Here is a 115,343-nt window from a genome sequence, read left to right as displayed (position 1 = left end):
ATTGGTTTCCGAACCTACCGTGTTAAGCAGAAGGGCCGTGCCTATCATGCCCAGCATCACGCCGCCGACGATCCGGTACGAGGCGATCTTCATTATCAGAAGGAGAATGCCCCCCGCCAGTACCGCCAGCGTTGAGGTTTCGCCCATAGAGCCCTGAATTGACCCGAAAAAAGCAGACATCCAGCCGATCTGTTCCTGAAGTGCCTCGACGCCCCCGGACGCTGCCCAGCTGAGTGCTGTCGCGCCACTGAACCCATCGACCGCAGTCCAAACGGTATCACCCGAAATCTGGGCCGGATAGGCAAAGTACAGGAAGGCACGGCCGGTAAGGGCCGGGTTAAGGAAGTTCTTGCCGGTACCGCCAAAGACTTCCTTACCGATCACAATACCAAAGGTGATGCCTAGGGCTACTTGCCAGAGCGGGATGGTAGGCGGACAGATCAAAGCGAACAGGATTGAGGTGACGAAGAACCCCTCGTTCACCTCATGGCGACGCACGGTAGCGAACAGCACTTCCCAGAAACCGCCTACGATGAACGTCACAGCATAGATCGGGACGAAGTAGGCGAAGCCGTACACCATGTTATCCCAGATGCTACCGGGGTCATTGCCCGCAAGAGCGGCAATGAAGGCCGAGCGCAAGGCGCCGTCGCCCATCACCGCATCAGGACTGGCGGCCAAGAAGCTGTTGGCCTGGTAGCCGATGTTCCACATACCGAAGAACATGGCCGGGAACGTACAGGCCCACACCGTGATCATGATGCGCTTAAGGTCGATACCGTCGCGTACATGGGAGGTCGTCGACGTCACTTTGCCAGGCGTGTAGAAGATCGTATCCACGGCTTCATAGAGCGCATACCAGCGCTCATATTTGCCGCCCTTTTCGAAGTGGTGTTCCACTCCGTCGAGAAACTGTCGAATAGCCATCAGATTAGCCCTCGATCTCGATACGGGTCAGATTCTCTCGGAGAATCGGCCCGTACTCGTATTTACCCGGACACACAAAGGTGCACAGCGCCAAGTCTTCTTCGTCCAACTCCAGCGCACCCAGCTTCTGAGCCACTTCGGTGTCACCTACAATCAGGGACCGGAGTAACTGAGTCGGGAGAATGTCCAGGGGCATCACGCTTTCGTATGCGCCCACTGGCACCATTGCCCTCTCACTACCATTGGTGGTCGTGGTGAGATTAAACAGCTTCCCGGGAACAAACTTCGAAAGGTAGATGTTCAGTATAGAGAACCGGTTAGGTCCGGGCGACAGCCACCCCAGGAACTCACGCTTGTGGCCTTCCTCAAGCAGGGAAACCTGGTTGGCAAAGCGACCCAGGTAGGCGCAGGGACCGGCGGCACGACGGCCTCCAAAAACGGAACCGGAAACCATGCGAACCTCACAGTCCGTGGCCATCTCGCCTTCCAGCAACTCTTCCAGGCTGGCACCCAGGCGGGTACGGATCAGGCGAGGCTTCAGGGCCTTGGGGCCGCCGACCGCAATCACTCTCTCTACGGGCAGTTCACCTGTCTGGAACAGTTTCGCCATGGCTATGACGTCCTGGTAGCCGATGCTCCAGACCACCTTGTCGCCAACGACAGGATCGAGATAGTGGATATGGGTACCAACATTGCCCGCAGGATGAACGCCGTCAAACTGCTGGACCTCGACTGCCTCTGTTTTTGGCACAGGCACATTGGAACCCGGCTTTCCGGTGACAAAAACCTTGCCCGCGGTAAGCTTGGTCAGAAGCCGCAGGCCCAGCTCAAAAGCGGCCTTGTCTTCATTGATAATAACGGTTGGGTCTGCAGCCAGGGGATTGGTATCCATGACCGAGACAAAGATCGAATGCGGAGCCGAGTCGATGGGCGGCACCTTACTGTAGGGACGCGTACGGAACGCTGTCCAGAGGCCGGATTCGATCAGATTGTCGATAACCTGCTGGCGTTCAAGACCCGCAAAATCAGCATCACTGTAGCGCGCAAAGGTTTCCGCCTCGTCGCCGTCAATCTCAACCACGACTGACTGGAACACTCGACGCTCACCCCGATTAACTTCTTTCACCACCCCCGCGGCAGGTGATGTATAACGAACGCCCTCGGTCTTCTTGTCCGTAAACAGCAGCGAACCACGCTTGACGCGGTCTCCCTCTTTCACAGCCATAGTCGGCTTCATGCCGTTGTAGTCAAAACCAATCAACGCCACGTGGCGGACGGCTTTGCCATCAGTAATGGTCTGTTCGGGTGCGCCACTGATGGGAAGATTCAGGCCTTTTTTGATCTTGATCATTAGCCTCGTCCAACATCAGAAACTTTCGACGGATTTGTAACGCCCGGCCCCTGGAGCCGTCGCCTGCCTGTGTGGTTTATTTCGGGCGGAGGGTTGAAAACCTTTCCGAACCGTGACGGTTCTCACTGTCAGTGCCATCAGGAGTAGCGAAGATAGGGTTGCCTGACATACCTAAAATCGCGCCAATTATAGAGGCTGGGGCCCTGCATTTCCACCAGAACCACCGCGACTTTGTTCCGAAACGTAATAGGTCCCGCCGGGAATCCGTATCGCGGACAGCAAAAGACCCCCGATGCTCGAAGACATCGGGGGCCTGGGTGCGGCGGACTCAGGCGCCGGCGAAGTATCCAGCTCTATTATTCGGTGGAATGCTCCATCCGACCGCGCCTGGGAAACACGGCATAGGTCACCCCTGCCATCTGATTCGCGACCCGAATGACCTGGGCGCTGTAGCCGGCCTCATTGTCGTACCAGACATACAGAATCAGCCGGTTGCCACTGGTAATGGTAGCCTGGGCATCAACGATACCCGCATGCCGAGACCCCACGAAGTCCGTCGAAACCACCTCTGGCGAATTGACAAAATCAATCTGCTTCTGGAGCTCGGAATGGAGCGCCATCTCCCGAAGGTAATCGTTCACTGATTCCACAGTGACTTCTTTTTTCAGATTAAGATTCAGGATCGCCATGGACACATTTGGAGTCGGCACCCGGATGGCATTGCCGGTCAGCTTGCCCTTCAGTTCAGGCAACGCCTTGGATACGGCTTTGGCAGCACCTGTCTCGGTAATAACCATGTTTAGCGGCGCGCTACGACCACGACGGCCACCCTTGTGGTAGTTATCGATCAGGTTCTGGTCGTTGGTATAGGAGTGCACGGTCTCGACGTGTCCGTCCTCGATACCGTACTCGTCATAGATCGCCTTCAGGACCGGTGTAATCGCATTGGTGGTACAGGAGGCTGCCGAGAGAATACGGTCCTCAGCGGTGATGGTATCGCTGTTGATGCCATAAACGATGTTCTTGATGTCACCCTTACCCGGCGCGGTCAGTAGCACCCGGCTGACACCCTTGGACTTGAGATGACGCCCGAGGCCGTCTTCGTCCCGCCAGATACCGGTGTTATCGATAACGATGGCATTGTTTATGCCGTAGTCGTTGTAGTTGAGCGTGTCGGGGCCATCCGAGTAAATAACTTTTATGTAGTTACCGTTAGCGATAATGGCTGAATTCTCTTCATCTATACTGATGGTGCCGTTGAAAGGCCCATGCACAGAGTCACGACGCAGCAGGCTGGCTCGCTTTTCCAGGTCGTTGCTGGCGCCACCCTTACGAACCACAATAGCTCGCAGTCGCAGGTTGTTGCCGCCCCCGGCCTTCTCTATCAGGATGCGGGCGAGCAGACGGCCTATCCGGCCAAAGCCGTAAAGGACGATGTCCTTGGAGTCCTTTTCGGCATTGGCGGCAGACTCCGCGGTATACTGGCCAACCACCTCACCAATTTCACGCTTGAGGAAGGTCGCCATGGGCTCGTCACCCCCTTCTGCGCGGTATTTGACCGCAAGTTTGCCGATGTCGATGTGGGCACACCCCAACTCCAGCTGATCCATTGCCGCCAGCATGGGATATGTGTCATGAACAGACAGTTCGCTGTCTTCGACCTGACGCACAAACCGGTGGGCCCGCAGGATACCGATGACTGACTGGTTGATGATCGCGCGGCCATAAATAGATGTAACCACGTTGTTTTTGCGGTAAAGACGACCGATAAGGGGAATCATCGCCTCTGCGGTCGACTCCCGTTCCGTCCAGTCGGACAGGTGCTCATTCATCTGTTCGTGACTCACGCGTAAACCTCTGCAGTTAGCACTCGGAAAATTGGGCGCACATTATCCAATTTAATACCGTTGATCGCAAATTACGGCGCCGCAACTGTTGTCAATGACTACGCCCAGGCGAACCCGTCATGACAGTACCCGCCGGGACCGCTAGAATAAGCGCCCTCAATTCAAATTATCCCCCAGCAGACGGCCGCCAGATTCCCGGCCCGAACTGCGGCAGGAGTTCAGCGACACTCATGAGCCAAGGCAAGTTTCAGCAACCACCCCATCAGGCCTCGAGAGCGGGACTTGAACCCTCAGCGCTGGTGGCCCCCGAGTTTCCGGTCAAGGCTGGCGACCACCGGATATGGAGCAGCCTCCATGGCAGCAGCGAGGCGCTGGCAATCTGCGAAACGGCGCGGGCTCATCACGGCCTGACCCTGGTCATCTCCCGCAGTACCGAAGAAGCCATTCGCCTAGAACAGGCCATGCGTTTTTACCTGGACCTTTCCCCTGACGAGGACCAGCCCGCGATTACCAGTGACGGCCTGGAAATTCTGTCACTGCCGGACTGGGAGACCCTGCCGTACGATCTGTTCTCCCCTCATCAGGACATCAGCTCCCGGCGCATTCGTACTCTGCACCGGCTGCCAAGGACCAGCCATGGCGTACTGGTAGTGCCGGCCCGCACCCTGATGCACCGCCTGCCGCCAGTGCCATACCTGCAAGGCAATACGCTGCTGCTTGAGGTCGGCCAGTCCCTTGATATTGATTCCTGGCGCCTGAATCTCGAGGCCGCCGGATACCGGCATGCCGAGAACGTGTATGAACATGGGGAGTACGCCGTCCGCGGCGCCATCCTGGATATCTTCCCCATGGGGGCGACAAGGCCTTATCGCATAGACCTGTTCGATAATGAAATTGAGACCCTGCGGACCTTTGACCCGGAAACCCAGCGCTCTATTGATCGTATTGAGCGTATCGAACTGCTCCCGGCCAATGAGTTCCCCTGGGATAAGGAAGCCCGGTCCGCCTTCCGGGGCCGCTGGTTTGAGCATTTCCCCCAGGCCGATAAGGATGCCTCGATTTACCAGGACGTCAGTAAGGCGATTACGCCTCCCGGTATCGAGTACTACCTGCCACTTTTCTTCGACTCGACGGCTACTCTGTTTGATTATCTGCCCGAGAACACCCGGGTATTTACCGCACCGGAACTTGAACAGGCGGTGGAGCATTTCCAGGCCGATGCCCGGCACCGTTACGAGGAACGGCGGCACGACCGTTTCCGCCCCATACTGGAACCCGCCAAACTGTTCATGATGAAAGAGGAGTTGTTCGGTCAACTCAAACGGTTCCCCCGAGTGACGCCCCGTGCCGAGCCCCTGATGGAGCCGGACAACAAAGAACTTCACTGCGCCACCGCCGCCCTGCCCATCGTGGCCATGGACGGCCGGGCCAGCGACCCGGCCCGGCTTCTGCGAGAGTTCGTAGAGACATTTCCGGGACGTATTCTGATCTGTGCGGAATCCTCCGGCCGGCGCGAGGCGCTAATAGACACGCTGGCCGAGAATCACCTGAAGCTGGCCAGCGTAGAGAGCTGGGGAGCCTGGCTTCATGAATCTGATGCACGACTGGCCATTTCCATCGCGCCAATGGAAGCCGGCCTGCTGTTACCGGGCCCCGGGATCGCTCTCATTACCGAGACCGCCCTGTTCGGTGAGCGGGTACTCCAGCGACGGCGTCGGGAGAAGCCCACCGAGCTGAACGACGGCGGCTATCGGGATCTTTCCGAATTACGGCTGGGCGCACCCGTGGTCCACATCGACCATGGCGTCGGCCGGTATCAGGGTCTGGAAACCATCACCCTGGAAGGCGAGGCCACTGAGTTCCTGAAACTGGAGTATGCGGGCAGTTCCAAGCTCTACGTGCCGGTATCCAGTCTCCATCTGATCTCGCGCTACTCAGGCAGTGATCTGGAGCACGCGCCACTGCACAAGCTTGGCACCGAACGCTGGAGCCAGGCCAAGCACAAGGCCCTGGAGAAGATCCGCGATACCGCGGCCGAGCTGCTGGATGTCTACGCTCGCCGTGAAGCCCGTGAAGGCTTTACTTTCGACCAGCCGGGAGACGCTTACCGGGCATTTGCCGCAGGCTTTCCCTTTGAGGAGACGCCGGACCAGCAGGCCGCCATTGAAGCGGTTATGGCGGATATGACCGGCCCCAGACCCATGGACAGGCTTGTCTGTGGTGACGTCGGTTTCGGCAAAACCGAAGTCGCCATGCGGGCGGCGTTTATAGCCACCCATTCTGGCAAACAGGTAGCGGTACTGGTGCCCACTACATTGCTCGCGCAGCAACACTACGAGTCGTTCCGCGACCGTTTCTCGGATACAGCGGTCAGCATCGAGCTGCTGAGCCGGTTCCGCAGTGCCGCCCAGACGTCGTCGGCCATGAAGAACATTGCCGAGGGCAAGGCCGACATTGTCATCGGTACCCACAAGCTGATTCAGGGCGACATGCGATTCAAAAATCTCGGACTGGTCATTATCGATGAGGAGCATCGGTTCGGGGTTCAGCAGAAGGAAAAGTTCAAGGCGCTAAGGGCGGAGGTTGACCTGCTGACGCTGACCGCCACACCTATTCCCCGCACGCTCAACATGGCCATGGGCCACCTCCGTGATCTGTCGATCATTGCCACTCCCCCTGCCCGGCGTCTTTCGGTCAAGACCTTCGTACGCCAGCGGGACGATGCCATGGTCAAGGAAGCCATATTGAGGGAAATACTCCGGGGAGGGCAGGTTTACTGCCTCCACAATGAGGTCAGCTCGATCCAGCGAATGGCTGAGGATATCCGGCGCCTGATTCCGGAAGCCCGTGTCGGGGTGGCCCACGGCCAGATGCGCGAGCGGGAACTGGAACAGATTATGTCTGATTTTTATCACAAGCGGTTTAACGTGCTTGTGTGCACCACCATCATCGAGACCGGCATCGACATCCCCAGCGCCAACACCATCATCATCGAGCGCGCCGACAAATTCGGTCTTGCCCAACTCCACCAGCTGCGGGGCCGCGTGGGACGTTCTCACCATCAGGCCTATGCATACCTGCTCACGCCGCCGCCCAAGACCCTGACCGGAGACGCCCGCAAACGCCTTGAGGCCATAGCCGAAGCCCAGGACCTGGGTGCAGGCTTTATGCTGGCCACCCATGATCTTGAGATACGGGGTGCCGGTGAACTGCTGGGTGAGGAGCAAAGCGGCCAGATCGAAAACATTGGCTTCACGCTGTACATGCAGCTGCTTGACGAAGCGGTGACCGCAATACGGGAGGGCAGGACGCCAAACGCAGACCTTCCCCTGAGTCATGGCACAGAGATGAATCTTCGTATACCGGCGCTGATTCCCGACGACTACCTGCCGGACGTACACAATCGCCTGATGCTCTACAAGCGTATTGCCAGCGCGACGTCAGCAGAGGCGCTGAAGGAACTTCAGGTCGAAATGATCGACCGCTTCGGCCTGTTGCCTGAGCCCGCAAAGAACCTGATGCGTCAGTCTGAACTGCGAATCAGGGCGGAAGCCCTTGGCATCACCAAAGTCGACGCAGGCAAGGAATGGGCGAGGCTCGAGTTTGGCACTTCCACCCCTGTCGACCCGCTGATATTGGTGAAGAAAGTACAGCAGGCCCCAGACCAGTTCCGTCTTGAAGGCGCCAACAGTTTCAGGTTCCGGCTGAAGGATGTCTCAACCAATGGTAAACTCGACGCCATCGCGGCCATGCTGAACCAACTGACGCCGGCTTGACCACTGATTTTCCCGGGCCCATGGCTGTTTAGCCCGGTCACCCTGATTCAATTGCGGAGACCTGACCTTGCGACTGACTGGCTACTTACTTCCCCTGCTGGCGGCCAATTTTGCGCTACTCGCAGCCCTGGCTCCGGAGCCCGTGCTGGCTCAGCAAGGCAATCTCTACCGAGCGGAGATCATAGTCCTCGAACGAAGGATTGATCCTGACCAGGTCGAGGAAAAGATGGCTAGCCGTCGCCCTGACCCTGTGCCTGAGCTCGACCAGAAACTATGGGTGATGGACCAGGACGGTGCTGTCGAATCAACCCTGGACCTGGTGCCCAGGGAGCGACTACACCTCAACAGTGCAGCCCAGCGTCTGGAGCAAAGCGGCCGGTACCGGGTCCTGGTTGCAGCCGCATGGCGCGAGAGTTTTCCGCCGGACTACAAGGGCCAGCGCCTGCAGGTTGCTGCGGGCGATTGGCTACCGGAGGCCGGGCAGCGGGAAGTGGAGGGCTATATCAGCATCGACCGGCAGAGGTTCCTGCATGTCACTGCCGCCTTGAACCATTGGCAGGCACATCCTGAAGCCGGCTCACAGAAGCCGGATCCGGACGCAGGACTGAACACAGGCGATGCCCCCGCCCGATCAATGGGTAGCCAGGATGCTCAGGGGCAAGGCGACTCCAGGGATATCGAAACATTAGACCTGGCGGCTGAACCCCAGTCCACGCCGGCGCTGGAACTGATCACCTGGATTCGTGAGACCCGCCGCATGCGCAGCGAGGAAATCCATTTCCTGGACTCCCCCACTATTGGCGTACTGGTATTCTTCAAACGGCTTGAGGGCGTGGATGCCCCAGGCGGCTCGCAGTCTGCTCCAGAATAGAAAGAATGCCCGCCATGCCTTCTTCGATGGCGGCTTCAATTTCCGCCATCGTAATGATGTGATCTGACTTACCCGCTGCCCAGTTCACCACCAGGCCCAGACATACGTAGTCCATCGATAGCTCGGCGGCCAGGGCCGCTTCGGGCATTCCAGTCATCCCGACAATGTCACATCCGTCCCGCTCCAGTCGCAGGACCTCTGCAGCTGTCTCCAGCCGGGGGCCCTGGGTCGCTCCGTACACACCCGACGCCGAATGACTGAGCCCAAGCTCCGAGGCCGCCTCAATCAGAACCTGCCTGGCACGGTCGCTGTAGGGATAGGTGAAATCAATATGAGTAACGCCCTCCAGTTCCCCCTCGAAAAAGGTATGACCACGGCCCCAGGTGTAATCGATCAACTGATCAGGGATAACAATATGCGCCGGCCCCATGCCAGGATGAATGCCACCGACGGCGTTGACGCCCACCAGGGTGCTGGCCCCTGCGTTGTGCAGTGCCCAGAGATTGGCCCGGTAATTGACCTGGTGGGGAGGAATCCGGTGGGGGTGGCCATGCCGGGCCAGAAACACGATTTTCTGCTCTTCAAGGCGGCCAAACACAAGCGGCGCCGATGGGGTTCCCCAGGGGGTTTCAACCACCTGTTCACCGGAGATTTCGAGGCCAGCCAGAGTCGTCAGGCCCGTGCCTCCGATAATACCTACTAATCCGCGTTTTGCAGCCATGGCTATTGCTCGCCCCCTGTTTGACTCTGATTCTGATCAGGATCCTGATCCGCTTCGCCACTGTAAACCGGCTTGCGCTGGCGGCTGCTTCGACTGCCGCCTTTCTGGTCGGTGCTGGCCCGGGCCAGGAATTGCGCCTCCTCGCCTTCCGGACCTGCCCCCTCCTCGTCCTGTTCATCGCCACTGACCCGGACACCGTCAGGCAGATGCAATGTTCGTGTGGGAAAGGCGACTTCGGCCTGGTAGCCACCAATAATGTCGTTGATTTTCAGCAATACGTCCTGTTTGACGTGATGGAATCTGACCCATTCGGTCGTGCGGGTGAAGGTGTAGACCATAATGTCCAGGGACGATTCGCTGAAACCAAGGAAATTGACGATCAGGGTCTGGCTGGTATCGATGTCTTCATGCTGGTCCAACATGGCACGGATATCTTCCACAATGGCCCTCATCTGCGCCATGTCAGCGTAGCGGATACCTATGGTCTCGAATATTCTCCGGTTGGTCATGCGGGACGGGTTTTCCACCGCGACCTGGGTGAATACCGCGTTGGGCACGTACAGCGGGCGCTTGTCAAAGGTGCGGATGGTCGTCAGCCGCCAGCCTATCTGCTCCACCGTGCCCTCGATATTGCGATCGGGGGAGCGGATCCAGTCACCCACCTTGAAGGGCCGGTCCAGGTGGACGATAAAGCCGCCGAAAAAATTGGCCAGCAGGTCCTTGGCGGCAAAACCAACCGCTATGCCACCCACACCACCAAAAGCAAGCACGCCCGAAATACTGAACCCCATGGTCTGCAGGACAATCAGAACCGCGGTAATGATGACAACGGCCCGTAACAGCTTGCTGATGGCGTTTACCGTGGTGTAGTCGAGGGGCTGCTCCATCTTGACCGGTGATGCGAGCAGGTACTCGCCCTGCTTGATGACACCAAGCAGCGTCCAGACCATCAGCCAGACAAAGCCCATCTGCAGAACAAGATCGTTCGCTGAGAGAATTTCCGCCTCGGAATAGCGGTAGGCTATTTCGGCCGCCCAGAAAACGCCCTGGAGCCAGACAAAGCCAATGGCGGGTTTGCGGAGCGCATGCAAAAACGCATCGTCCCAGAGATTGCTACTGCGCATGAAGCGCGTTTCGAGTTTTGCAATAACCCGACTCACAATGAACGCGGTCAGGGCGGTACCGAGGACGAGGCCGAAGATAACCAGGCCAACGCGCCAGAACTGCGAAAGAAGATCCCAGTTATCGATCCACGACTTCAGATAGGTTGGTGTATCGTCAAGCATGACTGCCCTGGGCATCCGCCTTGCTCTGATAAATGAATACGTTCACCCCCGGCTTTACCTGGGCAAACAAATGCGTGATGTCGTTGTTTCGCATGCGAATGCAACCATGGGAACAGGGTTTCCCCATAGGTTCGCTGTCTGGTGTGCCGTGAATATAGATAAAGCGGCGGAAGCTATCCACACCGGGGCCGCGGTTCTGACCCCACTGGCGCCCACACAGCCAGATAATCCGGGTCAGTATCCAATCGCGGGAAGGCTGTTGTTCAGCCAGTGCCGGTGTATAGATTTCGCCGGTCGGTCGCCTTGCCACAAAAACCGTTCCTTCAGGCAGGCCGTGCCCGACCATGGCCCTGACGTAGTGTTCGCCTCGCGGGGTGCAACCGGAATCCTGGCGTTCACCCGGACCGTTTAACGCGGTAGAAACAGGGTATCTGACAACGGAGCCGCCGGACCCCGGATTCAGCACCAGAACCTGGCGGTCAAGATCAATCTCTATTACGGGGTTCAGCCCACTGGCCTTCATAACCGGTGTTCTCACTCGGAGGAGGGACGATGCGCCCAAGAGCGTAACCGACCTGCAGGGCTTCAGGCAACCGAGGGCTTGCTTGTTGCCGGCTTCATGATGGGATCGGACGCCTGCATGCCTGCGGCAAGGAACGGAACCAGACGCCGGGCTATATCCTCCATGGAGGTTTCAACTCCGAGCTTGTTTTGCAGTATGTCACGGAGCGCATCACTGCTGGACATGGTGAAAGCCGTGGCGCCAAGCATGAACTGAATCCGCCAGTAACGGTCTACTGCGGACAACTGGGGCGTGGCTTCTTTCAAGAGGCGCATGAAGCGAGCAAACGGCTGACTGTATTCCTGTTCAAGAAACTTGCGCAGATGGCCCTGGGACTGGGTATAGGCGAGCCCGAGCAGACGCATGAAAATCGAGATGCCGCGGTCATTGCGCTGGGGCATACGCACAGCACTTTCTGTCAGTGCCCGCAGCGTCTGGTCCAGGGTGGGCGGCTCGCCGGCACACCGCTCCTCCAGGTCATCAAATGCTTTTTCAAGGGTGGCCGAGAAGGGTGTCAGGAAGCGGGCAAAGACCGCATGGATCAGCGCGTTCTTGGAGCCAAAGTGATAATTGACAGCAGCAAGGTTAACGTTTGCCTCACTGGTAATCATCCGCAGCGAAGTTTCTGAAAACCCGCGCTCCGCAAACAGCTCTTCCGCTGCGTCCAGTATGCGGTCGACCGTATCCGACTGTGCCATAGTTGCTGCCTGTTATTTTTGCCAAACGTTTGTTTTAAACATACGTTTGAGGCTCGCATCTGTCAAGAAGCTACTGGTCGTCGGTCTCCCAGACTAACCTATCCAGGCCGGCCATGCCGCTTTTTGGAGCGCCATGTCAACATCACACGCTAAGGGTTGTCGGTGCGTTCCACAGCCGAGTCCCAGCCTTCGTCGATTGCAGACTGGTGGCCTTTGAAGTAGGCGCTCTCCACCTGGGCATAGGCTTTTTCCGCTTCCAGCATATAGATGAGGTAAAGGCGGAAGTGCTCCCTTCGGGTCAGCGCTGCTGGCAGGGCCCGTCGCTCCGAAAGATTGATCAACCCTGAAAAACGCGTGGTTTTCAGTGCCGGGTTAAAGTCTGCCATGGCTGCGCACTGCCATAGCAGGCCGGTGTCGCTTTCAAGGTACTCTACGTGTTTTCTTGCCTCACGCAGCAGGCGCTGACGGCGCATCAGCAAATCAACATGGGAAGGCGTATGGCTGTACAGGCGACGGATACCGGGCAAGCCGGCCAGCACTATAAGCGCGAACGCGCCAAAGCCGCCTCCGGCCAGCCAGGCCGGAACAAACCCGGTGAGACCGCTGAGGAAGACCACTGCCGCGACCAAAGCGCTGAAAACCCACAGATCACGATGTTTACGGGCCTCGGCCAGACTGAAATTATCTGGCCAATCACTCATCGCCAGACGGTTAAAGTCCAGGAGCAGAACGCGCTCGCACTGCCTCAGCAGCTGGCGCAACCTCCTCTGCCTGGTTTTTGCTTCGACTTCATCAGCCTCCGGGCCCCACTCTTGTTCGTCCTGCTCCCCTTGTTTCCCCAGCACCTCGACAGCGGACGGCTGCTCAACATCAGTGGTGGAAACCGACTCACCTTGAGTCACATGAGCTTCCGCCACGGGCTGCTCATGGCCAGAAAGAGGATCAGCCCGCCGGCCCTGCCGCAATACGGGGCCTTCCGCCAATGGGTTGGCCTCTGGATTCTGTGCTGTATCGGTTTTTGCCATCATCATCGCTAGCCTGCAACGGACCCTTAGCCAACAAGGACCCCATACCCCGTTATCGCCCGGCGCGGGCATTTCTTGAGCAGGAAACCACAAAAACTGGCGATACCATCACCCAAGGCCAGGTAAGCAGGCATCCCAAGCCCCGGGGTCAGTCAGATTGGTTTAAGCAGGTTGGCACCGGGACACCGGGCCGCTATCCTTAGCGTCCGGCACAGTGGCGCCGCGGGTACCGTCTTACACCTAGCGGTCAGTGCCAGGCTATCTCATAAGTGCCACGCTATCTCATAAGAAGGAGACCCCATGTTTACAGGCATTATTCAGGGCATTGCGACCGTCGACAGCGTCACGTCCGGCACCGGGCTCTCCACCCTGTTCATCCGTTTTCCTGAGCATCATCTGGACAATGTCGTTATCGGTGCCTCGGTGGCCATCAATGGCACCTGCCTGACGGTAACTGGACAGGAAGGCAACTGCCTCGGCTTTGATGCCATGCAGGAGACCCTGAGGGCGACGACATTGGCTACCCTGGTTGCCGGCGACCCGGTGAATTTCGAGCGGGCGGCGCGCATTGGTGATGAGATTGGTGGCCACCTGCTGTCCGGCCATATCCACACCACTGCCCGTGTGGTGGCCATAGAGCAGCCTGTAAACAACTGCACACTCTGGTTTGAAGTGCCGGACCCGTGGGCCCATTATCTCTTCGGCAAGGGCTACATTGCGGTCAATGGCGCCAGTCTGACCATTGGCGAGGTACGTGGATGCCGGTTCAACGTGCACCTGATTCCCGAGACGCTCAGGGCCACGACCTTTTCCGACCTGCAGATTGGAGATGAGGCAAACATTGAGATAGATCACCAGACCCTGACGATTGTGGATACTCTGGCGAGGCTTGGCTATGACCGGCCCGCCTCCTGATTGCCGGCTTTAAACACCACGAATTTCGCATTGGCATCGATCTGTTCCACGACCTTGAACCAGCGTTTCAGACTTCGATGATAGCCAAGGTGTCGATTGCCTACCACAAGCACCTTCCCACCCGGGGCCAATGCCAAACTGGCCTGCTCAAACAGGCGTATGGCGATGTGGTCTCCGACAACCCCGCCTTCGTGAAAAGGCGGGTTCAGTAGAATCAAATCATACCGGGTACTGCCCTCAGGTACGCCATCACAGTGGTGTCCCCGGGCATTGCAGGAAGGGTAATTCCGTCTCAGGTTATGCTCAGCACTTGCCACGGCCTGGCTGGATACGTCTGAAAAGGACAGGTCAAGATCCGCCCGCGCCGCCAGCGCAGTCAGGCCCAGGACACCGTTACCGCAACCGAGGTCGAGCAATCGGGCACCTGGTTCAAGCAGCGCCACTTGCCCAGGTATGTGGTCGAGGAGCAGGCGCGCTCCAATATCGAGCCGGTCTCTTGCAAACACAGCCGGCAGCGCCTCAACTGTGAGGCCTGCCTGGTCTACAACGTAACCCTGCCAGAGCCCGGGCCAGCCGGACAGCTTCGGGTCACCCTGGGCACAGAGCACAGCCCGTGCCTTCCTTGATGCAGGATAAACACAGGTGGTTTTGACCAGTTGCCCGAAGGTGGCGGCGCTTCTGCCTGGTATGTGCTTGATCATGCCGCCTGCCAATAGTTGGCCGCCCTCTGCCAGGGCACCGTTCGCCCATCGCAACAGGTACGCCAGGTAGTCAAGCTGACGGGGGATTCTCATGACGATCAGGTCGAACATGCCCGGCGGCGACGAAAGCCAGTTATGGGGAGTCATGGCAGGCAAATTGTTCAGGACTGCATTGTTCGGCAAGGCCGTGGCCAGGGTTGCGCTGTCACCCAGTGAAACTGGACACAGCTCGGATAAACCGAGGGTAATGGCGCCGAAGCTGTCATCAATCACAAGAACCCGTGCATCTGCGGGAACCACTTCCAGTGCCCGCTCAACAAGCAACTGGTCAGCGGCGTCCCAAGCCTTAAGCTCATGGTATGCGCCTCCCGGGCGAAGCAGGGTCAGGGAACTGTGCGGCAGAGATAAAACATCCATGAACGGCTCAATACTCACTGAAATCCGGGAAAGACTTCATTTTAGGCTGATTACTCTAGAAATTATCTCTAAATTAACGCCATCGGCATGCAAATGTACCGCATCCGGCAGCCATCGACGAGTAGACGGTTGGATAAAGGTATGCTCCAGCAATGCAGCAGCCTTCTTTGCCCCTCACCCCAGGGGCTTTTTTATGCCTGATCGGTTATCCAGGCTCATCACCTTGAGCAGACACGAGAACGACGCGGTTTCTACCGCCGGACTTGGCCTGATACAGAGCCCGGTCTGCAGAAGCCAGCAACACCTCAAGCTCGGGTATTTGGTTGGCCGAGACCGTAACGACGCCAATACTCACTGTCAGCGGTATGGTGTAGCGCCCGGTCCGTAGCGGCTCCGATTCAACCAGGGCACGCAAACGCTCGGCAACGGCGGAAGCCTGGGCCGGCCCGGTATCTTCCAGTAAAACGACAAATTCTTCGCCGCCAATTCGCGCCAGATGATCAATGTCCCGTAGGGCCCGTTGCGCCAGTGCCACCAGATGGCGAAGGGCATCGTCGCCAATTCCGTGCCCGTAGCTGTCATTGATCTGCTTGAAGTGATCGGCATCAAACAGCAGAACCGATACCGGACGGCCATTCCGTGCCGAACGCCTGAGTGCCATGAGCCCACTTGCAAAGAAGCGGCGGCGATTGGCGATGCCGGTCAGGGCGTCCGTGTTGGCCGAATGTTCGAGCTGCTTGATCAGCGCTTCACGCTCCTGCCGCAGGAGATCCTTCTGGCGGATTTCATCCAGAAGGGCATCGTTGATCGACCGGATTTCGCTGGTTCGTGCCTCAACCCGTTGCTCGAGGTCCGCATTGAGGCTGGTCAGCTCCTTCTCCTTCGCAACCAGATTACCAAGCAGGCGCCGAAGTGCCCCGGTAAGCGTGTAAACTTCTGAAAAATCCGTCCGCAACCTAATGTCGCTGCGCTCCCGTGCCTCAAGCTCTGTAACTTCCTGGGCCACTTTCAGCAGGGGTCTGGCCACCCAACGTGCTGTCAGCCAAGCCAGCACACAAAAAACCACCGCGATTATCAGGCCTGCGAGTAAAATGGTGTTGCGGAGGTCTTGCGCCTCGGCAAAGGCTTTCTCTACCGGTGTGTGGACCATGACAACCCAGTTGAGGCCGGAGTAGCGCGGATCATCCCGCAGGCGGCTGAAACCTACCAGGTAGGCTTCGTCATCAGGCAGGGTTTCAATAAGAAAGCCGGATTGCGCCGCTTCCGCTTCCGCCATTGTCTGGGGCATGCCTGTGGTCTGGATAGCGCCGCCGCCCGTGTTGGCGATCTGCTCGCCCGCTTCGTTGACGACCAGCAGATCGGCCTGCAGGCGTGACTGATGAGGCTCCATGAACGAGTCGGCCAGATCGGCAATCCAGCGCACATCAAGATGAGCGCCCATAACCCCAAGGAGCTCACCGTCAGAAGCCGTCATAGGCACAGCCACATCTATGAAGCGCAAGGGCTCGCCGCCGCCTGGATTAAGCAACTGCTCCAGTAAAGTGGCCTTGTGTACGTCCCCCAGAAAGGGTCCCGCCAGGGCCTGCTGAAACCAGGGCCTGGCTGCGACCGACTCTCCCAGCAGGAGATCACCGGTACTGGCAACCACGCGACCGTCCGGTAAGGCGAACCCGATCCAGGCGTATTCCCTGAAATTGGCCTTAAGCTCATCCAGAACGGGGGTCATACGGTCAAAACGCCTATCTTCTACCAGTGTGGTGGCCATCTTGGCCGCAATGGCCATGTCCAGATAGCGCTCCTCCAGTTGCCGCTCCAGACTGTCCCTTAATTGGATCGACAATTCCTGAAAGTTCATTCCCAGCCTCTGACGGAGTTCACTGGTTGCAAGACTGGAGGCAAAGATAACCACGAGCGCGGTCAGTGCGATGGTGAGCCCGCCAAACAGCAGGCTGATTCTGGTTCTGAGGTTGCTCTTGATGATTCCCATGCCTATAACGCCGTGGAACATGGCAACCAGGCCATGCCCAATGTATTCAAGCATAAAGTATCTATGCTCAAATACTGACCACACTATATGAGATATGCAACTTTCGGAAGCGTATCGACAACGGACAGGCGCCCTTGGTTAAATTGCGCCCCGGCGCCGACCGGCTGGTAGGCTGGCCCGATAGACGGTGAATTTCCTGTCCCCTGCCAGCACCTGGCAAGGTCCGATGTGTTGCTCCATGAGGTCCCGGTAAGGCAGGAATGCATTCGCTACCAGTAACAGCTGACCTCCGGGGGCAAGGTGCCGGGATATACCCTGCAGGAAACGCGCTGTCATGGTGGTATCAGTCTGGACCCCGGTGTGAAAAGGGGGATTGGTGATGACCGTGGCATACTGTCCCAACCCGTCGGGCAGGCCATCTGCTGCGGTAATATGGCCTGACACACCGGCCCGTTCATAGGTCCGGCGAGCACAGTAGACGGCCTGGGCCTGGACGTCTATGCCGTCAGCTGATAGCGCTCCCCCGGTATGGGCATGCAACCAGGCGCCGATGGTGCCAGCGCCGCAGGCAAAATCCAGTACCGGGCCGGACAGATTCGCTCCTGCAAGAGCCTCAAGCAGAACCCTCGTGCCTGCGTCCAGGTGGCCGGCGCTGAAGATGCCAGGCAGATTCGCCACCTTTACCGAGGTTCCGGCCATGTCGACGGTATGCCAGTCTAGCCATTGGGCCGGGTCGAAGCCGGCGTCAGCCGGTGCCAGCCGTGCCTGCCAGACCTGGCAATGACGGGCGCTGTCCAGCTTCCGGGCACCCGCATCTTCTATCCTTAGCTGTTTTACGGCGCCAGCAATCCCCTCGCGCTTTTCACCAATGAGCAGCACCCGACCGCCATCTCCCAGAAGATGCCGTGCCAGAGCCAGCCTCAACGTCAGCTCAGGCCGGGCCTTGGGCAGAAACACAACGGCAGTGTCGCCGGTGCCATGGCCAAGGTTATCGTCGTCGTAGCCGAAGATTGCTGTCCAGCCGGGCTGGCTCTGAAGCCGCTGCCAGAGCCCGTAGTGATCCGTTACCGCAAGCCCGCCATCAGCCAGCAACCCGGGCAAACGCTCGTCAGACAGGCCGATCAGAGCTAACCGGCCAGAGAGTGCATCCAGGTTCCGCAGCAAAGCTTCGTGGCTGTTCGGTAGCGACGCTATCATGCCAGGCTCTTGATCCGCCCAGATCGAACAGGTCGGGCGATCAGCTCTTCCAGGGTCCGGCGTTGAATATCTTCCCGCTCCTGTTCTGACGTAATGCACAGGCCCATATCCCGCAACAGGCCATCAGCAACATCATAAACCCAGCCGTGAACAGACAGGACGTGACCATTGGCCCAGGCTTGCTGGACGATGGAGTTCTGACAGACATGCCCGACCTGCTCAACCACATTCAGTTCGCAGAGACGGTCCAGCCGATCATTGTCGGACTCCAGAGCGGCAAGTACGTCAGCGTGCTTGTCTCTGACATCCTGGACGTGCCTCAGCCAGTTGCTGATAAGCCCGAAACCATCATTGCTGAGCGCCGCCCGGACGCCGCCACAACCATAATGACCCACAACCATGATGTGTTTGACCTTCAGTACATCGACCGCGAACTGCAGAACCGAAAGGCAGTTGAAGTCCGTATGCACCACCACGTTGGCAACGTTGCGGTGCACGAACAGCTCACCCGGCATCAGATCCACAATCTGGTTTGCCGGGACCCGGCTGTCTGCGCAACCGATCCAGAGGTATTCAGGAGATTGCTGGCTCGCAAGACGCTTGAAGAAATCCGGGTCCTGCTCCTTGATTCCCTTTGCCCAGGCTTTGTTTCTGTCCAGCAGATTTTCTAGCACTCGCATCCTGTTTGTCCTTGCATAAGCATCCGCCACGAACAATCTGCCCGTTGCCCTGAGCCTGTCCGCGGGTGGTCCGGGGCCCTTGAAAGACCGCGAATTGAACGGGATTTCGCCCCGGAACGCAACCGTTATTCGGTTACCCGCTCGGGCACCTCCAGTGGTGTATGAAGCGTGCTTTGGGCAAGGTCCAGCAGCTCCCTCAGGGCCACTGAGAACATGGCATATTCAGGTTCACGTACCGAGCGCAACTCCGCCAGCATCGATTTCCAGCGCCCAACCATAGGCGCGTACTGCTCCATCCACTCATCAACACACTCATTGACATCACCGTTGTCGCCCGCCAGACGTAGGACACCGGAGGTGAGGGCCCGCTGTTGCCAGTCCAGGTCTTCCCGGAAGCTTTCACGGGCCAGGGCTTGCCAGTGGGAATTGGGCGCAAGCTTGGCAATGGCAGCGGCAAACCAGTTGAGTTCCAGCTTCTCGCCAAGGCTGTAGTACAGGTTGGCCACAGTTTTCAGGGACACACCGGTGGACTCCTGCGCTTCGATAATTCCGAGAGCCGCGTAGAGGTAGGACGTGCCCGCCAGGACACCCGCTAGATCATCAGGCACTTTCTGGTCAAGCAGGCCCTGATACTGCTTCTGCCACTCGGTCTCGGCCTGGGCCCCCAGGTAATCCGGGAGGTTAGAGGTGATCTTGTCGATACTGCCCGAGAAGCGCTCAAGATGGGCCTGGATGTTGAGCTCGCTGCGCCGGTTGCGCAGCAGCCATCTGACCGCCCGTCTTATCAGGCGCATCAGGTCGTTCATAAGACGCATCTGCAATTGTGCCGGGACCTGGTAGTCAAGGGCCTCAATCTTATTCCACCAGTGATCAAGCCGGAACACATCCCGGGCGATGATCCAGGCCAGGGCTATTGCCGAGGACGAGGCGCCGGTAGATTGGGACAGGCGCTCCACAAAGGTGATGCCCATGTGGTTCACCATATCGTTGGCCACCTGGGTTGCGATGATCTCCCGCCGCAACTGATGCTCATCCAGTTCCTGTGAGAATTTTTCAGTCAACAGCGCCGGGAAGACCTTGTGTATTTCCTGACCGAGACCGGGCTCTTCCGGAAGTTCGCTAGCAATCAGTGCCTGTTTCAGGTCCCCCTTGACATAGGAAATCAGCACCGATAGCTCAGGCCGGGTCAAGCCCTGCTTCCTAGCTTTGCGGTCCGCCAGCACTTCCTCGTCCGGCAGAAATTCAAGTTGCCGGTTGAGTTTGTCTTCGTTCTCGAAGGTATTCATCAGCCGGCGGTACTCTTCCAGCCGGTTGGCCGCTTCAACACTGGCAATACTGATCGCCTGGGTTTGACGATAGTTATTGAGCAGGACCAGATCCGCAACGTCGTCGGTCATCTTTTCCAGCATCACATTACGCTGCTTCTGGGTAAGATCCCCTGAATCCACCACTCCGTTCAGCAGTATCTTCATGTTGACCTCATGGTCAGAACAGTCGACACCGCCAGCGTTGTCGATGAAGTCAGTATTCAGACGTCCCCCCATCAGCGCGAATTCGATGCGCCCAAGCTGGGTCATGCCCAGGTTGCCGCCCTCACCTACCACCTTGCAGTGTAGGTCCTTGCCATCAATACGCAGGCCGTCATTGGCTTTGTCCCCCACATCGGCATGGGTTTCTGAAGCTGCCTTCACGTAGGTCCCGATCCCGCCTATCCAAAGCAGATCTGCCTGTGCCTTCAAGATGAGAGAAACCAGCATGTTTGGAGGCACCCGGTCGGACTTGGTGCCTAACATTTTCTTGACCTCCGGACTCAACGGTATGGATTTGGCACTACGACTGAAGACGCCGCCGCCTTTGGAAATCCGGTCGGTGTTGTAATCTGACCAGGCAGAGCGGGGCAAATCGTAAAGCCGCTGGCGCTCCTCGAAGCTTGTGGCCGGGTCTGGATCCGGATCGAGGAAAATGTGCAGGTGATTGAATGCCGCCACAAGCCGGGCCTTGTCCGAGCGAAGCAGGCCATTGCCGAACACATCCCCTGCCATGTCGCCTATACCGATGACCGAGAACTCATCTTTGCCCGGGTTGATGCCGAGTTCACGGAAATGGCGCTCAACCGACACCCATGCACCCTTGGCGGTAATGCCCATTTTCTTATGGTCATAGCCCTGGCTGCCGCCGGAAGCAAAGGCGTCGCCCATCCAGAAGCCGTACTCCGCGGCAAGACCATTGGCGATATCCGAGAAGGTGGCAGTGCCCTTGTCCGCGGCAACGACCAGGTAGTGGTCGTCATCGTCGTGTCGGACCACCCTTTCCGGTGGCACAATCCCGCCCTCCACCAGATTGTCGGTCACGTCCAGCAAGCCCCGGATAAAGGTCTTGTAAGCGGCAATGCCTTCACCCTGAAACGCTTCCCGGTCCGATGAGTCAGGCAACTTCTTGGCGACAAACCCGCCTTTTGCGCCCACCGGCACAATCACGGCGTTCTTGACCTGCTGGGCCTTGACCAGGCCCAGTATCTCGGTGCGATAGTCCTCAAACCGGTCAGACCAGCGCAAACCGCCACGGGCGACGCGCCCCCCTCTCAGGTGCACGCCTTCCACCCGCGGAGAGTAGACAAAGATCTCAAACATCGGCCTGGGTAGCGGCATGTCCGGGATTTGGGAGGGGTCAAACTTCAGACTGATATAGGGCTTGGCATCATTCGCGCTGTCGCACTGGTAGTAATTGGTTCTCAGAGTCGCCTGCATCAGTTCCAGGAACAGTCTAAGGACGCGGTCCTCACTGAGGTTTTCAACTTCATCAAGGCCGGCATTGAACTCGATTTCCAGTTTCTGCTGGGCGGCAGCACTCTTGCCCTCGCTCTGGTAGCGCTCAGGGTTGAACCGGACCTCGAAGAACTCAAGGAGCAGTCCTGCCATGGAAACGTGGTTCACCAAGGTATTGGAAATGAAGGTCTGACTATTGGAAACTCGTATCTGCCGCATGTATCGGGCGTAAGTCCGTAACACGGCAATCTGTCGCCAGCTGAAATAGGACGCCAGCACCAGGCGGTTAAAGCTGTCGTTTTCCGCCTCGCCATACCAGACTCGCCTGAACAGCTCCTCGAAAATTGGCTTGATCCGGTGGATGTCCACCATCGCCCCACTGTCGGCCTGAAGGGAGAAATCATGGATCCATACCACCTTGCCGCTGCGGTTTCTTACCTCAAAGGGATGTTCGCCGATTACCCGGAAACCGAGATTGTCAAAAATCGGCATGACATCGGACAAGGGTAACTGCTCGTCAGGGTGGAAGAGCTTGAAATGAAGGGTCGTCTCGTCTTCTTCCAGAGCCCTGTAGAAGCTCATGGCAAGACCCTTCTCATCCATAACGTCGATGATGTGCTCAAGGTCGATGGCAGCACGCCGCGGTGAGAAAAGTTCCTGATAACTGGCCGGGAAGGCAGCGTGGTATTGGCGCAGAAGCTCGTTGCCGCGCTCTTCGCCACAACTTTCATGGAGGGCTTCAGCCAGGCCGTCATGCCACGACTGGGCAAGCTCCACCACCTGCTCCTGAAGCTCCCGCACCGGCAGTTGCCGGTTCTCGGCCTGGGGCAGGCGGATCGTAAACTGGACCCGGGCCAGGACTGACTCGGAAAACTGGGTTACAAACTCGATGTCCTCCGCTGCCAATCTTTCGACCAGAGCCTGTTCCACCTTGAGCCGCAATTCGGTGTTGTAAATGTCCCTGGGAAAGAACGCCAGACAGGTCACGAACTGGCCATAGACGTCCTCGCGCATGAACAGCTTGATCATGCGTCTTTCCTGGATATAGAGAATATCCAGGGCGGTGCGGAGCAGTTCGTCCGGTTCAATCTGGAAGAGTTCGTCCCGCGGATACATGGTCAGTATCTGGTCCAGCTCCTTGCCCGCGTAATCGTCCCTAACAAAGCCCGAGCGTTCCAGCACCGAATCCACCTTCCGGCGCAGCAACGGGATCTCTTCGGGGCGCTCGTGGTAAACCTTCGCGGTGTAAAGGCCGAGGAACCGGCGCTCGCCTATCACCTCGCCCTTGTCGTTGAACTTCTTAACAGCAATATAGTCAGGATAAGCCGGGCGATGGACTCTTGAGCGCTGGGCTGATTTGGCGAAGATGAAAATGTCGTCGGTCCGCGTCATTTCATGTTGCGTCCGCTTGGGCAGCTCCTCGATACGCACCTTGTCCGAGCGTTCGTTGTTCACCCGAAGGATGCCAAGCTCAGACTCGGCAATGCGCCGGACCATGATCCCCTGATTGCTTCTAACGAAGTCGTATTCGTCATACCCGAGAAAGGTGAAGTGGTCCTGCGCCAACCAACTCACGAAAGCCCGGGCCTCTTCCAACTGATCACCGCTTATTTGGGCATTGGTTGTTTCGAGTTCTTCAACAATCTGCTCCGCTTTGTTTTTCATGAGCGGAAAATCGTTCACGGCGATGCGGACTTCGTGGAGCACGTTCTGAAGCATGCTCTCGAGGCTTTTGACATCCTCCTGGGCACTGTGTCTGTCAATTTCCAGAACAATTAAGGCCTCATCAATGGTTTTGGAAGACTTTCGCTTATTGCGGTGAATTTTCTTGAGTTTGCCCTGATCGTCGCGTTCCGCCTTCAGCACTGCGTAGTAAATGCTGTGTATGTCTATTTCACGCTGGTTAATGGCAATGCGAATGGAGTCGATCAGAAAGGGGATATTGGGATGGAGGATATAGATCACCGAATGTGTCGACTGCCAGCCGTCGGCCTCCAGATCCGGGTTGAACACCAGAACCGGTGTTTCATCAGGGCCGCGTTTCTGAATGAACTGCCAAGCTGCCAACACCGAGCCGTAGGCGTCAGAAAATCGTCGGTTCAACAGTTCATCCAACGGCAGGTGAGTAAAATACTGGACAGCAAAGTCGCTGATTCTCTTGGCTTCGGTCTTTTCTATCTTCTGGCTGAAAGCTTCTGCCAGCTGTTTGAAGAATTGATCCTTGCTGGCCACGGTCAGCGTGTTCATAGTTGTCCTCGATGATTACCCAAAATGTGAAATGTCTTTCTGATTGTCTATGAAACTGCCTGTACAACTAGCTATGAAAGTATCGTAATAAACTGAACCGGCCGATGGCTGTCGAACCCAGTCGTTCCGTAGTTCCATCCAGCGACGGGCTCTGCCTGCCAAAAAAACCGGCGCTATCACAACAGCATAGTCAAACCCTTGATTTTTGCTGGCGAGACACAAAAACTGTCGCCACAAAACAGATGATTCAGGAGTATTCCCCGCCAATGTCTCTTCAGCATACGTTTGGTGAGTTAAAAGCTCAGTTAGCAAAACGGATAATCGGCCAGGAAACTTTGGTTGAACGTCTTCTGATCACTCTGCTTGCCGACGGCCATCTGCTCGTGGAAGGCGCGCCAGGTCTTGCCAAGACAACCGCGATCAAGGCCCTGGCCGACCATCTGGAAGGAGACTTCCACCGAATCCAGTTCACACCCGACCTGCTGCCATCGGATGTTACCGGAAGCGAGATCTATCGCCCCGAAACCGGGGACTTTGAATTCCAGAAAGGACCCATTTTCCATAATCTGGTGCTGGCCGATGAGATCAACCGGGCGCCGGCCAAAGTTCAGTCGGCACTTCTGGAGGCTATGGGGGAGCGACAGGTCAGCGTGGGCTTGCGCACCTTTCCGCTGGATCGGCTGTTCATGGTGATGGCCACCCAGAATCCCATTGAGCAGGAAGGCACCTACCCTTTGCCGGAAGCCCAGCTCGACCGTTTCCTTATGCATGTGACCATCCATTATCCGTCTGCAAGTGCCGAAAGAGACATACTGCACCTGGCCCGGAGAGATTACCGTCAGGGAATACCCCAATCCGTGGTGAAAGTAAGTGCCGAACAGGTCTTTGAGGCCCGTCTGGCCATCAGTGAAATCTACATGGCAGAGGCGGTCGAAGACTACCTCCTCGCCCTGGTACTCGCCAGTCGTGACCCTGGCAGCCTGGATCCGGAACTGGCCCGCTGGACGGCATTCGGCGCCAGCCCCAGGGGTACCATTGCCCTGGACCGGTGCGCCCGCGCCAAGGCCTGGCTGGATGGCCGGGACTATGTGAGCCCCGATGACGTCCGTTCCATGGCCTTTGATGTGTTCCGGCACCGGCTATTGCTGACCTTTGAAGCCGAAGCCGAAGGCATGACTCCGGATGCCATCATCCAGCGCCTGATTGATTGTGTTCCGGTCGCCGCCTGACATGGCCGTGCCGGCTCAAGGGGTCCAGAGCGCCCTCATCCAGACTGACCTGCCGGCCCTGATCCGGCTCCAGGCGGAGGCTCGTGCCCTGCGTCTGCCAGGGGCCAGCCAGGTCCGCACCCGACAGGCAGGCCTGCAGGTTTCGTCCCAGCGTGGCCGGGGGATGGCGTTTGCTGAAGTCAGGCTCTACCAGCCGGGCGATGACATTCGCAGCATCGACTGGCGGGTGACGGCCCGCCGTCAAAAGCCCCATACAAAACTCTACGAGGAAGAACGGGAGCGTCCCGTCCTGTTGATCTGCGACCTGGGGTCCAGCATGTTTTTCGGCAGTCAGGGGGCCTATAAACAGGTCCGATGTGCCCAGGTAGCCTCGATCATTGCCTGGCTTGGTTTGTGGGCCGGAGACCAGATTGGCGGCATTGTTTTTTCAGAGGACGGGACAAATGTTCTCCGGCCTGCCCGACGCAAGAAGAATGTTCTGCAACTGCTTGATGCCCTGGCCAGGCACCAACAGGGTCCTGACACCCAACACCAGGGCACAGCCACTGAAAGCCATCCTGACGCAGGCTCTCTTGACGTTGCGCTCCAGGAAGCCCGACGGGTGGTTCACACCGGCTCCAGGGTCTTCATTATCAGCGACTTTCTGACCCTGAGTGATGAGACCCCGGGACTGTTGGGCGCGCTGTCACGGCATAACACCGTCACCGCACTGCGAATTGTCGACCCATTGGAGAAGAAACTTCCGGACCATGGCCGCTTTGCCGTTGCCGGCCCCGACGGTCCGGTCTGGTTCAACGGCTCGGACCCGCGTTTCCAGAGGGCTTTCCAGCAACGTGTCGTGGCCCATGAACAGGCCCTGGCCAGCTGTTTCCGTACCTCGGCCGTTGGTTCGCGCACGATCTCCACGGCAGACGACCCGGGACAGAGCCTTCGGCTCATACTTGGCCCCCGCGGTCGTATTGGATAGATGAGCCCTATGCAGACCGATCCCCTCAAAGACCTGCGCGACATCCATCTTCCCGAGCCAGGCGGGTTCTGGCCCCCGGCGCCGGGATGGTGGCTGCTGGCTGCTGTTGTCCTGGCTCTTGTCATCGGCCTGGCCATCTGGCTTTGGCGGCGCCGCCGTCGTAATGCATGGCTGCGACAGGCCAGGCGTGAGCTGGACGATATAAACGCAATGCCCGGGTCTGAGGGCCAGAAACTGAAGCAACTCAATCTGCTTCTGAAGCGGGCTGCCCGCGCACGCTACCCCGAGCGCAGGCCGGAGGCCCTGACAGGTGATAGCTGGGTGGCGTTTCTGATGGAGACCGGCCGGCACAACAGGAGTTCTGACGAGCCACTGCTCCTGGGCCTGGTGGAGAGCAGTTGGCGGCCCGGGGCAACGGTACCTTTCGGCGAGGCCGAACAGGCGGCGCGGTCCTGGCTGAGGGCGCAGTCATGCTGAGTTTCGCTTATCCCTGGCTGCTGCTTGCGGCAGCCCTGCCTTTGCTGGCGAGGTTACGGCGCCGGGCCAGCCAGCCAGTGGAAGCACCGGTGGTACCGGTGGCGCACTGGCTCCAGGATCTGCCAGGGGTCAGCCGGTCAGGACAGCAGACGCCCCTCTGGCGACGCCTGGTTGTACTTCTGGCCTGGCTACTGCTGGTCATCGCCCTCGCCCGGCCACAGCACGTAGGCGAAACCGTGGACCTCCCGGTCACCGGGCGCGACCTGCTGCTGGCCGTGGACATCTCGCCCAGCATGGAAGAGCAGGACATGATCATCCAGCAACGCCGGATCAACCGTCTTCAAGCGGTCAAATACGTGCTCAACGATTTTATCCAGCGCCGGGAAGGAGACCGGATCGGTCTTCTTCTTTTCGGTACCCAACCCTACATACAGGCCCCGCTATCTTTTGACCACGCCACCATTCGCACCTTGCTGAACGAGGCCGGTATCGGTATGGCTGGACGCGCCACCGCCATTGGCGATGCCATCGGTCTTGCGGTCAAGCGCCTCCGTGACCGGCCCCAGGACCAGCGCGTTCTGATACTGCTGACCGACGGTGCCAATACTGCTGGCGAACTAACACCGGACAAAGCCACCGAAATTGCGGCTGCGGCCGGGGTGCGTATCTATACCGTTGGCATTGGGGCCGAGAGTATGATCCAGCGAGGGTTGCTAGGGTCCAGGCAGATCAACCCGTCAAGGGACCTTGATGAGGACCTGCTCACACGTATTGCGGAGCAGACCGGGGGCCAGTTCTTTCGGGCCCGTAGCCTGCCGGAACTTGAAATGATCTATGAAAGCATCAACCAGCTTGAGCCTATTGAACTCGAGGGCAAGAAATACCGCCCGGTAACCGAGCTTTACGTCTGGTTCGCCGGTGCCGCGGTGATGATCTGGCTGCTGATGCAGGCAGGTCTTCTGCTGGCTGCACGTCGCCGGGAGAAGTCTTATGGATGATCTGCATTTTCTGCGGCCGCTCTGGCTGTTGCTGCTGCTGGCTATTCCACTCCTTCCGGCTGCTGCCAGGCAGGTGAAGCAACACCAGAGCGGCTGGGCCCGCATTATTCCAGCAGCACTGCTGAAACCGCTGATCCGCTCTGGAGGAACCACCAGCTCCCCCTCCCGCTTCAGCGCCGCGCCCCTGATGGCGGCATGGCTGATCCTCTGCCTGGCTCTGGCCGGTCCGGCCTGGCGGGAAGCACCCACACCCCTGCAGCAGCAGAATGACAGCCTGGTCATTGTGCTGAACCTGTCCCTTTCCATGCTGGCGACCGATGTGGAGCCGGACCGCCTGACCCTGGCAAAACGCAAGATACGGGACTTGCTGGGCGAACGGGAAGGCAGCCTGACCGGACTGGTGGTCTATGCCGGCGACGCCCATGTGGTCACGCCCCTGACCGACGACCGGCAAACCATAGAGGGGCTTTTGGGCGTACTCGACCCGATCATGATGCCTGCCACCGGCAACCGGGCCGATCTGGCCATTGCCCGAGCCAGGGAACTTCTTGAGCGCGGGGCCCGGGGCAAAGGCCGGATTCTTCTCATAACCGATGACATTCAGGCGAGCCACCGCTACGCCATCCGTGACGAACTCGAGGGCAGCCCCTACCCTCTCTACGCGCTGGTGGTCGGGACACGTTCTGGCGGTCCCATTCCTCTGCCCAAGCAGGGGTTCGTCCGCGACAATGGTGACATAGTTGTGGTTCAGGCTGATCCCGAGGCACTGGCCGAGCTTACCAGCAGGACCGGCGGCAGCAGCCATAGCCTGACCGTCGACAACACCGACATAAACAGCCTCGACTTGCTGGCCGGGAACGCTTCAGGCTGGGAGGAGACTGAGCAGGACCTCACGGTCAGCCGGTGGCAGGATGACGGCTACTGGCTGCTCTGGCTGGCCTTGCCGTTGTTGCTGCTTAGCTGGCGCAAAGGCGCACTGATGGCGACCGTTCTGGTGGTCGCCCCGACTGTGCCCTCGCCAGCCCTCGCACTGGAGTGGGCCGATCTGTGGCAGCGGCCAGACCAACGGGGGCAGGCCCTGATCGAACAGGACCCGGAGCGAGCTGCCAAAAAATTCGACGATCCGTCCTGGAGGGGCAGCGCGCTCTACCGGGCGGAAGACTATGACGCCGCGGCTGAGGCTTTCGAACAGGCCCCTGGTGCTGACGCCCACTATAATCGAGGCATAGCCTTAACCCGTGCGGGTAAGTTGGAAGAAGCCAAGGAAGCTTTTGAAGAAGCGTTGGCTGCAGACCCAAACCACGAAGACGCCCGCCATAATGCAGAAATTGTGGAGGAACTACTGGAGCAACAACAGCAGGAGCAACAGGACGGCGAAGGCGAGTCCGAGGATCAGGACCAGGACAGCCAGAATCAGGACGGTGAGCAGCAGGGTGATAAAGAGGGTGACCAGCGGGGTGATCAACAAAGCGATCAGGATTCCGATGCCTCTGAAAGTCCGGACTCGGGTCAGCAGGACCAGGGCGGGCAATCGTCTGACCAGCAGCAGGATTCGCAGGCCGATGATCAGCAGCCGGGGGCGCAGAACGAAGGCGATGGCGACGACCAGGAGCAGCCCCAGCCGGCGCAACCCCGGCAACTGGACGGGACCCCGGAACCCGGAACTGACCAGAACGCAGAAGCCGCCGAAGAGCAGGGCCCCCAACTGGACCAGGGCCAGGAGCAATGGCTAAGACGGATTCCGGACGATCCTGGCGGCCTGTTGCGGCGCAAGTTCCAGCAGCAGTACCGTGAACGTGCAACCCAACCTGATGAGAGCGATACCCCATGGTAAGTCGACGTCTTACCCTGATGGCCGTAGTGGCCCTGATCTACCTTGCCATCACACCTGCGCAGGCCACTGCCGACCTCAGGGTTGAGCCGGATCGAACGGCGCTGTATGAGAATGAAACCCTGACTGTGAAAGTTGTCGGCGAGATGGAACTGTCGATCAACTTCGACATGCTGTTCAACCTGGGCAGCCTGGAGCTTCCGGCCCCCGACATCGAGAAGCTGGAAGAGAATTTCGAGATCCTGGGCAAGAATCAGAAATACAGTATCAGCACGGTCAATGGCAAAACCCAGGCAGAAATCACCTGGACCTATGAGCTCGCCCCCGTAAAAACAGGCGACCTCACCATACCGCCGCTCAATTTCAACGGCGACAGGTCGGAACCGGTCACCATCGAAGTGCGCGGGGGCAATGCCCCGGACAGTGCAGCGCCGGCGCGCGATGCCTTCATCGAACTGGCTGCCGACAAGGACGAGGTCTACGTTCAGGAACAGATCGTACTGACCGTGCGACTGTTTTTTGCCGGCAACCTGATCCGGGGTGAACTGTCCGAACCGGCCCATCCCGATGCCCTGATCGAATCCTTGGGTAACCAGAAAGAATTCAACCGCTTCATTGACGGGCGCCGTTTTCGCGTCGTCGAGCGCCGTTATGCCATCTACCCCCAGGAGCAGGGCCAGCTAAGCCTGGAAGCCATCCGGTTTGACGGGCAGACAAGGGATAATAACGGCCAGCTCAGGTTCGTTCGCGACACCGCCCAACTGTTCGACATACCGGTAAAACCGGCGCCCGACCAGTTCAGCGGCGATACCTGGCTGCCAGCAAAAGAACTGACGCTGAGTGACAGTGGTGTCCCGGACCAGACCACCCTTGACGTTGGCCAGAGCCTCACCCGGACGCTGACAATCAAGGCCGAGGGGCTTCAGGCCGAGGCCCTGCCGCCGTTGTCCCTGACGACGCCTGCGGGTCTGCGGAGCTACCCTGAAAATCCGGATACATCAACGGAGGTTGATAACCAGACGGTTATCGGCACCCTCACCCAGACCATGGCTATCGTGGGGGTTGAGCCGGGCACCGTGACCCTGCCCGAGGTACGCTTGCCCTGGTGGGACACCACGGCGGACAAAGAACGGGTGGCGGTTATCCCGGCCCGCACAGTGACCGTCTCAGCCCAGGGCGGAACCTCGGACCAGCCGGCGCTGTCGCCCGAACAGGTTGAGCCGGTGGAAAGGCCGGAGCCGGCCGCTGCCCCTGACGCGCAGCCGGAGGCTTACCGTGGCTTCTGGCCCTGGCTGGCTGGTGCGCTGGCGGTGGGATGGGCCCTGACTGTTGTATTCATGCGCAAACGCGCCGGGAGGGCTTCAGAGCCTGCACAGGACAATGGGGCAAATGCGGGCGAACAGGCCTTGTTTGCCCGGCTGTGCTCGGCTGCAAGCCATGGTGAAATTGCCGCCCTCGACCTGTTTCCGAAATGGCTGAACGCCGCACAACCGGGCCAAAACTTCAGCACCGTCTCGGAGGCTGTAAGGTGGTCCGGCAGGCCTGAACTCAAAGCCCAGATCGACCGACTGCAGGCCTACCACTTCAGCCGATCAGCGCAAAAGGCTTCGCGATGGGACGGCTCAGGTCTGGTCAAAGAGCTTCAGGCACTTCGCGAACAGGGTAATGCCAAGACCGGCCAGAGCCGCCTGCCCCCGCTGTACCCCGAGTCCTACCGCTCCTGACACCAGTGACGGAGCGGTGCCACTGCTAGCGAAGACGCTTGTCGATGGTCAGGTCAACCGGGGAGTCATCGTCCCCTGTGACCGACACTGCCTCTTCTGTACTGCCCTGCCAATCACCGGACTGGGGCTCCGCGCTTCCGGAACGGGACAGACGCGCAGTCACAATCACTTCATTGGCATCGGAAATCTGGGCGTTGGGAGACATGGCACGGCTGTCGTCCAGACGCAGCTCCACAGGCAGCTGGGAGGCCGTCAGGCGGACTATGGCAAGGGGAGCGCCCTGGCCGTCGGGGTTACGTGCGAAAATGAACAAGGTCGTGTCATCCGCTACTTCATCCTCAAAGGCGGGATCCAGAGTCACCCGCACCGTAACCCCGCGATCGGACACCTCCGGCGTTGAATCCGACCGGGGCACTTCACGCCCGAGCCTTTCGGAGGCAGCAGCAATACCCTGTCTGATGGACGGCAACTGCGGATGATTGGGCGCTACCTCAGTGATTCGTTCCCAGTAGGAAATTGCCAGTTCGAAATTCTCTGACTCAAACGCATCAATTCCCAGCAGGCCCAGGGCGTTGACCTCATCCGCATCAAGACTGCGTGCCTTGTCGATCGCCCGGGTTACCGCTTCCGTCATCTGGCCGCGGCTCTGGTAAAAGGCTGCCTGGGCAGACAGGCCCCAGGCTGCTGCCTGCTCTTCAGTAACATCAGAAGCTTGCGCCAGCTGTTCAAACGCCCAGGCCGCGTCGCCGTGGCGCTCAAGACTCATGTAGGTCCGCCCCAGCATGGCCCAGCCCTGAGGGTTGTCAGGACTTTCCACCAGTCGTTCACGCAGCTTGTCGGCCAACAGGGCCATTTCCCGTGCCCGGTCCTGATCGGAACCGTCCGCTATGTCCTGGCTCGCCAGCCATTGCTCGACGTCATCAAGGGACCCCCATTGCTGATAGAGAAAAACCGCGGCAAGGGGTATGAGTAAAACGCTCGCGAGCACCACCACTCTGGCACTGGCGCGGCGCCTGTCGGGCGCAGTAGCAGTAGCACTGGCACCGTCTGTGTCGACTTCGTCGAGCAGGCTGCCCGCCAATTCGTCGCGGAGTTGCCGATAGTTGTCGTCGTCTATGACCCCGGCCTGATGTTCGGCATCAAGCTCGGCCATGCGGCCCCGATAGGCCATCAGGTTCTGCTGGCGCCGGTCGTCTTCTGCGCGTCTTTCGGGTTGCCGGAAGACAAGAGGAAAAATTACGAACGCCAGCGCCAGGCCAGTCAGGGCCACTGCCGCAATCCAGAAGGTGGTTGTCATAGGAAAGCCATTACGAGATCGGTGAAAGAAAACCCGTCATTGAGGGTCGGAATCCTTGAGAATCCGGTCAGCCCTCTGCCGTTGCTCCGGGCTGAGCGCGCTGTCCGTTTCGGTATTGCGTCTGGAACGGACCACAATGGAGATCACGATTCCCAGGCCCATTAACACCACAATGACCGGGGTGGCCCATAGCATCAGGGTGCGGCCATCAAACTCGGGCTTGTAGCGCACAAACTCCCCGAACCGGGACACCAGGGAGTCGACCACCTCGTCGTTACTGGAGCCCTCCTTCACCATGCGATAGACCTCTTCACGCATATCCTTTGCAATAGGTGCGTCGGAGTCAGCAATGTTCTGATTCTGACACTTCGGGCATCGCAGCTCCTTGGTGAGGGTGCGAAACCGGTCCTGTTCATCCTGTGATTCAAACGGGTACAGGTCCCCATCGGCGGCAATTCCCGCCAAGGGCAACAACAGGCATAGCAGAAGGATGAAACGGAACATCAACTCTCCTCCCGGTACTTGCGTACCAGCGGTCCCAGGACTTCTTCCCAGACTTTCTCGTCCACGACGCCGACATGGCGATAGCGTATGACGCCCTGACGATCAACAACGAAGGTTTCCGGCGCCCCATAGACACCTAGATCAAACCCGAGCTTGCCCTGGGGGTCATAGAGATTGGTGGAATAGGGATCGCCAAGGGTATCCAGCCACTCGATAGCCTGGGAGCGGTTGTCCTTATAGTTCAGTCCGACAATCGGCACACCTTTATCCCGGGCCAGCCACAACAGATCCGGATGCTCATCACGGCAGGCCGGGCACCAGGTTCCCCAGACGTTCAGCAGGCTTACTTGGCCTTTGAAAACCTCATTGGTCAGCTGGGTATCCGGAGTCCTGAGATCCGCAAGCTGGAACTCAGGCATCGGCTTGCCTATAAGCGCGGACTCCAGTGTGGTGGTGTCCTTACCGATGCCCGCCGCCAGAACGAGGCCCAGTATGATCGCGAGCACCACGGGTATGAAAAGCAGGACACGCCTCATGCAGACACCTCAGGCGCCGGTCCGGCCGACACCGGTTTGTCCGGCACAGGTGACGATACATTCGCAGCTGCTTTCCGATCCTTGATCCTGTACCGGCGGTCGGCAACCGCAAGCACGCCACCAATGGCCATAAACAACGACCCCAGCCAAATCCACCGAATGAACGGCTTGTACTGCAGACGTATGGCCCAGGCTTTATCGTCCACCTTCTCCCCTACTGCCACAAAAAGGTCCCGGAACAGGCCTGCATCAATACCTGCCTCGGTCATGACGCTGCGTTGAACGTTATACCTGCGTTTCTCCGGATAAACGGTGGAGACCCGGTTGCCGTCCCTGGTAATGTCAATTTGCGCGGTCTGGGCCGTGAAGTTCGCCCCCTGACGACTGCCCATGGCCACGAACTCGAACTGGAACTCACCGATACTCGCAGTGTCCCCGGGGGACATTCGCACATCACGCTCCACGCCATAGTTGGCCACAACCGAAACGCCAATCATGGCTATAGCCACACCGAGATGGCCCAGGACCATGCCGAAGTAACTTCGGCTCTGTTTACGCATGCCGTGCCAGCGCCCCTTGCGCGAGGCCGATTTCTGCCAGAGGTCCTGAAGTGTTGTTACCGCAACCCAGCCGGCGGTGAATGAGCCTATGAAGGCCCAGGGTTCGAAACCGCCAAACCACAGCACCACCGAAGTGGCCAGCACAAGACTCCAGGCCGCCGGCCAGAGCAGATGGCGACCAAGCCAGCCGGGATCGGTTTTCTTCCAACGCGAGAAAACCCCCACACCCATCAGCAGGCCGATGGCAATGGCGACCGGACTGAAGGTCAGATTATAGAATGGCTCGCCAATAGAGAGCCGACCCATGTCCAGATAATCAAGAATCAGCGGATAGAGCGTGCCGACCAGAACCAGCAACATGGCCGCCATCAGAAGCACATTGTTGAGCAGCAGGAAGACCTCGCGGGAAAACGATCCGTAGCGTACCCGTGAATGCACCACCGGCGCCCGGAAGGCATACAAGGCAAGGCTTGCGACGATGGTAAATGCAAGCAGGCCCAGCAGGAACCTGCCCCGCTCGGGGTCAGAGGCGAAGGCATGCACGGAAGTGAGCACGCCAGACCTTACCAGGAAGGCGCCTAAAAGACTCAGGGAGAACGTCAGGATTGCCAACAGAACTGTCCAGCTTTTGAAAACGCCTCGTTTTTCGGTAACTGCCAGGGAATGCACCAGGGCGGTACCGGCCAGCCAGGGCAGCAGTGAGGCATTTTCGACCGGGTCCCAGAACCACCAGCCACCCCAGCCAAGCTCGTAATAGGCCCACCAGCTGCCAAGGGCAATGCCCAGGGTGAGGAAGGCCCAGGCTATGGTGGTCCAGGGCCGCGACCAGCGGGCCCAGGCAGCGTCCAGACGGCCATTGATCAGAGCCGCAATGGCAAAGGCAAAGGCCACCGAAAAGCCCACGTAGCCCATGTACAGCATCGGCGGATGCACGATCAGACCGAAGTCCTGCAACAGCGGGTTCAGGTCAGCACCGTCTGTCGGCACATTGGGAATGAGGCGTTCGAACGGACTGGATGTCACCAGCAGAAACAGCAGGAAGCCGACGCTGACCATGCCCATCACTGCCAAAACCTGGGACACCATGGTGGCCGGCAGACGTCTGCTGAATACCGCCACGGCAATGGTCCAGCCGGCAAGAATCAGCATCCACAACAGCAGCGAACCTTCATGACCACCCCACACCGCACTGAACTTGTAGTACCAGGGCAGCATGCTGTTGCTGTTATTGGCTACATAGGCAACCGAGAAGTCGTCCACCATGAAGGCATGGGTCAGGATGCCGAAAGCAACCGCGACAAAGACAAACTGGCCGGCGGCCAGGGGTCGTGCAAAGGCCTGAAGACTGTCCCGTCCGGTCAGTGACCCAACCAGGGGAACTGTCGCCAGCAGACCGGCGAGCAGCAATGCCAGTATCAGCGAAAACTGTCCAAGTTCCGGAAACATCAGTTTCTCCTGTGGTGAGCCTGGTTATGTATGTGAACGGTTTACAGAGTACTTAATACGAAGAGGAAGACGCATCCGGGCTGGCTGCCTCCTGGCTTTTTTGCCGCATGGCTGCGCGCTCCAGCGACTCGCTGACCTCGGGAGGCATATACTGCTCATCATGTTTTGCCAGCACCTGGTCTGCGACGAATACCCCGCCGGGGGTCAATGTCCCGGTTGCCACCACGCCCTGCCCCTCAGCAAACAGGTCTGGCAGAATACCCACGTACTCCATGGTGACGGACGATTCGTAATCCGTTACCCGGAACGACACCTTGAGGCTCTGGGGATCACGCACGACCGATCCTTCTTCTACCATGCCACCAGCACGAATACGTCTATCCGATGGCGCCTCGCCACCGGTGATCTGGCTTGGGTCATAGAAAAGGCTGATATTCTGCCTTAACGCATAGGTGGTCAGCGCAATGGCCAGGCCCAGCCCGCACAGCAGGAACAGAACAATGATAAGACGCTTTCTTCGTATCGGGTGCATGTTAGGTTCAGGTCCGCGTTTGATTGATCGGTGTAAATTCGCCGGTTTTTACTATGCCGCCCCCGTGACTTTGTCCCCGGGTTGTCTGGCGAGCATCTAGGGCTGACTGACGCTGCTGACGGCGGATCAGCTGGGCGCGCTGCCGGACGGACCAGATGGCCAACAGGGCCATCAGGACAAAAAACACGGCATAGCAGGTCCAGACATAGACCCCATGACCTTGCATGTGCATCAGCGCTTGAAATGAGTCAAAAGCCATCTCAGGCTCCTCCACCAAGCTGCAGACGTTCTTTTACCCATCGGGTACGGCGCTCGCGATGAAGGATTTCGGTCTGCATGCGATAGCAGGCCAGCCAGCCAAACAGCAGGTACAGGCCCAACACAACCAGCAACAGGGGCATCCACATTTCCGCTGGCATGGTCGGCTTTTCAGTGAGTTTAAACGTGGCAGGCTGATGCAGAGTGTTCCACCAGTCAACGGAATACTTGATGATTGGAATATTCACAACACCGACCAGCACCAGCACGGCCACCGCCCGGGCCGAAGACTTTTCGTCCGAAAGCGCTGCACCGAGAGCAATCACGCCAAAGTACAGAAACAGCAGAATCAGCATTGAGGTTAACCGGGCATCCCATATCCACCAGGTGCCCCAGGTGGGCTTGCCCCAGACAGCACCGGTAAACAGGGCCAGAAATGTCAGAACGGCGCCCACCGGGGCGGCCGTTTTGATAAAAACGTCGGCCAGCTTCATTCGCCACACCAGGGTTACCACGGCAGCCACAGCCATCATTATATAGACCGACTGCGCAAGGAAGGCCGTGGGTACGTGAATGAAAATGATTCTGTAGCTGTTGCCCTGCAGGTAATCTTTTGGCGCAAAACCAACGCCCCAGACAATGCCGACAAGAGCAAGGCAAAGACCGCTCAGCAACAGCCAGGGCATAAGCCTGTCAGCGATGCCGAAAAACCATTTCGGCGACCCTAGCTTGTGAAAAAATTGCCACATCAGGCGTTGTATCCTCTTAGCTGGACGACAGGCTGATTTTCAAAGCAGCGGCTGATGCGAACGGGGCCAGGGTCAGGGCCAGGGCCAGAAAAGCCCCCATCAGGGCCAGATAGGCCCCCACCGGTGCTCCGTCCGTAGCCGCCATTACCGTACCGGTGCCAAAAATCAGCACGGGAATATACAAGGGAATAATCAAGAGAGACAACAGAACTCCCCCAGACCTAAGCCCCAGAGTCAGCGCTGCACCGATCGAACCAACAAGACTCAGTACCGGCGTTCCAATCAGCAGCGTTAGACACAGAATTCCGATAGAGTTCCCGTCCAGGTGCACCATTACTCCCAGAACCGGGGCCAGCAGCACCAATGGCAGACCGGTCACCAGCCAGTGTGCCAGAGTCTTCGCTAATACCAACAGAAACAGGGGCTGGGGCTGAAGCATCAGCTGCTCAAGGGTGCCGTCTTCAAAGTCGTGGCGGTACAGATGGTCCAGCGCCAGCAATGTCGCCAACAGGGCGGCTACCCACAGGATACCCGCCCCTGCCTGGCGGAGAAATGCCACTTCCGGGCTAACCCCCAAGGGGAAGAGGGATACCACCATGACAAAAAACAGAAGTGGGTTGAGCAGGTCCTGGCTTTGCCTGAAACTGACCCGGAGATCACGCTTGAGCACTGCCATCATGGCAGCACCCAAGCCGACGGACGGTCTGGCAATGGCCAGCGCAGGGCCGGTGACGGTATTCATATCACCTGCCCCAGCATTACTCGCTGCATACCCGGTACCTCCAGGGGGTGGTGGGTTGTCAGGACAATGGCGCCCCCGGAGGCTGCACGCTGGACCAACAATTGCTCAAGGTTACCGACTCCCCGATGATCAATAGCTGTAAAGGCTTCATCCAGAATCCACAGAGGTTCATCGGACACCAGCAGACGCGCCAGTGCCACTCGCCGCTGCTGGCCGGCAGACAGATTCTGGCAGGGAACATTGTGAAACCCCGCAAGGCCTGAGCTGTCCAGGGCAGCACGAAGAATTTCATTACTGTGAGGATGGCGGCCGGCAAAAATGGCCTGGAGATTCTCCAGGGGAGTCAACAGCGGTTTCACGCCCGGCCGGTGGCCAATGTAGAGCAGATTCCTGAGGAACTCCTCCCGGCGAGCCGATCTCGGCTCCCCACGCCAGAGCACCCGGCCGCTGTAACCGTCGTGGAGGCCTGCCAGCAAGCGCAGCAAAGTCGTCTTGCCCGAGCCATTGGGACCCTCGACACGGGTGATGGTCCCGGGCACTATGGAAAAATTGAGAGCACTGAAAAGCATGCGTTCGTCACGCTCGCAGTGCAGATCAACAGCCTGTAAAAGAGGCTCGGACATCAGTGCTCCAGCAGGGTGCAACTTGTGGGTATGGCACGGCCTTGAATATATTAAAGGGATTGCGTTTCGCATCCGGTGCGGGAATGGCCTAAGGTCCTTTAAAGCGTCCGTATTATAACGAAATATGCAGGCGATTACCCACCCTGCAAGTCAACTGGACATGCTCGAATGGTCACCAGGTTACCTGACAGTGGGCTCGCCCCCACCCCCGTCGACAGCACCAAAAGCCCCCACACCCCTGGAAGCTCGCCGGCACAGGTGGGTGAGTCAACCAGCCTACCCCTGACAGCGGCCAGGCAACTGGACATACTCCAGCTGCAGGACCGGCAAGCGGTGCTGGCCCGGGTCGCTCAGTTACTGACTTCAGGCAATGGTTTGCCGGAGCAGGCCATACTGGACATCAAGGGGCGCAGCCTGACCGTAATGACCATGATGGGCGAGACCTCCCTGGAAGCGGGTGACTGGGTCAAGCTCATGCGGGCAGGTAACGAACTGCAATTACTGGGCAAGCTGGCTCCGGCCCCGGAAGCACGCATCGCCCAGGCTCTGGCCCAACGACTGCCCTGGCAGCAACGGCTGGATGTGGGACTTTCAGAGCTGAATGCCGTCCTTACAAATTTTGCCAAGGCAACCGTGGCCGGACCGGCTGGCCGCGAGCCGCTACCAATGGCAGTTCGAGAAGCGATCCTTCAGCTCGTGAACCAGTTGCCGTCGAGCGAGAGCCTGGGTAATGCTGTTCCTGGCAAAGTAGAAGCCACGGCTGCCCGTATCAAGAGCTGGATCGTAGAAAGCGGTGTATTTGCCGAAGCGCGGATTGTTCGAACACCAGAGGCCCCCCTGGCAGACCTGAAGCTGGCCCTGGGCCGGATCGTTAGCTCGCTGCTCGCCCAACAGGGAGCCGATACTGCAGCATTCAACCGCTATACCCCGCTGGTCAGCCAGGAACTTGTTCAGGCCCCGCTTCAGTTTCCCAATGCTTTTGTACCACCGGCGGCCACCTCAAGTCGGGAACCCATGGATGCGGGCCAGATGCTCCGACTGCTGGCTGGCATGCTCAACCGCATTACCGTCAACCAGCTCCACAGCCAGGTGCTGACCAACCGGACGGCTGCCGAAGCCCCGGTACCGGCAACGCTCCTGCTGGAGCTGCCGTGGCTTAATCCCCAGGGCGAACCCAGGGTCGCACAACTGCGAATCGACCATGACCGCCAGGGTCCTGAGCAGAAGGACAGTGCCCGTAAACCGAAGGTGGCTGAATGGCGCTTCAGCCTGTCCCTGGACCTGGACGATGCCGGCCCAGTATTTTTCGAAGTGGCGCTTCGGGAAGCACAGATTTCTGCCCGGGTCTGGGCTGAACAGCAGGCTACCCTTCGACAGGTCCAGTCGCAAATGGGCACATTGCGCACGCGGCTTAGCGAACTGGGCCTTGACGTGGTCGACCTGGAATGCAGGCGCGGCAGCCCCCAGGCCGCAACAACCCGCCTGGAACAGCGACTGGTGGATACCCGGGCCTGAACCCGGCCAGACTGGTATAGCGGATTGGCAGCCAGAACCCATGAAATCAGGGAGGTAGATGTGGAAAACTCGAAACAGGCGGAGAGCGGACAACCGAAAGCGGAGCGTGGTGCAGCGGTGGCATTAAAATACGATGGCCAACGGGCCCCCACCATCGCGGCCAGTGGCATGGACGACATTGCAGAGGAGATTATCCGAATCGCCCGGGAACATGGAGTGCCACTGTATGAAAACCCCGAGCTCGCAGCGATCCTGGCCCGACTGGACCTGGATGAAGAAATCCCGGACACACTTTACCGGGTAATTGCAGAAATTCTTGCTTTTGCCTTCAACCTGCAAGGCAAAACCCCGGCCGACGCCGGGGCTCAGACTGAATAATAGCTCGGTTCGTGTCAGGCAGCCTGCCGCCGCTTGAGCGCTATGACAAGCTCCGCTTCCGGACGCGAAATACCACAGGTATCCATCAGATCGTCAATGTCAGCCCCCAGCTCCACAAGGCGCGAGGCCTCATCATAGGACACGCGCAAGGGGTCGTTCTGACGCATTTCGTCCATGGCCCGGCGTAACTCGTGCAACTGGCGCTCGCAAGCCACCACGCGATGGCCTACGCCCATGCTGCCGCTGCCGGTAGCGTGGAGCTCACGGCCAAGGTCATCACATCGATCCTTCAGCTGGGTGCGCAATTGACCAAGTCGTCGGTGCGCCAGGCCCCCCTGAACAAACAGCAGTACCATTGCTATGGCGGTCAATGCCCAGGGCAGCATAGAGGTCCAGTCAGTCATGCATCACTCTCCTGTAGAGCCAAGATTCTTGAGTGGCGACCGCCCCCGCTCTGCCCTTCGGGTTAAAGCGACGCGATTTCGGCCCACTCCTGATTGTTCAGCATCTTGTCGAACTCAACCAGAATGATGAGCTCGCCGTTTTTGTTACATACGCCCTGAATGAACTTGGCGCTTTCTTCGTTACCCACGTTGGGTGCCGTTTCTATTTCACTGGCCTTGAGGTAAACCACCTCGGCCACGGAATCCACCAAGATACCCATGACCTGGTTGGCCGACTCCATTACCACAATACGGCTGGCATCGGTAATCTCGGCGTCCGCCAGCCCGAAGCGCCGGCGGGTATCAATGACCGTAACCACGTTCCCCCTCAAATTGATGATGCCCAGGACATAGTCCGGAGCGCCGGGTACAGGGGCGATTTCCGTGTATCTGAGCACTTCCTGAATCTGCATGACGCCGATTCCGTAAGTCTCGTCGTCCAAACGGAACGTCACGTACTGGAGTACCTGATCATCCTGACCCTGGTTCTGTTGTCCGCTCTGGGCTGCCATAATGTATCGTCTCCTCAGCAGGTGCCCCGGCGGGACAACCTGATTGTCAAAAAACCATCATCAGTGCCCCTCACTCTTGGTTAGGGGCACAAACCGTGCCAGCGTCAGCCGGCATGTTCATTTAATTCAATCGAGCTCCAGGCGTTGCTCGCGCTCAGCCCGGGCGAGCAAGGAGGCCATAGTTCCAACATCGATGAGCGCGCACATGTGCTTGATCACCGTCCCCGCCAGCCAGGGCCGTTTGCTGCGCCCTGACCGCCAGCGGACTTCACCTGGGTTGAGGGTGAAGGACTGGGCCACCTCGTCACAGGCCAGGGCCCACTCACTCTGGTCCAGCCGAATCACGAACCTGTAGTTATCACGGGTGCCTTCGGGCACGCGGCCAGCCATGATCCATTGCGCTGTATCGACCACCCTCAGGTTCTGGCCACCTGCGGGCAGCATACCCATATACCAGGGCGGTCGCCCCGGAATGGGCTTCACTTTGTCGTCCATGCGGTGAATGGCGCCGAGCAATACCAGCGGAACAGCCAGCTGCAGCCCTGCCACCCGGAAAAGAAGGCATTCGAATGGCTGCTCTGACCAGGCCGGTCGCGTTGATGACGCTGTTGGCTCAGGCTCCGGCGTCGGCATTGGCACCGGGTCAATAATCCGGGCAGCCGCAGGACGAATCAGCGGTGCCCTGAGGGCTTCGGGTACCAGAACCTCTGGAGCCTGCACTTCAGCAATGGTCGGCGACTTTTCCGGTGCCGCTGGGGCTCGCTCGAGCTCGGGCACGGCCATTATTAATTCGGGTACAGCCACTTCCGGTTCGGGTGCGGCCGGCTCAGGCTCAGGCATGCTGGCGTTCTGGACCGCGGTCTGAAGCAGGTCGTCAAGATAGCTGGCAAGGGCATGGCCCGGATCCGCGTAGGCCGTCTTTCTGGATTCTTTCACGCCCTCAGCCCCTCCGGGCCGGGCCAGCCTGCGGCTGTCAAAATCCCGACACCGAGCATCATGCCGGACTCCGCTCAAGGGTCTGCTCAACCAGATCGCCTAACAGGCGCCGATAGGCTCTGACACCATGAGTTTCGGAATCGAATTCTGAAGGTACCTTGCCGGCCTGGCTGGCATCCCGGAATTTGGTGTCCACCGGCACGGCAAAGCGCCAGAGTTCATCGGGGTAGGATTTGCGCAGGGCGTTGAGGCTTTTCACTGAAGCCTGGGTGCGCCGGTCGAACAGCGTCGGAACGATCGTGTAGGTGAGGCGGTTTTTCTGGGAGCGCATAATCATTTCCAAGGTGTGGAGCATACGCTCAAGCCCCTTGATTGCCAGAAATTCCGTTTGCACGGGCACAATCAAATGCCGGGCTGCCGCCAGCGAGTTCACCATCAGCACGCCCAAGGAAGGCGTATTGTCCAGCAACACATAATCAAAGTCGTCCCACAGCTGGGTCAGCGCCCGGGAGATAATGAGACCCATGCCCTCTACACCGACCATTTTGCGCTCAAGGGTCGCCAGCGCGGTACTGGCTGGCAACAGGGACAGGCCCTTGCAACTGGTGGGTCTGACCAGCCGTGCCGGCAGGCCCTCAGGCACCTTGCCCTGGAACTGGAAAAGATCGAACGCCGTCTTATCGAGCGTATCGGGGTCGTATTCGAACCAGCTGGTCAGGGAGCCGTGGGGATCCAGGTCAACCACAAGCACACGCTTGCCGCTGGCTGCCAGCAATCCACCAAGGGCAACCACGGTGGTGGTCTTGCCCACACCGCCTTTCTGATTGGCTACCGCCCAGATTCGCACACTGTTTCTCCAAGTCAGACAACTGCCCTACCCTCGGGTATCGGCAGATCAATAGGTTTCTTGAGGGCGCATACCTCAGCGTTTCGCCTTCAGGCTGGCCGTCGTGGCAATAACTTGCCTTAATGCTCTCCCCAAGAGACGGATACAGGAACCGTGCCAGTTTCCCTGATGCTCTCTCGCTAACGCATAGCGCCACGAATGCTCGCGTCGCGGGAGATCAGCAGCACCACCCGACGGTTACGATTGCGTCCAGCCTCGGTGTCGTTCCGGGCGACAGGCTGAAACTCGCCATAACCAATGGCTGCCAGGCGCTCGGCCTCGACCCCTTCCATTACCAGCACCCGTACAACCGCAGCCGCACGTGCGGTGGACAGCTCCCAGTTCGAGGGAAACGCCCGGGTCTGGATAGGCCTGTTATCGGTGAATCCCTCTACCCTCACAGCGTTATCCCGCCCCTTCAGAACTCCGGCAATGGATTCAATCACCTCAAAGGCGTCGAAATGCGGTTCGGCATCACCGCTTCCAAACAGCAGGCTGTTGCGCAGGCTGAGTTCAATCCACTGCTCACTGGTCTCGAGTGTCACCACGCCCTGCCCGATCAACTCGTCGAACTCCAGCGCCAACTGATCAGCCATGCTCCGAAGGGCTTCCGTCCGGGATGCCTGGTCCGCTTGTGGGCTACGCGGTACCTCGGTCACCGGCGGTGGAATGACATCCTCACCCTGAGCCGGGAGCACCGGCGGCCGGGTATTGCCCAGTTCGATTGGATTCACCGAACGCTGGGGGGCATTGAAAACACCGGTCAGGGTGTCCGAAAGCACCTTATATTTGCCCTCATTGACCGACGAGACCGAATACATGACCACGAAAAATGCGAACAACAGGGTTATAAAGTCAGCATAGGAGACCAGCCAACGTTCTCTATTGGCCGGTTCTTCCGGCGAGCGACGCCGTCGCCTCATGATTCACCACGGATAACACGGGCCAGGGCCATCACTGGATGAACCCGCGCAGACGCAGTTCGATGGATCGGGGGTTCTCGCCTTCTGCAATGGCAATGATGCCGTCGATCATCATGTCTTCATACCGGGACCGCTCCCGCACAATGGAGCGCATTTTGTTGGCGATGGGAAAAAACAGCAGATTCGCCAGCGCCACGCCATAAATGGTGGCAACAAAGGCAGTCGCTATACCGCTGCCGAGGGAGCTGGGATCTTCAAGGTTAGTCATGACCTGAATCAGCCCCATGACCGCGCCGATAATACCGATTGTCGGCGAGTAACCGCCCATGGCTTCGAACACCCGTGAGGCGTCCAGATCCCGCTGCTCCCGGGACTCCAGGTCCACCTCAAGGATGCTGCGAATGGATTCAGATTCGGCACCGTCGACCAGTAGCTGCAGCCCCTTGCGGGCGAACCTTTCCGGCTCCCGCTCGGCCAGGCCCTCAAGCCCAAGCAGACCCTGCTTGCGCGCTTTGACACTCCAGTCGATCACCTTGCCCATGCCATCTTCAAGGCCCACATAAGGCGGCAGGAAGACCCAACGAACCTGGGTAAAAGCACGGCGCAAGGTGGGCCAGGATGTCTGGAGGATGGTTGCGGCAAAGGTGCCACCGATAACAATGAGGGCTGCCGGCCCATTGAACAACGAGGCAAGGGCACCCCCCTCCAGGAGGTTGCCGCCCAGAATCGCGGCAAATGCGAGGATAATCCCGAGCAGGCTCAGAATATCCATCAGACAACTGCCTCCACCAGGCGTGGGCCTATGTCTTCCAGCGCCAGGACTTCATCCGTTAATCCGGCCTTGGCAACGGCCATGGGCATGCCGTAAATGACCGAGGTCTTTTCATCTTGGGCCCAGATGGTGGAACCGGACTGTTTCATCATACGGCAGCCTTCTTTGCCATCCGCTCCCATGCCGGTGAGGATGACCCCAAGTGTCTTGCCTGGAAAGCTGCGAGCCAGAGAACCAAAGGTGACGTCAGCGCAGGGTTTGTAGTTCAGTCTCTCGTCGCCCGGTAAAATCCGCACCCGGCCCTGGCCACCTCGCTGCTCGATCATCATCTGCTTACCCCCGGGGGCGAGCAGGGCAAGCCCGGGCTTGAGAATGTCGCCCTCTTCCGCCTGGCGAACCTCAACCTGACACAGCTTGTTCAGCCGGTCAGCGAATGCTGGCGTAAAGCTGGCCGGCATGTGCTGCACCAGAACAATGGGGGATGGGAAAGAGGCAGGCAGACTGATCAGGACCCGCTGCAGAGCGATAGGCCCGCCAGTGGAGGTACCGATGGCAACCACGCTGTATGACTTCGGAGCCCCGCGCCGACTACCTGACCTCGGCGCTGCAGAATTCGTGGCGGGCCGTGCTCGAACCGGGCGCTCGGCCGATGGGGCCGGCTTTGGGGTTGTGGCCTCAGCCGCGGGTTCTACCGGCGCACTGCGAGCCGTTGGCCGGCTGCGGGCAACATTAAGGATGCGCTCACGCAGGATTTTTTGAAGCTGGCTGGAGTCCCGGGCAATCTCTTCAAAATTCTTGGGCAGAAAATCCACCGCCCCCGCTTCCATGGCGTCCAGAGTGACTCGGGCACCTTCGTAGGTCAGGGAGGAGAACATGAGTACCGGTGTCGGTCGCTGCTTCATGATTTCCCGAACGGCCGTGATGCCATCCATGACCGGCATCTCGTAGTCCATGGTAATTACATCCGGGCGCAGTTTCTCAGCCATTTCAACGCCTTCACGGCCATTGGTGGCGGCGCCAATGACCCGGATGTTGTCAGAGGCATTGAGAATCTCGGTCAGGCGCTTGCGAAAGAAGCCTGAATCATCCACGACCAGGACGGAAACCGTCATCTACATCTCCTCTGTGCATGCCAGGGCTGATCAGCCGTAGCGCTGCAATAAACTCGGTACATCGATGATGAGGGCAATGCGGCCATCGCCGGTTATAGTGGCGCCTGCGACACCTGGTGTACCCTGCAGGGCCCGCCCCAGAGGTTTGATGACCACTTCTTCCTGACCCACCAACTGGTCCACCACAAAACCCACACGCTTGGTACCCATGGCTACAATCACCACGTGGCCATTCTGCGGGGGCTCGGAGCCTGCGGAACCCTTCACCAGCCAGCTCTTGATATGGAACAGTGGGAAAACCTTGTCTCGCACTACGATGCACTCGCGGCCGTCAACAATATTTTTCTTGGTCAAGTCGAGGTGGAAAATTTCCACCACGTTCACTAGAGGCAATGCAAACGACTGCTCACCAAGCATGATCATCAGGGTGGGCATGATGGCCAGTGTCAGCGGCACCTTGATGACGATGCGCGAACCCACCCCCATTTCGGACTCAACATTGATCATGCCGTTTAGCTGGCCGATCTTGGTCTTCACCACGTCCATGCCAACACCGCGACCGGACACATCCGATATCTGGTCCTTGGTGGAAAAGCCGGCGGCGAAAATCAGGTTGTAACAGTCATTCTTGGTCAGGCGGTCAGCCGCGTCCTGATCGTAGATGCCTTTTTCAACGGCCTTCTGGCGCAGCTTTTCCGGATCCATACCGGCACCGTCATCGGAAATGACCAGAAGGATATGGTCGCCTTCCTGCTGGGCGGAAAGAGTCACTTTACCGACTCGGGGCTTGCCGGCCTTTTCCCGGACATCCGGTGCTTCGATACCATGGTCCACCGAGTTGCGGACCAGGTGAACGAGCGGGTCGGACAGGGCTTCCACCAGGTTCTTGTCCAGGTCCGTGTCTTCCCCGTGCATTTCAAGACTGATTTCTTTCTTGAGGCTCCGGGCCAGGTCGCGGACAACCCGCGGGAAGCGGCCAAACACTTTCTTGATCGGCTGCATCCGGGTCTGCATAACCGCCGACTGCAGGTCGGTCGTTACCACATCGAGGTTGGAGACCGCCTTCTGCATGTGCTCGTCTTCGCTTTGCGAACCCAGGCGCTGCAGACGGTTACGGACCAGCACCAGCTCGCCCACCATATTCATGATGTCGTCCAGACGCTTGGTGTCGACCCTTACCGTGGTTTCCGCCGCCGGCGCCGACGCTTCACGGGCCGGAACTGCCGGTGCCCCGGAGGCTGCTGGCTCGGTCTCGGCTGGTGCCGGCTCCGGTGTCCTGGCTGCTGCCTTGGCCGCCTTTTTAGGCGGAGCAGCTTTAGGCGGAGCAGCCACCACTTCGTCAGACTCGCCATCCTGGGCCGCAGTGGGGCTGCCGCCCTTGCCATGCAGCTGGTCCAGCAGGCTCTCAAATTCATCATCGCTGATCAGGTCATCACCGTCGGCTGCGGGTGTCGGGTCGGGCTCGTCACCTGCTATCGGCCCGGTAAACCTGCCCTTGCCGTGCAGATCGTCCAGCAGGGCTTCGAATTCGTCATCGGTAATTTCATCACCGCCAGCACCCGCACTGTTTGCAGTATCGTCACCGGGGGCGGTCGCGGCATCAGACGATGGGCCGGGCTCCTCATTGAGGGCGTCGAGTAGCTGCTCGAACTCGTCATCGGTAATGTCGCCATCGTCCGCTGCCGCATTGCCGTCCTGAGCTGTCACTGCCTCTGGTACCGGCGCGCTCGCCGTCGCCGGTGCCGCAAAGGTATCCAGGGAGGCAATGAGCTCTGCCGGCGCCGGGATAAGCTCCTCATGGTTGCGCACCTGCTCGAACATGGCGTTGACGTAGTCCAGGGTTTCCAGGACAACGTCCATCAGTTCCGGATCGACCCGACGCTTGTGGTTGCGCAGCGTGTCGAATACATTTTCGGCGGAGTGACAGCAGTTCACCAGGGCGTTGAGCTGGAGAAACCCCGCACCCCCTTTTACGGTGTGAAAGCCACGGAAAATAGCATTCAGAAGATTGCTGTCGTCAGGATTCTGTTCCAGATCCACCAACTGCTCGGAAAGCTTTTCAAGAATTTCGCCGGCTTCCACAAGGAAGTCCTGGAGAATCTCGTCATCAGCGTCGAATGCCATGCAATATCCTCAATTAAAAACCGAGACTGGACAACAGGTCGTCAACATCGTCCTGGCCAGACACAACGTCGGTTCGTTCCGCCGCATGAATCTGCGGCCCCACACCCTGCTCGGCCGAAACGGCTTCGGGCGCGTCGATCTCGTGAACGGTGCCGGTGATCTTGTCCACGTGGCTTGCCATGACCACCAGGCTGAGAAGGTGTTCTTCCACCTCTTTCACCAGGGTGGTGACTTTCTGAATGACCTGACCGGTCAGATCCTGGAAATCCTGCGCCAACAGGATTTCCGAAAGACTGTTATAGACAGACTCAGCGTCATCCGCCGAGGTGAGAAAAAAATTGTCGATGCGGCCATACAGTTCACGAAATTCGGCCGGCGCCATCTCGCGGCGGCGCAGGCGCTGCCAGTCGTCCCGCAGGAGCTTTGACTGCTCGCGCATGAGCCTGGCCCGGGGCATGGCATCTTCCACCAGGTCCATGGTGCGATTGGCCGCCTTGCTCGTCATCTGCACAACGTACTCAAGCCGGTCCGAGGCGTCCGACATCTTGGAGAGCGCTTCCTGCTGCTCCGGGTTCTGGGGGTCGATCTGAAAATTACGGATGGCTTCGTGAAGACTGCGGGTCAGGCGACCCACTTCCCGATAAAGACTCTGATCACGCACCTCATTGAGGTCGTTGATCAGACTCATGGCCTTGCCATAGTCGCCTGCGTTCACCTGAGCCATAAGTTCGGTGGCCTGGGCTTTAAGCTTCTCGGTCACTTCCGGATCGAGATTCTGATTGTTCGCTTGGTTGACCATGAGATCGGTTCCGGAGCCTCTGGCTGAGTGACTACTGGATGCGTTCAAAGATCTTCTCGATCTTTTCCTTCAGCACCGCGGCAGTGAACGGTTTGACCACATAGCCATTGACGCCGGCTTGAGCCGCGGCAACGATCTGGTCACGTTTGGCCTCGGCCGTAACCATCAGTACCGGTAAGGTCTTCAGATTGTCATCGGCACGAACGGCCTTGAGCAGATCAATGCCGGACATGCCAGGCATGTTCCAGTCGGTGACCAGGAAATCGTACTTGCCGCTTTTGAGCATGGGCAGGGCTGAATTACCGTCGTCAGCCTCATCGGTATTCGTGAAACCAAGGTCGCGCAGCAGGTTCTTAATGATCCTGCGCATTGTGGAGAAGTCATCCACAATCAGGATTTTCATGTTTTTGTCCAAAGGGACCTCCAGTTAATAAACGCCCGGATTTACCGTTAAATTCGTGGCCCCGACACTCAGGACCCGCGAGCACGCCACGCGCTAATCGCATGCCGGCAATCTGACCGTATAGATCGCTTATTGTCTTGTATGGGGCGCCGTTGTAAAGCTCCGGTTACCAAACACTACAGATCTACCCGACACTGCAATCACCAGTCAGTCAGGCGGCCCCGTAATCGCATGGCAGCCTGACTGTGGATCTGGCTGACCCGGCTCTCACTGACGCCAAGAACGGCGCCGATTTCCTTCAGGTTCAGTTCGTCCTGGTAGTACAGACTCAACACCAGCTTTTCCCGCTCCGGCAGCTCACCAATAGCCTCGGCAAGACTCTGCCGGAATGCGTCGGAGGTTATGCCCTCAAGAGGATTGTCCGAGGTCTCTAGTTCCTGTATCGGCAGCTCGCCGGATTCATTGAGCTCATCAAGGCTAAAAAGTCGTCCGCTGTTGGCGTCGCTGAGGCAGGCATGGTATTCATTGAGGGTCATTCCGAGTTCTTCGGCGACCTCGGCATCGTGGGCTTCACTCCCGCTGCGGTCTTCCACCGTCTTGATGGCCTTGGCTATGCGCCGGGCATTGCGATGCACGGAACGGGGCACCCAATCGCCTTTGCGCATCTCATCCACAATGGAACCGCGGATACGGATGCCGGCGTAGGTTTCAAACGAAGCGCCCTTGTTGGACTGGAACTTGGTTGCAGCCTCAAGCAGCCCGATCATCCCGGCCTGCATCAGGTCGTCCAATTGTACCGAGGCAGGGAGCCTGGCGAGCATGTGGAGGGCAATTTTCTTGACCAGTGGCGCATGACGCTCAACAAGGGCATGCGTCCCTTCGGCACCGGTCTGATGGTATATTCCTAGGCCTTTCGCCAATGTCATGTTTCCAGTTTCTAATGACCAGGATATCTGACCAGAGGGGTTAACTGATCTTCAGCGGACTGATGAGCATGCACTACCGTGACATCGGCCAGCCCGAGAAGGCTTTCAGACCTCTATCAGACGCTCGACAAAAAATTCCAGATGTCCCCTCGGCGACGAGGGCAGCGGCCAGCTATCCACTTTCTCGGCCAGAGCCTTGATGGCGAGAGAGGCCTTGGCTCGGGGGTAGGCATCAAGCACCGCTCTTTGCCGCTGAACCGCCTTCTTCACCGCTTCGTCGTAGGGCACGATCCCAACATACTGCAGGCCAACGTCGAGAAAGCGCTCGCTTACCCGGGTCAGTTTGCCAAACAGATGGCGACCTTCCTGCTCGTTGCGGACCTGATTGGCCAGTATACGGAAACGGCTGACCCCGTAATCCCGGTTCATCAGCTTGATCAGCGCATAGGCATCGGTGATCGACGTAGGCTCGTCGCAAACCACCAGCAGCAGTTCCTGGGAGGCCCGCAGGAAACTCACGACAGACTCGGAAATACCAGCGGCCGTGTCGACGATCAGAACATCGATCTGATCACCAAGATCACTGAAGGCATTAATCAGACCGGCATGTTCCATGGCGGTGAGCTGGGTCATGCGTTGGGTTCCGGATGAGGCCGGCACAATCTTAATGCCACCGGGGCCGTCCACAAGCACGTCACGCAACTCACACTCGCCCGCCAGCACATCAGCAAGATTTCGGTTGGAGGTGATACCCAGCAATACATCGATATTGGCGAGACCAAGGTCCGCATCCAGCACCACTACCCGACGCCCCATCTGAGACAGCGCAATGGCCAGGTTAACGGACACGTTGCTCTTGCCAACGCCACCTTTGCCGCCGGTAACTGCTATGACCTGTACTGGATGAACTTTACTCATACGGGTTCTTGTCTCTTTGATCGGTTATTGCCGGGCCGGTCGAGGCGGCAACACCCTCTTCAGGCACCTTCAGCCATTGCCTGCTCGCGCTGCAACACTTTCATTCGCTCGACAGCAAGCCGGACCAGCGGCACCGCCTGGGCGTGATGCAGATCGGTGGGAATCCTCTGACCGTCAGTGTAGTACGCCACGGGCAATCCGGTCTCCATAGCGAAGCCCAGAATTTCACCAAGGGTGAGCGCTTCGTCAAGCTTTGTCATCACGCAGCCCGAAAGCTTTGCCATCTTATAGCAATGCCACATGGATTTCATAATGCGGGGCTGGCTGGTTGCCGGCACCACCAGGTGCGACTGGATGCCATGCCTGCTACGCGCCAGTTCCGCCAGCTGTTCCTGATAGCCCTTGTCGGACGACGTCAGACCTGCGGTATCAATAAGGACCAGGTGCCGGTCCGATAGCTCATCCAGGATACTGTCCAGAGAATGGCTCTCATCGACCACCCGCACCGGCACATTCAGAATACGGCCGAACACAAACAACTGCTCATGGGCCGCCACCCGGAACCGGTCCGTGGTTACCAGTGCCAGCGAATCGGCACCGTGACGCAGTACGTAGCGCGCAGCCATCTTGCCAATGGTCGTGGTCTTGCCTGAGCCCGTGGGGCCTACCAGAGCAAACACACCGCCCTGTTCGAGCCACTCGGTTTTGCGGGTCTTGACCCCTGCCGCCAGTGTCTTCAGCGACTGCTTCCAGCCATCATCAAGCCTGCCTTTACCATGGTTGCGGCCCAGGACCGCGGCCAGGTTATGGGCCAGGCCAAACTCTTCCAGGCGCTCGGTCAGCCGTTGCTGGATAGCATCCGGAGCCTGGGGCACAGCGACCGGTGTGACCGGTGCTGCAGCCACTACCCCTGGCTGCCGGTTATTGAAGAGGTCGCGCAGGGAATTGATCTCCGCACGCATGTCTGCCAGTGCTTTATCTGACGCGAGCGAACGGTTTGCCGGAGCAACCTCAGAGGACAGGTCAGCAGCCGGAATAGAGGCAGCCTGGCTGCCCTTGTCGGCACGTTTTTGCCGCACGTCACGGATACGATCGCGGGAGCGGCCCAATTCATCTTCCAGGTGGCGATGCTGTTCCGCCTGCATCTCGGCGAGACGGGAGCCGTTAGTGGCTTCAGCTGCGCCCTCCCCCAAACGCTGGCGTGCCAGGTTTTCGTCGTAATCCAGGGCTGTCACAATTTCGACGCCACCGTCGACGCGGCGATTGGAAAGAATCACCGCATCCGGCCCCATCTGGACCCGGACCTGCTTCAGTGCTTCCGCCATGGAGGGCGCAAAAAAACGTTTAACTTTCATAACTGGACATCCTCCGCCGGTAGCCGCCGTGTGACGACTCACCTGGATAGCGCGTTCGGGTTACTGCCCTACCGACGCTACAATCGTTATTTGCTTATTATCCGGCATCTCCTGATACGACAGGACATGTAGGCGTTCGACTCCGTAGCTGGCAAACTTAGCCATTACGGCCCGCAAGGGCGCCGACACCAGCAGAATCGCTGGCTTGCCTAACATCTCCTGGCGTTGGGCGGTTTCCTGCAGCGACTTCTGCAGTTTTTCCACCATGCCCGGCTCGAGAACCAAGCCAATGTCGTCCTGACCGCCAGATTGTTGACTCTGTTGCATACTCTTCAGCAATAACTGTTCCAACTCCGGATCCAGGGTGATAACCGGAATTTCCGGCTCGTTGCCGCAAATGCTCTGGATAATCATCCGGCGCAGGGCCTGACGGGTCGCAGTGGTCAGCACCTTGGGGTCCTGGCTCTTGGGATGCACATTCACGATCGCTTCGGCAATCGAACGCATGTCACGAATCGGCACTTCTTCCCGCAGCAGGCTCTGCAGAACCCGGAGCAGGATACTGATTGAAATGGTAGCCGGCACCAGCTCCTCTGCCAGTTTGGGTGACACCTTCTCCAACTGATCCAGCCACTTCTGGACTTCTTCGTGGCCAAGCAGCTCATGGGCATGCTTCTGCAGGACCTGGTTCAGGTGTGTCGCAACCACCGTGCTGGCATCGACAACGGTGTAACCAAGAGTCTGGGCCTGGTCTTTCCGGTCGGGTTCTATCCAGCTGGCATCCAGACCAAAGGCCGGATCCTTGCCCTCGATACCTTCAATTTTTCCGAACACCTGGCCGGGATCGATGGCCAGTTCCCGGTCCGGATGAATTTCCGCCTCGGCGATGGTGACGCCCATCAGGGTAATACGGTAGACGTTGGGCATCAGGTCCAGGTTGTCCCTGATATGGACCGAAGGCATCAGGAACCCAAGATCCTGGGACAGCTTCTTGCGCACCCCTTTGATACGGGTCAGCAATTGTCCGCCCTGGGACTTGTCCACCAACGGAATCAGTCGGTAGCCCACTTCCAGGCCCACGATGTCTACCGTGGCGACATCATCCCAACCCAGCTCACGGGTCTCCCCTGGTGCAGGCAGAGCCTGCTGGCCGTCGCCCGGGGACTGGGATACCCCGGTCGGAGTTGACGAGCGTGCCGCACCGCCGCGGGCCGGGAAGACCGCATCGTCCTCTTCGGTCTGCTGCTGGCGCTTCCAGATCAGGTAGGCCGCGCCGGCAGAAAGGAAGCCCAGACCCAGGAAGGCGACGTGAGGCATGCCCGGGATCAGGCCAAGAATAATCAGAATGGTGGCCGCTATTCCCAGCGCCTTGGGGGCGGTAAACATCTGCTGGAGAATCTGGCCGCCCATGTCCTGGCTCGAGGTCACCCGGGTTACCATGATCGCGGCGGAAGTAGACAGCAACAGGGAAGGAATCTGGGCCACCAGACCGTCACCGATGGTCAGCAGGGCATAGGCCCGGGTGGCGTCCCCGAAGGTAAGGTCATGCTGCAGCATACCGATCGCAACACCACCAATGATATTGATGGCCAGGATCAGCAGACTGGCCACCGCATCGCCTTTCACAAACTTGCTGGCGCCATCCATGGAACCATAGAAGTCCGCTTCCTGGGCTATTTCAGAGCGTCTGAACTTGGCTTCATCCTGATTGATCAGGCCGGCGTTGAGATCGGCGTCAATAGCCATCTGTTTGCCGGGCATGGCATCCAGGGTGAAGCGCGCGCTGACCTCGGATACCCGACCGGCACCTTTGGTAACGACCAGGAAGTTGATGATCATGAGAATGGCGAACACCACCAGACCAACGGCGTAGTTGCCACCGATAAGAACGGCGCCAAAGGACTCGATTACCTTACCCGCGGCATCCCCGCCTTCGTGACCCTGGAGAAGTACGATCCGGGTCGATGCCACGTTCAGGGCCAGGCGCAGGAGCGTGGCGACCAGAAGCACGGTGGGAAAGGCAGCAAATTCCATCGGCCGCATGGCATAAACGCAGACCAGCAGGATGACAATGGATAACGTGATATTGAAGGTGAAAAGCACATCCAGCAGGAACGCCGGCATAGGCAGGATCATCATACCCAGAAGTGCCATCAGCAGGATGGGAATACCCAGACTTCCACGCGTCAGGGATTTGACATTTTGCAGGGCTAGCGCTCTGTCCATTGCTGGAAACTCTCCGGATATCACGGTTCTGGCTGGTCTGTCGGTCGTGTTTTTGACAGAAATGCCTCGGCTAGAGGATTAATGGCAAGATCCGTACCAGCACCGTGGAAATTTCCATGGCCGGCCCCTGACGCACACCGGGAGATACGGTATCCTGTCGCACATTCACGATCCGTCACGGGCCGGACAACTGCCCACTCCAGTCAGAAAAGAAGGTGAGCCATGCCCATCCATGAGGTTAGACACCCCCTGATCCGTCACAAACTCGGCCTGATGCGCCGCGCTGACATCAGCACCAAGAATTTTCGTGAGCTGGCTCAGGAGGTCACGGCTCTGCTGACCTATGAGGCCACGCAGGACTTTCTGTTGCAGACTGAGACTATTCAGGGCTGGGCGGGCCCTGTGAAGGTGGAACGGATAACCGGCAAGAAAGTCACCATCGTTCCAATACTGCGCGCAGGCCTGGGTATGCTTGATGGTGTGCTGAGCCTTATCCCCGGCGCCCGTGTCAGTGTTGTTGGCCAGGTTCGCAACGAAGAAACCCTGGAGGCAAGCACCTACCTTGAAAAGCTGGTGGGCGAGCTGGACCAGCGCATGGCGATCATAATCGACCCCATGCTGGCAACCGGCGGCTCCATGATTTCCACCATTGACCTGCTGAAAAAAGCGGGCAGTACCGAAATACGCGCGCTGGTGCTGGTCGCCGCCCCGGAAGGCATCGAAAAGGTCAGGCAGACCCACCCGGAGGTTTCCATTTACACCGCATCCATTGATGAACGTCTCAACGACAAAGGCTACATTCTCCCCGGCCTCGGCGACGCCGGTGACATGATTTTCGGCACCAAACAAAAGGATGTCTGATATGTCCCACGCCATGCACCCTCCAGGACAGGAGCCGCCACAGGAACCCGTGTGGCGCCAGGCCCTTGCCGGCTCGCAGATGCTGCTGGTGGCCTTCGGCGCACTGGTGCTGATGCCCCTGATCACAGGGCTCGATCCGAACGTAGCGCTCTTCACCGCCGGTGTCGGCACCCTGATCTTCCATATTGTCACCGGCGGCCAGATTCCCATCTTCCTGGCCTCTTCCTTTGCCTTTATCGCACCGATCATTGCTGCCAAAGCCCGGTTCGGGCTCGAGGAAACCCTGGGCGGACTGTTGGCCGCGGGACTGCTCTACATCGTCCTGAGCGGTGCGGTCAAACTCAGGGGTACCGGTTTTATCAACCGGCTGTTACCGCCGGTGGTCATTGGGCCGGTGATCATGGTGATCGGTCTCAGCCTGGCGCCGGTTGCGGTCAATATGGCGTCGGGACGGGCCGGTGACGGCAGCGCCCAGCTTGTGCCATACGATGTGGCGATCATTATTGCGATGATCTCCCTGGCGGTGACCATCGTGGCTGCCGTGTGGGCCCGCGGGCTGTTCCGGCTGGTACCGATCATGTTTGGAGTTGGGGCCGGCTACCTGCTTTCGTACTTCATGGGCATCGTCGACACAACCGTTGTGGCCGAGGCCGCCTGGCTTGCCTTGCCCAATTTTATAGCGCCGGCATTCAGCTGGTCGGCCATTCTGTTCATGCTACCGGTGGCCATTGCCCCGGCCATTGAACACATCGGCGATGTGCTGGCCATTGGCAGCGTCACCCGCAAGAACTACATCAAGAAGCCGGGTCTGCATCGCACCCTTCTTGGTGACGGCCTTGCAACCAGTACTGCCGCACTTTTCGGGGGTCCGCCCAATACCACCTATTCAGAAGTGACCGGTGCTGTCATGCTGACCCGCAACTTTAACCCGCGGGTCATGCTCTGGGCCGCAGGCATTGCCATCGTGCTGGCCTTCGTGGGTAAATTCGGTGCGGCTCTACAGTCCATTCCGGTGCCGGTCATGGGCGGTATACTGTGCCTGCTGTTCGGGTCAATTGCGGTGGTGGGCCTGAACACACTGATCCGCCATCAGGTGGATCTTTCCGAGCGCAGGAACCTGATCATCACCGGCATCACCCTGGTGTTCGGCATCGGCGGGATGGCCATCGGCCAGATCGAGGGTATCGCCCTCTGTGCCCTGGTGGCGATTGCGCTTAATCTGGTACTGCCAGGAAATAAAGCTGGCTGGGAAGAGGCACCGCTTGAAGAATCCTTCTGACAGTTTCGGCATCAGCTTTACGGCACTTTATACCGGCGCAGTCTGGCACCAGAATGGCCTGTCCGACGACAGTCTGGCCACCACCCAGGGGCGCCTGCTCTACCATCTCATGAGCCCGTTTGAGGCAGCGAGCCGGCTGGTAGCGGGCGGTAACCTGCGCACCTTTCTGCTGCAGCGCCACCTGATCATTGATCATCTTATCCACAAGGCTATTGCGGACCAGGGCATTACCCAGATAATCGAGATTGCCTGTGGCATGACCCCACGGGGACTGAGGCTCAGGCAACGCTATCCGCTGCTCCACGTGGTTGAAGCCGACCTGCCTGATATGGCGGCCCGCAAAGCTCTGCGGCTGCTTGCGACAGACCGGCTATCCCAATACCACCAGGTCACACCGATCGACATCCTGGCGACCCGGGGTGAATATACTCTTGAGACCGTTGTCGAGCGCGTACTGGACCCGGCAAAGCCATTCATTGTGGTCACAGAGGGCCTGACCAGTTATTTCTCCCTGGACGTTATCAGCGGCTTCTGGCGGAGGCTGGCCGGGGTCATGGCGAAGCATCCGGGTTCGGTTTATCTGTCAGAAAGCTACCTGAAACCCCGGCAACCTCTGATTCGTGGTGGTCTGGACGCGTGTGCCCAGGTGCTCGGGGCGATGACGCGAAGCCAGGTCAGCTTCCATTTCAGCGATAGCGACGAGACAAAAAGGCATATTGAAGCCCAGGGCTTTCCCGAGGTCCACGTCCACAACCCCGAAGATTTCTACGATCAACTGCCCATACCCCATAGCCGTGGCACGCCATTTGTCAGAATCGTAGAAGCCCGGAGCTAGCGCCGGCTAGATATCCCGCCGCAGATCGCTGGGGATGGGCAAACTCGGCATACCAGGCTTGGGCCCCTGGCCGCGCCGGTACTGCCTGAGCTGAAACAGGTAGGCAAGCACCTGGGCGATGGCCATATAAAGGCCATCCGGTATCTCGCCGCCGATTTCCGTATTGTGGTAAACCGCCCGGGTCAGCGGTGGTGTTCGCAATATATCTACCTTGTTCTCTCTTGCTATTTCCATGATCTTGAAGGCGATCTCGTCACCGCCCTTGGCCACCACGACGGGCGCTGCCATGGTTTTCTGGTCATACTTCAGGGCAACCGCATAGTGGGTCGGGTTGGTGATCACCACATCCGCACCGGGCACATCCGCCATCATTCGCCGCTGGGCCATCTCACGCTGCAGCTGACGTATACGGCCTTTTACCTCTGGCTTACCCTCGGTGTCCTTGTACTCATCCTTGACCTCCTGCTTGGTCATGCGAAGCTTCTTGTGGTGGTCATAGATCTGGAAGGGCACATCAATAATTGCAATCACGATGGTGGCGCAGGCGAGCAGAAAGAAACTCCAGCCCAGCGTCCAGAGCACGTGGGTCATGGCCGGAATGGCCGGCTCATCGGCAATTGCGAGTAGATCTGACGTCCGCAGATCCAGGATCAGTATGGCAATCAGCATAACCAGTGATACTTTCGCCACCGCCTTGACCAGCTCAATCAGGGAGCGTGCGGAAAACATGCGCTTGAGGCCCTTGATCGGGTCCATCCGGTTGAGTTTGGGCGCAATCGCCTTACCGCTGAACAGCAGGCCGCCAATACCGATGGAGCCCGCCACTGCAGCAATAAAAAGCAGAACCATGAACGGACCCAGCGCTACCGTTGCCTCCCATGCCGAGTCCATCAGGAACAAAGCCATCTGATGGGTGTCGAAAATGACCTCGCGCTCAATGCTGAAGTTCTGGCGCATGATGTTTTCCAGCGCCCGGGCCAGCATGCCCCCGAACATCAGCAGACCAGCCGCACCCGCCAGGGTTACGGCCATGGTTGCAAGTTCTTTGGAACGAGCGGTCTGGCCATCCTCCTTGGCCTTTTCCATGCGCCTGGGGGTGGCCTCTTCGGTTTTCTCCTGACTGTTGTCGTTGTCTTCAGCCATGGTTCACCTCAGGGCTGCCCTTGCAGTTCGCGCATGAACTGGAAGGTCTGTTCAGAATACAGCTGGAAATGCGGCAGGAAATTGGCCTGGAGTACCCAGATGGCAAACAGGCCGAAAAGCAGACCGATGGGGAAGCCCAGGGCGAAGATATTCATCTGGGGCGCCGCCCGGGTCATGACACCAAAGGAAATGTTAACAATCAGAACGGCGGTTACCGCCGGCAGCGCCAGCAGCATGGCAGATACGAACATCCAGCTGATCCGGTGCGCCAGCGCCCAGACGCCTTCCTGACTCAGGCCTTCAAGTCCGATCGGCAGGGTCCGGAAGCTTTCGACAAAGACATCAAAAGCGACAAGATGACCATTCATGGCCAGGTACAGCAGCATCACCGAGATGGAATAAAGCTGTGACAGGACCGGGACACTGATGCCATTGGAAGGATCCACCATGGATGCGAAACCCAGGCCCATCTGCATGGCGATCATCTGGCCGGTAATAACAAAAAGCTGGAACAGGGCTGTCAGTGCAAACCCCATCCCGACTCCGATCAGGATCTGCTGCAGGGTGATGACCACCGCATCGGCGCTCAGCGCCTCGACCTGGGGCACCTCATCCAGGGTCGGAACAACCAGGATGGTAATGAGCAGTGCCAGGCCCAGCCGGATGCGGGCGGGAACCAGCTGGGTACCGATAAAGGGAATCACCATCATAAAACTGGCAATTCGGAACAAGGGCCAGAGATGTTGCCCCACCCACTGGCCGATCATGTCCGCGCCGAAATCCGATGGCAGCATGGGTCAGCCGATCAGGTAGGGGATGTTGGCGATCAGACCATTGGCATGATCAAGAAGCTGACCAAGCATCCAGGGCCCGGCAAAGATAATCACCAGCAGCGTGATGATCAGCCTGGGCAAAAAGCTCAGGGTCTGCTCGTTAATCTGGGTGGCGGCCTGGAAGGTACTGACCACCAGGCCCACAACCAGCCCCGGGGTAATAATCGCCCCGGACAGCAGCACGATCATCCACAAGGCGTCGCGCATGATATCGATCACGGTTTCCGGTGTCATAGCTCGCACTCCCCCGTGTTGGTGCTTTCGCTAAATCCCATAGCTGGCCGCCAGGGTACCCATGATCAACGCCCAGCCGTCTACCAGAACAAACAGCATGATCTTGAAGGGCAGCGAGATAATAATGGGTGACAGCATCATCATACCCATGGCCATCAGCACGCTGGCAACCACCATGTCGATGATCAGGAAAGGAATAAAGAGAATAAACCCGATCTGGAACGCCGTTTTCAGCTCGCTGGTGACAAACGCCGGCAACAGTACCCAGAAAGACACATCTTCCGGCCGGTCATATTGCTCATCGGCCATTCTGACGAACAGCCCCAGATCGTCTTCCCGGGTCTGCGCCAGCATGAAATCCCGGAACGGTTGGGAGGCCAGTTCAACTGCCTCTAGCGACGTCACTTCTTCCTGGAGATAGGGTTGCAGTCCGACCCGATTGGCTTCTTCCAATACCGGTTTCATGATGAAAATAGTCAGGAACAGGGTCAGGCCCAGCAGTATCTGGTTCGATGGTGTTGACTGCAGGCCAAGTGCCTGTCGCAGGATAGCGAAGACCACGATGATCCGGGTAAACGAGGTCATCATCATCAGCATCGCCGGCAGGAACGTCAGCGCTGTCATCAGCGCCAGGATCTGGAGGGTTACCGAGTACTCCTCGACGTTCTCCCCCTCCCCGGGCGTTACTGTGAAGGCCGGTATGCCCGGTAAATCCGCCAGGGCGCCAGGCACCACCAACATCAGCATCGCGCCAGCGATGCCAGGCCAAAGGTTTTTCAGCAATGCGTTCATGAAGAAATTCCGTCAGACCTGTCACGCTTGGTTGAGGCGGTATCCGAAGAGCTGTCAGGGTTATGCTGGTGCGGCTCACCAGGGGAGCGACCGGATGTCCATGATTTCGCCATCAATCCCTGCAAACGGCGGGCAAAGTCGCTGTTTGCACCTTGACCCGGGGTTACCACTGGCTCATCAAAGACGTGGAGGGTGCGGATGGCGGATGCGGTTACGCCGATGAGAATCTGGGTGTCTCCGACCTCAATCAGGGCAATACGTTCGCGGGCTCCCAGCGCCATCACCGAAACCACCTTGATGGCCTGGTTATTCATGCCGGTAAGGCCGTTCATCCGGCGTACCACCCAGGCACACCCGAGAATGACCGCCAGCACGGCCAGCAGGCCCAGCCCAAGCGTGACCATGGAGACCAGCTGGGAGGAGGCGTTGCCTGAGCTGGCTGCTTTTTCAGTTGCCTCGGCGTAGAGGGGAAATGCGAACGTCGCCGCGAATACAGCCGTGGTCATGCTTTGCCTGATACGGCACAGTGGACGCTGGATCACGGCTATTTGGCCAGGCGCTTTATGCGCTCGCCGGGACTGATCACATCGGTCAGGCGAATACCGAATTTCTCGTTCACCATGACCACCTCACCATGGGCGATCAGCGTACCGTTGACCAGAACATCCAGAGGCTCTCCCGCGAGCCTGTCCAGCTCGATCACCGAGCCCTGGTTCAGCTGGAGCAGGTTCCGTATCGGAATCTGGGTATTACCCACTTCCATGGAGATGGTGACCGGAATGTCCAGTATGACATCCAGGTCCGGAGCTGACCCTGAACCGCCACCTGCCGGAACATTGTCAAACTCTTCCATGGCCGGGGTCTTGACCTTCGCCCCACTACCCTTGGCATCGCCCGACTCCTGCAGGGCCGCGGCCCATTCATCCTCCTGGTCGCCGACGTCATCGTCACCATCACCCGACTCTTCCATAGCTGCTTCCCACTCGGCCGCGAGTTTCTCGTCCTCGCTCATTTCCTTGGGGTCTTTCTTGTCGTCAGCCATTGCGTCCTACCTTCAGTTGCTTCTTCACAGCCGGCTTGTTGGCCCGGCTCTGAATTTTCAGTGCAAGTTTGCCGTCACGGGTTCCCATGGAGGCGTTGTAAACCGGTATGCCGTTCGCGGTTACCGTCAGAAACTCAGGTAATTCGACCGGGATAATGTCGCCTGCCTTGAAGCGGGCGACTTCCCGAAGTGAAACCCGGCGTCGGGCCACAGTGGTATTGATCGGGACAAAGACTTCCTTGATGTCTTCCTGCAGGGCGTTAACCCAGCGCTCATCCACATCGTCGATATCACTCTGGACGCCGGCATCGAGCACGTCGCGGATAGGCTCGATCATGGAGTAAGGCAGGGCCATGTGAAGCTCCCCGCCACCGCCGTCGAGTTCAATGTGAAAGGTACTGATAACCACCACTTCACTGGGACTTACGATGTTTGCCATGGCCGGGTTGACTTCAGAGCTCAGGTACTCGAAGTCCACCTTCAGTACCGCATGCCAGGCCTCCTTCATGTCGTGGAAGACCTGGTCCAGGACCATCTGTACGATCCGGGTTTCGGTCGGCGTGAATTCCCGGCCTTCGATCTTGGCATGGCGGCCTTCGCCACCGAAAAAGTTATCTACCAGCTTGAACACCAGCTTGGCGTCCAGAATGAACAGGCCTGTCCCCCGCAGCGGCCTCACTTTCACCAGATTGAGGCTGGTGGGTACGTAGAGCGTATGGATGTACTCACCGAATTTCATAATCTGAACACCGCCGGTGGAAACGTCGGCATTACGGCGCAGAAGATTGAAAAGGCTGATCCGGGTATAGCGGGCAAACCGTTCGTTGATCATTTCCAGGGTCGGCATGCGACCGCGAACGATACGGTCCTGACTGGCCAGGTCGTAGTCTCTTACGCCGCCCTCATCCGAGTCGTCGAAAGTATCGATGTCACCATCATCAACGCCGTGCAGAAGCGCGTCGATTTCATCCTGTGACAGTAGGTCCTGCATACGTTGTCCTGCCTTTGGAGTCGGCCCGAAATCGGGATCCCGGCCGGGGCACAGGGCTCACCTCTGCCGTCCGGGACACTGCGTGTCAATTACTGTAGAACAAAGTTCCGGAACAGAATCTGTTCAATGGGCTGCTCGGCTTCGGCTTCCAGTACTTGGTTGACCGCAGTGAGCAATTCCGAGATCAACCGATCCCTACCTTCGGGCGTCTGGAGCTCTTCAAATTTCTGGGCGCCGAGAACCGCCAGCAACTGACTCCGTACCAGGGGCAGGTGCTTCTCAAGGGCAGTCAAAGATTCAGTATCTCTAGCACTGAACGCAAGATGCACCTGGGCATATCGCTGACGACCGTCGGTCTGTAATGCAGCCACCAGCGGCTTGGCCATGACATAGTACTGGCTGGCCTGGAAGACCTCCGTTTCAGGCTGGTCTGCCGTTGAACCTCCTTCTTCCGCTCCCTGGAGGAACCACAGGGTACCGGCGACGGAAAGACCGATCGCCAAGGCGACCACCACCACCACCAGGATGATCAGCTTTAACTTGCTTTTCTTGGGGGCCGGAGCCGCTTGCGTATTTTCAGCCATAGGTCGCTTCTGCCAGAAATCCGTCAACCGGAGGGTAGACAAATAGGATAATGCAAAGGCCGGGCCAATTTGCTCCAGCCTGCCAGACACTGCGGCAGTTTAGCCTCAGCACAGGGCTTGAGCAAAGCGGAATCCGTAGCGGGAAAGCTGACCTGAACAGGCCAGCTTGTCTTCAATTGCGGGTGCGAGGGGAATTACCGGCTCAGGCGTACAGATCTACCTCACCGCGCCAGGCAAGATCCAGCGCGCCTGAGTTTTCAGCCAGGTCACCCTCGTCGATCAGTTGCGAAAGTCCTTGCCCATTGGCAGACTGGTCGCCATCGCGCTCGCCTCCGGACGCCTGGTCCGAGGAATCGGTCACATCAAAGCTCTGGAGATCCAGGCCCTGGCCCTGCAGCATGTCCCTCAGTCGATGGCTGTGCAGTTCGAGCTGGTCTCTGACCGCCGGGTTAGCGGCGTGAACGGTGACGTTGGCCTGATCATTCTGGACCTGAACCCTGACTTCCATGGGGCCCATGTCAGGGGGCGTCAGGTGAATTTCCGCGACCGACATCTTCTGACTGGTTAGCCAGGTCAGCTTGCCGACCAGTTTGTCCCCCCATTGGGCATGGCCTACGGGCAGCTCTATGCTGGTGGCATAGCCGCGCAGGGGAACCGGCGCCTCGGGTAGCCGAACAGCATTCGGAGCCAATTGCTGGCTCGCCAGCTCAAGCGCTCCCTGAAACCTTCCGGTAGCCGTGGCAGTGGTGAGATCGACAATTTTGCCACTATCGGCAGAAACCTGCCCCATGACGTTCTCAATCAGCCTGGCCCCGGCTTTGGCCACCTTCTCCGACTCAAGACCTGGCAGCTGCTGCTTCAGCCCGGGCTTATCGACCAGCATGGCCGAAAGCCCCTCCGGCAGAAGGCCGCCTGAGCTGCCCTGCGCAGTCGCACCAGAGCCGGTAAGCGCAAGCTTGAAGGGCTCTTCCTCGCCGCCGACCAGCGCCTGAAGGTTGGCAAAGGTAAATACGGCTTCGGGCTCCAGGAACACGTCGGATGCGACGCCGGCAAGCCCGGTCGTGGGCGTGTCTGTCTCGCCATCGGACGTTTCCGCTCTGGCTTTTTCGTTGTCGGACTCACTGGTTTTGCGGGGTCCGGCAATGGCCTGGTCTGCCGGAATCTCAGGACGGGCGTCGTCATGGGCTGCAGACTGCGGTGGTTTTGCCGAGACTTGACGGGATTCTGCCGCTACGTCGCGACGCTCAAGACGCCGTCTTTCCTGCACGGAAACGTCATCGTAGGCGCTCGCCGCGGTTTTATCCCGAGGCTGGGCTGTCGCTTTGGATGATGCGGGGCCCGGTTTTTCGGGTAGGGGTACTATCGGTAGTGCCGATCCTGACATGGCAACCTCTTGCCGTTTAAGGCTCAGATTAATCAATACAAGGCTATTAATCTGATTACAGCAAAACCAGTGCCAAACCTGCTCAGGCTCGCAATGTTCGCTCCAGCATATTGCTGATGGTGTTGAACTCACGTTCCATGACTTCGAGGATGTTGTCGGCCTGACCAAGGCGCCCTTCCCGTCCGGCCACTTCCGCCTCCATACAGATCGCGCCCAGGCGCGGCGCGCCAATGTTGACCGAGCTTCCCTTGAAACTATGTGCAGACCTGGTGAATGAATCGGCATCGGCGGATCTCAGGGCAGATCTTAACGCCTCGATCCGGTCCCGCGAATCGCTCAGATAGGTACTGATCAGAATATCGAACTCATCTTCCATGACATCCTGAAGTTCAGCCAGAGCCTTTTCATCAAGGTGTGGCTTCTCGTTCATAACCAACCCCACTTTGTACATGCTACTGATGGTACTGCTTTCCCGCGCTCAACCCTGAGCCCGGGGCTCACTAAAATCCCAGCGATAAACCACTTCCACTTCGTTTCCCTGCCCTACGAATTCCAGTGACTCACACAGGCGCCTTAACAATGCCAGCCCCCGGCCCGCATAACGCACCCCATCAGGGCTGTCAGGCCCTGCACCGGATCTTTCTCCTACCGGATGCCAGATCTGGTGGTCGAAGCCATCACCGGTATCCGCGCAACTTAGCCTGAGCTCGCCCCCGGTCGGGGTAGCCGTGTGGCGGAGGCTGAAGCGGATACAGTGACCGTCAACCTCTGCCAGCCGTCGCTCCCTTTCAGCGTAGTACTGACCGAAACCTTCCGGCGAATTCTTCCAGGCCGACGAAAGTTTCAGAATACCGTGCTCCAGTGCATTCGTGTACAACTCAGACAGGAGGGTGTAAACCTCTCCGCTACGACGCCTGAGACCCGGTACCTCCATACAGATGTGCAGTAACAACGGAAGCGGATTGAAATGACCCAGAGTCTTATCACTGACCTCATAGCTGCACTGCCAACTGACCGGGCCGTGCAAGGCAGACTGAGGTAGCCCATTGGTCAGATCAGTCAGCTGTTCCGACGCCACCATCACCAACGAAAGGAGGGTGAGGTCATCTTGTACACGCTGTGTCCCGGTAAAGGTTCCAACGCCCGCCATGAGTGCATCGAATGCTTCCAGCCCATTGTCGACATTATCCAGAACCTGGCGCAGGCGACCTTCACCGAACATTTCCCCGTACTCATTCTCGGCTTCCAGGACACCGTCAGTTGCAATCAGGAGAGTATCCCCTGGCTCGGTGCGCAGATGAACCACCTCCGCTGCAAAGCGTTCAGGGCTCACTACACCGAGGGGCAGGTGGGCCGAGGGCAAGGCTATCCGGCGGCCATCCCGTCGAATCAGGTAGCCATCCGGCAAGCCCCCGTTCCAGACCCGCACATGATTGAGATGGAAATCGGCGTCGATAAAGACCGCGCAACAGAACATGCCGACCGAAAGAATCCGCTTGAGCTTCTGGTTAATCTCTCTGAGCACATCCTCACAACTGAAGCCCTTGCTGGTCATGCCATAGAAGATTTCAGCAACGGGCATTGCCCCGATGGCTGCCGGCAAACCATGGCCAGTGAAATCACCAATCAGGATGTGCATTCCGCCTGATGGTCTGGGGCAGGCGAACAGAATATCGCCGTTGAAGATGGACTGGGGCGAGGCGTGGTAGCGGATATTGCTGGCGTCCAGGCAACCGGTATGGGCCACGTTGTCAAAAACCCGCTTGGCAACTTCCTGTTCGTTGAGCAACTGCCGATTGCGGGCGTGGATGAGATCCCTCTGCTGAGTCAGCGTCCTGTGCATCAATCGCATCCGGTTGAAGGCGTTGATCTTGGCTTCAATAATGACCCGGTTATAGGGTTTGGAAAGAAAGTCATCGCCGCCGGACTCAAGACATCGGGCCAGTGCGTCGGCATCTGACAGGGAAGTCAGAAATATGATCGGCACCAGGGTCTCGCCGGCCAGAGCCTTGATCTGTCTGGCAGCTTCCATACCGTCCATACGGGGCATCATTACATCCAACAGAACGATCTGGGGTCTGTGGGCCCGAAACTGTTCTACCGCTTCGAAGCCGTCAGTCGCCACAATGACGTCATGGCCCTGTCTCGTGACCAGGGTCTTGAGGATCATCCGGTCGCTGTCACTGTCATCTGCAATGAGGACGCACAGCGCCCCATGCTCGACGAGCGCTTCTTCCAAGGCATGTCCTCCAGGCTCAACGCAACTGTTTTCCTTGCCCTAGCGGATGGAAAACAGCTGCTCAAAATTGGATATGGTCAGGATGCGACGAACATCACTGTTACAGTTTTCAATGCGGATATTAGCGGCGTCGCCACCGGCATAGTCCCGTAGCAGCAACAGCATGCCGAGGGCGGAGCTGTCGAGGTAGGTGGTGTCCGACATGTCGATCACATAATCGCTGACCTTCTGGTCCCCGTGCTCGTAGGCGTCACGAAACGATTGGTGGGTGCTGAAATCGAATCGACCGTCGATCTTGATAGTCAGGGTGCGACCGTCATCGCTTCGTCGCGTCTGGATTGCCATACGGCGTCCTCCATGGATCTTTGAGCAGACTACTGCAAGGCGGGTTAACTTTCTCCCGTAGAGGATAGCTGAGCAGGGGCAATTTGCATCCGCTTTTTCATCGCCGGGGTATACTTTTGGCCTCGGCCGGGCAGCCCATCAGCTTCTGCGACGGGCAAATGCCCTGCCCGAGGCCTCGTCCTGCTGTTTCTGTTCCCGGATGTCCTGGTTGCGCCGCTCCTCGGCACGGCAGGCGTCGATGTGGCGAGCCATGCCCCGTCGCCTTTCGTAGGCCTCCTGCCAGGCCAGTCGGGCGGTATCGAAGTGCTCCTGGGCTTTGGTTGTCTGCTTTTCCTGCTGGGCAATGACCTGATCGAGCTGTGCGATGAATGCCTGCCATCCCTGCAGCTTGTTTACCGACACCACGCCCTGCTGACTGTTGCGCATCTGTACCCGGTAATCGGCATGGTATTCCCGCAGTTCCTGCAGCCGCTGCTGCTGTTGTGCCCACTTTTCACGCGCCTGGGTCATGACCTCAAGAGCCGCCTGCTCCCGGCGTTTCTCAAGGGCAAGAACCACTTCAAGACGCGCTGAGCGCAGCATTACTCAGACGCTCCCCGGCGGGCCTGCCGGCGCTCAGGTACCGCAGTGAAAAGCTGCTCGATGCTTTCTGAAAATGGCGAACTCTTGCCCAGGTCCTGACGCAGGAACGCCCGCATATTGTTGATGTGTTCTATGGCAAAGTCCGTCTCCGGGTCCGAGCCTTTGACGTAGGCGCCGACACTGATCAGGTCCCGGGCCTGCTGGTAGCGAGCATAAACCTGTTTGAATCGCTGGGCCTGGGCGAAATGCGCCGGGTCGGTAACCTGGGGCATCACCCGGCTTACGGATGCTTCCACGTCGATGGCAGGGTAATGGCCCTCTTCGGCCAGGCGGCGGGATAACACGATATGACCATCGAGGATGGCACGGGCAGCGTCGGCAATGGGGTCCTGCTGATCGTCCCCCTCGGTCAGAACCGTATAGAAGGCTGTTATCGAACCGCCGCCGGGTTTGGCATTGCCAGTCCGCTCAACCAGTTGCGGTAACTTGGCGAATACCGACGGGGGATAACCCTTGGTGGCCGGTGGCTCACCCACCGCCAGAGCAATTTCCCGCTGGGCCTGGGCATAGCGGGTCAGGGAATCCATGAGTAGCAGCACCCGCTTGCCCTGATCCCGAAAGTGTTCGGCAATGCGGGTGGTTAGCATGGCTGCCCGCAATCTCATGAGTGGCGAATCGTCCGCCGGTGAGGCAACCACCACGGATCGCGCCAGGCCTTCATCGCCGAGGATATCCTCGATGAATTCCTTGACCTCACGGCCCCGCTCACCAATAAGCCCGACTACGGTAATATCCGCATCGGTGAACCGGGTCATCATGCCCAGCAACATGCTCTTGCCGACGCCGCTGCCGGCGAACAGCCCGAGACGCTGGCCCTGGCCAACCGTAAGCAGCGAGTTAATGGCCCTGATACCCACATCCATGGACTGGCGAACAGGGGCCCTGTGGAGAGGGTTGATGATGGTGCCAGCCAGGGGAACCTGGGTGGCGGTGCGCAGGGGGCCGAGGTTGTCCAGCGGCTCCCCGGTACCATTAACGACCCGGCCAAGAAGTTCCGGGCCTACGGGTACGCGGCTGGCTGCAGCGAGGGGTACCACTCGTGCGCCGGGCCGCAGACCCTCAATTGCAGTCAACGGCATGAGGTAGACCCGCTCGTCCTCAAAGCCGACCACCTCCGCCTCAACCGTGCCAACGCCCTGCCCCTGGATCAGACAGCGGTCGCCGACCACCATGGGGCAACCAACGCACTCAAGAGTCAGGCCCACCATGCGGGTCAGGCGTCCTGACAGTTCAGGCTCCAATTGAGGTGGAAGGTAATCCTGGAATCGGTTCAGGCGGTCAGCCAGAGGACTTGTCATCGGGCGCATCCTCCTGGCCATTCGTTTCGTGGCTGTTCATGGCGTCACCGTAACTGCCATGGTCCGCCGCATCCACGTCGCTATCCTGCTGACCAGCCATGGACGCACTGTCGTGCTCGCTGGCGGAGGCCTTCTGCGGTGAATCGGATTCATTCTCGGTACCGGTGGCCTGGGCCGATAAATCTTCAGGGCTTGCGGTTTGCTCCGGCAAGGACGTCTCCAGCACATCGCCGTGGTAGTCGGTCAAATCATCCATCAGGGCGCCGAGCTCTGCCCGATCCCCCGGTGAATCGCTGGACAGTTGCTGGTCAAGGATGCCCTGAACAGCCTTCTGAAAGCGTTTTTCAACGGTAAAGTCCACCAGACTATGGCGGGTCTCCACCTTGCAGCCCCCTTTGAGAATGGCTTCGTCTTCCACAACAGCGGTCTCGACCTCAAACCGGGCGGCTACCTCCCTCACCCACTCTGCATCTGCCGGGTGAACCCGCACCTTTACATTCTCCTGGGTGGACGGCAGGCTGGCCATCGCCTGCCTGACCACGGCACGGATATGGGAAGAATCCATTTGCAGCTCCCGGTAGACCACGGCACGGGACAGCACGGTTGTCAGGTTGAACAGGGCCGTTTCAATCTCATCCTCATGGCGGGCAATGGGATCCAGCAGCGCTGCCATAACGCTTTGAAGACGCTCAAGGCCGGCGTCTACATCGGCCTGCGTGGCCTCCATCGCTTCCGTGCGGCCCACGTCCAGGCCTTCGGTCCTGCCGGCTTCGAAACCTTCCCGGTGGCCGGCTTCACGGCCTTCTTCGGTGCCCGCCTTCAAGCCGACCGCATGCCCTTCCATGCGGCCATCTTCATAGGCGGCCTGACGAATCTCCTCAATGTCTGCGGCAGTCAACGGCTTGACGTCCCGCTCCTCTTCCCGGGCCACTTCGTTGCCCTGCTGGTCCAGCAGGGGCAACTCCCAGCGCTCGTAGGCGGTCAGGTTCTCAGAGGGGATACGATCGAGCGTGCGGCGGTCTTTCATTACATCATTTCTTCGCCGGCGCCGCCGAGGGTGATCTCACCCGCCTCGGCCATGCGTCGGGCAATGGTGATAATGTCTTTCTGGGCAGATTCCACTTCGCTGACACGAACCGGCCCCTTGGCTTCCAGATCGTCCTGCAGCAATTCGCCCGCACGTTTGGACATATTGCGGAAGATCTTCTCCTTGACGCCTTCATCAGACCCCTTGAGGGCGACGACCAGCACGTCGGACGACACTTCCCGCAACAGGGCCTGAATGCCACGGTCATCGATGTCCTTGAGGTTATCGAACACAAACATCAGGTCCTCGATGGTGGTCGCCAGATCCGGGTCCATGTCCTTGATGGAATCCAGCAGACTGCCTTCGATGCTGCGGTCCATGAAGTTCATGATGTCCGCTGCCCGCTTGATGCCACCGATACGACTGGTCTGCGCGGCAGAGCCACCGGAGAACTGTTTTTCAAGAATATCATTCAGTTCTTGCAGGGCCTGGGGCTGGATACTTTCCAGCGAGGCTACCCGCATCATGACGTCTAGCCGGACCTTTTCATCCAGCGTGCCGAGAATCTCAGCCGCCTGATCAGGGTCGAGATAGGAAATGACAATGGCCTGAATCTGCGGGTGCTCGTAACGGATAATATCGCCTACGGCCCGAGGCTCCATCCATTTGAGGGTGTCCAGGCCGGTGGTATTGCCGCCGATGAGGATTCGGTCTATGAGACTGGCTGCCTTGTCGTCGCCCAGGGCCTGGGTCAGCATGGCACGGATGTATTCGTCATTGCCGACGCCCAGACCGGTCTGGCCCCCAACGGCCTCCACGAACTGGTCCATGACATAGGTCACGTCGTCTTTGCTAACGTCCTTCATCTGGGCCATGGCGACGCCCACGCGCTGCACTTCCTTGGGGCCCATGTGTTTGAGGATCTGGGCCGCATCGGATTCGCCGAGGGACATCAGGAGGATGGCCGCCTGTTCCACCCGCGGAATCTTGCGCCGCATCTTCTTCGGGGCTTCAGCCTGTTGCTGAGGCATTAATTCGTCAGTCATCGACATTTACCCACTGGCGCATTACCTGGGCAACCCGGGCCGGGTCCTCGGCAATCAGGCCTTTCAAAGCATTCAGGTGTCTATCATAGCTGTCCGTGGCCCCTGGCAAAAGCAGTTCATTGGTGCCGCCGATAGCGTTCTTGAGCGCCTCATCGCCATCAAGACCTTCAAGGCTGTCATAGGCGTCGCCGTCAGCATCATCCCGCTCACGACGGGCATTTCCTGCCAGGTTTTTTAATGTCGGCCGCAGCAGCCCCAGCACCAGCACCAGGATTACCAGTCCCGCCAGGACCTGTTTCATCAGCTCCCAGAACCACGGCTGCTCCCAGAACGCAGGCGCTTCATAGGCCAAGGTTTCTTCACTGGCAAAGGCGGTGTTCATGAGGGTGACACTGTCGCCACGGGCGGCCGAATAGCCTACCGCATCCTGCACAAGCATGGTCAGGCGCTGCAACTCAGCTTCGGGCCAAGGCTCGAAGCTGACTTCGCCGGTCTGGGGATCCACCACACGCATATCGTCCACTGCTACAGCCACGGTCAGTCGCTCAATCTTGCCCTGCTCCTGGCGCACGTAGCTGACAGTACGGTCCATTTCGTAATTACGGGTTGATTCGCGTCGGACGTCCACTGGTGGTGGCGGTGCTTCTTCGTCCGCCTCAGCCCCTGGCACTGCCTGCTCCGGCGCAACTGCCGCCGCCGGAGGCTGATTGGAGAGGGCACCCGGGATACCGCCCAAACCGCCGGAAATGCGTTGCTCACTCATTTCCCGTTCGCTGCGTACCGCCTGCTGGCCGGGGTTGAACAACTCTTCCGCCTGCTCGACGGATGAGAAGTTGAGATCGGCAGTGACCTCGGCCCGAAAGCGGCCGCCACCGATGATAGGGTCGATAAGCTGTGAAATCCGCCGCGTCAGGCGCTCTTCGACCCGGGAATTGTAGTCGTACTGGTCCTGCATGCGCCAACGCTCGGAGCCCTCACCATCGCGAGAGCTCAGTAGATGACCACTCTGGTCCACAATGGTGACCTGCTCCTTGCGCAAGCCAGGGATGCTGCCCGCAACCAGGTTGGTAATGGCTGCAATTTGTTCTTCGGCCAGACGGCGGCCGGCAAAAACCTCAAGGAATACCGAGGCTGTAGGCGTACGGGTGTCGCGGACGAAAACCGTCTGCTTGGGAATCGCAAGGTGGATACGAGCGCCCTTAACGTTGCTCATGCTACTGATGGTGCGGGCCAATTCACCTTCGAGGCCTCGGCGGTAGGTTATGTTCTCCATAAACTGGGAGGTACCCAGACCCCGCTCCTGGTCCATAATCTCATAGCCCATGGTTTTCTGGTCAGTGACACCCTGGGCCGCGAGCTTCAGACGGGCGTCATAGACCGACTCCGAGGGCACCAGCAAGGCCCCGGTACGGGGTTCAATACGGTACTCGATACCGCTCTGATCCAGAATCGCGGTGACGTCCTGGGGGTTATAGCTGGACAGGTCCCCGACCACCGGCTGGTAGTTGGGCTCCTGGGCCCACAGCACAACGGCCACGCCCAGGGCCACACTCGCTGCAAGGCCCACCATCAGACCGATCTGGCGCAACAGGGTCAGCCGGTTAAAGCCGAACAGCAGCTCGCTACGGCCTTCAAGGCCACCGGGATCGCTGTCATCGGGCCGGTTGGGTATGGTCTGGGCAGGTACACTGGCCATGGTTCAGCTCCGCGGTTAAACCGGCATGTTCATAACGTCTTCATAGGCTCTTACAACCCGGTTACGGACCTGGGTAAGAGCTTCGAAAGACACTGAGGCTTTTTGTGATGCAATCATCACGCGGGCAAGATCCATGGTCGGATCACCAGTTTCGTAGGCGGTACGCATATCGCCGGCAGTCTGCTGAAGATCATTCACCTTACCAACCGCCTGGCTCAACATATCGCTGAAGCCCGGAGTCTTCTGTACCTGGTCGGTGCGGGCAAGCTTGTCGAGCTGGCCAGGAATCTTGTTTTCCTGCTCAACACGCTGGTTCTGCATCATCTGCGAACGCAATGAGCGGATATCGGAAAGTACGCTGTTTATATCGGCACGTTCGACCATGTTTCTTCTCCCCGTCAGGCCAGGGGCAATCTGGGCCCGGTTCAATTCAGTGACTCTTGACAAGGTTAAAGCAATATCGCGGCCATATTGTTTTTATTATTACAATACAGTTAGTTATGTATATAAAAGAGATCAGGGAATCGGCCCGCGGCGAAGTCTTGACGCCACAGCGCAGGCCAAAAAAAGCGGCACACGGTGCCGCAGAAAGGAGTAACGCAGGGTCTGCCGGAGCGGGGCCTTCAGGCCATGGCCAGTTCCCGGTCGGGGTCGATGCCGAAGTCACGCATCTGGGCCAGCTTGTATCTGAGGGTGCGTGGGCTTATGCCGAGCTTTTCTGCCGCCCGGTTGCGACGCCCACGCTCATTGCGCAGCGTATCGATAATGATCCGGAACTCCTGTTGACGCAGGTCATCGCCAAGGGAAGACGAGTCTTCCCTGCCCGGCTCTTCAGCCACCGCTGCCATAGAACTGGCGTCCATTAAATCCGCGGTTTCCTGAACCTGGGGTGTCTGCGGGATCTGAGCAAGACCTGGCTGAAGCTGGGACTCCCGCTTTACGGTGAGCCCTGAGATCCCCACTTCCAGACAAAGATCTTCAGCCTGAATTGTCTGGCCCTGGTGCAGTACCAGGGCGCGCTGGATGGCATTGTCCAGCTCCCGTACATTGCCGGGCCAGGCATGGGCCTTCATGGCGGCCTTGGCATCGACACCCAGGGCGACGCCGGTGAGCTTCATCTTGCGACAATGCTGTCTAAGCAGTGCGTTAGCCAGGGGCAGTATGTCCAAGGGGCGCTCGCGTAAAGGACGCCACTGCATGGGAAAGACGCTCAGGCGATAGTAAAGGTCTTCCCGGAACTTGCCCTCCTGTACGTACTCGGCAAGGTCGCGGTTGGTGGTTGCCAGAACCCGCACGTCCAGCTTGATGGTCTTGCGGCCGCCGACTCTCTCCACTTCACGTTCCTGCAGAACCCGCAGAAGCTTGGACTGCAGACTGAGGTCCATTTCCGAGATTTCATCCAGCAGGATAGTACCTCCGTTTGCCTGCTCGAATTTACCGGGCGAAGACGCATGGGCGCCTGTGAATGCACCCTTCTCATGGCCGAACAGAATCGCTTCCAGCATGTTCTCCGGAATAGCGGCACAGTTGATAGCGATAAAAGGCTGCTCCGCCCTAGGTGAATGCTGGTGGATATAGCGGGCAAGCACCTCCTTGCCGGTTCCGCTTTCCCCTGAAATCATCACGGTGGAGTCACTTCCAGCGACCTTACGGGCGAGCTGGAACATGCGCTGACTGATGGGATCCTCGGCAACCGGGACATCGGCTTTGCTTTGGCGGTCACTGCCGGTGACGCGGCTGACCGCCTCCACCAGCACTTCGGGCTCAAAAGGCTTGACCAGGTAGTCGGTCGCCCCGGCCTGCATGGCCGAAACAGCCTGGTTGATCTGGCCGTAGGCGGTAATCAGCATCATCGGCAGACCCGGATAATGCTTCTGTACCTCTGCCAGAAGTTCATGGCCAGACATTCCAGGCATGTTGACGTCGCTGACCACCATATCCACCGGTGTTTCTGCAAGGCGAACCAGGGCCTGCTCGGCGCAGTCGGCTTCGCAAACACGGAACTTGGCCAGCTCCAGGGTCGTCACCAATGCATCCCGCAGGTCGCGGTCGTCTTCAACGATAAGAATCTGAGCCCTGGCCATAGAAATCTCCACTTACTTATTTTTGCTGCTTGAGTTGCTGGCGTACTTGCTGGCCAGCGGCAAGGCGATCAACGCCCGGGTTCCGCCCGTCGCAGGCGCCTCAATGACAAATTCACCGTTATGGGCTTTGACCACTGCCTGAACCACTGCCAGGCCAAGGCCTGTACCGTGGGATTTGGTGGTATAAAAAGCTTCCATTAACTGCTCGGCCTGGGCCGGATCAAATCCGGGGCCATTATCAATCACCTCAATTCGCAGTTGTGACTGGCTGCTTGCCAGGTTCACAGACACCTGGGTGGCCCCGGCCTCAAGTCCATTGGTTACCAGGTTCAGGCAGGCGCCAACCAGGGCTTCCCGGTTGCACATCACGTTCACGTCGCCCGACAGCCTGGAAAGAGTGACCCTCTGATGACTACCTAATGACAAACCCTCAAGGGCAGACTCCAGCGCACTTGCCATGGACCCGGACGAAAGCTCTTCAGCAAGCCGGGTTTCGCCACGGGCGAAAATAAGCATGTCCCTGACCTGATGTTCAAGATGGGTCAGACGGGACATAAGGCGGGTGGCACAGCGTTGGCGCATTTCCGTGTCCAGGTCGGTCTGGCACAGATGGCCACCATAGAGAATAGCGGCTGACAGCGGCGTACGGATCTGATGGGCCAGGGAGGCCACCATCTTGCCCATGGCTGAAAGCCTCTGGGCATGGGAAAGCTGTGCCTGCAACTGACGGGTCTCGGTCAGGTCGGTCAGAAGTATCAGTTGGCCCGGTTCGTTCTCCATCGAGCGGATCTCGATGCTGACCCGGCGTCCGTCTTTTAGGGAGACTTCATGCCCGTCGTCCCGACGGGGCGCAAAACAGCGACGGATGACGTCCACCCAGCGCTCACCTTCGAGGGGCTGACCCAACAGGTTCACTGCCGCCGGGTTGCACTGGCTGACCGCGCCCTGACTGTCGAGCACGACCACACCGGCAGGCATGACATCCAGGAGGGTTGAAAGCCTGTCGGCCAAACGCTCTTTTTCTTCCAGCTCATGCTGGCGCTGCCGGCTCTCCGCTGACAGTTCTCCGGAGAGTTGGTTAACACGGGATTCGAGGGTGCGGTAGGAATCGGTAATCTGCCGGGACATCTGGTTGAACAGGTCAAGCGCGGTATCAACTGCTTCGCCCTCCTGCTGGGGCGGAAACAAGGCGGTCACCTTGTGATTGGCATCAGCAGCATCCACATCAGGCGCGGTATACCGACGGGATTTTTCCACAACGTACTGTAACTGGCTCATACAGGTCCCCGGACACGGCAACGAATTGTTCCGTCGCGATCAGATTGGTCTGAGGCTGTATAAGCTAAAGGTGTGCCAGAACTGGATAGCGCTTTTAAATCAGCAGGTAACAAATTCGGGAGGGGCAGAGAATGACGGTTTTCTGTCGCCTGAAGGGGCTGCCTCATCCCGCGACAGCAGGAGTTTGACAGCCCTACAGACGATAAATATTATTCTTCGCTGGCTTCGTCTTCGCGCAAGCCATACTTGCGCACCTTCTCCACCAAAGTGGTGCGCCTGATACGCAGCTTCTCGGCAGCACGGGCAACCACGCCGCCAGCCTCGTCCAATGCCTGCTGGATCAGCTGTTTTTCGAGATTGCCCAGGTAATCCTTGAGATCAATACCATTTACCGGCAACAGAGCTGGCGAGTCCAAGCCCACCAGACCCGGTATTCCGGATGGCATGCCGATATCGTCAATGGGCCGGTTTTCGTCCAGATCATCCACGTAGCGGAATTTCTTGGGCAACTCCTGGACACCGATCACACCGTAGGGATGCATGATGGCGAGGCGCTCGATCAGGTTGGCAAGCTCGCGCACATTGCCGGGCCAGTCGTGCCTGCACAGACTCATGATGGCCGCGGAATTAAGCCTGATGGAGCCGCGCTTTTCCTTTTCCATGCGTGCGGTCAGCTCATTGATCAACAACGGCAGGTCTTCCACCCGTTCCCGAAGTGCGGGCATCTCGATGGGGAACACATTGAGGCGATAATAGAGGTCTTCCCGGAATTCTCCGGCGGCAATCATATCCTCCAGGTGCTTGTGTGTGGCCGCGATGATTCGGACATCAGCAGTCTGGGTCCGGTTACTGCCCACCCGCTCGTAGGTCTTTTCCTGAAGCACGCGCAGAATCTTGACCTGCATGCTCAGTGGCATATCTCCGATTTCGTCAAGGAACAGGGTGCCACCTTCGGCCAGTTCAAAACGGCCGACCCTTGCGGTAATTGCTCCGGTGAAGGCGCCCTTCTCATGCCCGAACAGTTCACTTTCCAGGAGCTCACCCGGTATGGCACCGCAATTCACCGGCACGAAGGGCTTTTCCCGGCGGCTGGAATGGTAATGCAGGTTCCTGGCTACCACTTCCTTGCCTGTCCCCGACTCTCCGGTGATCAGGACGCTGACCTCTTTGTCCGCAACTTGCTCCATCAACTGACGCACATGAAACACACTGCGACTGGTGCCTACCAGGCTGCGGAAAAGCTGGATGCCTCTCTGCTGGCCCCTGCCATGGCCCCGCGCATACTGGCTGCGAAATACCTGGGCACGGTAGAGCGAATCGACAAATTTGGTGTAGTTCAGGGGCCAGTCCAGACGGGCAATGATCCTGTTGACCTGCTCTTCGTTAAGCCCCTTCAGCTCCGGGTCGCCCAGAAGCAACACCGGCAGACCCTCATCGGCAGCACAAAGCGCTTTTATCTGGGACTCCACCTGCGTATCTGAGCCATTCACAATAGCGGCCGCTATCGAAGCGCGGCCATCGGCATCAAGTTGTGTTAACAGTTCGGTGGCGGAAGGGCCGGCGATAATTCCTTCTTCACCAATGAATTCCAATATGGTTTCGAGGTCTCTACGGCGACCTTCATCCTCGCTAGACACGAGCACATTATTGTTTTGCGGCATTCAGTGAATCTCTTGTCCGGACGATACGCTCAGGCGGCTATTGCAACCGAAGCCTGTCTGCCAGAGGTACGCGAAGATGTAACTCGGTTTGGTCATTCTCTGCCGGGTATTTAAGACGGTTCACTCGGCAGAGTCAATTTTATGACGCAACCGACCCAGGCGTTAGCCGGAATTGACTGGAGGCGTAACCTAGCCCGGACGCCTGACGGAGACGTCTGCGTAGGTCCGCGCTGCCGTACGTGTGCGGTCGAGTCCCTTCAGGGTATCCAGTAACTCGGCCTTGTGACCTTTTACGCCCTGCTTTGCCTCTTCACATAGTTGCTGCAGGGTCCCTAGCTTTTCCTCAACCACTGCCGGGCTGATATCCCCCTCCGCAAGCTCTGTCATAACCGGCTCGACACGGTCTATAACGCGGCTGGTCAGCACGTTTACCTCTTCCCAGTCGTCCTTCGAGATGGCGTGCCGGAGATCGTCAATGAGGGTGTCGAGTAGTTCCAGAGCCTGTGCCATAGCTAAGTCCCTTTGAGTGCTTGGATTGGACAGCGGCCTGGGGCGATGATCTCACCAGGACACTGATGAGATCATAACAGTCATTGTCGCGCCCTGCCTGCCAGGAACAGACGACCCGCCCCGGCACACCTGACGCCGAAACCCGCCCAAGCAATGCCGCGGTCTTTCAGGAAGGTACCCTACCGGCCGGCAGAACGGCGCACGGAAGAGGCGGTGAATTCTCCGGCACGGAAGCCGGGGTTAAAATCATAGGCGCTCTGTCCGTCATCAAGACCGTCCACAAAATAGCGCTCAGACTTCAGGTCGTAGGTGGTCTCCAGTGTGGTCCAGAAGACCGGCTCACTGTAATAGGAAATGTTGTGGGCCTCGGACACACGCCAGAGATTGCCGCTGTTGTCATACTCAGCGGTCGCCAGAATCTGCCAGCTATCTTCGTCAATGTAAAACTTGCGCTTTGCGTAGATATGCTGCATCCCGACCCGTACGGTGGCCTCCACAACCCATACCCGATGCAGTTCGTAGCGGGTAAGCTCCGGATTAATATTCCTGGCCTGGATAATCTGGCCAGCCGTAGCCTCGGGTTGATGAAGCTTGTAGGCATTGTAGGGAACGAACATTTCCTTCTTGCCCAGCAACTGCCAGTCGTACTGGTTGGGGGCTCCGTTGTACATATCTTTCTGGTCTACCGACCGCAACGATGAGCTATTGGGCAGGTCGGTTTCATAGGCCAGGTTCGGCGACCGGCGCAGGCGACGGGAGCTGGACTCGTAGCGCCAGGCCAGACGCGGTGACCGCACCTGGTCAAGGGTTTCGTGCACAAGGTTTAGTGTACCGGCGAGACTCGAGGGCGCCATGATGCGCGTCTTGAGATAGAAAATCTTATTTTCGATTTCCGACAGCTTTGCTCCAGGCTCACTGTAGCTGAAGTAATAGTCGTACTCGGTCAGCACCGGATTAAAACGGCCCTCAACCGTTGGCGTAGCAAATGCGGAACGGAATGAAACCTGCTCTCCGCGATAGCGAAGAATATGATTCCAGACCGCTTCAAGGCCATTTTCAGGAATTGGGAAAGGGCTCGTCATTATGGTGTTGGTAACGCCATTACCATTATCGAGCAGCGTCGCGGTGCGGGCGTTCTCCCTCGACTTATCGTAGACATGTTCTGGAAAAGCAGCAGTCCGGTGAGTTTTGTAAACAGGCATGACATAGCCTGGGCCGTACTCGCGCAGCAGGGCCTTATGACCCTCGGTCAGGCGGTCTTCATATAGCGACATATTATCCGCCGTAATCACAAACAGCGGCTTTTCGTCCTCAAACGGATCAGTTTCGATCTGCCCGGGCTTCCACCCTGGCGGAGGTATCGCCAGCCCACCGGTCCAAGCCGGAATGGTGCCGGCCTCATTGCCGGACCTGATTGCGCCAACAGGCGTAAGATCGGCATCAAGCCGGGCAGCTTCGGTTTCAGAAACCTTGGCCTGCACGGTAAGACTGATCGCCAGTGGCAGTACGGCAAACGCCGCAAAAAACCGCATGCGCATGGAACTTCTCCTGCTAACACCCGGCAGTTACACCCACTGGATACGTGGCGTGGATCTGGCCGGGTCTGGGGCTGAAATGGATAAAAGTCCGATGCTTATTGCCTGATAAGACAAATACTAACAATAAAATTTTTGTATTTTCTTGTTAGACCCTTGTTTTATAGATATTTTACGTGAGCTCGAAAGGACTGGGTTTGGGCGCCGCGCCCGGACGATGTCGCTGACGACAGGCTGGGTTTTGGCAGGGGAAAACGCTTCGGGAAACTGATATAATTTGCTCATATCTGTTTAATTAACTGCCTGTTCCGACCGGAGACACAGGATGGCTTCAGAGTGGTACACCCTGGCATCCCAGAAATTGTTTTTGGCTGAAACTCTGCTGAAGTATCGGCCAGAGGGAGCCGGCCCCCTGGTGGAAGCTCATATGCAGGGGGCTGTTGAACTCGCGCTAAGGGCGCGAAACGCGTTGCTGACGCTGGTCGCCAGGTATTATCAACACAAGAACGAACAGCCTGAATCGCTGTCAGAGTTAATAGAACTGATTGGTCCGGACTCCCCCGACGCCAGGCTACTGAACGACCTCGACGGCGAAAAGGGAAGCTGGCTCAACCATTTGACACAGTTGCAGCGTGGACAGTCCCATCCGCCTCTGAAAAAGAAAACGGTATCCGATGAGAACATTATCGCGGTGGGCGTTGAGTCTGGCCCGGACCGTTCCCCGGCAGCCCTGTCAGCTACATTGAGCAGCATGAAACATTTCTTGATAGAGCTCACTGAACGACACGAGGAATGGTAAGTTCTGCATCAAGCATTCATTCATATCAGGGCCTGGTCGCCCGATAGACGAAAGGTTTTTACCAATGTCAGCATCTTTTTTTGAAATCGTGCAGTTAAAAGACGGGGATTATGCCCTGCGGCGCATTGACGATGATGAAAGTGCCCCGCTGGTCCGCATTTCCTTTTCTACAGAAGCGAAAGACATGATAGACGACAAGCAGCTGATGGTTGCCAAGGCAATGATCGCGGCAGGTATCGAAGCAGTAGGAAATGTTGCCCACGATATTGACTGGGACGAGGATGATGCTGAGCGCAGCGAGTCCAGCCGATCCCATACTCTTCACTGATTATCGGCCCGATCTGCTCTGACTGGTACGGTTATGCCGGTGCCCAGAGAGCCAAACGGAGTAGTGTCCCCCTGGCTTTTGAATATCCTAACCCCTCCATTGGCGCCTACGCGACAGGTGGAGTCTTTGCCTTCTGTTTACGCAGGCCGCTAGCTGACGCTACCTCTGCCTCAGCACGACCCCATGACTGTTGCCGTTGGCTGACGCTTGCTGGAGAGCCTCAAAGGCACTTCGGCCTAGCTTTCCGGTCCACATTACCACGGCATGGCAGGTTCCGGCGCCAAGGGCCCTTTGCGCCAGATCCAGAGCTGAATATTCGGCGGATGACCTGAGAACGAGTATCTCGCCTGTAATGATATTTCGGGTTTTCTGCCACTTGTTGACCAACGCCTGGGGCGGATCAATCCATGCCAGCCATCGACGCTCCTGATTCAACTGGGTCAGCATGGGCAGTAACAGCTGGAAGTTTTCAACCTGCCCCGCCGGCAGGATGATCTCGGTGACGTTGCCAGCAGCCCTGGGAGCCTTCCTGGGCGCGGGTCTATTAACGGGTGCGCCCGCCATACTCTGATTGAAACTCAGCTGTTCCATGATGATCCTCACCTTACTGTCAGCCTTTCAGGCTGCTCATATCAGACAATCGAATGGTTATGACCAACTAGTGGAGATCTGACCGTCGAATAACACCCACGCCCAGGCCTTCGATAACCAGTTCCTGTTCACTCAAATCTATTTCGATCGGAGCGAACTCTTCGTTTTCGGCAAGTAACAGCACCTTGGCTCCATCCCGACGAAAGCGCTTTACCGTGACTTCATCTCCAACCCTGGCCACAACAACCTGGCCGTTGTGGACGTCCTGAGTGCGGTGGACTGCCAGCAGGTCTCCATCCAGAATGCCGATATTCTTCATACTCATACCCCTTACACGAAGCAGATAATCAGCAGATGGGGAAAAGAAATTCGACTGCAAGGTGCAGTGGTCTTCAATATGTTCCTGGGCCAGAATAGGGCTACCTGCCGCAACCTGGCCGATGACTGGCAGACCAAGATCCGCTTCAACCTCAGGCAGACGGATACCCCGACTGGCGCCGGGCACCATTTCAATGGCCCCTTTGCGGGCGAGTGCCCGAAGGTGCTCCTCTGCGGCATTGGCGGACTTGAACCCGAGCTCCGCGGCAATCTCCGCTCGCGTAGGCGGATAGCCCGTTTCGTCGAGGTTGCGCCGGATGATATCGAGCACCTGTGATTGCCTTGCTGTCAGCTTCATGTTCAGACCCTGTTTTTTTATACAGTAGAGTAAATATATACAGTGTTTTATCCGGTGTAAAGGATCCATTGCCCGGCTAGCGGGTGGCCCTTGCGGCCAGTGTATGTGTAGGGCTGTAAAAGCAGCCGCCTTGGGCATGAGAACTACCCGGGTGACCTTAATCCCGGTCAATATGTTAGTGTAGAAAGCGATTTTTCACGGAGATCAGTATGAGCAGCAGGACCTGTAGAATGCCCGGGCGTATGCGTACGTCCGAGGACAAGGAACGTCGGGTGGGCGTGGAAATCGAACTATCGGGCCTGAGTTACCAGAAGATGGTTAGCCTGACCGCGGAGCTTCTGGGTGGAGAGGCCCGCGAAACGTCACGCTATGTCAGCACGGTTACAACGGACCTGGGCGACTTTGTCATTGAGCTCGATTCGGAGCCCGTCAAGGACCTCGACTTGCAGGACCCTCGCCTGCCTGAGTCCATCCGGGAGCTTGGGGGACACGCCATGGACATCATCGATGCGGCGGCAGAGCGCATTGTTCCTCTCGAGATCATCTGCCCTCCCTTGCCGTTCAGCGAGCTTCCCCGCGTCGAAACCCTCTGTGACCGGCTCCATGACGCAGGGGCGCTGGGCAGCCGTGAGGCCATCCTTTATGCCTTCGGCCTCCAGCTCAACCCGGAACTGCCTGACCTGGAACCGGCTACCCTTGTCAAATACCTGAGAGCCTTTGCGGCTCTGTACGAGTGGATCAAGGCCAGGCATCAGCTGGACATCAGTCGCAAGTTCACCAGCTATATTGAGCCCTGGACAAGCAAGTACGTGGACAAGCTCATCGCTGAAGATTACGCCCCCGATATTACGGCGTTTATGGAAGACTACCTGCAGGAGAATCCCACCCGTAACCGGGCGATGGACCTGCTGCCCCTGTTTTCCTATATCGACGACGGACTGTTGCGCCGCCACGTAAAGGATGCCCGGATCAAATCGCGTCCGACGCTGCACTATCGGCTTCCGGACTGCGATATCGACAACCCGGCCTGGCATTTCTCAACCGTATGGAATGACTGGGTCGTGCTTGAAGAAATCGTTGCCAACGAAACCGATCTCAACGAGTTGGTAATGCTGTTCCGGAACAGCCGGAAACTCAGCTTTACCAACCTGACCACCAGCTGGAAAGACCAGACCGCCCGGTGGCTGGAAAGCAAAGGCTATGTCTGAGCAGGTTGCGCCAGAGCGCCAGATACCAGGGCTGACTATTGGTATCAGTTGCCCGCGGCGTATACTGTTTACCCACCGCCTGATCAGCCTGGGTCTCAGAATCGCCGGGGCCAGGACGCTCTATATAAGGCCGGGGTCCCGGGTAGATGTCAGTCTTCTGGATGGCCTTGTGTTTTCGGGGGGCACCCATGTCCACCCCAGCCTTTACGGCCAGGAGCCCGAAGTCGAGGCGCGTTATGATCATCTTCGGGATGAAACCGACCGATACCTGCTGGCCCAGGCAGAAAAACTGTGTCTGCCCGTACTCGGCATCTGCCGCGGCTCACAATTAATCAATATCCACCGGGGCGGCTCGCTGGCCCAGAACGTCACCCCGTTACGGGTTAAGACGCGCCACCGCCCACTGCTGCTACCTCTTCAGACCGTACGTGTGGTGAAGGGAAGCCGGTTGCGGGAAGCCGTGCTGAGCCCGAGCATTGGTGCCAACCGCATCCACAGCCAGGCCATAAAGCGCCTGGGACGCCACCTTCGCGTGGTCGCGGTCGACAACGACCTTTTTGTTCAGGCTATCGAAAATACCGAGGGCCAATGGCTGATGGGGGTTCAGTGGCATCCGGAATACCTGCTCTACCACCCCCTTCACCGCAGGCTTTTCCGGTGTCTCGTCGACGCAGCGCGGGAGCTCAAGCTGGCCAGAATCGAGGGCAAGGCGAAACACGATCCTGGCATCAGCAATGCCTCTGCGGAACAGGAAAATAACTCTACCCTGTAACGTTGGCCAATTCGGCACCCCTCTCCCGGACTTTCCATAGGCGCCACCTATGTCGGGGCTTCAGTTTTCAGCCCGCTTGTCTCATAGTTACCAGCTACTACCGGAGAAAGGGCATCAGCCGATTCCAGTCCGCTCAATTAAACCCGATGCTTGTTTTAAAGTATGGAGACGCTTATGCCCTCGAGTTCAGTCCGTTATGCCACCACCCTGATCATCGGTCTCGCCCTGGCATCGCCAGCGCTCTCAACGGCCAGCGAAGTGAGCCTCACCGGTGAAGGGTCGGTCGAGTACATTCCCGACAGTGCCCGGCTTCGGTTTACGGCAGCCGTCGAAGAGCAGGATGCTGACCAGGCTACGCGCAAAGTGAACGCCATGATTAGTGACTGGAATGAAGCCATAGATCAGTATCGCGGCCAACTGAACGATTACACTGACGCCAACCTCAATCTCTACACTCGCAGTCGCCCTGAGAAGGGCGGCAGTGCGGAGCTTCAACGATGGAGTGTTGCCTCCCAGGCCGTGACTTTCAGCGTAAATGACCTCGACCTTTTGAACCCTCTGGTATCGGTCGCACAGTCACTTGGAATGGAGTATCACCTTGGGCCCGAGCAGTTCTATCACTCAGACGAACAGGGCTTCCAACGCAAGGCAACAGCCCGGGCCATTGCCGATGCCCGCGCCCAATGCAAGTTCGTTGCCCAAGAGCTGAACATGAGCTGCGGCAGGGTCAAGTCGATCAACGTTAACGGTGGCGGACGGCCGGTACCGATGATGATGGCGGAAGCCCGGGGAAGCTCACCGGTTTCCAGCATTGGACCCCGGGAACTTCAGGTGAGCGTCAGTGCTACGTTCGAGCTCGAATAGACGACACGAGTAAAAAGGTGTCGGCACTTTGGCGACACTTCCTCTGCACTTTCTCGGCGCTTTCTCGCTCGACACGTTTTGCGACACCTAGAAATCCCGGCTATAGAAAACGTCCAGTGACGCTGCAAGACCACTGGCGGCTTCAACATAGAAGTACTGGCCAAGATCATAGCGCAGAGCGACTTTTGTTACCGGCTCGAACACGCCGACACCATAGCGGATGCTTAACTTATCGGAAATATAGCCGCTTGCTACCACCGAAGCGCTGTCTCCGGACCCTTCCGCCTCAAGAGTCAGATCCCGTATACCCAGTTCTTCGCCGACTCCACGGGTCAATCCACCGGTCTGGGCCAACCCCAGAGCGAGCGCTGCCTGACCAAGCTGGCCATCATCGCCGCTGCTTCGCAGGGGCCGGCCGAGCACAAGGTACGACAGAGCCTCACTCTCAGGCATTGAAGGCTCTGAAAACACCTCTGTACGAGGCTCTGACACAGGCCCACTCAGCCGTAAGCCGGCAGTGACCGAGCCCACTGTGCGGATCGCTTCAATGTCGAGGTAAGGTTCGGATACCGGCCCGACAAACACCAGACGTGCCCGTCTCAGCTCGAGTTCCTGCCCGTAGGCCTTGTACTCGCCATCAACCAGACGCAGGGCGCCCCGGGTGTCCATATCATTGCCAATCCGCAGGGAGCCCTTGAGGTTGCCGCTGACCCCGAAACCCGAAAAGCTCACCTCTTCCTCGCCGACGTTCACCGTGACGTCCATATTCAGTGACTGCAGGCCTCCTTCCTCCGGTTCCCCGTCCTGCTCGCCAACGACAACTTCATCGCCCGACACTGACACCGCCTGCTCCGGAAGTCGGCGAACCTCAATTTCCCCGCGAGGCACATCAACTTTGCCGGTAATGCTCAGATCACCCTGCTCGAGCGCCACCGTTATATCGGGCGCGATATCAAGCCTTGCGTAGGGTTCGTAGCTCAGAGGCAGACGTTCGCCGGTAATATCGATCCTCACCAGAGGCTCATTTTCCCAGTTAAGACGGCCATCAATCGCGCCTTTGCCCTGCTCTCCACTTTGCCAGCGGCCCTCAATCTCTGCCTCCCTGCCGGCAAATTCAAGCATGACCTCCAAGTCTTTGAAGGCCAAAGGCAATGACGGGTCTACCAGGCGGCCATTCGTCAAGGCCAGCTGCCCCTGCAATCGCGGGTCCATGAGCGGTCCATTGAATGTCCCCTCGCCATTGAACTCGCCGCCAAAGTCCTCAAACGGCACAAAGGCACTGGCCAGGGCAAGATCCAGCCCCTGGAGACGAAACTGGCCATCGACGGGCCGACCTTCAGCCACCGGGTCTACCGTCATTGCCATGGTGAAGCGACCCATCTCCGGTCCTGCCAGTTCCAGACTGATATCCGCTGCTTCCGGGTTGAGCACCACCTCGGTATTTAAGGTGTCGTACCGGAAGACCTCCCAGTCCTCTTCAACAAGCACCGACACCTCCCCTGGCGCTGCGTCCAGCCTGATAGTGCCATCGGGTCCGGCATCGGTCATGTCGAGCACAAGCTGGCCGTTGATCATGGTTTGCCACCGCAGGTTCTCTGGCAGCACTGGTGCCAGGGCCTGGGCCGGAAAATTGTCAAGACGGTAATTCAGGGCCAGAACCGGAGCCAGTGACTGGTCATCAGCGCAGACGGAGCTGGCCTGCCACTGCCAGCAATGCTGACCCAGGGTCACCTGGCCGGCCGCGGTGTAAATCAGGCTCGCAGGGTCTGCCAGAAACCAGACTTGTTCCTGCTCGACCAGTTCTATCCGGCCTTCAGCCAGAGCGCCCTGCCAGCCTTCACTCCAGCCACCATTGAATCTGAGTCTTGTGGCAAGTTGCTCGTGGTCGACCTGAACCAGCAGACTGTGTTCCTCCAGTGTACCTGAAAGGTCCAGGCCGGCTTCCCGGATCTCCTGGCCGGCGGCAACGATGCGCTGTGCCATTACCTTCGCCTGCACCGACTGGTCCTCGGTTATGCTTGCGGCCACATCCAGACTGGCTATGGCCACCTGGTCCTGCCAGCCAATGTTTGAGCCGGTGATCGAAACCTGTCCTGTCGGTTGCTCGGGCCGTCCACCTGCCTGAATGTCGCCCTGCAAACGACCCTCAAGGCCCGGCAGGAATACCGCGAGGTCGGGCAGATCCAGTGAAAGCGCCGCACTCAGCTCGTCATGCCACCGACCGTTACCCGTGATGCGGTTATCCCCCACCACCAGCTCAAGATCTTCCAGCGTCCACCTGTTTTGCTCGGCAGCAATGCTGCCGTGGGTACGGGTCTCGTTGTCCTGCCAGGTGCCTGCCAGCTCCCAGCCGGCGGTCAGGTCGGGCTGACCTTCCTCGTCCAGGGAACCTTCCGTCTGTACCCTGCCACTAAGGTCAGCCTCCAGCTCTGGCAGCCAGAAGCCCGGATTGAACCGTTCAAGGGCCAGATTTGCCTGCCAGGCCAATTGCTCCGCAAAGCTGATCCGGGCATCGCCCTCAAGCCGGCCCGGCCCGGTCTGCACCATAAGCCTTTTGATACTAACCTCGGTCATATCGCCGGCAAGCTCAGTCTCCAGAGTCGTTTCGCCAGTGGGGCCATCAATCCCTGCGCTGAGCTCAGCATCGTATTGGCCGTCCTGATAGTTCGCCACGCCAGAGAGAGTATTGACCGTGACCGGTAACGGCTCCATGTCAGGGAGCAGGTCGTACCAGGGAAAGTGTTGCAGCTCAAAGCTGGCCTCAGCGCTCAGCGGATCGCTCCAGTCGACACCCGCCACGACCTTCAGGTCGGAGGCTTTTTCCTGCCGGTGGTACGGGGCTGATAGGGTCAGCACCAGATCCTCAGCCTGGGTCGTAGCGACCAGACCGGTCAGCCCAAGTTCAATGGCGCCGCGAGCGCCCGGCAAATGGGCATTAGTGTCCAGTTCGAAGCCCTTGGCCAGACTGCCCTCCAAGGCAAGGTTCCAGTCTTGCAGTGTCAGGGTTGGCGGCAAGGCGGCCAGTGGCAGAAACTCGGCCGACTCCAGGGTCAGCCTTGCCGGCAGGTCGGGATCAAGAGGGGCGGTGCGACCGCTCAGGTCCCCATCCAGGTAGCCGGAACTGCTGCCTTCAATCCGCAGATCCCTGGCACTGCCCGCCAGCGCGAGACTGAGATTCCAGTCTTTGCCGTCAATGGGTGGCAGAACAGTGTCTACGTCCAGATTGAGGGGCCAGTCGCCACGCATGGTGACACGGCCAGCTGCCTCGACCGTAATGGTGTCGCGCTTGAAATAGACATGCTGCAGCTCAACCGAGGAGCCCGATCCCTGCGCCTCCAGCCTCAGGGTGTCCCAAATCAGACCGCCATTGACGGCAAACTCTCCCAGCTCGACATCGCCAATGGCCAGTGCTATGGGGAGGTCCACTTCCGGCAGCTGGAATGGGCCCGTTTCGGCGCTTTCCCCGACCTCCTCATCGTCGCCGGGTTGCAGGTCGAGATTGATGGTCTGCGCTTTCAGAGTGTCGATACAGAGCGTTTTACGAAACAGGCAGGTTGGCGACCAGGCAAGGCGGGGTGAGTCGAGCTCAAGCCGAACGCCGTAGCCTTGCCACAACAGGTAGTCAGCCCGCCAGTCGCCAACAAGTGAGCCCTCGCCTGCGCGCACCTCGAGCCCGTCCACCTGTTCCAGTACCCAAGCCGTGCCCGCATCCGTGCGAAGGGCCATATAGGCCCCCGCGAGCAGCAGCAACGGCAACACCACCACAACAAACACCAGGGCGATGAGGGCCCAGACCAGCTTTCGCTTGCCCGTCATCTTTTTGGTGGTCTTGGCTTTGGCCTCGTCCGGTTTGCTCGTCATAACTCGGGCCCCATGGAAAAGTGGATTCTCCACTCACCGCCGAATTCCTCGTCCAGTCCCTTGGCAATGTCCAGCCGTAAAGGTCCCACTGGGCTGACCCACCGGACCCCGGCCCCGACCCCGGTGGCAAGAGAGTCCGATAGTGAGTCCATGGAGTTGCCCTCGTCCACAAAGGCGGCCAGACGCCAGGTATCGGTCAAGGGGAATTGGTACTCAAGGCTGCCCACCACCAGGAAGCGCCCACCGGCGTCGGTTCCGTTCTCGTCTTCAGGGGAGAGTGTTTCGTAACCGTAGCCACGCACGCTCTGGTCGCCGCCGGCGAAAAATCTCAGGGAGGGCGGCACATCGGAAAACTGATTGGTGGCTATACCACCCACTTGGAGGCGGGCCAGAAATCGGTGTCCGTTGCCAACGGTTGTCAGGCCGCGGGCCAGAGCAACGACCTGCAGTATGTCAGCGTCCGAGAAAAAGCTGCGGTGGGCCCCGGTAACGTCCAACTGCAGGCGGTAGCCCTCAGAAGGGTCCAGGGGAGAGTCAGCGGAAAGCTTGGAATAGCCCACCCCCGGAAGCAGCAAGCGGCTGGTTTCCGACGGCTCATCGCCAATCCTGAAACGCTCGCCCTGCCAGCGCAGGGAGACTATCTGCTGCCAGTCATTATCGAACTGGTGCTGCCACTGTGGCCCCAGGGTGAGCAGCTCTGATTCGACATCCTCGATATCTTCCCTGAGGTAACCCGCGGTCATCCTTATGGAATCGGTCATGGGCGGGTCCAGGGGAAGTTCATACCAGGTACTCAGGCTCTGACTGGGGGCAGACAGTTCCGTCTCGACCCCGCGGCGATGGCCCTCGGGATTAATCCAGTGCTCAGTCCAGCTACCCCGAAGCCTGGGACCAACATTGGTGGAGAAACCTATACCGGCAGCCACAGAACGTGGGTCCCTGCGGGTCAGGCTGATTGTGACCGGAATGGTTCCATTCCGGGCGTCCTGGGGCGAAGCATTCACATTCACTTGAGAAAAATAGCCACTGTTGGAAAGGTCACTGTTCAACTGGGCGACCTTATCAGCGTGGTAAAGGGTGTCCGGATCGAAGGTCACAAACCGGCGCAGGAGCTCTTCCTCGAAGCCATGTCCCGGCTCGAATGATACCTCTCCCAACCGGTAGCGCTCGCCGCTTTGAAACACCAGCTGGATGTTTGCGGCTTCCGTCTCGGGATCCACTTCCAGCCGGCTTTGGGAAAAAGTCCCGTCAAAGTACCCGAGCCTGCGCGCCCGGTTCTGGATGGTGCTTTTGACACTGGCGTAAGCCGAATGATCCAGCACCTTGCCTGGAGCAATCTGCTCTGCCTTAACGGGCTTAAACTCCGGATCACTGGCGGCAGGTCCTGTGACTTCTACCCTGCGCGACTCGATCCGGACGGGCGCCCCAGGCTCGACTTCCAGCACAAGCTTCGGCGGGTCCTGATCTGTCACCTGATGGGAGATATCAGGGGAGTAATAGCCCAGTGCCCGAAGCGCTTCTCTCACCTGGTCTTCGGCATGACTGGCATATCGTCGCAAATTATCCGGCGAGCGATCTTCAATCTCACCTAGAAAGACTTCCGCATTTTTCTGCAGCTCGGGATAGTCACCCTTGATCTTCACTTCCAGCTGGTTCCCCCAGGCACCTGCGGGAAACAGACACAAGCTCAGGAGAGCGTGCAGATAATACCAGCGAGCCCGCTTTCGCATCAGCACACTGGCCTGCTTACAGAACAACGAAGGAACATTGCCCGGTGACCGGGTGTGTCAATCAATAGGCCCGAACTGACCATGGCTTTGCGGAGTTTTCCTGCAGCCGGAAAACCGGTCCCGACAATGGCGGGGTGATTCCCGGGAATGGACGTCAACACATGCTTCTCCCTAATAAACACTCGTCGCCAGCCTTCAGGCGGCCGGCACCAGACGAGTTTCCCTAATGCTACTCAAGCTTGAACAACCGGCTCCACAAGGTGGCACCACACCCTGCTCCAACGATCTCAAGCTCTGCCTGCGATTACATTACAGCAGTATACGCAAAACATTCGAGGTTCGATGCATCAACCCCGGCCCGAATTTCAATCAAGGCGCCCTACTTCCCCCGTCTGTTGCCTGCAACCTGCACAGTCGTTAGCGCTACTGAAATACGCTACTCTTAACGAGTTATTACCTCTTTAACAGAAAAAGGTCGGACCTACTGGATGTTTACGCTCAATCGGGAAAACCTGCGCAAAAGCCATCAGTTGATCTGGTTCACGGTGGACTTCCTGATGCTGGGCCTGCTGATCATCAACCTGGCCTTCATCATTTTCGATTCGATTTATAATTTTGCAGGTGTGCAGAACCTGTTGGCAGAAAATGCGCCCCCTGTACAGGAATTCTACCAGCCCATTCACGAGAACTTCCTGTTCTATGACCTTATTTTCGTTGCCATTTTCCTGACCGAATTCGTCATCCGCTGGCTCTACGCCATCAAAGCCCAGGTTTACCAGCGCTGGTACTTCTATCCGGTGGTCCACTGGTACGATCTCATCGGATGCATTCCCGCGGGTAGTTTTCGCTTTCTCAGGATCCTCCGGGTCTTCTCGATTGTCTACCGGCTGCACAAATACAACGTCATCGACGTTACCCAGACGCGGACCTTCCAGTTCTTCGCGTTCTATTACGACGCCTTCATGGAAGAGCTGTCGGACCGGATCGTCATCAAGGTGCTCTCGGGGGTCCAGGGTGAGATCAGCCGGGGAGCACCGTTTTTTGACCGGATAAAGCATGACATTCTGTTCCCCCGCCGCGCCATGATCGCCGACTGGATTTCGGCCCGGGTGGCCGACGCTACCATCGAGAGCTACGAACCCAACCGCGGGGCCCTGCGGACCTACCTTGAGGGACGTGTCGATGTTGCCCTTCAGCAAAATGTCGAACTTTCCCGGTTACGAGCTTTGCCAGTCCTGGGCGCGACCATTCAGGAGGCGCTGGAGGAAGCCGTGGGGGATATCGTTGCCAGTGTTATCCATCAGCTCCTGGATGACCTTGCCGCGACCCGTAACCACGGATTTATTGAAGACATAGTCAATGCCTTCCTCCCCGACGAGACCACCCAGGACGGTGAGCAGGTTCAGAACGAAGCTCTGAAAAACCTGCTGGATGAAATCATCGAAGCGGTTAAACGCCAGGTGCGGGTCAAGCACTGGCGGCAAGAACTTTAAGCCCACAAACCAGCCCATGTTGTTAAATAACAAGAAGAGACAGCTATGACTCCTTTGTATTACCGACCAGCCCACGAACTTGTGGCTGATCTGCGCTCAGGCACTCTATCGAGCGTTGAAGTAACCCAGGTATTTCTTGACCGCATAAAAGCAATCAATGGCGAGGTCAATGCTGTTGTAGCCCAAGCCGGGGACGACGCGCTGGCTCAGGCAAAAAAGGCGGATGACCGCCTGAAAGAAGGCCAAACCCCCGGCCCATTGCATGGGTTGCCACTGACCCTGAAAGATACCTGGGAAGTAGCAGGCCTCACCTGCACAGCAGGGGCCTCGTCCCTGCACGACTACCGACCAAAGCGCCACGCTGACGTGGTAGAGCGCCTGATTGCTGCCGGCGCCATCATCATGGGCAAAACCAACGTGCCCGTGTTCGCCACGGACCTGCAGAGCTATAACAAACTGTTCGGGGTTACCCTTAATCCCCACAATACCAACCATACCTCTGGCGGATCGTCAGGGGGTGCTGCCGCCGCCACGGCCACCGGCATGACAGCCGTTGAGGTGGGCAGTGACCTTGCCGGATCGATCAGAACTCCGGCGCATTTCTGTGGCGTATTCGGCCATAAACCCAGTCGTTCGCTGGTGTCATTTCGTGGTCACATACCCGGCCCGCCCGGCACACTTGGCCAACCGGACCTGGCAGAAGGCGGGCCTATTGCACGGAACGCAAAGGATCTGGAGCTGATACTGAAGGTCATCGCCGGACCCCGATCGCTTGACGACCGCTCCTGGAAACTGGACCTGGCGCCTGCTTCCATTTCGGACCTTGGCCAGGCCAGGGTCGGCTTATGGCTGGACGACCCTCTTTGCCCCATAGAGACAGAACTTGCGGATGGTTACCAGGCACTTGCTGCAAAACTGGAGTCGGGCGGTGCTCTGGTCAGTACTGCCCGGCATGAGTTACTCGACCTGTCCCGGATTTTGCCAGTCTACTTCAACCTGCTGGGGAGTATGGTCGGCGCGTCCCTGAAACCCCGCCAGCGCCGGCAGATGCTCTGGGTCGCGCGGCTGGAAAAGTGGCTGAAAATGTTGGGCCCGATGACGGCGTTTATTGGCGAGTACGGCCGGGGCGTCAACCAGCCGGTTCACCAGTGGGCATCCCGGAACGAGATACGAGAAAAGATGCGGGTACAGATCGACGCTCTGTTCAAGGATTTCGATGTGATGCTGACCCCAATCACACCAACCACCGCCATACGGCATGACCATTCAGACCCGGTATTCAAGCGCCGTATCCTGGTGAACGGCAAGCCAAGAGCCTACATGGACCAGTTCTGCTGGATCGCATTGGCCACCCTCCTAGGCCTGCCAGCGACCTCCGTACCCATCGGAAGAACGCAAGCCGGCCTGCCCTTCAGCGTTCAGGTCATCGGAGCCCCCGGCATGGACCTGACCACTATCAGGTTCGCAGAATTGCTGGAAAATAAGGGCCTTGCCGGCTTCAGTCCCCCGCAGGAGTTCCCATAGCTGCGAAGCATAAAAGGCTGCGCTGGATGCCCTTGTTCCTTGCTGATAGCAGGAAACTCAGGGGGCTCGCGCCGCCAACCGACCAAACGTCGACAATTTTTACAGCTGATCTAGAGCTTAACTTATGTTAATTGATCTCATTATGCGTTCTAACTTTAATGGTCGACTGCTTAATGCCGGAAAGGCCTTTAGTTATGCGTATATTGCGCAATTGGTGCATCGGCTATAGCAAAAAGAATAAATACTCACCGGAACTGTCAAGATACTTTCCAATTCATAAAAATTATTAATTTTTAACTAACACAAGTTCATGAATTTATGGCTCTAAGCCCAAGCTGGTATAATTTTCGTAGTATGGATGGCGGTGCTTAATGGTGCTCTTAAGGCCCCATCCGGTCATATCCGGTCAGGAAGACCTTTCCAGAACCGCAGTTTGAGCTTTGACCAACATGCCAACGCGGGGCTAGCCATGGACGACGCACCGGAAATTCCTGTCATCCAGAAAATAGAGAACGACCACTTTATTGACGTTTTGCAACCAGCCTTAAGAGCACAAAGCCACCTCGATATCTTTCTCTGGATGCAGGGGGAAGTCCAGTCGTTCCTGCCCCACGAAATCTTTGTGGCGGTAGGGTGCGACAAGCACCGCGAACAATTTCAGGTGGATCTCATATCGGCCATGCCGCAAATGCGCACGTCCCAGATGTCTGGAAGTGGCATTGTCCCGTTGGTCAAGAGTTTGCTGCTGCATTGGGATGACATAGGGCGCTATCCGTTTTGCATGACCAGACCAACGGGTTTCTCCCTCGAGCCCGACGCTGATAACCTCGCTTTCATCGATACTGGGTTTGGCAGCATGCGGTCTGCGCTGGCCACCGGCATACAGGATCAGCGGGAGCACTACCAGAGTCTTTATATCGCGTTCAGTCAGAGCGCAGCTCCGCCTCCCTCTGCCGCCAAATACATGCGGATGCTCACTCCCTACATCGATTTTGCCCTGCGCCAGGTGGCGCCGATTCCGTCCTGTTATGCATCCGAGCTCAAACCCGAAAAACCTGACAAACCTGACTGCACAGCGTTCGGACTAACCCAGAGAGAAGCCGAGATCATGCAATGGGTAGCTGCCGGTAAGACCAACGAAATTATCGGTGTGATTCTCAACATCAGTCCGTTTACGGTTAAAAATCACCTAAAACGTATTTTTCAGAAACTGGAAGTCACCAACAGAGCGCAGGCTGTGAGCAAGCTCTAGTTGCTGGTCATTAACGTACCGGGGCTATATGCCGTAGGCGTACTTATCCTGCAGCATCTCTTCAACCATCCTTGCGGTAATGATGGGAGAGTTGAGTGAAAAACCATAAACCAACGCGGTATCACAGAGGATATTGATCGCCCTGGGAATACCCTCGCTTGCCTCTGCCAGGCATTGGTATGCCTCTGGAGTAAACAAGGGTTCTTTGCAGCCTACCACCTCCAGACGGTGCTTTATGTAAGGTTTAACCTCAGTTGCTTGCAACGGCGAAATAAAGAAATGGGAAGAAACACGCTGGGTCAACTGGCGCATGTCAGGCTGCCTCAGGATCTCCCGAAGTTGGGGTTGACCTACCAGAATGATCTGCAGCAACTGGTCTTTGTCGACATTCAGGTTTGACAGCATACGCAACGATTCCAGCGCGCTGTTGCTGAGATTCTGCGCCTCGTCAACGATCAGAAGGGTTCGCCTGCCGCCTTTATATTCGCTGATGAGAAACTTCTGGAAGGCATCATACAACGCAACCGGCGATAGCCCATCATAAGGTTGCCCGAACGACAGCATGATCCAGTCCAGCAGATTCAGGATGTCCTTATGGGTATTTGACACCAGCCCTACAGTCACCGCCGGGTCCAGGTTATTCAGCAGGTGGCGGATCAACGTCGTCTTTCCGCATCCGATTTCCCCACAGATCACAGAAAATGCCGCGCGGTTCGCAACTCCGTATTCTAGCATTGCGTAGGCAATCGAATGTCGTCGTCCCAGGTACAGAAACTCCGGATCCGGTTGGATGGAGAATGGGCTCGCGCTTAAGTTATAAAAGTGCTCATACATATTTATTGCCGGTTTTTTCCCGGTAGTGCCTCAATCTGGGCCAGTGCTGCCCTGGCCTCTGCGGCTTGAGGAAATTCGGTTTGTGCTGCCATGGCCAGTGCCGTCCTCAGCTCGCGACGGGCCATTGCGGGTTCTTCGGTAGCGGCGAAACTCATACCCAGGTGGTAGTGGAACAGCGGCACCCCTGCATTGTCCGCCACCGTTTTCGCAAGCAAAGCGACGGCGTCCGCATAGCGCCCAGTGCGATAGCTGGCCCAGCCGAGGGTATCGCGGAAATGAGGCACCTTGCTCCGCTGAAATCGCTGGGCAAGCTGATAAGCCCGGTTGAGGCTCTCGTCGTCCGTCCTGTGATCTGAAAGCAGGCTCGCCAGGTTATTAGCGGCGACGTCTGAGTTTGGATGAACAACGAGCAGGGCTTCATACACTTCAATTGCGTCGTTTATCCGATCAGTCCTTTCAAATACCGAAGCCTGTGCCAGCATAATATCGGGGTCGCCGGGTCTCCGGTCGAGCGCCTGCAGCAACGTTTTGTCTGCATCGGTAAAACGTCCTTCTTTTAAGTAAAGTCCGGTAAGACTCAGGTAGCCAGCCGGGCGACCGGGATTCGCAGCAATCGCGTTCTTGAAACTTTCGGCTGCGGGACGGTCGTCGCCCTGCAGTTCCTGAAGCCGACCCATCAACACCAGCGCAGCGCTGTTGCCGGGAGCTGACCGAATTACCGATTCCAGAAACCTCATGCCCTGGTCTGTTTTGCCTGCGGCTATGTGGACTTCAATCAGGAGCGCAAGGGTTTCATTCCGGGGTGAAGCACCATACGCTTTTGCAAGTGCTGCAATGCTCTGGTCGTGCTCCCCCTTCCGGGCATGGATCACGCCGCGGACGCGATCTGCCATCGGCTGACCAGCTTGGGTAACCGCAAGCATTGACGCCACCTCTTCCGCACCAACCCAGTCCCGCTGGTCTAGCCTTACCTGAGCAAGCCGTTCCGTAACAACCTGACTGCCGGGGTTCACGCGCAGGGCTAGCGTCAGAACTTGCTCGGCTTGCTCGAGGCGGCCCTCTTCAACAAGGTAGTCGGCAAAGGTAATGCCGTACTTCGGTGACTCCCCGCTCACCCTGAAGGCTTTCAAAAAATGGCTTTCCGCCAGTTCCGGGGAACCCGAGAGCTTATAGGCGACACCAAGCAATAAAAGCCCCCGCGCCGATTTGGGCGAATCCAAAAGCAACAGGCGAAGATCTGAAATGGCCGTATCCAGTTGTCGTTTTTCGACCGCCATCGCCGCGCGTAAAAAGAGGGCCTGAGAGCTGCGCGGTTCGGTTGCGAGGATTTCGTCGACGAGAGTAATGGTCCCTTGCCGATCGCCCTGTGCAAAGAGTAAGCCCGCTAATTTTTCTTTTGCGCTGAGCCTTGCAGCAGATTCATTAGGATCGGCAATCATCCGCCTTAGCACTGCTTCAGCATCGGCTACTTGATTGGTTTCAAGCTGCAACTCGACGAGGGCAAACCGCAGATCAGTCTTATCCGGCGATTGGCGAATAAATGCCTCCAGCTCTGCTTTGGCGCCAGCGGGGCCGAGGCGGGCGCCGGCAAACCGAACCACATCAAGCTTTACCGCCACACTGTCGGGCTTCTCGGCCACAAGTTGCCTGAGCACGTCCTCTGCCTGATCGTACCGTCCATTTCGGCTATAAAAATCCGCCAGCGAACGGCGCAACTCGTCCGAGGCGGGATTTGCTGCGATCAATTGGCCATAGAGCCTGCTTGCCTGATCAACCGCGCCGCTGTTTTCAAGCGACTGAATCTTGAGCAGGGACAAACCGATATTTTCCGGACTGTGGCTCAATCCCTGGTCAAGATAAGTCATGGCCTCAGCAAACCGGCCCGCTGCGAAACGTTCGTTGGCCAGAATAACCACTGTCTCGACATGACCCGGCTCCAGCGCAAGAGCAGCTGCTGCGGCCTTTTCGGCCTCTTCTTGCCTATCAAGTTTGAAAAGCACAGCGGCATGAAAGGCAAAAGCCGCAGATTCTTCCGGGGCAAGCTCAAGCACCGCCTTACTTGCCTTGAGGGCAGACTCAAACTCACTCGACGCCAGTAATAGCTGCCCCCGCTTCAATTGCGCATGCCAGTGCGCAGGTTCAGTCTCGATAACCTGTTCAAGCAGACTGAACATCTTACGCCAGTCCTCTTGCTGTTCCGCAACAAGGGCCAGTCCGTAGGTAGCCGAGGGCATGTCACCGGCAATCTGAAGTGCATTCTGGAACTCAAGTGATGCCTTGGCCGGATTCTTCTCCTGTAGCAAAGCCATACCGTTGCGGTAGTAGGTTTCGGCCTGTTCCGATGGCGAGGTACAAGCTGAGGCCACAAGCACCAGCAGAAGCGGCCAGACCACAAGCAGCATGCGTAACACAAAGCGTCTTGAGTCACCGGTATGTCCGCTCATCATGCCATTTCCTTATTAGATAAAGTCGCGGCCGGGCCTGCAAAAGCCTCAGTCCGGAACAAAGTCGGACAGAACCTGGGTCAACTCTCCCGCAAACTTGACAAGCCGCTGGTCTACCTCGGCCAGGGTTTCGCCCGGCTCAAGCTCAGCTAGCAGTCTGATCAGGCCCCCATCGGTACGCTTTTCAGAGATGGATGACCGGACCAGATCCAGGCGTGCCAGGGAATCCTGACGGAAGTTATTATCGCCCTGCTTCAGCCAGTAATAAGCCAGTATTGTCCTGTTGCCTTTGGTGATGACCAAGCGACTTGCTTCAAAAGGCCGGCGGGCGGCGCTTGGGAGGCTGACAGGGTCAAGACTTGTGATTGTCCACCCGTCGCCGGGCATGCAGACGAGAGGTGAGTGAGGAATTTTCCCATTCCGCTGGGATGCGTAATAGGAAAGGTAAAGATTCACCCTGCCCTCTGTGGATGACGAAAAATCGGCATAATAATAATCAGTTGCCCCCGCCACTTCCTCGACTATCAATGGCAGTCGATGTTCTTGAGCAATCCAGCCGTCCAGCTCAAGGGGGAAAGCCGCCAGGGGGAACCGTTCAGGCTCAATCTCCGCCCGCAGAGAAACGACGGGTGCGAACACAAGTGCGCCGGCTATAACTAACAGCACCATCGGCATTGCTCTCCGCCGAGACTGCCTGGCGCCACCGAAACTGCCTGGCGCCAATGCTGGCGCGGCGTTTCGAACGACCGGGTCCAGGGAGAACGCATCCATAAGACCCAAGGGCTTCCTTTGCACTGCCAGTAGCCCTAGGGCAAACAGGATCAAAACCACGATAGCAGCCAGAAACACGACCCAGCCTTCAAAAAAATGCAGAAAGCCTGTGGTATGGGCAAGGCCGTAGTGCTCGACGAGAATGCCGGTCACGCCGATGCGAAAACTGTTCATTAGGATTGTGATAGGAATAGCTGCGAAAAACAGTGCCCACTTTGCCCATAACGTTGCACGGAACAGGTAGGCTGCTATCCCGCTAAGCCCCAACAAAGGATATAGGTACCGCAGCCCGGCGCAGGCTTCATCCACAAGAAGCTGAATGCTACCCATATCGATTATGTTGCCTTGAAGGTGTACCACACCCCCAAACTGACGAATGAACCAGACTCCAATCTGCGAAGACAGCAACTGCATGTGGCCAGTTAAGGCCAGCTCAAGCCCCTTCGGGAGAGGTATCGTCATCAAGGCAATCAATAGAGGTACTGCGAGGAATTTCACCATGGGTACGCCGCCACTGGCGTAGGCAATCAAGGCTGCAAACATCCATACCGCATGTTTTTGCAATTGTCCGATGCCCGAAGCTGCACCAAGGACAAATGCCAGGAGAGGAACACAAGCCAGGGCAATCAAGCGTCCGTCTAGGTGTCGCTCATGAAAGGGCAGGCTGTCGCGCTTGCAATAAACAATGTAAGCCAGGACTCCCAGGACCAGGGGGCCATGGCTGTACTCCTCACTCTCTATCCAGACCTCAAGTAGCCCTGACTGAAACATCAGACCCACCATGCCCAGGCCGAGGAGAAAAACCGTCAAAACGCCCTTAGGCCACGATTTTTCGGCTAAGGCGTCGCGAGTCAACATGGTTGCGTCCTAGCTGGTGTCATGGGCGAAGCGTCTTATTTCTGATATGAGCATTTCGAGGTTAGGTCTGATCAGAGGGTCGTCACCCCCGGCCTGCGCTGACACAGAGGAAGCTGAAAGTGCCCGGGCCAGTCCAGGCGCATCGTCAACTATGGTTACATTCTCAAAATCGGAGAACCGGGCCGCAGTGGCGCGCTGATGATCATTCCGATGCTCTCCCAGGGATGCCTTTCTAGGCACGACCACCAGGGGCTTGGCAAACTCCAGGCTCTTGATGATGGTGCCCATTCCCGCGTGGGAAATTATGCGGTTCGCTGACTGGAATAATCGCTCCCATTCATCGGGACTCGTAAACGGAGTCGACTCACAGTGCTTGGGCATAAAGCAGCTGATGCCTGACTGAACAAATACCTGCTCTTGCGGGTGCAGGCCAGCCCACTCGTCAGCCATTTGCACCAGCCGGTCAAAGCTCAGTTGTGTGCCCACTGTCACAAATATCATCAAGTCGCTCCACGCCCGGGAAGCCCATGAACACCGCCAGCCATCGACGCTCAGGCTGAAACGGCCTCCCGCCTGTGGCTTCTGAATTTATTGCGCGCCACGACGCCTGTAACCAGCAAGACAGTAAGGAAGAGAGAGGTTGCACCGGTAATAGGGAGAGCGCTCACACGGACTTCATCCATGGTTAGAGAACCGGCAGGACCGAGGTCCGTCTTTGCCTTGCCGTCCTGACTCTCCCCAAAACCGGCTGGAGCTCCGGATGGGGCCCATAGCCCAGCAACAAGATGCTCAGAAAGAGGTGCATTCACGCCATGCGCGGTCGCTGGGTAGATTCCCCTGCGTTGATCCTGGCCTTCAAAAACAGCCATAGGCGCTGCAACGGAGTGCAATGCAAAACTGCACAGAATTCCCTGAATACCCACCCAAAAGATAAAAGTCTTCACGTTCGCTCCCCCCGCTGATCCGACTGCATGGCCGCTTGCAAATCAAAGAGTGTTGCCCAGACGTTATCTTGTCAGAACGGGCTTTCCCGGCAATGGTCCATAGGAGCTACTAAAATAGGGATTGCCAAAATAGAGGCTACTAAACAGGTAAGCGCCCACTCAATTTCTCAATAGGCGCTGCGATCCCCAAGCATGATCACGACCGTCCGAAATATCACTTTTAGATCCAGCCAGATAGACCAATTCCTCAGATAGAGCAGGTCAAATTCGATCCTGCGTTCCATTTTCTCCAACGTATCGGTCTCACCCCTGGCTCCGTTCACCTGGGCCCAGCCGGTAATCCCGGGCCTGACCTTGTGGCGGACCATGTATCCTTTAATAAGTTTGCGATACAACTCGTTATGGGTGCTGGCATGTGGACGTGGGCCAACGACGCTCATTCGGCCTTGCAACACGTTGAAAAACTGTGGCAATTCGTCAAGGGAGGTACGTCGCAGGAAGCCGCCTATAGGGGTCAGACGGCTATCACCCCGGATTGCCTGGGTGACGCTGCCGCCGTCCTCCAGAACCGCCATACTACGAAACTTGTAAACCTTTATCTCGCGGCCATCCAGACCGTAGCGCCTCTGAACGAAAATAACGGGGCCAGGGGACGTCATTTTTACTGCCAGCGCAATGATAAGGAGAAAGGGCCATATAAAGGCGAGGATAGCCACTGACAGCACGATGTCAGAAGCCCGCTTGGTGATTCCGCTGACTCCCTGGAAGGGCGATTCGCATAATGAAATCACGGGGATACCGCCAACCTCATCGAAGCTCGCCTGGATAAAGTCGAACACGAACATGTCGGGGACAAAATAAATGGAGACGGTCGTATCTTTTAGTGCATCCAGCAGTTCAAGTGTTCGAGGCTGGGATGTCATGGACAAGGTTATGTAAATGCGTGCAACGTTATGCTTGCGCACAAACTCCGGCAAGTCGGCGAGATTGGTGAGCACGCTTGAGTCCGGCACACTAAGTCGCACTGCAGAGCGGTCATCGCAAAAGCCAAGAAGCTGCAGTTTCGACAATGGTTGCCTGGTTATCTGGTTTGCCAGGGCTTGTCCGGAGGCATTTGCCCCAACAATTATTGTCGTCAGCCCTGCAGCCTTGTTGCTCGCCACGCGGCGAAAAACCCAATAGATGAGTCCGTGCATTGCCAGCACGACAACGGGGGTCAAAAGAGCCCACTGGATGAAAAGCACAGGGTCCATCAGCTCGGCATAGCCGGAGATGTATCCAATAGTGGCGAGGGTAAAAAGGATCAAGGCCCAACCAAGCAGGAAATAAAACAGGTCTTTGACTGGTGCCCGGCCTCGAAAAAATACATTGCTACCATCAAGGAGGTAGCCCGACAGCAACAGCGCCATGACGGCGACACAAAAAACGAAGCCAGTCACCTCCCCTTCCCTCACGTGGGCCAGAAGGAAAAGAATAGCCGCGACCACAACCGGATCAATCAGTGATTTGGTCAATCCAATAATGGGCGAAACATTTTCAATGTCCGAAGAACGAGGCGCGAATCGCGCTGTCCAGGGAACACGATGGATCATTTTTTCAGCATCGGCGACTGGATCCTGAGTCGGTGGCTTAGCCTTTAGCTTGACGACGCCCATGGGCTATCTGTCTCCCCTTTTCATCAGGCATGATGTGCCGCTTTCGACGGGACCGCTCGATTTGAACCAGCGGAGAACAACGGCCCGGCAGGACAAAAGCAACGTTCTATTTCGCTCATATCTCTCAGGTTTTTCTTTATTTTTACGTAAATAGGCGGGAGTTAATCTTTTAACCCACTGGGCCTATACAGAACTCAAAAATGTTTATCATTACAGTACATATCCCTCTGTTTTCCCCATTCCTCGAAGAATAGAGGCATATAGACCTAAAGTTAAAATATCATAAAAATACTGCAGGGCCATTGGCCCATTTGGGCCTCTAAAACTACGACATTTCTGGATAACGACCTGTATAAGATAGGTATGCGCAGCTAATAATGGCGACTAAAGAGGGCTTGAATCTGTAAGTCTTGGGTAATGTGCAACAACTCAAATAAAAGTTTTATCACTATAAATATCGAACCACTATAAATCTGTTGGGTTTATAGTAGTCCAAATATAATCCAAGCTGATTTGATTATTTAGTAACCGCGGACGCGTCGATCCTTTTCGTCTTGATTTTAATATATTTTTTAACAGCGGAAAGCCCGAGCAATACGGATCCTAACAACCAGAAGGAGGCTGGAAGCGGAACCGGGGCGGGCTTCGCCTCATACCAGGCAGAACCTTCATTGAACCCAACGATATTAATTCCCTGGATATGAGCTGCGTAACCCAGAATGCTAGAGACACCGGTAGCCGTCCATTCTACCCACTCACCATCGCGCAAGCGGTCCTGGCCTTTGCCAAAGTCGAACGAAAACCCGCCTGAATCTATGCCATTATAGATCATACCCGATGGTTTATATTTTACATGGACGCCGCTACCAGATTTAACCTCTTTTACCCTGACGGTTTGATCGCTGCTTTGTGTTACAAGCCCGCCAAAAAAAGATCTATCGCCAAAATATTTGTCCAGATCGTAGACTTCTGCCCTGAATGTCCAAAGTGCACCGGTCGACACCGATAACGACGCAAAGTTTGTCGGCGTCGTATATCCTAAATTTTCCTTGGGCTTATACAGATCTCCAAAAATAAAATCCTGGGTCGCGGCATTGACCGTACTTGACAAAAATACGGCAGATGTAAGCATGAGCGCGCCAGCCACTTTTTTATATTCCATCTGCACCTCCCTAAACTCAATTCTGATATTACAGGCTCCTCCAAGGAGCCCAGCGCAGTAAAAACGCGCACTATTACTTGAAAGCGTACCGCTACTCCAAGCAAGCCTTTAGAAGTATACGGAAATGCTGAATAACATTAGTCGAAAAATACCACGGTTGGCCGGTGCGAGAACTAGCCCTTTCGGGCCTATCCAAACCACCCTAAAAAATACTTCTGTTGGCGCGTCCTATCATAGTTCAGCTATAGCACCGCACCTTTATACGAGGGCCCGTCCTCACGAGCCAAATGGGGCCATTGTGTCAGCCAAAGGTCCGTAAACCGTTTGGCCTTGGCGCCCGAAACCGACATGCATTCAGCGTTCGCCAGACTGTCCACCCAGATGGTTCTGGCGCCAAAAACCTTGCCGAACAGTACGGCAAAAAAGCCTGGAGCCGCTCCGGTTGAGATCACCACTTGTGGCCTTGTTCTCGCCACCACCCAAAATACATCCCAAGCCAGACGCAGCAGTGCAAACTTTCTGTTCAGGTTGGCATCTTTCACGGTCGACAACGGCGCCGGAGCAACCTCACCTGCAACCTCTGGGTTTGTTGAGACATAGTGGACGGACAGGCCTTCAAAAGCCGGTGCCAGCCGACGCATCTGTACCCAGTGACCTCCGTGGGAAGCAACCATTAAAATTATTGGGCTAGTTATTTTCATCGAGGTCTGCTGTCCCAAAAGGTTTGTTTAGCCTGCAAACCTGGCCTTATACATTCGACGTTGGCCGAACATCATCAATTGTTCTACCAAACCCCGAGTACGCCACTATTGACTTGCTTAAACCACAAAACCGCTCCTGCCAGATTTCCCCACCACTAAACAGGTTACGCATCTCGGAGACTGTCATAAGGCGCACCTCGTCAACTGCTGCGCGAGCCAACTCAAGATCCGGACAGGGCCCTCGCCAACCGCAACGTCTTCTTTGGATCAAAGCGACACGCGTATTTCGGGGCAGCCACTGCCACCCGGGCACATGAAAATGGGGCTCTATCGGAAACCAGAAATTAGGCGTCTGTACCCAGTAGGCTTTTGCTATTCTGTCGACTTCGGCCGCCATTCGAGCTTGATTTTCCTTGGTAAAAAGATGCTCTATAACGGAGTTGCTAAAAGCAACGTCGAATTCTTTATTCCCATAAGCTGATAAATCAGTCGCATCGCCGCTTAACGTCCTAAGATTTGAATACCGGGGAACCGACGATTCGCGGTTAATGGCGGTAATGTCAATGTCGGTCCGCCCTGCCCACCCGCGTCGCTCCCAAAACATTTCAGTTCCACCAATATCTATTAGACGCAACGGTTTCGGAAGCTCTCGAATAAATGCGTCGAATAACGTAAACCGCTTATTCCGCATTCTGTTGGAAAGTGAGTGTGGGTTCTCTACATCAGCGGCAGCTTTAAGACTGTACATTTGAACTCTCCGAATTATTATTCACGTCACCGCTAGCGCCTTCCACTTACTCAGACATGCTTCTCGTTAATATTAGCTCTCGATGAGTGGTCCTTTTCCCACTGGTATGCTGACAGATGGATAAGCTTATGACGGCCGATTACTCTTGTAATCAAGCTGACCCACAGATAAACAGCTCCTGCAGCCCACCTGAGAGGACTACGTGTGACTGAGAAAATTCCCCGGCCATAGGCTTTCCGCTCGTTTGGCTTCAGTTCCGGATAGACTTTTGATAACTGCATCTGACCCATACGACTACGGGTTTTGATCTTGACCAAACTTTTGAGCGTTGCGGGTGCCCGAACAATGACATAGGCCCCGGCGACCTGGCAGCGCTCATGCTCCTTAAATAAGGCCCTGATGTAGCCATCATCTGCGATCAAGTCTGGGAATTGCTCAAACCGGGCCCTACCCTCCTCCGATATTGCATAAACGCCTGCTCCAATCATGCCCTGCCTGCAATAGGGCAAAGCAAGCCAGATGTCATAATAGGCTCGTACTGGCCAGCTAGAACGGCTGAGATCCATCATGGGCTTAGGTGCTCCGGCTAAAAACCGGCCGGATGTAAGCGCTTTTTTTAGAAGCTTCAGGCAACCGTTATTCAGCTCTACATCTGCATCAATGTAGATGTGTGGGAAGCTGGTAGCCGCCTTGTCTCCCATATTCAAAGCTCTGGTTTTCGACGCGCAAGGGGTCGAGAGTACAGTCACTCTCGGTCCGAACGTCTTCGCAAGTTGCTCCGTATTATCGGTACACCCGTTAACGCAAACGAATATCTCGTCATCGGGTTCAGCTTGGGAAATGACCGCGTGTAGCGATCTGCAGATGACAGAGGCTTCGTTGTAGGCAGGCATAATAATGGAGGCCATGAGCTTTCCTTGTAGATTCTGCAATTGCTAACCGATAGCGTTCAGTTGGTATGCTTCAGCTCGTGCAACTCAACTCTCCCGTCAGACCACTCAGATCTTCGCCGCCAGACGTCGCCCCACATTGAGCGCCGGACAGTAAATGATCGACCCACCTGAGATAACAAGGAGTAGGCCCAAAAACGGCTTAGAGGCCAGAGCGCAAGCAGCCTTCGCCCTAGCCATCTGCTGTAACCTGGGAAATGGGTTTGGATCAGAAGCATCTTGGCCTTCAGCAAGCGCACGAGTTTGTCAGCGTGAACCGTCTCTGAAGCTCCGCCATAGTGGACGATCGTCGATGATCCAGTAATGATCGGTCGCGATCCAAGCTTGTGTGCTCTCAAACACAGATCGGCATCTTCCCCGTACATGAAAAACTCTTCCCTAAACCCGCCCAGCTGCAACCAAAGCTCCCGCTTGATTAACAGAAAACACCCCGAAACAATGTCAACATATCGGACCCCCTCCCTGTTCCAGGAGCCCATCCCCTCCGGGTTACACATCGAATTCTTCCTGAAAACCGAAGATAGGCCGCTCATCTGTGACGCCAGGCTCCAAAGCGTCTGCCGGGACCAGCAGGAACCTGGATTAAGCGCGCCATCTGAAAATACTGTTCGTCCTCCCCAAATACCTGCATCAGGACGACTTCTAGCGAAGGAGAGGAGCTTGTCGACAGCATTATCAAGTACGACGGTGTCCGGATTAAGAAGAAGTAGGTACTCACCGGCCGCTTGTTTCGCCGCAACGTTGTTGCCTGCTGCAAACCCCAGATTCGTTTTTTTGGCAATTAATCGGACCCGATCCCCAAAATCGGCTTCGATCGCGCTTGCTGACCCGTCCTCTGATGCGTTGTCCAGAACGAGCACTTCGAATTCAAAGGAATGCGTTTCGGCAAAGACCGACCGTAAACACGCCAGCGTCATTTCGCGGGTGTTATAACTGACCACGATTATTGAAACCAGAGGCTGAAGCATCCTTTTTGTTTACCTGATATTTGCTCGGATAACGTCATACCAATGACTGTATTACTTATCTTTTTGACTCCCTATAGTCCTTTCGGGCCCGTGCTACCGGGTAAAAATTTACAAATACTGTTACTCATTAAAATCTACGTTGCGGCGCCGTTTAAGATGGTGACAACGCATTTTTTGCACCAATATCGCCAAGCGCGTGCTGACTTTTCTGCCCGGAACGGCCGCCTGGACAACTGGAGATTTAAAGCATGGATGACGGAGTCGATATTCTCATGATTACTTACAATCGCCCCGACTATACGGAGCTTTCGCTTCGTCGCTTATTGGAAACAAGCGACGAAAAAGTGCGTGTATGGTTGTGGCATAACGGCGGCCATGAAGCGACCCTAAACGTAATAGGTAAATTCAAGAATCATCCCCGACTTCACAAATTCCACCATAGCAAGGAGAACGTAAAACTTACCGAGCCGACCAATTGGCTTTGGGAAAATTCTGTTGGCGCTTATGTAGGGAAGGTCGATGACGATTGTCTAGTGTCAAAGGGATGGGTTGATACACTGAGGCAGGCACACGAGGATGAGCCAAAATTCGGCATTCTGGGGTGCTGGATTTATCTTGAGGAAGATTTTATCCCTGAGTTCGCGATGAAAAAGATTTTCACCTTTGGTGGCGGACATAGAATTATGCAGAATTGCTGGATCGGAGGAAGTGGATACCTGATGAAACGCGCGTGTATTGAGGAGGCAGGCCTAATTAATAGCAATTTGAGCTTTACGCAATATGGTAAAATGTTAGCCCGGTCAGGTTGGATTCATGGCTGGTATTATCCATTTTTACCCCATGAGCACATGGACGATCCTCGATCGGACCACTCTCTGTTACGCACTGACGAAGACCTGAAAAAATTTCTACCGCTCTCAGCACAGAAGAGCGGTGTCAAGTCGCTAGTCGAATGGCAAAACCGACTGGCTCGCTCGGCTCGAGAACTCCAATCGGCACCGATAGATCCGAAATACTATTTCGGATGGCGGCGCAAGTTGAGGGGGATAAAGGAGCGTTTATTAGAAAGCCATTCTTATTAGGCGCCAATCCTCATCCTCTACCTATTTAAATGATGAAGAGATGTCTTTATCAACACTTCGGTTTTTTCCATTTACTTGCCAAAACCATGCCCAAAGCTCATCACCAAACTCCGCCCCGTAATTCCCCTCATCCCGATTACTGCCGTGCCGAGCATCCTGTTCTGAATAAATATGGCGCCCAGTACCCTGGATGCAGTTTCCACTAGCGTCTGGCCCGTATGAGCGTCCATAATCCTCCGGGTCGCCGTTATAAGGCGCGCAGGGATCAGGCTCCGCCCAGACGCCATGGTTTACCCAGCGATGGGCATAGTCCAACAGCGGGTCGTTATTCCACTGCGTTTCCGAGTCCATGATAACAACCGCAAGTGCGGTATATTTCCATGGCATCGCCGTACAACAGAATTGGTAGCCATGGCCATCTATATATCCGTACGGATCGCGACAGTCCTTAGCGCCTGCACCGGTTCTCATTCGGCTCCAGTACCCTGCATCCGAACAATTCTGGCCAAAGAGGCTTCGTTGAGCCTTTTCGCTCCAATAAACCTGCCCATCCTCAGAAAAGACGGCCGTTTCAAGTGCCTGTCCAAAACTCTCTTTACCCAGTACCCAGCCAGTAAAAAGAATAGGCAACTTTCTGCCGTTGCCATGACCGCCCGCGGCAGGCCAACCTACGCCGTTTAACGCCATACCTTCCAGGTCCACTCCCATCTGCAAATAGTTAACCAATGCGGCCTTGTGGCTTGCATTATGAATGTCGAAATCATCCAAAAGCATACGCAGCACTGCAATAGCATTATCACGAGCAATAGATGCTCCGTAATCGGGCATATTGTGTCGTGGGTGCATATTGCGCCCACCCCACCCTGTCAGGTGGTCGAGCTGCACTCCTTGGTACCTTTGCGCTAGCGCGTCGAACTTTACTGATGCAGACATTTCGCAGCAGTCGGCAGTGAGTTGCCGCGCCTTAAGATTTTCAAACTCATTTAACCTGTAAAACCTTTTCTCTTGTCCAAAATAGCTGGGCCTCAACACTTCTCTGGAATCCTTGACCGGCTCACTTGTCACCGTAAGGACTGCTGCATAATCGAGACAAGGACGGCAGGGCGGGTGATTGTCTTCATATCCGGCAGTACTGATGGTTTTTACAACGGAAGAAACGCCCTCGACTTTCAGAGGAAAAGCTGCCGCAAGGGTCTTGTCATGGCCGTAAATTCTGTCATCAAAACCCTGCCGGTCGCTTTCACTCGGATTTACTTCGGAGCCGTGGGCGTTGGCTATTGCATCCGGAGAAATACTATCTATTTGAACATAGCCCCTGCGCCCTTCGCTCACCCACCAGTCTCCATTAGCGAACTGGCCGCATAAGTACGCTGCATCAAAAGTGAATGTAATTTTGCTTTCTTTCGCCAACGGAGACTGGTAGGTAACGCTGTTGCATTCCAAAGGTTCGGCGGGTCCGGTAGATTCTGCAAATTCAGGCGAGGGCTCATTAACACGACTGACTGTTTCACCGTTACCTTTGCAACTCGTGAGTACTAAAGTTAGAGAGGCTAATACTGCAAGCAAGTAGTTATTCGCTAGCGGCTTGAGTGACATGCTGATTGCTGAGTTAGTGGGCATACTTAGCTCCTGACATATTTACAACAACCAGACAGACGAAAGCCAGATGCATTTATAGCGCCTGCCCAAGAGTCTGGGTCGAATCGCGCTGGGCTCGCTGGGAGAGGCTATTCAACATAGCGATGTCCGCGCAGAGGACCATTTTCCTGAAGCGACACCATATTTTCTCTTTCCGACGCTTGTGGCAGCTCAATTGTTGAACCCATAGGCCATGCCGTAACCGCAACCAGAGACCCCAGGAGAAGGCTGCTTAGCAACAAGGGGGGGCCAAATAAACTCACAGACATACTTGCGAAATCCAGCGCAACCAAGGTGGAAGCCAAACCGAATAGAAGCTTGCGTTGTGCTTCATCGCCGGACTGCTTCCATGCGGCTACAGTCCATTTAATGGCTAACGCGTGAGCAGCTATAAACATAGCCAGTGCCGGGACTCCACCGTACAAAGCCATAAGAATAAAATAGTTGACGACGTCTACATGATTTCGATAGTCAATCATGTCGGCCCAATGATGTGGCATGTTGGAACCAACGCCTATGAGCCAGTAATCTCTCCACTGCTGAAAAGCAACCTCAAGAAGGCGCGTTCTGTACCAGGCGGTTTGGGAATCAAGCGCCAAGCGGTCAATCAGTTCGTAGAAATGTCGATTGGATGCAATCTCCAAAGCAATAATTGCTATCAATCCAAGTATGAGTGATGGGCGGATCAAATGAGGTTTATAAAAATAGACTTGTAGCGCGATGACCAGCAGAACTGCCAACCAGGGCCCACTGGACATAGAAGATAGCGCGGCCAAGAGGGCGGCCAATATGCTAATCGTATGAAAAAATTTAAACCGAGAATATCCACGCACAGACCATAACAGGCTCATGATGAGCATCATGGACAAACCGAACTGAATTGCATGAGACGTGCTTCCGATAGCCCGAACCAAGCCGAGTCGAGCAGCTTCATAAACGCCAAAATTCATTAACCATCGATAAGGGGAGGAAAAACCGAGCGTTTCATAGATACCGACTATTCCCATCACTATCGCGGTAACCACAAGCCAGGGTATCAACGCCAATACCTGATCTCGATCCCAAAGAGCGAACCTGGCAACAAAATACAGAAGTACGGTATCCAACCCGCGACCAATCATTTCAGAGATCTTTCCAAACTCTGCTCCAGCCAGGACAGTGGCAAGGACCGTCCATAGCCAAATGGTAATCACCAGCACGTCTACCTTATTAAACCTTTGTAAATCGAGCTTTCCGTCGAGAATGAATTTAATGATCATCGTGGCAGCCACGAAGCGCGGGACTGACATCTGCACTATGCCTAACGGGATACGGAAATCCTCAGGCCAAAGTAGCATTGAGCAGATAATAACGCCGAGGCCTGCACCGGCTCTTCGTCGCGAGATGGCGAGGAGGGAAAGAACGCAAGCAACAGCAACAGTCGCTGCCATCATCACTGTCTGGTCTGTAACGTCATCGTTGTCAGTCCCTGGCGTCTGGTCTGATTATTTGCTGCTGCGCGACGCACAAAGTCGACTATCCGACTAGTCTGGCCCGCCACCTGAGCAGCTATTGCCGGACCATTGGCATGAAGCTGTAATGCTGAACCCGCTCGCCCCTCAAACGATCGCCACAACCCTTGAGTTACCGCAAAGGTGTCTAAAGTCCGTGGATCGAGTACGTGCCTACCCTGTCCGCAGGACTTGAATACGCCCAGGGTCTTGTCGCTGTAGGAAATCGCCGCGGCGGGCACCTTGCTGGAAAGTGCTGCGATTGTGGAGTGCATGCGCGTACCGCAAAACCAGTCCATGCGTGAAATCAGCCACTTAACCTCGGCCTGATCAAGGGTAGCCGGCGAGACAAGTACGCGGCCAGCATGGGTGGAAAGCGCCTTTGCCACTTCCTGGCATGCAGCAATATCCGATTCGTAGTGGCCAGGCCGGTCCATGACGTGGGGAATAAGCAGAACGCGAGCTTCTGTGTTCACGAGCAGGCTCGACAAAAAGTCTACCAAAGCCTTGCGGTAGTCGGCTTTGAATCCATACCGATCGGCGGCGTTTGCAGGGTTGTTAAAGATCAGACCACTTACATTGAAGCCTACCAGTGGCTGGGAGGGGTCTTTATCGCTGATCCAACGCTTTATCGGCTCGTCCAGTTTGTGTGTCGGACATAGCGGTGGAAGATCAAAAGCCATGTCTACCCCGCAAAGGTGCCGCTCAGCATCGTAGCTGTCACCCAGCAATCGCTTGAGAATATCGAAGCTGTTCTCGTCCCTTGCCCAAGCCATAGAAGCCTTCTGCACAACCGCAGACGCGAGCCGATAGAGTGCTGGATTTTTGAATGGACCGTAGGTCTGGGGCAGGAGCAACAGGGGCTTGCCCCTAGCAATGGCAATCACTTTCGGAAGATAAGTCAGGTTGAAGCGTTCACGGCCATAGATATCGCTAAAGCTATCGCCACCGGAAATATCGAGCACTGCGTCACAGGAATCAATCAAGCGGATCGCTCTGTTCAGGTAGCCACCCAACGGACCCAATTTCGCAACGGACGCCATAGTGGAAAGGTTTTCAGGTAAATAGTAACGCCTGCCAACTCTTGCCCCATGCCGGATCAGAACCGTCCCCTTCTTTAAATCCGGAGCTAGTTCTGATGGTGAACTGCCCAAAGAGGCGTGATCGAAGATAACCAATTCGATCGGATCGATGACCTGACCAATGCTATGGATAATACTGGCGTTCAGTGCAGACACCCCCATGTTTGAGGTATCCGGCGCAGCGCCGAACAACGCAATCCGAGGCACAGCTCTGTCCGAACCCTTCGCGGTAGTTTCGTCGCCTACCTGTTTGGCACTCGCCTTGCCAGCGCTATTGGTGGCCATGTTTCACAGCCTCTGATTTATTAAGTACGACACCGACTATGTTGAGTGCGGGCATATCAGAGAGACTGTTTTCGATGTCGCTTCTGGAGGCTTCACCATCGCCTATGATCAGCAGTACGCAGTCAATCTGGGGAAGAACTGCCATCGCATCATCAGTCTGAAGAAGTGAGGGCAGGTCAAAAATAACCATCCGATCGGTGTAACGGCCCTTAATAGCATTAATCATTGCTTTGGTCCGGTTTGAGGACAAAAGCTCTGCCGGGCTCGTTTCCGGTTTATAAGTAGGCAGTATTACCAGCCTGGGAAGGCCGGGATTAACCAATGCCTCAAAGATTTCTGATTCACCCTGAAACACATCATTAAGAGACTTACCGTCTGTTAGGCCCAGGTAATTTGCGACTTTTGGGCTCCGTAGATCAAAATCGACCAGCAAGGTAGTGCGTTCGGTTCGCTGGGCGATACTCATCGCCAGATTGATCGCCACAACCGTCTTGCCAGCACCAGATGTTGGCGATGTTATGGCCAGGGTGCGCCAGCCATTTTCATCCATTTTTCTAAGGATCTTCGTACGGAGCAGATCGAAGGTTCCGCTATGGCAATCATTTTTATTGAAAGCAACTATCCGGTTGCGGCTCATTAGGTATGGATCAAGTTCGGTAGTCCGAGTATTGACGTACTCATATTTCAGGACAGCTACCGACATTTCGGTATGGGTTTGGCCGCCGACCGCCTGTAGACCTACGTTGCCTTCCTGCCGCGCTTTTACCAGTGCCTGTTTAATTCTGTCCATTTAATTCCTACCCCAGTCGCGCCACGATTTTCATAAAGAGCTGGTCCAGCGGCATATAAGTAAAATGAAGCAACGCACCCGCAGCGAAAACAGACCCGACAAAGATAAATAGGGTCAGTTGTCTAAACATACGCCGACGACGGATTTCCGCGCTGGTTCTGATATAGGGTATGACCACGATCGGACTGCGACCTAGGAGGTGCGTCAGGGCACCACTACCGCGGATGCGGCGATTCAGGCTTTCAGCCATTAATGCCAGCCCGCCAGAGCTACCTATGGCCAGAAAAAAGCCCAAGAGCATTATCTTGTTACGATTCGGCTTCACCGGGTCGGTGGGTAACAGGGGTGGTTCAAGTAATGAGAAACGCTCTGCTTTCTCATCACGCTCCAGACTTTCCATTATCTGGGCATCGATCTGTTTCGCCCTGACTTCCTGGAATTTTGCCTGCGCATTACTGTAATCACGCATGATGTTTGTGAGTGCACGCTGAACCTGGGGAGTTTCAAGTATCTGTTCTTCAAGACGCGCCACCTGGGTCTTCAGACTTGTCTCATTATCATAAAGAGACTTGAGGCGATTTCCTGCGGCATCGAGCCGAGCCTGCACCTTTGCTACTCTCAGGCGCCCTTCCGTCATGCCAGCCGCATCATCGCCCGGCTTACCGCCGGCCTGAGCATCGCCTGCCTGCTTGAGAGCTTCAATTCTTCGCTTTATCAATACAACGTCAGGGTGGCGGTCGGTATAGTGCTGTTTTAGCCGCTCATGCTCCTGGGTTAGCCCGCTTAGGGTATTAATATCTCCCGCCTCGCCCGTGTTGCCGGCGTAAAGACCGGAGTTTGCGGCGGCCAGTTCTACGTCCAGAAACCGGATTTCTTCCAGGGTCGACTTGGTTTCGCGCACGACGTTATTCAGCTCAGACTCAGCCCGTCCAAGCATGCCCATGCGCATTTCAAGATGCTCGGGTAAGGCACCGCTATACTTTTGCTTGTAAGACGCCAACTGACCTTCAAGACGTGAAAGCTCGCTTTCCAGCTTTTTTGCCTCTCGCCTTAAAAAGTCTGTTGTCTCTGAAGCCCTTTCCGTCCGTGTCCGTGCGTTCTCTTTCAAAAACAGGGTCACAAGTTCATTGGCAACAGCCTGTGCCGTTTCCGGTGATCTGTGCTCGAATGAAATTTCGAAGGCAATAGCAGCTGCTCCGCGCCTTCCGCCTCCGGCATGTATAGGCGTCACGCCGGTACTTTGCTGCATGGTGGCCAACATATCGGAGGTGGTCATCGTGGCGGACCTATCCGAAAACAGATGATGTTTTTTTATGATTTGCATCTGGTTTTCGCGGGTCATGATGCGCTGGCGTATAACCTGAATGCGATCATCTGCGAAGGTGGTAATGGTTGAAGGGAGAAGGTCTCTTGGAATCTGCTGAGACTCAACCAGAATGGTGGCCTTGGATTGGAAAACCGGGGGCATAACGAATGCTGCCCCCAGGGCGAGCGCAAAAACAAGGCCGAATGACACCGTGATCAGGAGTCCACGGCGCTGCAAACCGGCCAGCAGGTCACTTATGGTCAAGCGGTATTTTTCTGAAGCCATGCACGTAAGGCCTGTACTGGAGCATTGAAAAAGAACAGGGGGTCTGGAGCTCACATATAATTTGCCGCTTGGCAGGACAGCGTGTTTCGATGGGCCTCAGTCCCGCCATCACCAGACCCCACGTTATTTTTGGTAAGTGGTTTGAATGTCATGTTGGATCTGCGGGGGGGCAGCCATCAATAGCCCCTTTGGGTCTGCTCAAGTTTCAGCAGAACCTGAATAAACTCTGCGATCGTGAG

The 115,343-nt window shown here is 57.2% G+C and carries 103 protein-coding genes (2 of these 103 cut by a window edge); 23 read left to right on the top strand and 80 right to left on the bottom strand.

From position 1 onward, the window contains the following. From G7W63_RS16935 to G7W63_RS16925, 3 genes are all read right to left on the bottom strand, one after another. Positions 1–927: the 5' portion of an NADH:ubiquinone reductase (Na(+)-transporting) subunit B gene (locus tag G7W63_RS16935; protein ID WP_166261091.1), read on the bottom strand. Its footprint begins 279 nt before the window's first position; only the first 927 of its 1,206 coding nucleotides appear in the window; its start codon is at positions 925–927; the stop codon falls past the left edge of the window. Between the two features lie 4 nt (positions 928–931). Beyond that, complete coding sequence (locus tag G7W63_RS16930) at positions 932–2,278, bottom strand: Na(+)-translocating NADH-quinone reductase subunit A (protein ID WP_166261088.1); 1,347 nt, start codon at positions 2,276–2,278, stop codon at positions 932–934. 356 nt (positions 2,279–2,634) lie between these two features. Further along, positions 2,635–4,110 carry a glyceraldehyde-3-phosphate dehydrogenase gene (locus tag G7W63_RS16925; protein WP_242634470.1) on the bottom strand — a complete coding sequence of 492 codons (1,476 nt, stop codon included), beginning with the start codon at positions 4,108–4,110 and terminating at the stop codon, positions 2,635–2,637. Between the two features lie 245 nt (positions 4,111–4,355). On the opposite strand from G7W63_RS16925, the gene mfd reads away from it, so the two are divergent. Further along, positions 4,356–7,901 (top strand): transcription-repair coupling factor, encoded by a 3,546-nt coding sequence (mfd, locus tag G7W63_RS16920; RefSeq protein ID WP_166261082.1) that lies wholly within the window; start codon positions 4,356–4,358, stop codon positions 7,899–7,901. Positions 7,902–7,968: 67 nt separating this feature from the next. Next, on the top strand, positions 7,969–8,772 hold the full coding sequence (locus G7W63_RS16915; RefSeq protein ID WP_242634465.1) for a CsiV family protein: 804 nt from the start codon (positions 7,969–7,971) through the stop codon (positions 8,770–8,772). Here the strand turns inward: G7W63_RS16915 and G7W63_RS16910 are convergent. From G7W63_RS16910 to G7W63_RS16890, 5 genes are all read right to left on the bottom strand, one after another. Next, complete coding sequence (locus G7W63_RS16910) at positions 8,717–9,493, bottom strand: S-methyl-5'-thioinosine phosphorylase (protein ID WP_166261079.1); 777 nt, start codon at positions 9,491–9,493, stop codon at positions 8,717–8,719. The genes G7W63_RS16915 and G7W63_RS16910 overlap by 56 nt on opposite strands. Before the next feature lie 2 nt (positions 9,494–9,495). Then, a complete protein-coding gene (locus tag G7W63_RS16905) occupies positions 9,496–10,779 on the bottom strand; it encodes a mechanosensitive ion channel family protein (protein WP_166261157.1) in 1,284 nt (427 codons plus the stop codon). Then, positions 10,772–11,302: a L,D-transpeptidase gene (locus G7W63_RS16900; protein ID WP_166261076.1), complete on the bottom strand. Its 531-nt coding sequence runs from the start codon at positions 11,300–11,302 to the stop codon at positions 10,772–10,774. The genes G7W63_RS16905 and G7W63_RS16900 overlap by 8 nt, the downstream gene beginning before the upstream one ends. A 62-nt stretch (positions 11,303–11,364) precedes the next feature. Beyond that, entirely contained in the window at positions 11,365–12,039 is a 675-nt protein-coding gene (locus G7W63_RS16895) for a TetR/AcrR family transcriptional regulator (protein ID WP_166261073.1), read from the bottom strand. A 149-nt stretch (positions 12,040–12,188) separates the two neighbouring features. Then, positions 12,189–13,067: a hypothetical protein gene (locus G7W63_RS16890; RefSeq protein ID WP_166261070.1), complete on the bottom strand. Its 879-nt coding sequence runs from the start codon at positions 13,065–13,067 to the stop codon at positions 12,189–12,191. 297 nt (positions 13,068–13,364) lie between these two features. Here G7W63_RS16890 and G7W63_RS16885 point away from each other — a divergent pair, with 297 nt between their 5' ends. Beyond that, positions 13,365–13,979 (top strand): riboflavin synthase subunit alpha, encoded by a 615-nt coding sequence (locus G7W63_RS16885; RefSeq protein ID WP_166261067.1) that lies wholly within the window; start codon positions 13,365–13,367, stop codon positions 13,977–13,979. On the opposite strand, the gene G7W63_RS16880 is transcribed toward G7W63_RS16885, so the two are convergent. The 5 genes from G7W63_RS16880 to G7W63_RS16860 form a co-directional block, all read right to left on the bottom strand. After that, on the bottom strand, positions 13,958–15,097 hold the full coding sequence (locus G7W63_RS16880; RefSeq protein ID WP_166261064.1) for a class I SAM-dependent methyltransferase: 1,140 nt from the start codon (positions 15,095–15,097) through the stop codon (positions 13,958–13,960). The genes G7W63_RS16885 and G7W63_RS16880 overlap by 22 nt on opposite strands. A 205-nt stretch (positions 15,098–15,302) precedes the next feature. Then, positions 15,303–17,138, bottom strand: a complete 1,836-nt coding sequence (locus G7W63_RS16875; protein ID WP_166261062.1) for a sensor domain-containing diguanylate cyclase — start codon at positions 17,136–17,138, stop codon at positions 15,303–15,305. Positions 17,139–17,222: 84 nt separating this feature from the next. Continuing rightward, positions 17,223–18,281, bottom strand: a complete 1,059-nt coding sequence (locus G7W63_RS16870; protein WP_166261037.1) for a methyltransferase — start codon at positions 18,279–18,281, stop codon at positions 17,223–17,225. After that, positions 18,278–18,961 (bottom strand): carbonate dehydratase, encoded by a 684-nt coding sequence (can, locus tag G7W63_RS16865; protein WP_166261033.1) that lies wholly within the window; start codon positions 18,959–18,961, stop codon positions 18,278–18,280. Before can ends, G7W63_RS16870 begins: the two co-directional genes overlap by 4 nt. 125 nt (positions 18,962–19,086) lie before the next feature. Next, on the bottom strand, positions 19,087–23,973 hold the full coding sequence (locus G7W63_RS16860; protein WP_166261030.1) for an NAD-glutamate dehydrogenase: 4,887 nt from the start codon (positions 23,971–23,973) through the stop codon (positions 19,087–19,089). 266 nt (positions 23,974–24,239) lie between these two features. On the opposite strand from G7W63_RS16860, the gene G7W63_RS16855 reads away from it, so the two are divergent. Genes G7W63_RS16855 through G7W63_RS16830 form a run of 6 tightly spaced genes read left to right on the top strand, consistent with a single transcriptional unit; the run spans position 24,240 to position 31,199 of the window. After that, on the top strand, positions 24,240–25,202 hold the full coding sequence (locus G7W63_RS16855) for an AAA family ATPase (protein WP_166261027.1): 963 nt from the start codon (positions 24,240–24,242) through the stop codon (positions 25,200–25,202). A gap of 1 nt (position 25,203) precedes the next feature. Next, on the top strand, positions 25,204–26,169 hold the full coding sequence (locus G7W63_RS16850; protein WP_166261024.1) for a DUF58 domain-containing protein: 966 nt from the start codon (positions 25,204–25,206) through the stop codon (positions 26,167–26,169). Positions 26,170–26,178: 9 nt separating this feature from the next. Then, positions 26,179–26,646, top strand: coding sequence for a DUF4381 domain-containing protein (locus G7W63_RS16845; protein ID WP_166261021.1), 468 nt, complete (start codon positions 26,179–26,181; stop codon positions 26,644–26,646). Further along, a complete protein-coding gene (locus G7W63_RS16840) occupies positions 26,640–27,644 on the top strand; it encodes a vWA domain-containing protein (RefSeq protein WP_166261018.1) in 1,005 nt (334 codons plus the stop codon). Before G7W63_RS16845 ends, G7W63_RS16840 begins: the two co-directional genes overlap by 7 nt. Next, entirely contained in the window at positions 27,637–29,478 is a 1,842-nt protein-coding gene (locus G7W63_RS16835) for a VWA domain-containing protein (RefSeq protein WP_166261015.1), read from the top strand. The genes G7W63_RS16840 and G7W63_RS16835 overlap by 8 nt, the downstream gene beginning before the upstream one ends. Continuing rightward, positions 29,472–31,199, top strand: coding sequence for a BatD family protein (locus G7W63_RS16830; RefSeq protein WP_166261012.1), 1,728 nt, complete (start codon positions 29,472–29,474; stop codon positions 31,197–31,199). The genes G7W63_RS16835 and G7W63_RS16830 overlap by 7 nt, the downstream gene beginning before the upstream one ends. A 25-nt stretch (positions 31,200–31,224) precedes the next feature. Here G7W63_RS16830 and ccmI read toward each other — a convergent pair whose 3' ends face one another. From ccmI to ccmA, 9 genes are read right to left on the bottom strand one after another with little or no spacing between them, the layout of a single operon-like run. Next, entirely contained in the window at positions 31,225–32,496 is a 1,272-nt protein-coding gene (gene ccmI, locus G7W63_RS16825; protein ID WP_166261009.1) for a c-type cytochrome biogenesis protein CcmI, read from the bottom strand. Positions 32,497–32,532: 36 nt separating this feature from the next. Then, positions 32,533–33,000, bottom strand: a complete 468-nt coding sequence (locus G7W63_RS16820; RefSeq protein ID WP_166260955.1) for a cytochrome c-type biogenesis protein — start codon at positions 32,998–33,000, stop codon at positions 32,533–32,535. After that, positions 33,000–33,536 (bottom strand): DsbE family thiol:disulfide interchange protein, encoded by a 537-nt coding sequence (locus tag G7W63_RS16815; RefSeq protein ID WP_166260952.1) that lies wholly within the window; start codon positions 33,534–33,536, stop codon positions 33,000–33,002. The genes G7W63_RS16820 and G7W63_RS16815 overlap by 1 nt, the downstream gene beginning before the upstream one ends. Then, positions 33,533–35,542 carry a heme lyase CcmF/NrfE family subunit gene (locus tag G7W63_RS16810; RefSeq protein WP_166260949.1) on the bottom strand — a complete coding sequence of 670 codons (2,010 nt, stop codon included), beginning with the start codon at positions 35,540–35,542 and terminating at the stop codon, positions 33,533–33,535. The genes G7W63_RS16815 and G7W63_RS16810 overlap by 4 nt, the downstream gene beginning before the upstream one ends. A gap of 52 nt (positions 35,543–35,594) precedes the next feature. Beyond that, on the bottom strand, positions 35,595–36,074 hold the full coding sequence (ccmE, locus tag G7W63_RS16805; protein WP_166260946.1) for a cytochrome c maturation protein CcmE: 480 nt from the start codon (positions 36,072–36,074) through the stop codon (positions 35,595–35,597). Positions 36,075–36,081: 7 nt separating this feature from the next. Continuing rightward, a complete protein-coding gene (ccmD, locus tag G7W63_RS16800; RefSeq protein WP_166260944.1) occupies positions 36,082–36,333 on the bottom strand; it encodes a heme exporter protein CcmD in 252 nt (83 codons plus the stop codon). A gap of 1 nt (position 36,334) precedes the next feature. Beyond that, on the bottom strand, positions 36,335–37,084 hold the full coding sequence (gene ccmC, locus G7W63_RS16795; protein ID WP_278185430.1) for a heme ABC transporter permease CcmC: 750 nt from the start codon (positions 37,082–37,084) through the stop codon (positions 36,335–36,337). Between the two features lie 13 nt (positions 37,085–37,097). Beyond that, on the bottom strand, positions 37,098–37,823 hold the full coding sequence (gene ccmB, locus G7W63_RS16790; RefSeq protein WP_166260938.1) for a heme exporter protein CcmB: 726 nt from the start codon (positions 37,821–37,823) through the stop codon (positions 37,098–37,100). Then, positions 37,820–38,446, bottom strand: coding sequence for a cytochrome c biogenesis heme-transporting ATPase CcmA (gene ccmA, locus G7W63_RS16785; RefSeq protein WP_166260935.1), 627 nt, complete (start codon positions 38,444–38,446; stop codon positions 37,820–37,822). The genes ccmB and ccmA overlap by 4 nt, the downstream gene beginning before the upstream one ends. Before the next feature lie 168 nt (positions 38,447–38,614). On the opposite strand from ccmA, the gene fliK reads away from it, so the two are divergent. Then, positions 38,615–39,961 (top strand): flagellar hook-length control protein FliK, encoded by a 1,347-nt coding sequence (fliK, locus tag G7W63_RS16780; protein ID WP_166260932.1) that lies wholly within the window; start codon positions 38,615–38,617, stop codon positions 39,959–39,961. 60 nt (positions 39,962–40,021) lie between these two features. After that, on the top strand, positions 40,022–40,339 hold the full coding sequence (locus G7W63_RS16775; RefSeq protein WP_166260929.1) for an EscU/YscU/HrcU family type III secretion system export apparatus switch protein: 318 nt from the start codon (positions 40,022–40,024) through the stop codon (positions 40,337–40,339). A 14-nt stretch (positions 40,340–40,353) separates the two neighbouring features. On the opposite strand, the gene G7W63_RS16770 is transcribed toward G7W63_RS16775, so the two are convergent. From G7W63_RS16770 to flhA, 14 genes are all read right to left on the bottom strand, one after another. Beyond that, a complete protein-coding gene (locus G7W63_RS16770) occupies positions 40,354–40,743 on the bottom strand; it encodes a DUF2802 domain-containing protein (protein ID WP_166260926.1) in 390 nt (129 codons plus the stop codon). A gap of 62 nt (positions 40,744–40,805) precedes the next feature. Beyond that, positions 40,806–41,294: a chemotaxis protein CheW gene (locus tag G7W63_RS16765; protein WP_166260923.1), complete on the bottom strand. Its 489-nt coding sequence runs from the start codon at positions 41,292–41,294 to the stop codon at positions 40,806–40,808. Between the two features lie 126 nt (positions 41,295–41,420). Next, a complete protein-coding gene (locus G7W63_RS16760) occupies positions 41,421–42,230 on the bottom strand; it encodes a chemotaxis protein CheW (protein ID WP_242634463.1) in 810 nt (269 codons plus the stop codon). A 58-nt stretch (positions 42,231–42,288) separates the two neighbouring features. Then, entirely contained in the window at positions 42,289–43,077 is a 789-nt protein-coding gene (locus tag G7W63_RS16755) for a ParA family protein (protein WP_166260920.1), read from the bottom strand. Between the two features lie 179 nt (positions 43,078–43,256). Further along, positions 43,257–44,039 (bottom strand): flagellar motor protein MotD, encoded by a 783-nt coding sequence (gene motD / locus G7W63_RS16750; RefSeq protein WP_166260917.1) that lies wholly within the window; start codon positions 44,037–44,039, stop codon positions 43,257–43,259. 31 nt (positions 44,040–44,070) lie between these two features. Beyond that, complete coding sequence (locus G7W63_RS16745) at positions 44,071–44,811, bottom strand: flagellar motor protein (RefSeq protein WP_166260914.1); 741 nt, start codon at positions 44,809–44,811, stop codon at positions 44,071–44,073. Continuing rightward, the gene (locus G7W63_RS16740; RefSeq protein ID WP_166260911.1) at positions 44,811–45,923 is read right to left on the bottom strand and encodes a protein-glutamate methylesterase/protein-glutamine glutaminase; all 1,113 of its coding nucleotides are present in this window, start codon (positions 45,921–45,923) and stop codon (positions 44,811–44,813) included. Before G7W63_RS16740 ends, G7W63_RS16745 begins: the two co-directional genes overlap by 1 nt. 30 nt (positions 45,924–45,953) lie before the next feature. After that, positions 45,954–48,047, bottom strand: coding sequence for a chemotaxis protein CheA (locus G7W63_RS16735; protein ID WP_166260908.1), 2,094 nt, complete (start codon positions 48,045–48,047; stop codon positions 45,954–45,956). Positions 48,048–48,060: 13 nt separating this feature from the next. Continuing rightward, a complete protein-coding gene (locus G7W63_RS16730; RefSeq protein ID WP_166260905.1) occupies positions 48,061–48,846 on the bottom strand; it encodes a protein phosphatase CheZ in 786 nt (261 codons plus the stop codon). A gap of 31 nt (positions 48,847–48,877) precedes the next feature. After that, the gene (gene cheY / locus G7W63_RS16725) at positions 48,878–49,261 is read right to left on the bottom strand and encodes a chemotaxis response regulator CheY (RefSeq protein ID WP_166260902.1); all 384 of its coding nucleotides are present in this window, start codon (positions 49,259–49,261) and stop codon (positions 48,878–48,880) included. Positions 49,262–49,449: 188 nt separating this feature from the next. After that, on the bottom strand, positions 49,450–50,175 hold the full coding sequence (locus G7W63_RS16720; protein WP_166260899.1) for an RNA polymerase sigma factor FliA: 726 nt from the start codon (positions 50,173–50,175) through the stop codon (positions 49,450–49,452). A gap of 105 nt (positions 50,176–50,280) precedes the next feature. Next, positions 50,281–51,093 (bottom strand): MinD/ParA family protein, encoded by an 813-nt coding sequence (locus G7W63_RS16715; protein ID WP_166260896.1) that lies wholly within the window; start codon positions 51,091–51,093, stop codon positions 50,281–50,283. A 59-nt stretch (positions 51,094–51,152) separates the two neighbouring features. Next, positions 51,153–52,448, bottom strand: coding sequence for a flagellar biosynthesis GTPase FlhF (flhF, locus tag G7W63_RS16710; RefSeq protein ID WP_166260893.1), 1,296 nt, complete (start codon positions 52,446–52,448; stop codon positions 51,153–51,155). 60 nt (positions 52,449–52,508) lie between these two features. Then, on the bottom strand, positions 52,509–54,674 hold the full coding sequence (gene flhA / locus G7W63_RS16705) for a flagellar biosynthesis protein FlhA (protein ID WP_166260890.1): 2,166 nt from the start codon (positions 54,672–54,674) through the stop codon (positions 52,509–52,511). Positions 54,675–54,896: 222 nt separating this feature from the next. Between flhA and upp the strand changes: the two genes are divergently transcribed. From upp to G7W63_RS16690, 3 genes are read left to right on the top strand one after another with little or no spacing between them, the layout of a single operon-like run. After that, the gene (gene upp / locus G7W63_RS16700) at positions 54,897–55,535 is read left to right on the top strand and encodes a uracil phosphoribosyltransferase (RefSeq protein WP_166260887.1); all 639 of its coding nucleotides are present in this window, start codon (positions 54,897–54,899) and stop codon (positions 55,533–55,535) included. A 1-nt stretch (position 55,536) separates the two neighbouring features. Then, complete coding sequence (locus tag G7W63_RS16695; RefSeq protein ID WP_242634462.1) at positions 55,537–56,814, top strand: uracil-xanthine permease family protein; 1,278 nt, start codon at positions 55,537–55,539, stop codon at positions 56,812–56,814. Further along, the gene (locus G7W63_RS16690) at positions 56,798–57,649 is read left to right on the top strand and encodes a class I SAM-dependent methyltransferase (RefSeq protein ID WP_166260884.1); all 852 of its coding nucleotides are present in this window, start codon (positions 56,798–56,800) and stop codon (positions 57,647–57,649) included. Before G7W63_RS16695 ends, G7W63_RS16690 begins: the two co-directional genes overlap by 17 nt. 6 nt (positions 57,650–57,655) lie before the next feature. Here the strand turns inward: G7W63_RS16690 and flhB are convergent, their stop codons facing one another. From flhB to G7W63_RS16575, 23 genes are all read right to left on the bottom strand, one after another. After that, positions 57,656–58,792 (bottom strand): flagellar biosynthesis protein FlhB, encoded by a 1,137-nt coding sequence (gene flhB / locus G7W63_RS16685; protein ID WP_166260881.1) that lies wholly within the window; start codon positions 58,790–58,792, stop codon positions 57,656–57,658. An 8-nt stretch (positions 58,793–58,800) separates the two neighbouring features. Next, complete coding sequence (gene fliR / locus G7W63_RS16680) at positions 58,801–59,586, bottom strand: flagellar biosynthetic protein FliR (RefSeq protein ID WP_166260878.1); 786 nt, start codon at positions 59,584–59,586, stop codon at positions 58,801–58,803. Positions 59,587–59,589: 3 nt separating this feature from the next. Beyond that, the gene (fliQ, locus tag G7W63_RS16675; protein ID WP_166260875.1) at positions 59,590–59,859 is read right to left on the bottom strand and encodes a flagellar biosynthesis protein FliQ; all 270 of its coding nucleotides are present in this window, start codon (positions 59,857–59,859) and stop codon (positions 59,590–59,592) included. A 30-nt stretch (positions 59,860–59,889) separates the two neighbouring features. Continuing rightward, complete coding sequence (gene fliP / locus G7W63_RS16670) at positions 59,890–60,606, bottom strand: flagellar type III secretion system pore protein FliP (protein WP_278185429.1); 717 nt, start codon at positions 60,604–60,606, stop codon at positions 59,890–59,892. A 41-nt stretch (positions 60,607–60,647) separates the two neighbouring features. Continuing rightward, positions 60,648–61,157 carry a flagellar biosynthetic protein FliO gene (gene fliO / locus G7W63_RS16665; RefSeq protein WP_166260872.1) on the bottom strand — a complete coding sequence of 170 codons (510 nt, stop codon included), beginning with the start codon at positions 61,155–61,157 and terminating at the stop codon, positions 60,648–60,650. 38 nt (positions 61,158–61,195) lie between these two features. After that, on the bottom strand, positions 61,196–61,693 hold the full coding sequence (gene fliN, locus G7W63_RS16660; RefSeq protein ID WP_166260869.1) for a flagellar motor switch protein FliN: 498 nt from the start codon (positions 61,691–61,693) through the stop codon (positions 61,196–61,198). Further along, positions 61,686–62,684, bottom strand: a complete 999-nt coding sequence (fliM, locus tag G7W63_RS16655; RefSeq protein ID WP_166260866.1) for a flagellar motor switch protein FliM — start codon at positions 62,682–62,684, stop codon at positions 61,686–61,688. Before fliM ends, fliN begins: the two co-directional genes overlap by 8 nt. A gap of 89 nt (positions 62,685–62,773) precedes the next feature. Further along, positions 62,774–63,268, bottom strand: a complete 495-nt coding sequence (locus G7W63_RS16650; RefSeq protein ID WP_166260863.1) for a flagellar basal body-associated FliL family protein — start codon at positions 63,266–63,268, stop codon at positions 62,774–62,776. Positions 63,269–63,470: 202 nt separating this feature from the next. Next, positions 63,471–64,652 carry a flagellar hook-length control protein FliK gene (locus tag G7W63_RS16645; RefSeq protein WP_166260860.1) on the bottom strand — a complete coding sequence of 394 codons (1,182 nt, stop codon included), beginning with the start codon at positions 64,650–64,652 and terminating at the stop codon, positions 63,471–63,473. Positions 64,653–64,734: 82 nt separating this feature from the next. Next, entirely contained in the window at positions 64,735–65,082 is a 348-nt protein-coding gene (locus tag G7W63_RS16640) for an Hpt domain-containing protein (RefSeq protein WP_166260857.1), read from the bottom strand. Between the two features lie 48 nt (positions 65,083–65,130). Next, positions 65,131–66,891 carry a SpoIIE family protein phosphatase gene (locus tag G7W63_RS16635; RefSeq protein WP_166260854.1) on the bottom strand — a complete coding sequence of 587 codons (1,761 nt, stop codon included), beginning with the start codon at positions 66,889–66,891 and terminating at the stop codon, positions 65,131–65,133. A 39-nt stretch (positions 66,892–66,930) separates the two neighbouring features. Continuing rightward, the gene (locus G7W63_RS16630) at positions 66,931–67,236 is read right to left on the bottom strand and encodes an STAS domain-containing protein (RefSeq protein WP_166260851.1); all 306 of its coding nucleotides are present in this window, start codon (positions 67,234–67,236) and stop codon (positions 66,931–66,933) included. A gap of 138 nt (positions 67,237–67,374) precedes the next feature. Beyond that, the gene (gene fliJ / locus G7W63_RS16625; RefSeq protein ID WP_166260848.1) at positions 67,375–67,818 is read right to left on the bottom strand and encodes a flagellar export protein FliJ; all 444 of its coding nucleotides are present in this window, start codon (positions 67,816–67,818) and stop codon (positions 67,375–67,377) included. Next, the gene (gene fliI / locus G7W63_RS16620) at positions 67,818–69,185 is read right to left on the bottom strand and encodes a flagellar protein export ATPase FliI (RefSeq protein WP_423202297.1); all 1,368 of its coding nucleotides are present in this window, start codon (positions 69,183–69,185) and stop codon (positions 67,818–67,820) included. The genes fliJ and fliI overlap by 1 nt, the downstream gene beginning before the upstream one ends. Continuing rightward, complete coding sequence (locus G7W63_RS16615) at positions 69,157–70,203, bottom strand: flagellar assembly protein FliH (protein ID WP_166260842.1); 1,047 nt, start codon at positions 70,201–70,203, stop codon at positions 69,157–69,159. The genes fliI and G7W63_RS16615 overlap by 29 nt, the downstream gene beginning before the upstream one ends. After that, positions 70,203–71,201 carry a flagellar motor switch protein FliG gene (fliG, locus tag G7W63_RS16610; protein WP_423202298.1) on the bottom strand — a complete coding sequence of 333 codons (999 nt, stop codon included), beginning with the start codon at positions 71,199–71,201 and terminating at the stop codon, positions 70,203–70,205. Before fliG ends, G7W63_RS16615 begins: the two co-directional genes overlap by 1 nt. Positions 71,202–71,241: 40 nt before the next feature. Beyond that, a complete protein-coding gene (fliF, locus tag G7W63_RS16605) occupies positions 71,242–72,945 on the bottom strand; it encodes a flagellar basal-body MS-ring/collar protein FliF (protein ID WP_166260836.1) in 1,704 nt (567 codons plus the stop codon). Positions 72,946–72,960: 15 nt separating this feature from the next. Then, positions 72,961–73,329, bottom strand: coding sequence for a flagellar hook-basal body complex protein FliE (fliE, locus tag G7W63_RS16600; RefSeq protein WP_166260833.1), 369 nt, complete (start codon positions 73,327–73,329; stop codon positions 72,961–72,963). Between the two features lie 239 nt (positions 73,330–73,568). After that, positions 73,569–75,029 carry a sigma-54-dependent transcriptional regulator gene (locus tag G7W63_RS16595; RefSeq protein ID WP_166260830.1) on the bottom strand — a complete coding sequence of 487 codons (1,461 nt, stop codon included), beginning with the start codon at positions 75,027–75,029 and terminating at the stop codon, positions 73,569–73,571. Between the two features lie 12 nt (positions 75,030–75,041). After that, positions 75,042–76,307 carry a sensor histidine kinase gene (locus G7W63_RS16590; protein ID WP_166260827.1) on the bottom strand — a complete coding sequence of 422 codons (1,266 nt, stop codon included), beginning with the start codon at positions 76,305–76,307 and terminating at the stop codon, positions 75,042–75,044. Between the two features lie 209 nt (positions 76,308–76,516). Then, positions 76,517–77,968 carry a sigma-54 dependent transcriptional regulator gene (locus G7W63_RS16585; protein WP_166260824.1) on the bottom strand — a complete coding sequence of 484 codons (1,452 nt, stop codon included), beginning with the start codon at positions 77,966–77,968 and terminating at the stop codon, positions 76,517–76,519. A gap of 189 nt (positions 77,969–78,157) precedes the next feature. Beyond that, entirely contained in the window at positions 78,158–78,478 is a 321-nt protein-coding gene (locus G7W63_RS16580) for a hypothetical protein (RefSeq protein WP_166260821.1), read from the bottom strand. Positions 78,479–78,657: 179 nt separating this feature from the next. Beyond that, positions 78,658–80,016 carry a DUF1329 domain-containing protein gene (locus G7W63_RS16575; protein WP_166260818.1) on the bottom strand — a complete coding sequence of 453 codons (1,359 nt, stop codon included), beginning with the start codon at positions 80,014–80,016 and terminating at the stop codon, positions 78,658–78,660. Positions 80,017–80,338: 322 nt separating this feature from the next. On the opposite strand from G7W63_RS16575, the gene G7W63_RS16570 reads away from it, so the two are divergent. Both G7W63_RS16570 and G7W63_RS16565 read left to right on the top strand, forming a co-directional pair. Next, complete coding sequence (locus G7W63_RS16570) at positions 80,339–80,812, top strand: DUF6586 family protein (RefSeq protein WP_166260815.1); 474 nt, start codon at positions 80,339–80,341, stop codon at positions 80,810–80,812. Positions 80,813–80,876: 64 nt separating this feature from the next. Next, positions 80,877–81,140, top strand: a complete 264-nt coding sequence (locus G7W63_RS16565) for a hypothetical protein (RefSeq protein WP_166260812.1) — start codon at positions 80,877–80,879, stop codon at positions 81,138–81,140. 159 nt (positions 81,141–81,299) lie between these two features. Here the strand turns inward: G7W63_RS16565 and G7W63_RS16560 are convergent, their stop codons facing one another. Both G7W63_RS16560 and lexA read right to left on the bottom strand, forming a co-directional pair. Beyond that, on the bottom strand, positions 81,300–81,731 hold the full coding sequence (locus G7W63_RS16560) for a cell division inhibitor SulA (protein ID WP_166260809.1): 432 nt from the start codon (positions 81,729–81,731) through the stop codon (positions 81,300–81,302). Positions 81,732–81,798: 67 nt separating this feature from the next. Further along, a complete protein-coding gene (gene lexA, locus G7W63_RS16555) occupies positions 81,799–82,407 on the bottom strand; it encodes a transcriptional repressor LexA (protein WP_166260807.1) in 609 nt (202 codons plus the stop codon). Positions 82,408–82,616: 209 nt separating this feature from the next. On the opposite strand from lexA, the gene G7W63_RS16550 reads away from it, so the two are divergent. From G7W63_RS16550 to G7W63_RS16540, 3 genes are all read left to right on the top strand, one after another. Beyond that, positions 82,617–83,615 (top strand): amidoligase family protein, encoded by a 999-nt coding sequence (locus G7W63_RS16550; RefSeq protein WP_166260804.1) that lies wholly within the window; start codon positions 82,617–82,619, stop codon positions 83,613–83,615. Further along, on the top strand, positions 83,608–84,387 hold the full coding sequence (locus G7W63_RS16545) for a gamma-glutamyl-gamma-aminobutyrate hydrolase family protein (RefSeq protein ID WP_166260801.1): 780 nt from the start codon (positions 83,608–83,610) through the stop codon (positions 84,385–84,387). The genes G7W63_RS16550 and G7W63_RS16545 overlap by 8 nt, the downstream gene beginning before the upstream one ends. Before the next feature lie 174 nt (positions 84,388–84,561). Further along, positions 84,562–85,251 carry an SIMPL domain-containing protein gene (locus G7W63_RS16540; protein ID WP_166260798.1) on the top strand — a complete coding sequence of 230 codons (690 nt, stop codon included), beginning with the start codon at positions 84,562–84,564 and terminating at the stop codon, positions 85,249–85,251. A gap of 87 nt (positions 85,252–85,338) precedes the next feature. Here G7W63_RS16540 and G7W63_RS16535 read toward each other — a convergent pair whose 3' ends face one another. After that, positions 85,339–89,112 carry a translocation/assembly module TamB domain-containing protein gene (locus G7W63_RS16535; protein ID WP_242634461.1) on the bottom strand — a complete coding sequence of 1,258 codons (3,774 nt, stop codon included), beginning with the start codon at positions 89,110–89,112 and terminating at the stop codon, positions 85,339–85,341. Further along, entirely contained in the window at positions 89,109–90,842 is a 1,734-nt protein-coding gene (locus G7W63_RS16530; RefSeq protein WP_207308980.1) for an autotransporter assembly complex protein TamA, read from the bottom strand. Before G7W63_RS16530 ends, G7W63_RS16535 begins: the two co-directional genes overlap by 4 nt. A 488-nt stretch (positions 90,843–91,330) precedes the next feature. On the opposite strand from G7W63_RS16530, the gene G7W63_RS16525 reads away from it, so the two are divergent. The 3 genes from G7W63_RS16525 to epsA all read left to right on the top strand — a co-directional run bounded on the left by G7W63_RS16525 (position 91,331) and on the right by epsA (position 95,111). Further along, positions 91,331–92,335, top strand: coding sequence for a hypothetical protein (locus G7W63_RS16525; RefSeq protein ID WP_166260795.1), 1,005 nt, complete (start codon positions 91,331–91,333; stop codon positions 92,333–92,335). A gap of 45 nt (positions 92,336–92,380) precedes the next feature. Beyond that, positions 92,381–93,859 (top strand): amidase family protein, encoded by a 1,479-nt coding sequence (locus G7W63_RS16520; RefSeq protein ID WP_166260792.1) that lies wholly within the window; start codon positions 92,381–92,383, stop codon positions 93,857–93,859. 469 nt (positions 93,860–94,328) lie between these two features. After that, the gene (gene epsA / locus G7W63_RS16515; protein WP_166260789.1) at positions 94,329–95,111 is read left to right on the top strand and encodes an XrtB/PEP-CTERM-associated transcriptional regulator EpsA; all 783 of its coding nucleotides are present in this window, start codon (positions 94,329–94,331) and stop codon (positions 95,109–95,111) included. 24 nt (positions 95,112–95,135) lie between these two features. Here epsA and G7W63_RS16510 read toward each other — a convergent pair whose 3' ends face one another. The 11 genes from G7W63_RS16510 to G7W63_RS16460 form a co-directional block, all read right to left on the bottom strand. After that, positions 95,136–95,945, bottom strand: a complete 810-nt coding sequence (locus tag G7W63_RS16510; protein WP_166260786.1) for an ExeA family protein — start codon at positions 95,943–95,945, stop codon at positions 95,136–95,138. Positions 95,946–95,947: 2 nt separating this feature from the next. After that, a complete protein-coding gene (locus G7W63_RS16505; protein ID WP_242634460.1) occupies positions 95,948–98,119 on the bottom strand; it encodes a tetratricopeptide repeat protein in 2,172 nt (723 codons plus the stop codon). Positions 98,120–98,437: 318 nt separating this feature from the next. Beyond that, positions 98,438–100,018, bottom strand: coding sequence for a VPLPA-CTERM-specific exosortase XrtD (gene xrtD, locus G7W63_RS16500; protein WP_166260780.1), 1,581 nt, complete (start codon positions 100,016–100,018; stop codon positions 98,438–98,440). Positions 100,019–100,027: 9 nt separating this feature from the next. Beyond that, positions 100,028–100,519, bottom strand: coding sequence for a glycosyltransferase (locus G7W63_RS16495; protein ID WP_166260777.1), 492 nt, complete (start codon positions 100,517–100,519; stop codon positions 100,028–100,030). A 50-nt stretch (positions 100,520–100,569) separates the two neighbouring features. Beyond that, positions 100,570–100,962, bottom strand: coding sequence for a hypothetical protein (locus tag G7W63_RS16490; RefSeq protein WP_166260775.1), 393 nt, complete (start codon positions 100,960–100,962; stop codon positions 100,570–100,572). Positions 100,963–101,129: 167 nt separating this feature from the next. Then, the gene (locus tag G7W63_RS16485; RefSeq protein WP_207308978.1) at positions 101,130–102,617 is read right to left on the bottom strand and encodes an undecaprenyl-phosphate glucose phosphotransferase; all 1,488 of its coding nucleotides are present in this window, start codon (positions 102,615–102,617) and stop codon (positions 101,130–101,132) included. Positions 102,618–103,134: 517 nt separating this feature from the next. After that, complete coding sequence (locus G7W63_RS16480; RefSeq protein ID WP_166260772.1) at positions 103,135–103,779, bottom strand: hypothetical protein; 645 nt, start codon at positions 103,777–103,779, stop codon at positions 103,135–103,137. Positions 103,780–104,021: 242 nt separating this feature from the next. After that, a complete protein-coding gene (locus G7W63_RS16475) occupies positions 104,022–104,498 on the bottom strand; it encodes a glycosyltransferase family protein (RefSeq protein ID WP_207308977.1) in 477 nt (158 codons plus the stop codon). A 28-nt stretch (positions 104,499–104,526) separates the two neighbouring features. Continuing rightward, entirely contained in the window at positions 104,527–105,228 is a 702-nt protein-coding gene (locus tag G7W63_RS16470; RefSeq protein ID WP_166260769.1) for a methyltransferase domain-containing protein, read from the bottom strand. Positions 105,229–105,278: 50 nt separating this feature from the next. After that, on the bottom strand, positions 105,279–106,136 hold the full coding sequence (locus G7W63_RS16465; RefSeq protein WP_166260766.1) for a glycosyltransferase family 2 protein: 858 nt from the start codon (positions 106,134–106,136) through the stop codon (positions 105,279–105,281). Positions 106,137–106,177: 41 nt separating this feature from the next. Further along, a complete protein-coding gene (locus G7W63_RS16460) occupies positions 106,178–107,146 on the bottom strand; it encodes a glycosyltransferase family 2 protein (protein WP_166260763.1) in 969 nt (322 codons plus the stop codon). Positions 107,147–107,394: 248 nt separating this feature from the next. Here G7W63_RS16460 and G7W63_RS16455 point away from each other — a divergent pair, with 248 nt between their 5' ends. Beyond that, positions 107,395–108,228, top strand: a complete 834-nt coding sequence (locus G7W63_RS16455) for a glycosyltransferase (RefSeq protein ID WP_166260760.1) — start codon at positions 107,395–107,397, stop codon at positions 108,226–108,228. Between the two features lie 21 nt (positions 108,229–108,249). On the opposite strand, the gene G7W63_RS16450 is transcribed toward G7W63_RS16455, so the two are convergent. From G7W63_RS16450 to rfbC, 6 genes are all read right to left on the bottom strand, one after another. Beyond that, positions 108,250–109,848 carry a hypothetical protein gene (locus G7W63_RS16450; protein ID WP_166260757.1) on the bottom strand — a complete coding sequence of 533 codons (1,599 nt, stop codon included), beginning with the start codon at positions 109,846–109,848 and terminating at the stop codon, positions 108,250–108,252. Positions 109,849–109,955: 107 nt separating this feature from the next. Further along, positions 109,956–111,296 carry a hypothetical protein gene (locus tag G7W63_RS16445; RefSeq protein WP_166260754.1) on the bottom strand — a complete coding sequence of 447 codons (1,341 nt, stop codon included), beginning with the start codon at positions 111,294–111,296 and terminating at the stop codon, positions 109,956–109,958. Positions 111,297–111,298: 2 nt separating this feature from the next. Next, a complete protein-coding gene (locus tag G7W63_RS16440; protein WP_166260752.1) occupies positions 111,299–112,723 on the bottom strand; it encodes a polysaccharide pyruvyl transferase family protein in 1,425 nt (474 codons plus the stop codon). Continuing rightward, entirely contained in the window at positions 112,710–113,513 is an 804-nt protein-coding gene (locus G7W63_RS16435) for a CpsD/CapB family tyrosine-protein kinase (RefSeq protein ID WP_207308976.1), read from the bottom strand. Before G7W63_RS16435 ends, G7W63_RS16440 begins: the two co-directional genes overlap by 14 nt. A 7-nt stretch (positions 113,514–113,520) precedes the next feature. Continuing rightward, a complete protein-coding gene (locus G7W63_RS16430; RefSeq protein WP_166260750.1) occupies positions 113,521–115,104 on the bottom strand; it encodes a GumC family protein in 1,584 nt (527 codons plus the stop codon). Positions 115,105–115,302: 198 nt separating this feature from the next. Further along, positions 115,303–115,343, bottom strand: partial view of a dTDP-4-dehydrorhamnose 3,5-epimerase gene (gene rfbC / locus G7W63_RS16425; protein ID WP_166260747.1) — the 3' portion only. The gene runs 559 nt beyond the window's last position; the window shows 41 of its 600 coding nt (coding positions 560–600); its start codon lies beyond the right edge, outside the window — the gene reads right to left on this strand; it ends in the stop codon at positions 115,303–115,305.

Origin of the sequence: Marinobacter salicampi (assembly GCF_011074795.1) — a bacterium.
Taxonomy (GTDB): Bacteria; Pseudomonadota; Gammaproteobacteria; order Pseudomonadales; family Oleiphilaceae; genus Marinobacter; species Marinobacter salicampi.
The sequence above is the reverse complement of the archived record's forward strand: the minus strand, read 5'-3'. Positions and strand labels throughout refer to the sequence as shown.

Bases quoted from the DNA above. Each gene is read 5' to 3' on its own strand.
- G7W63_RS16880 (WP_166261064.1), bottom strand. From the start codon at position 15,097: ATGGATGTTTTATCTCTGCCGCACAGTTCCCTGACCCTGCTTCGCCCG.
- upp (WP_166260887.1), top strand. From the start codon at position 54,897: ATGCCCATCCATGAGGTTAGACACCCCCTGATCCGTCACAAACTCGGC.
- G7W63_RS16740 (WP_166260911.1), bottom strand. From the start codon at position 45,923: ATGACGGTTTCCGTCCTGGTCGTGGATGATTCAGGCTTCTTTCGCAAG.
- G7W63_RS16580 (WP_166260821.1), bottom strand. From the start codon at position 78,478: ATGGCACAGGCTCTGGAACTACTCGACACCCTCATTGACGATCTCCGG.
- G7W63_RS16850 (WP_166261024.1), top strand. From the start codon at position 25,204: ATGGCCGTGCCGGCTCAAGGGGTCCAGAGCGCCCTCATCCAGACTGAC.
- G7W63_RS16695 (WP_242634462.1), top strand. From the start codon at position 55,537: ATGTCCCACGCCATGCACCCTCCAGGACAGGAGCCGCCACAGGAACCC.
- G7W63_RS16520 (WP_166260792.1), top strand. From the start codon at position 92,381: ATGACTCCTTTGTATTACCGACCAGCCCACGAACTTGTGGCTGATCTG.
- epsA (WP_166260789.1), top strand. From the start codon at position 94,329: ATGGACGACGCACCGGAAATTCCTGTCATCCAGAAAATAGAGAACGAC.
- flhA (WP_166260890.1), bottom strand. From the start codon at position 54,674: ATGGACAGAGCGCTAGCCCTGCAAAATGTCAAATCCCTGACGCGTGGA.
- G7W63_RS16815 (WP_166260952.1), bottom strand. From the start codon at position 33,536: ATGAGGCGTGTCCTGCTTTTCATACCCGTGGTGCTCGCGATCATACTG.
- G7W63_RS16905 (WP_166261157.1), bottom strand. From the start codon at position 10,779: ATGCTTGACGATACACCAACCTATCTGAAGTCGTGGATCGATAACTGG.
- G7W63_RS16650 (WP_166260863.1), bottom strand. From the start codon at position 63,268: ATGGCTGAAAATACGCAAGCGGCTCCGGCCCCCAAGAAAAGCAAGTTA.
- fliR (WP_166260878.1), bottom strand. From the start codon at position 59,586: ATGCTGCCATCGGATTTCGGCGCGGACATGATCGGCCAGTGGGTGGGG.
- xrtD (WP_166260780.1), bottom strand. From the start codon at position 100,018: ATGTTGACTCGCGACGCCTTAGCCGAAAAATCGTGGCCTAAGGGCGTT.
- G7W63_RS16570 (WP_166260815.1), top strand. From the start codon at position 80,339: ATGGCTTCAGAGTGGTACACCCTGGCATCCCAGAAATTGTTTTTGGCT.
- fliP (WP_278185429.1), bottom strand. From the start codon at position 60,606: ATGCTGATGTTGGTGGTGCCTGGCGCCCTGGCGGATTTACCGGGCATA.
- G7W63_RS16810 (WP_166260949.1), bottom strand. From the start codon at position 35,542: ATGTTTCCGGAACTTGGACAGTTTTCGCTGATACTGGCATTGCTGCTC.
- G7W63_RS16930 (WP_166261088.1), bottom strand. From the start codon at position 2,278: ATGATCAAGATCAAAAAAGGCCTGAATCTTCCCATCAGTGGCGCACCC.
- G7W63_RS16770 (WP_166260926.1), bottom strand. From the start codon at position 40,743: ATGACTGACTGGACCTCTATGCTGCCCTGGGCATTGACCGCCATAGCA.
- G7W63_RS16590 (WP_166260827.1), bottom strand. From the start codon at position 76,307: ATGAGCCAGTTACAGTACGTTGTGGAAAAATCCCGTCGGTATACCGCG.
- G7W63_RS16860 (WP_166261030.1), bottom strand. From the start codon at position 23,973: ATGAACACGCTGACCGTGGCCAGCAAGGATCAATTCTTCAAACAGCTG.
- G7W63_RS16890 (WP_166261070.1), bottom strand. From the start codon at position 13,067: ATGATGGCAAAAACCGATACAGCACAGAATCCAGAGGCCAACCCATTG.
- G7W63_RS16720 (WP_166260899.1), bottom strand. From the start codon at position 50,175: ATGACATTGGCGAAAGGCCTAGGAATATACCATCAGACCGGTGCCGAA.
- G7W63_RS16565 (WP_166260812.1), top strand. From the start codon at position 80,877: ATGTCAGCATCTTTTTTTGAAATCGTGCAGTTAAAAGACGGGGATTAT.
- fliO (WP_166260872.1), bottom strand. From the start codon at position 61,157: ATGACCACGGCTGTATTCGCGGCGACGTTCGCATTTCCCCTCTACGCC.
- G7W63_RS16745 (WP_166260914.1), bottom strand. From the start codon at position 44,811: ATGGATATTCTGAGCCTGCTCGGGATTATCCTCGCATTTGCCGCGATT.
- G7W63_RS16820 (WP_166260955.1), bottom strand. From the start codon at position 33,000: ATGTTCCGTTTCATCCTTCTGCTATGCCTGTTGTTGCCCTTGGCGGGA.
- G7W63_RS16830 (WP_166261012.1), top strand. From the start codon at position 29,472: ATGGTAAGTCGACGTCTTACCCTGATGGCCGTAGTGGCCCTGATCTAC.
- G7W63_RS16735 (WP_166260908.1), bottom strand. From the start codon at position 48,047: ATGGCATTCGACGCTGATGACGAGATTCTCCAGGACTTCCTTGTGGAA.
- G7W63_RS16540 (WP_166260798.1), top strand. From the start codon at position 84,562: ATGCCCTCGAGTTCAGTCCGTTATGCCACCACCCTGATCATCGGTCTC.
- G7W63_RS16875 (WP_166261062.1), bottom strand. From the start codon at position 17,138: ATGCTTGAATACATTGGGCATGGCCTGGTTGCCATGTTCCACGGCGTT.
- fliF (WP_166260836.1), bottom strand. From the start codon at position 72,945: ATGGCCAGTGTACCTGCCCAGACCATACCCAACCGGCCCGATGACAGC.
- ccmA (WP_166260935.1), bottom strand. From the start codon at position 38,446: ATGTCCGAGCCTCTTTTACAGGCTGTTGATCTGCACTGCGAGCGTGAC.
- G7W63_RS16765 (WP_166260923.1), bottom strand. From the start codon at position 41,294: ATGGCAGCCCAGAGCGGACAACAGAACCAGGGTCAGGATGATCAGGTA.
- fliG (WP_423202298.1), bottom strand. From the start codon at position 71,201: ATGCGGCGCAAGATTCCGCGGGTGGAACAGGCGGCCATCCTCCTGATG.
- G7W63_RS16430 (WP_166260750.1), bottom strand. From the start codon at position 115,104: ATGGCTTCAGAAAAATACCGCTTGACCATAAGTGACCTGCTGGCCGGT.
- G7W63_RS16615 (WP_166260842.1), bottom strand. From the start codon at position 70,203: ATGAAAGACCGCCGCACGCTCGATCGTATCCCCTCTGAGAACCTGACC.
- G7W63_RS16495 (WP_166260777.1), bottom strand. From the start codon at position 100,519: ATGATATTTGTGACAGTGGGCACACAACTGAGCTTTGACCGGCTGGTG.
- G7W63_RS16505 (WP_242634460.1), bottom strand. From the start codon at position 98,119: ATGTTCAGTCTGCTTGAACAGGTTATCGAGACTGAACCTGCGCACTGG.
- G7W63_RS16575 (WP_166260818.1), bottom strand. From the start codon at position 80,016: ATGCGCATGCGGTTTTTTGCGGCGTTTGCCGTACTGCCACTGGCGATC.
- G7W63_RS16450 (WP_166260757.1), bottom strand. From the start codon at position 109,848: ATGCCCACTAACTCAGCAATCAGCATGTCACTCAAGCCGCTAGCGAAT.
- ccmE (WP_166260946.1), bottom strand. From the start codon at position 36,074: ATGCACCCGATACGAAGAAAGCGTCTTATCATTGTTCTGTTCCTGCTG.
- G7W63_RS16560 (WP_166260809.1), bottom strand. From the start codon at position 81,731: ATGGAACAGCTGAGTTTCAATCAGAGTATGGCGGGCGCACCCGTTAAT.
- G7W63_RS16550 (WP_166260804.1), top strand. From the start codon at position 82,617: ATGAGCAGCAGGACCTGTAGAATGCCCGGGCGTATGCGTACGTCCGAG.
- G7W63_RS16630 (WP_166260851.1), bottom strand. From the start codon at position 67,236: ATGGCAATCCAGACGCGACGAAGCGATGACGGTCGCACCCTGACTATC.
- G7W63_RS16855 (WP_166261027.1), top strand. From the start codon at position 24,240: ATGTCTCTTCAGCATACGTTTGGTGAGTTAAAAGCTCAGTTAGCAAAA.
- fliM (WP_166260866.1), bottom strand. From the start codon at position 62,684: ATGCAGGACCTACTGTCACAGGATGAAATCGACGCGCTTCTGCACGGC.
- fliK (WP_166260932.1), top strand. From the start codon at position 38,615: ATGGTCACCAGGTTACCTGACAGTGGGCTCGCCCCCACCCCCGTCGAC.
- G7W63_RS16845 (WP_166261021.1), top strand. From the start codon at position 26,179: ATGCAGACCGATCCCCTCAAAGACCTGCGCGACATCCATCTTCCCGAG.
- G7W63_RS16525 (WP_166260795.1), top strand. From the start codon at position 91,331: ATGTTTACGCTCAATCGGGAAAACCTGCGCAAAAGCCATCAGTTGATC.
- flhF (WP_166260893.1), bottom strand. From the start codon at position 52,448: ATGAAAGTTAAACGTTTTTTTGCGCCCTCCATGGCGGAAGCACTGAAG.
- G7W63_RS16925 (WP_242634470.1), bottom strand. From the start codon at position 4,110: ATGAATGAGCACCTGTCCGACTGGACGGAACGGGAGTCGACCGCAGAG.
- G7W63_RS16440 (WP_166260752.1), bottom strand. From the start codon at position 112,723: ATGGCCACCAATAGCGCTGGCAAGGCGAGTGCCAAACAGGTAGGCGAC.
- G7W63_RS16545 (WP_166260801.1), top strand. From the start codon at position 83,608: ATGTCTGAGCAGGTTGCGCCAGAGCGCCAGATACCAGGGCTGACTATT.
- ccmI (WP_166261009.1), bottom strand. From the start codon at position 32,496: ATGACAACCACCTTCTGGATTGCGGCAGTGGCCCTGACTGGCCTGGCG.
- fliN (WP_166260869.1), bottom strand. From the start codon at position 61,693: ATGGCTGACGACAAGAAAGACCCCAAGGAAATGAGCGAGGACGAGAAA.
- G7W63_RS16715 (WP_166260896.1), bottom strand. From the start codon at position 51,093: ATGAGTAAAGTTCATCCAGTACAGGTCATAGCAGTTACCGGCGGCAAA.
- G7W63_RS16900 (WP_166261076.1), bottom strand. From the start codon at position 11,302: ATGAAGGCCAGTGGGCTGAACCCCGTAATAGAGATTGATCTTGACCGC.
- G7W63_RS16870 (WP_166261037.1), bottom strand. From the start codon at position 18,281: ATGATAGCGTCGCTACCGAACAGCCACGAAGCTTTGCTGCGGAACCTG.
- ccmD (WP_166260944.1), bottom strand. From the start codon at position 36,333: ATGGCTTTTGACTCATTTCAAGCGCTGATGCACATGCAAGGTCATGGG.
- G7W63_RS16465 (WP_166260766.1), bottom strand. From the start codon at position 106,136: ATGGCCTCCATTATTATGCCTGCCTACAACGAAGCCTCTGTCATCTGC.
- G7W63_RS16535 (WP_242634461.1), bottom strand. From the start codon at position 89,112: ATGACGAGCAAACCGGACGAGGCCAAAGCCAAGACCACCAAAAAGATG.
- G7W63_RS16485 (WP_207308978.1), bottom strand. From the start codon at position 102,617: ATGGGCGTCGTCAAGCTAAAGGCTAAGCCACCGACTCAGGATCCAGTC.
- G7W63_RS16585 (WP_166260824.1), bottom strand. From the start codon at position 77,968: ATGCCGCAAAACAATAATGTGCTCGTGTCTAGCGAGGATGAAGGTCGC.
- G7W63_RS16730 (WP_166260905.1), bottom strand. From the start codon at position 48,846: ATGGTCAACCAAGCGAACAATCAGAATCTCGATCCGGAAGTGACCGAG.
- G7W63_RS16445 (WP_166260754.1), bottom strand. From the start codon at position 111,296: ATGGCAGCGACTGTTGCTGTTGCTTGCGTTCTTTCCCTCCTCGCCATC.
- G7W63_RS16455 (WP_166260760.1), top strand. From the start codon at position 107,395: ATGGATGACGGAGTCGATATTCTCATGATTACTTACAATCGCCCCGAC.
- motD (WP_166260917.1), bottom strand. From the start codon at position 44,039: ATGAGGCGACGGCGTCGCTCGCCGGAAGAACCGGCCAATAGAGAACGT.
- G7W63_RS16460 (WP_166260763.1), bottom strand. From the start codon at position 107,146: ATGCTTCAGCCTCTGGTTTCAATAATCGTGGTCAGTTATAACACCCGC.
- flhB (WP_166260881.1), bottom strand. From the start codon at position 58,792: ATGGCTGAAGACAACGACAACAGTCAGGAGAAAACCGAAGAGGCCACC.
- G7W63_RS16910 (WP_166261079.1), bottom strand. From the start codon at position 9,493: ATGGCTGCAAAACGCGGATTAGTAGGTATTATCGGAGGCACGGGCCTG.
- G7W63_RS16640 (WP_166260857.1), bottom strand. From the start codon at position 65,082: ATGAACGAGAAGCCACACCTTGATGAAAAGGCTCTGGCTGAACTTCAG.
- G7W63_RS16885 (WP_166261067.1), top strand. From the start codon at position 13,365: ATGTTTACAGGCATTATTCAGGGCATTGCGACCGTCGACAGCGTCACG.
- G7W63_RS16510 (WP_166260786.1), bottom strand. From the start codon at position 95,945: ATGTATGAGCACTTTTATAACTTAAGCGCGAGCCCATTCTCCATCCAA.
- G7W63_RS16435 (WP_207308976.1), bottom strand. From the start codon at position 113,513: ATGGACAGAATTAAACAGGCACTGGTAAAAGCGCGGCAGGAAGGCAAC.
- G7W63_RS16480 (WP_166260772.1), bottom strand. From the start codon at position 103,779: ATGGAATATAAAAAAGTGGCTGGCGCGCTCATGCTTACATCTGCCGTA.
- can (WP_166261033.1), bottom strand. From the start codon at position 18,961: ATGCGAGTGCTAGAAAATCTGCTGGACAGAAACAAAGCCTGGGCAAAG.
- lexA (WP_166260807.1), bottom strand. From the start codon at position 82,407: ATGAAGCTGACAGCAAGGCAATCACAGGTGCTCGATATCATCCGGCGC.
- G7W63_RS16835 (WP_166261015.1), top strand. From the start codon at position 27,637: ATGGATGATCTGCATTTTCTGCGGCCGCTCTGGCTGTTGCTGCTGCTG.
- G7W63_RS16645 (WP_166260860.1), bottom strand. From the start codon at position 64,652: ATGTCAGGATCGGCACTACCGATAGTACCCCTACCCGAAAAACCGGGC.
- G7W63_RS16595 (WP_166260830.1), bottom strand. From the start codon at position 75,029: ATGGCCAGGGCTCAGATTCTTATCGTTGAAGACGACCGCGACCTGCGG.
- fliQ (WP_166260875.1), bottom strand. From the start codon at position 59,859: ATGACACCGGAAACCGTGATCGATATCATGCGCGACGCCTTGTGGATG.
- ccmB (WP_166260938.1), bottom strand. From the start codon at position 37,823: ATGAATACCGTCACCGGCCCTGCGCTGGCCATTGCCAGACCGTCCGTC.
- fliE (WP_166260833.1), bottom strand. From the start codon at position 73,329: ATGGTCGAACGTGCCGATATAAACAGCGTACTTTCCGATATCCGCTCA.
- fliI (WP_423202297.1), bottom strand. From the start codon at position 69,185: ATGCGCCCGATGACAAGTCCTCTGGCTGACCGCCTGAACCGATTCCAG.
- G7W63_RS16470 (WP_166260769.1), bottom strand. From the start codon at position 105,228: ATGTACAGTCTTAAAGCTGCCGCTGATGTAGAGAACCCACACTCACTT.
- G7W63_RS16530 (WP_207308980.1), bottom strand. From the start codon at position 90,842: ATGCGAAAGCGGGCTCGCTGGTATTATCTGCACGCTCTCCTGAGCTTG.
- fliJ (WP_166260848.1), bottom strand. From the start codon at position 67,818: ATGCTGCGCTCAGCGCGTCTTGAAGTGGTTCTTGCCCTTGAGAAACGC.
- G7W63_RS16895 (WP_166261073.1), bottom strand. From the start codon at position 12,039: ATGGCACAGTCGGATACGGTCGACCGCATACTGGACGCAGCGGAAGAG.
- G7W63_RS16840 (WP_166261018.1), top strand. From the start codon at position 26,640: ATGCTGAGTTTCGCTTATCCCTGGCTGCTGCTTGCGGCAGCCCTGCCT.
- mfd (WP_166261082.1), top strand. From the start codon at position 4,356: ATGAGCCAAGGCAAGTTTCAGCAACCACCCCATCAGGCCTCGAGAGCG.